95 protein-coding genes and 8 tRNA genes (2 of these 103 cut by a window edge) are annotated in these 115,343 nt (G+C 64.1%); 64 read left to right on the top strand and 39 right to left on the bottom strand.

From position 1 onward, the window contains the following. The 6 genes from AC1DMY_RS05775 to AC1DMY_RS05800 all read right to left on the bottom strand — a co-directional run. Positions 1-709, bottom strand: the 5' portion of a protein-coding gene (locus AC1DMY_RS05775) for a polysaccharide deacetylase family protein (protein WP_477164021.1). 398 nt of this gene lie to the left of the window's left edge; only the first 709 of its 1,107 coding nucleotides appear in the window; the start codon lies at positions 707-709; its stop codon lies off the left edge, out of view. Further along, positions 703-1,833 (bottom strand): glycosyltransferase family 2 protein, encoded by a 1,131-nt coding sequence (locus AC1DMY_RS05780; RefSeq protein WP_477164022.1) that lies wholly within the window; start codon positions 1,831-1,833, stop codon positions 703-705. The genes AC1DMY_RS05775 and AC1DMY_RS05780 overlap by 7 nt, the downstream gene beginning before the upstream one ends. A gap of 30 nt (positions 1,834-1,863) precedes the next feature. Next, complete coding sequence (locus AC1DMY_RS05785; RefSeq protein WP_477164023.1) at positions 1,864-8,307, bottom strand: amino acid adenylation domain-containing protein; 6,444 nt, start codon at positions 8,305-8,307, stop codon at positions 1,864-1,866. Beyond that, positions 8,304-15,563 carry a hybrid non-ribosomal peptide synthetase/type I polyketide synthase gene (locus AC1DMY_RS05790; RefSeq protein WP_477164024.1) on the bottom strand — a complete coding sequence of 2,420 codons (7,260 nt, stop codon included), beginning with the start codon at positions 15,561-15,563 and terminating at the stop codon, positions 8,304-8,306. The genes AC1DMY_RS05785 and AC1DMY_RS05790 overlap by 4 nt, the downstream gene beginning before the upstream one ends. A gap of 34 nt (positions 15,564-15,597) precedes the next feature. Next, positions 15,598-16,515 (bottom strand): cupin-like domain-containing protein, encoded by a 918-nt coding sequence (locus AC1DMY_RS05795; RefSeq protein WP_477164025.1) that lies wholly within the window; start codon positions 16,513-16,515, stop codon positions 15,598-15,600. 377 nt (positions 16,516-16,892) lie between these two features. Next, the gene (locus AC1DMY_RS05800) at positions 16,893-17,744 is read right to left on the bottom strand and encodes a hypothetical protein (RefSeq protein WP_477164026.1); all 852 of its coding nucleotides are present in this window, start codon (positions 17,742-17,744) and stop codon (positions 16,893-16,895) included. A 167-nt stretch (positions 17,745-17,911) separates the two neighbouring features. On the opposite strand from AC1DMY_RS05800, the gene AC1DMY_RS05805 reads away from it, so the two are divergent. Continuing rightward, positions 17,912-18,640, top strand: coding sequence for a J domain-containing protein (locus AC1DMY_RS05805; RefSeq protein ID WP_477164027.1), 729 nt, complete (start codon positions 17,912-17,914; stop codon positions 18,638-18,640). A 282-nt stretch (positions 18,641-18,922) separates the two neighbouring features. Here the strand turns inward: AC1DMY_RS05805 and AC1DMY_RS05810 are convergent, their stop codons facing one another. The 5 genes from AC1DMY_RS05810 to tviB all read right to left on the bottom strand — a co-directional run bounded on the left by AC1DMY_RS05810 (position 18,923) and on the right by tviB (position 25,343). Next, positions 18,923-20,323, bottom strand: coding sequence for a TIGR03013 family XrtA/PEP-CTERM system glycosyltransferase (locus AC1DMY_RS05810; RefSeq protein WP_477164028.1), 1,401 nt, complete (start codon positions 20,321-20,323; stop codon positions 18,923-18,925). A 187-nt stretch (positions 20,324-20,510) separates the two neighbouring features. After that, positions 20,511-21,254 carry a 4'-phosphopantetheinyl transferase family protein gene (locus AC1DMY_RS05815; RefSeq protein WP_477164029.1) on the bottom strand — a complete coding sequence of 248 codons (744 nt, stop codon included), beginning with the start codon at positions 21,252-21,254 and terminating at the stop codon, positions 20,511-20,513. 28 nt (positions 21,255-21,282) lie between these two features. Then, entirely contained in the window at positions 21,283-22,941 is a 1,659-nt protein-coding gene (locus AC1DMY_RS05820; protein ID WP_477164030.1) for a GMC oxidoreductase, read from the bottom strand. A 102-nt stretch (positions 22,942-23,043) separates the two neighbouring features. Beyond that, a complete protein-coding gene (locus AC1DMY_RS05825; protein WP_477164031.1) occupies positions 23,044-24,054 on the bottom strand; it encodes an NAD-dependent epimerase in 1,011 nt (336 codons plus the stop codon). Positions 24,055-24,065: 11 nt separating this feature from the next. Continuing rightward, complete coding sequence (tviB, locus tag AC1DMY_RS05830; protein ID WP_477164032.1) at positions 24,066-25,343, bottom strand: Vi polysaccharide biosynthesis UDP-N-acetylglucosamine C-6 dehydrogenase TviB; 1,278 nt, start codon at positions 25,341-25,343, stop codon at positions 24,066-24,068. Positions 25,344-25,812: 469 nt separating this feature from the next. Between tviB and AC1DMY_RS05835 the strand changes: the two genes are divergently transcribed. The 3 genes from AC1DMY_RS05835 to AC1DMY_RS05845 all read left to right on the top strand — a co-directional run bounded on the left by AC1DMY_RS05835 (position 25,813) and on the right by AC1DMY_RS05845 (position 29,591). Beyond that, the gene (locus AC1DMY_RS05835; protein ID WP_477164033.1) at positions 25,813-28,113 is read left to right on the top strand and encodes a TonB-dependent receptor; all 2,301 of its coding nucleotides are present in this window, start codon (positions 25,813-25,815) and stop codon (positions 28,111-28,113) included. Between the two features lie 75 nt (positions 28,114-28,188). Continuing rightward, positions 28,189-28,875, top strand: coding sequence for a Fe2+-dependent dioxygenase (locus tag AC1DMY_RS05840; RefSeq protein ID WP_477164034.1), 687 nt, complete (start codon positions 28,189-28,191; stop codon positions 28,873-28,875). Beyond that, on the top strand, positions 28,872-29,591 hold the full coding sequence (locus AC1DMY_RS05845; protein ID WP_477164035.1) for a tetratricopeptide repeat protein: 720 nt from the start codon (positions 28,872-28,874) through the stop codon (positions 29,589-29,591). The genes AC1DMY_RS05840 and AC1DMY_RS05845 overlap by 4 nt, the downstream gene beginning before the upstream one ends. Before the next feature lie 59 nt (positions 29,592-29,650). Here the strand turns inward: AC1DMY_RS05845 and AC1DMY_RS05850 are convergent, their stop codons facing one another. Then, positions 29,651-30,328 (bottom strand): DUF2076 family protein, encoded by a 678-nt coding sequence (locus tag AC1DMY_RS05850; protein ID WP_477164036.1) that lies wholly within the window; start codon positions 30,326-30,328, stop codon positions 29,651-29,653. A gap of 288 nt (positions 30,329-30,616) precedes the next feature. Between AC1DMY_RS05850 and AC1DMY_RS05855 the strand changes: the two genes are divergently transcribed. From AC1DMY_RS05855 to AC1DMY_RS05865, 3 genes are all read left to right on the top strand, one after another. After that, positions 30,617-31,504, top strand: a complete 888-nt coding sequence (locus tag AC1DMY_RS05855; RefSeq protein WP_477164037.1) for an EamA family transporter — start codon at positions 30,617-30,619, stop codon at positions 31,502-31,504. 365 nt (positions 31,505-31,869) lie between these two features. Continuing rightward, positions 31,870-32,214, top strand: coding sequence for a YkgJ family cysteine cluster protein (locus AC1DMY_RS05860; protein WP_477164038.1), 345 nt, complete (start codon positions 31,870-31,872; stop codon positions 32,212-32,214). A gap of 105 nt (positions 32,215-32,319) precedes the next feature. Beyond that, positions 32,320-32,442 (top strand): hypothetical protein, encoded by a 123-nt coding sequence (locus AC1DMY_RS05865; protein ID WP_441603207.1) that lies wholly within the window; start codon positions 32,320-32,322, stop codon positions 32,440-32,442. A gap of 143 nt (positions 32,443-32,585) precedes the next feature. Here AC1DMY_RS05865 and AC1DMY_RS05870 read toward each other — a convergent pair whose 3' ends face one another. Continuing rightward, on the bottom strand, positions 32,586-32,795 hold the full coding sequence (locus AC1DMY_RS05870) for a cold-shock protein (protein ID WP_121879590.1): 210 nt from the start codon (positions 32,793-32,795) through the stop codon (positions 32,586-32,588). Positions 32,796-33,075: 280 nt separating this feature from the next. After that, the gene (locus AC1DMY_RS05875) at positions 33,076-33,297 is read right to left on the bottom strand and encodes a hypothetical protein (RefSeq protein ID WP_441603208.1); all 222 of its coding nucleotides are present in this window, start codon (positions 33,295-33,297) and stop codon (positions 33,076-33,078) included. 582 nt (positions 33,298-33,879) lie between these two features. On the opposite strand from AC1DMY_RS05875, the gene AC1DMY_RS05880 reads away from it, so the two are divergent. Continuing rightward, positions 33,880-34,068, top strand: coding sequence for a hypothetical protein (locus AC1DMY_RS05880; protein WP_441603209.1), 189 nt, complete (start codon positions 33,880-33,882; stop codon positions 34,066-34,068). 198 nt (positions 34,069-34,266) lie between these two features. Here the strand turns inward: AC1DMY_RS05880 and AC1DMY_RS05885 are convergent. Both AC1DMY_RS05885 and rnd read right to left on the bottom strand, forming a co-directional pair. Further along, positions 34,267-34,342: transfer RNA gene (locus tag AC1DMY_RS05885), tRNA-Ala, on the bottom strand. 58 nt (positions 34,343-34,400) lie between these two features. Then, entirely contained in the window at positions 34,401-35,519 is a 1,119-nt protein-coding gene (rnd, locus tag AC1DMY_RS05890) for a ribonuclease D (RefSeq protein WP_477164039.1), read from the bottom strand. Positions 35,520-35,622: 103 nt separating this feature from the next. Here rnd and AC1DMY_RS05895 point away from each other — a divergent pair, with 103 nt between their 5' ends. The 10 genes from AC1DMY_RS05895 to AC1DMY_RS05940 all read left to right on the top strand — a co-directional run bounded on the left by AC1DMY_RS05895 (position 35,623) and on the right by AC1DMY_RS05940 (position 46,773). After that, a complete protein-coding gene (locus tag AC1DMY_RS05895; protein ID WP_477164040.1) occupies positions 35,623-37,563 on the top strand; it encodes a formylglycine-generating enzyme family protein in 1,941 nt (646 codons plus the stop codon). A 222-nt stretch (positions 37,564-37,785) separates the two neighbouring features. After that, positions 37,786-37,870, top strand: a tRNA-Leu gene (locus AC1DMY_RS05900). Positions 37,871-37,954: 84 nt separating this feature from the next. Next, entirely contained in the window at positions 37,955-39,247 is a 1,293-nt protein-coding gene (gene tig, locus AC1DMY_RS05905) for a trigger factor (RefSeq protein ID WP_477164041.1), read from the top strand. Positions 39,248-39,284: 37 nt separating this feature from the next. Beyond that, positions 39,285-39,914, top strand: a complete 630-nt coding sequence (gene clpP / locus AC1DMY_RS05910; protein WP_121879602.1) for an ATP-dependent Clp endopeptidase proteolytic subunit ClpP — start codon at positions 39,285-39,287, stop codon at positions 39,912-39,914. A 106-nt stretch (positions 39,915-40,020) separates the two neighbouring features. Continuing rightward, positions 40,021-41,316: an ATP-dependent Clp protease ATP-binding subunit ClpX gene (clpX, locus tag AC1DMY_RS05915; RefSeq protein ID WP_121879605.1), complete on the top strand. Its 1,296-nt coding sequence runs from the start codon at positions 40,021-40,023 to the stop codon at positions 41,314-41,316. 169 nt (positions 41,317-41,485) lie between these two features. Then, the gene (lon, locus tag AC1DMY_RS05920) at positions 41,486-44,002 is read left to right on the top strand and encodes an endopeptidase La (RefSeq protein ID WP_477164042.1); all 2,517 of its coding nucleotides are present in this window, start codon (positions 41,486-41,488) and stop codon (positions 44,000-44,002) included. 324 nt (positions 44,003-44,326) lie between these two features. Next, a complete protein-coding gene (locus AC1DMY_RS05925; RefSeq protein ID WP_019465590.1) occupies positions 44,327-44,599 on the top strand; it encodes an HU family DNA-binding protein in 273 nt (90 codons plus the stop codon). A gap of 20 nt (positions 44,600-44,619) precedes the next feature. Next, positions 44,620-44,694, top strand: a tRNA-Val gene (locus AC1DMY_RS05930). Positions 44,695-44,703: 9 nt separating this feature from the next. Then, positions 44,704-44,780, top strand: a tRNA-Asp gene (locus AC1DMY_RS05935). A gap of 88 nt (positions 44,781-44,868) precedes the next feature. Beyond that, positions 44,869-46,773, top strand: a complete 1,905-nt coding sequence (locus AC1DMY_RS05940; RefSeq protein WP_477164043.1) for a SurA N-terminal domain-containing protein — start codon at positions 44,869-44,871, stop codon at positions 46,771-46,773. Between the two features lie 95 nt (positions 46,774-46,868). Here AC1DMY_RS05940 and AC1DMY_RS05945 read toward each other — a convergent pair whose 3' ends face one another. Then, a complete protein-coding gene (locus AC1DMY_RS05945; RefSeq protein ID WP_477164044.1) occupies positions 46,869-48,125 on the bottom strand; it encodes a LysM peptidoglycan-binding domain-containing protein in 1,257 nt (418 codons plus the stop codon). Beyond that, positions 48,122-48,886 carry a hydroxyacylglutathione hydrolase gene (gene gloB / locus AC1DMY_RS05950; RefSeq protein ID WP_477164045.1) on the bottom strand — a complete coding sequence of 255 codons (765 nt, stop codon included), beginning with the start codon at positions 48,884-48,886 and terminating at the stop codon, positions 48,122-48,124. Before gloB ends, AC1DMY_RS05945 begins: the two co-directional genes overlap by 4 nt. A gap of 221 nt (positions 48,887-49,107) precedes the next feature. Here gloB and AC1DMY_RS05955 point away from each other — a divergent pair, with 221 nt between their 5' ends. Genes AC1DMY_RS05955 through dnaQ form a run of 3 tightly spaced genes read left to right on the top strand, consistent with a single transcriptional unit; the run spans position 49,108 to position 50,977 of the window. After that, positions 49,108-49,791 (top strand): class I SAM-dependent methyltransferase, encoded by a 684-nt coding sequence (locus tag AC1DMY_RS05955; RefSeq protein WP_477164046.1) that lies wholly within the window; start codon positions 49,108-49,110, stop codon positions 49,789-49,791. Between the two features lie 23 nt (positions 49,792-49,814). Further along, on the top strand, positions 49,815-50,258 hold the full coding sequence (rnhA, locus tag AC1DMY_RS05960; RefSeq protein WP_477164047.1) for a ribonuclease HI: 444 nt from the start codon (positions 49,815-49,817) through the stop codon (positions 50,256-50,258). Continuing rightward, positions 50,255-50,977 (top strand): DNA polymerase III subunit epsilon, encoded by a 723-nt coding sequence (dnaQ, locus tag AC1DMY_RS05965; RefSeq protein WP_477164048.1) that lies wholly within the window; start codon positions 50,255-50,257, stop codon positions 50,975-50,977. Before rnhA ends, dnaQ begins: the two co-directional genes overlap by 4 nt. Before the next feature lie 15 nt (positions 50,978-50,992). Here dnaQ and AC1DMY_RS05970 read toward each other — a convergent pair whose 3' ends face one another. From AC1DMY_RS05970 to AC1DMY_RS05980, 3 genes are all read right to left on the bottom strand, one after another. Beyond that, positions 50,993-51,694 carry a PP2C family protein-serine/threonine phosphatase gene (locus tag AC1DMY_RS05970; RefSeq protein ID WP_477164049.1) on the bottom strand — a complete coding sequence of 234 codons (702 nt, stop codon included), beginning with the start codon at positions 51,692-51,694 and terminating at the stop codon, positions 50,993-50,995. Between the two features lie 99 nt (positions 51,695-51,793). Continuing rightward, positions 51,794-52,087 (bottom strand): addiction module antidote protein, encoded by a 294-nt coding sequence (locus tag AC1DMY_RS05975; protein WP_477164050.1) that lies wholly within the window; start codon positions 52,085-52,087, stop codon positions 51,794-51,796. Positions 52,088-52,096: 9 nt separating this feature from the next. Then, complete coding sequence (locus AC1DMY_RS05980) at positions 52,097-52,387, bottom strand: type II toxin-antitoxin system RelE/ParE family toxin (RefSeq protein ID WP_477164051.1); 291 nt, start codon at positions 52,385-52,387, stop codon at positions 52,097-52,099. Between the two features lie 479 nt (positions 52,388-52,866). On the opposite strand from AC1DMY_RS05980, the gene AC1DMY_RS05985 reads away from it, so the two are divergent. The 4 genes from AC1DMY_RS05985 (at position 52,867) to AC1DMY_RS06000 (ending at position 55,322) form a co-directional block, all read left to right on the top strand. Further along, positions 52,867-53,229, top strand: a complete 363-nt coding sequence (locus tag AC1DMY_RS05985) for a hypothetical protein (RefSeq protein ID WP_477164052.1) — start codon at positions 52,867-52,869, stop codon at positions 53,227-53,229. A gap of 290 nt (positions 53,230-53,519) precedes the next feature. Beyond that, complete coding sequence (locus AC1DMY_RS05990) at positions 53,520-53,768, top strand: HNH endonuclease signature motif containing protein (RefSeq protein ID WP_477164197.1); 249 nt, start codon at positions 53,520-53,522, stop codon at positions 53,766-53,768. A gap of 73 nt (positions 53,769-53,841) precedes the next feature. Next, positions 53,842-54,327, top strand: a complete 486-nt coding sequence (locus AC1DMY_RS05995) for a hypothetical protein (protein WP_477164053.1) — start codon at positions 53,842-53,844, stop codon at positions 54,325-54,327. Positions 54,328-54,341: 14 nt separating this feature from the next. Then, positions 54,342-55,322, top strand: a complete 981-nt coding sequence (locus tag AC1DMY_RS06000; RefSeq protein ID WP_477164054.1) for a DUF4238 domain-containing protein — start codon at positions 54,342-54,344, stop codon at positions 55,320-55,322. Between the two features lie 167 nt (positions 55,323-55,489). Here AC1DMY_RS06000 and AC1DMY_RS06005 read toward each other — a convergent pair. The 3 genes from AC1DMY_RS06005 to ppsA form a co-directional block, all read right to left on the bottom strand. Further along, positions 55,490-55,579 (bottom strand) — tRNA-Ser (locus AC1DMY_RS06005). A gap of 100 nt (positions 55,580-55,679) precedes the next feature. After that, positions 55,680-56,354, bottom strand: a complete 675-nt coding sequence (lepB, locus tag AC1DMY_RS06010; RefSeq protein ID WP_477164055.1) for a signal peptidase I — start codon at positions 56,352-56,354, stop codon at positions 55,680-55,682. A 129-nt stretch (positions 56,355-56,483) separates the two neighbouring features. Beyond that, positions 56,484-58,856 carry a phosphoenolpyruvate synthase gene (gene ppsA / locus AC1DMY_RS06015; RefSeq protein WP_477164056.1) on the bottom strand — a complete coding sequence of 791 codons (2,373 nt, stop codon included), beginning with the start codon at positions 58,854-58,856 and terminating at the stop codon, positions 56,484-56,486. 235 nt (positions 58,857-59,091) lie between these two features. On the opposite strand from ppsA, the gene ppsR reads away from it, so the two are divergent. Next, positions 59,092-59,907 (top strand): posphoenolpyruvate synthetase regulatory kinase/phosphorylase PpsR, encoded by an 816-nt coding sequence (gene ppsR, locus AC1DMY_RS06020; protein ID WP_441603227.1) that lies wholly within the window; start codon positions 59,092-59,094, stop codon positions 59,905-59,907. Positions 59,908-59,923: 16 nt separating this feature from the next. Next, the gene (locus AC1DMY_RS06025; protein ID WP_441603228.1) at positions 59,924-60,403 is read left to right on the top strand and encodes a DUF1249 domain-containing protein; all 480 of its coding nucleotides are present in this window, start codon (positions 59,924-59,926) and stop codon (positions 60,401-60,403) included. Positions 60,404-60,544: 141 nt separating this feature from the next. On the opposite strand, the gene AC1DMY_RS06030 is transcribed toward AC1DMY_RS06025, so the two are convergent. The 3 genes from AC1DMY_RS06030 to AC1DMY_RS06040 all read right to left on the bottom strand — a co-directional run bounded on the left by AC1DMY_RS06030 (position 60,545) and on the right by AC1DMY_RS06040 (position 60,874). Continuing rightward, positions 60,545-60,621 (bottom strand) — tRNA-Asp (locus AC1DMY_RS06030). A gap of 90 nt (positions 60,622-60,711) precedes the next feature. Continuing rightward, positions 60,712-60,787, bottom strand: a tRNA-Glu gene (locus tag AC1DMY_RS06035). Between the two features lie 11 nt (positions 60,788-60,798). After that, a tRNA-Ala gene (locus tag AC1DMY_RS06040) sits at positions 60,799-60,874 on the bottom strand. 240 nt (positions 60,875-61,114) lie between these two features. Here AC1DMY_RS06040 and AC1DMY_RS06045 point away from each other — a divergent pair. From AC1DMY_RS06045 to AC1DMY_RS06065, 5 genes are all read left to right on the top strand, one after another. Then, entirely contained in the window at positions 61,115-62,884 is a 1,770-nt protein-coding gene (locus AC1DMY_RS06045) for a cation:proton antiporter (RefSeq protein ID WP_477164057.1), read from the top strand. A 211-nt stretch (positions 62,885-63,095) separates the two neighbouring features. After that, positions 63,096-63,872, top strand: coding sequence for an FKBP-type peptidyl-prolyl cis-trans isomerase N-terminal domain-containing protein (locus tag AC1DMY_RS06050; protein WP_477164058.1), 777 nt, complete (start codon positions 63,096-63,098; stop codon positions 63,870-63,872). Between the two features lie 163 nt (positions 63,873-64,035). Continuing rightward, a complete protein-coding gene (locus AC1DMY_RS06055) occupies positions 64,036-65,373 on the top strand; it encodes a UDP-glucose dehydrogenase family protein (protein WP_477164059.1) in 1,338 nt (445 codons plus the stop codon). 2 nt (positions 65,374-65,375) lie between these two features. After that, positions 65,376-65,594 (top strand): SlyX family protein, encoded by a 219-nt coding sequence (locus AC1DMY_RS06060; RefSeq protein ID WP_477164060.1) that lies wholly within the window; start codon positions 65,376-65,378, stop codon positions 65,592-65,594. 48 nt (positions 65,595-65,642) lie between these two features. Further along, positions 65,643-66,239 (top strand): DUF2058 domain-containing protein, encoded by a 597-nt coding sequence (locus tag AC1DMY_RS06065; protein WP_477164061.1) that lies wholly within the window; start codon positions 65,643-65,645, stop codon positions 66,237-66,239. Between the two features lie 77 nt (positions 66,240-66,316). On the opposite strand, the gene AC1DMY_RS06070 is transcribed toward AC1DMY_RS06065, so the two are convergent. Further along, complete coding sequence (locus AC1DMY_RS06070) at positions 66,317-68,416, bottom strand: 3-hydroxyacyl-CoA dehydrogenase NAD-binding domain-containing protein (RefSeq protein ID WP_477164198.1); 2,100 nt, start codon at positions 68,414-68,416, stop codon at positions 66,317-66,319. Positions 68,417-68,608: 192 nt separating this feature from the next. Here AC1DMY_RS06070 and AC1DMY_RS06075 point away from each other — a divergent pair, with 192 nt between their 5' ends. The 11 genes from AC1DMY_RS06075 (at position 68,609) to recO (ending at position 80,798) form a co-directional block, all read left to right on the top strand. Next, entirely contained in the window at positions 68,609-69,109 is a 501-nt protein-coding gene (locus tag AC1DMY_RS06075; protein WP_477164062.1) for a hypothetical protein, read from the top strand. 1 nt (position 69,110) lies between these two features. After that, positions 69,111-71,672, top strand: coding sequence for a putative bifunctional diguanylate cyclase/phosphodiesterase (locus AC1DMY_RS06080; RefSeq protein ID WP_477164063.1), 2,562 nt, complete (start codon positions 69,111-69,113; stop codon positions 71,670-71,672). A gap of 277 nt (positions 71,673-71,949) precedes the next feature. Next, positions 71,950-72,546, top strand: a complete 597-nt coding sequence (gene rpoE / locus AC1DMY_RS06085) for an RNA polymerase sigma factor RpoE (RefSeq protein WP_046971630.1) — start codon at positions 71,950-71,952, stop codon at positions 72,544-72,546. Continuing rightward, positions 72,543-73,187, top strand: a complete 645-nt coding sequence (locus AC1DMY_RS06090; protein WP_477164064.1) for a sigma-E factor negative regulatory protein — start codon at positions 72,543-72,545, stop codon at positions 73,185-73,187. Before rpoE ends, AC1DMY_RS06090 begins: the two co-directional genes overlap by 4 nt. Before the next feature lie 109 nt (positions 73,188-73,296). Beyond that, entirely contained in the window at positions 73,297-74,784 is a 1,488-nt protein-coding gene (locus AC1DMY_RS06095) for a Do family serine endopeptidase (protein ID WP_477164065.1), read from the top strand. A gap of 291 nt (positions 74,785-75,075) precedes the next feature. Beyond that, on the top strand, positions 75,076-76,866 hold the full coding sequence (gene lepA, locus AC1DMY_RS06100) for a translation elongation factor 4 (protein WP_441603237.1): 1,791 nt from the start codon (positions 75,076-75,078) through the stop codon (positions 76,864-76,866). Between the two features lie 99 nt (positions 76,867-76,965). Next, positions 76,966-77,868, top strand: a complete 903-nt coding sequence (gene lepB, locus AC1DMY_RS06105; protein WP_477164066.1) for a signal peptidase I — start codon at positions 76,966-76,968, stop codon at positions 77,866-77,868. A 144-nt stretch (positions 77,869-78,012) separates the two neighbouring features. Next, positions 78,013-78,390: a DUF4845 domain-containing protein gene (locus tag AC1DMY_RS06110; RefSeq protein ID WP_477164067.1), complete on the top strand. Its 378-nt coding sequence runs from the start codon at positions 78,013-78,015 to the stop codon at positions 78,388-78,390. Positions 78,391-78,405: 15 nt separating this feature from the next. After that, positions 78,406-79,062, top strand: a complete 657-nt coding sequence (rnc, locus tag AC1DMY_RS06115; RefSeq protein WP_441603240.1) for a ribonuclease III — start codon at positions 78,406-78,408, stop codon at positions 79,060-79,062. Further along, entirely contained in the window at positions 79,059-80,000 is a 942-nt protein-coding gene (era, locus tag AC1DMY_RS06120; RefSeq protein WP_477164068.1) for a GTPase Era, read from the top strand. The genes rnc and era overlap by 4 nt, the downstream gene beginning before the upstream one ends. An 87-nt stretch (positions 80,001-80,087) precedes the next feature. Continuing rightward, positions 80,088-80,798: a DNA repair protein RecO gene (recO, locus tag AC1DMY_RS06125; RefSeq protein ID WP_477164069.1), complete on the top strand. Its 711-nt coding sequence runs from the start codon at positions 80,088-80,090 to the stop codon at positions 80,796-80,798. A 2-nt stretch (positions 80,799-80,800) separates the two neighbouring features. On the opposite strand, the gene AC1DMY_RS06130 is transcribed toward recO, so the two are convergent. After that, complete coding sequence (locus AC1DMY_RS06130) at positions 80,801-81,556, bottom strand: response regulator (protein WP_477164070.1); 756 nt, start codon at positions 81,554-81,556, stop codon at positions 80,801-80,803. 44 nt (positions 81,557-81,600) lie between these two features. Between AC1DMY_RS06130 and AC1DMY_RS06135 the strand changes: the two genes are divergently transcribed. From AC1DMY_RS06135 to AC1DMY_RS06195, 13 genes are all read left to right on the top strand, one after another. Then, positions 81,601-83,622 carry a translocation/assembly module TamB domain-containing protein gene (locus AC1DMY_RS06135; protein WP_477164071.1) on the top strand — a complete coding sequence of 674 codons (2,022 nt, stop codon included), beginning with the start codon at positions 81,601-81,603 and terminating at the stop codon, positions 83,620-83,622. A 47-nt stretch (positions 83,623-83,669) separates the two neighbouring features. After that, complete coding sequence (locus AC1DMY_RS06140; RefSeq protein WP_477164072.1) at positions 83,670-84,269, top strand: YdbL family probable chaperone protein; 600 nt, start codon at positions 83,670-83,672, stop codon at positions 84,267-84,269. A gap of 82 nt (positions 84,270-84,351) precedes the next feature. Then, the gene (gene rlmD / locus AC1DMY_RS06145; RefSeq protein ID WP_477164073.1) at positions 84,352-85,665 is read left to right on the top strand and encodes a 23S rRNA (uracil(1939)-C(5))-methyltransferase RlmD; all 1,314 of its coding nucleotides are present in this window, start codon (positions 84,352-84,354) and stop codon (positions 85,663-85,665) included. 67 nt (positions 85,666-85,732) lie between these two features. Continuing rightward, complete coding sequence (locus AC1DMY_RS06150) at positions 85,733-86,260, top strand: CYTH domain-containing protein (RefSeq protein ID WP_477164074.1); 528 nt, start codon at positions 85,733-85,735, stop codon at positions 86,258-86,260. Next, the gene (nagZ, locus tag AC1DMY_RS06155) at positions 86,254-87,276 is read left to right on the top strand and encodes a beta-N-acetylhexosaminidase (RefSeq protein WP_477164075.1); all 1,023 of its coding nucleotides are present in this window, start codon (positions 86,254-86,256) and stop codon (positions 87,274-87,276) included. The genes AC1DMY_RS06150 and nagZ overlap by 7 nt, the downstream gene beginning before the upstream one ends. After that, positions 87,273-87,821, top strand: a complete 549-nt coding sequence (locus AC1DMY_RS06160) for a hypoxanthine-guanine phosphoribosyltransferase (RefSeq protein ID WP_477164076.1) — start codon at positions 87,273-87,275, stop codon at positions 87,819-87,821. The genes nagZ and AC1DMY_RS06160 overlap by 4 nt, the downstream gene beginning before the upstream one ends. A 26-nt stretch (positions 87,822-87,847) precedes the next feature. After that, the gene (locus tag AC1DMY_RS06165) at positions 87,848-88,429 is read left to right on the top strand and encodes an NADPH-dependent FMN reductase (RefSeq protein WP_477164077.1); all 582 of its coding nucleotides are present in this window, start codon (positions 87,848-87,850) and stop codon (positions 88,427-88,429) included. Further along, a complete protein-coding gene (locus AC1DMY_RS06170; protein WP_477164078.1) occupies positions 88,426-89,169 on the top strand; it encodes an S-methyl-5'-thioinosine phosphorylase in 744 nt (247 codons plus the stop codon). The genes AC1DMY_RS06165 and AC1DMY_RS06170 overlap by 4 nt, the downstream gene beginning before the upstream one ends. Before the next feature lie 160 nt (positions 89,170-89,329). Continuing rightward, complete coding sequence (locus tag AC1DMY_RS06175; RefSeq protein ID WP_026633225.1) at positions 89,330-89,536, top strand: cold-shock protein; 207 nt, start codon at positions 89,330-89,332, stop codon at positions 89,534-89,536. A 96-nt stretch (positions 89,537-89,632) separates the two neighbouring features. Then, on the top strand, positions 89,633-90,658 hold the full coding sequence (locus tag AC1DMY_RS06180) for a glycosylasparaginase (RefSeq protein WP_477164079.1): 1,026 nt from the start codon (positions 89,633-89,635) through the stop codon (positions 90,656-90,658). Next, complete coding sequence (locus AC1DMY_RS06185; protein WP_477164080.1) at positions 90,658-91,392, top strand: copper homeostasis protein CutC; 735 nt, start codon at positions 90,658-90,660, stop codon at positions 91,390-91,392. Before AC1DMY_RS06180 ends, AC1DMY_RS06185 begins: the two co-directional genes overlap by 1 nt. A gap of 135 nt (positions 91,393-91,527) precedes the next feature. Continuing rightward, on the top strand, positions 91,528-92,706 hold the full coding sequence (locus AC1DMY_RS06190) for an MFS transporter (protein WP_477164081.1): 1,179 nt from the start codon (positions 91,528-91,530) through the stop codon (positions 92,704-92,706). A gap of 43 nt (positions 92,707-92,749) precedes the next feature. Next, positions 92,750-94,114 (top strand): HdeD family acid-resistance protein, encoded by a 1,365-nt coding sequence (locus AC1DMY_RS06195; RefSeq protein ID WP_477164082.1) that lies wholly within the window; start codon positions 92,750-92,752, stop codon positions 94,112-94,114. Positions 94,115-94,118: 4 nt separating this feature from the next. On the opposite strand, the gene AC1DMY_RS06200 is transcribed toward AC1DMY_RS06195, so the two are convergent. The 5 genes from AC1DMY_RS06200 to AC1DMY_RS06220 form a co-directional block, all read right to left on the bottom strand. Next, entirely contained in the window at positions 94,119-95,888 is a 1,770-nt protein-coding gene (locus AC1DMY_RS06200) for an ABC transporter transmembrane domain-containing protein (RefSeq protein WP_477164083.1), read from the bottom strand. A 69-nt stretch (positions 95,889-95,957) separates the two neighbouring features. Next, on the bottom strand, positions 95,958-96,554 hold the full coding sequence (locus AC1DMY_RS06205) for an IMPACT family protein (RefSeq protein ID WP_477164084.1): 597 nt from the start codon (positions 96,552-96,554) through the stop codon (positions 95,958-95,960). After that, complete coding sequence (locus tag AC1DMY_RS06210; RefSeq protein ID WP_477164085.1) at positions 96,547-97,413, bottom strand: hypothetical protein; 867 nt, start codon at positions 97,411-97,413, stop codon at positions 96,547-96,549. The genes AC1DMY_RS06205 and AC1DMY_RS06210 overlap by 8 nt, the downstream gene beginning before the upstream one ends. Beyond that, the gene (locus AC1DMY_RS06215) at positions 97,410-97,964 is read right to left on the bottom strand and encodes an RNA polymerase sigma factor (protein ID WP_477164199.1); all 555 of its coding nucleotides are present in this window, start codon (positions 97,962-97,964) and stop codon (positions 97,410-97,412) included. Before AC1DMY_RS06215 ends, AC1DMY_RS06210 begins: the two co-directional genes overlap by 4 nt. A 145-nt stretch (positions 97,965-98,109) precedes the next feature. After that, positions 98,110-99,543, bottom strand: a complete 1,434-nt coding sequence (locus AC1DMY_RS06220; protein ID WP_477164086.1) for a lipase family protein — start codon at positions 99,541-99,543, stop codon at positions 98,110-98,112. Positions 99,544-99,688: 145 nt separating this feature from the next. On the opposite strand from AC1DMY_RS06220, the gene AC1DMY_RS06225 reads away from it, so the two are divergent. Next, positions 99,689-100,444 carry a YdcF family protein gene (locus tag AC1DMY_RS06225; protein WP_477164087.1) on the top strand — a complete coding sequence of 252 codons (756 nt, stop codon included), beginning with the start codon at positions 99,689-99,691 and terminating at the stop codon, positions 100,442-100,444. 175 nt (positions 100,445-100,619) lie between these two features. Then, the gene (locus AC1DMY_RS06230) at positions 100,620-102,386 is read left to right on the top strand and encodes a chloride channel protein (RefSeq protein ID WP_477164200.1); all 1,767 of its coding nucleotides are present in this window, start codon (positions 100,620-100,622) and stop codon (positions 102,384-102,386) included. Positions 102,387-102,437: 51 nt separating this feature from the next. Here AC1DMY_RS06230 and AC1DMY_RS06235 read toward each other — a convergent pair whose 3' ends face one another. Continuing rightward, complete coding sequence (locus AC1DMY_RS06235; RefSeq protein WP_477164088.1) at positions 102,438-103,496, bottom strand: NAD(P)-dependent alcohol dehydrogenase; 1,059 nt, start codon at positions 103,494-103,496, stop codon at positions 102,438-102,440. A gap of 175 nt (positions 103,497-103,671) precedes the next feature. Between AC1DMY_RS06235 and AC1DMY_RS06240 the strand changes: the two genes are divergently transcribed. The 6 genes from AC1DMY_RS06240 (at position 103,672) to AC1DMY_RS06265 (ending at position 109,514) form a co-directional block, all read left to right on the top strand. Further along, positions 103,672-104,610 carry an AraC family transcriptional regulator gene (locus tag AC1DMY_RS06240; RefSeq protein WP_477164089.1) on the top strand — a complete coding sequence of 313 codons (939 nt, stop codon included), beginning with the start codon at positions 103,672-103,674 and terminating at the stop codon, positions 104,608-104,610. A gap of 67 nt (positions 104,611-104,677) precedes the next feature. Continuing rightward, positions 104,678-105,271, top strand: a complete 594-nt coding sequence (locus AC1DMY_RS06245) for an HAD family hydrolase (RefSeq protein WP_477164090.1) — start codon at positions 104,678-104,680, stop codon at positions 105,269-105,271. A gap of 78 nt (positions 105,272-105,349) precedes the next feature. Next, a complete protein-coding gene (locus AC1DMY_RS06250) occupies positions 105,350-106,123 on the top strand; it encodes a sel1 repeat family protein (RefSeq protein ID WP_477164091.1) in 774 nt (257 codons plus the stop codon). Between the two features lie 156 nt (positions 106,124-106,279). Further along, positions 106,280-107,077: a lysostaphin resistance A-like protein gene (locus AC1DMY_RS06255; protein WP_477164092.1), complete on the top strand. Its 798-nt coding sequence runs from the start codon at positions 106,280-106,282 to the stop codon at positions 107,075-107,077. Between the two features lie 39 nt (positions 107,078-107,116). After that, positions 107,117-107,824 (top strand): DUF4386 domain-containing protein, encoded by a 708-nt coding sequence (locus AC1DMY_RS06260; protein WP_477164093.1) that lies wholly within the window; start codon positions 107,117-107,119, stop codon positions 107,822-107,824. A 220-nt stretch (positions 107,825-108,044) separates the two neighbouring features. Next, the gene (locus tag AC1DMY_RS06265; protein ID WP_477164094.1) at positions 108,045-109,514 is read left to right on the top strand and encodes a S10 family peptidase; all 1,470 of its coding nucleotides are present in this window, start codon (positions 108,045-108,047) and stop codon (positions 109,512-109,514) included. Positions 109,515-109,583: 69 nt separating this feature from the next. Here AC1DMY_RS06265 and AC1DMY_RS06270 read toward each other — a convergent pair whose 3' ends face one another. The 4 genes from AC1DMY_RS06270 to AC1DMY_RS06285 all read right to left on the bottom strand — a co-directional run. Continuing rightward, positions 109,584-110,603, bottom strand: a complete 1,020-nt coding sequence (locus tag AC1DMY_RS06270; RefSeq protein ID WP_477164095.1) for a TraB/GumN family protein — start codon at positions 110,601-110,603, stop codon at positions 109,584-109,586. 177 nt (positions 110,604-110,780) lie between these two features. Next, positions 110,781-112,364 (bottom strand): inorganic phosphate transporter, encoded by a 1,584-nt coding sequence (locus tag AC1DMY_RS06275; protein ID WP_477164096.1) that lies wholly within the window; start codon positions 112,362-112,364, stop codon positions 110,781-110,783. A gap of 134 nt (positions 112,365-112,498) precedes the next feature. Next, complete coding sequence (locus tag AC1DMY_RS06280) at positions 112,499-113,929, bottom strand: aldehyde dehydrogenase family protein (RefSeq protein WP_477164097.1); 1,431 nt, start codon at positions 113,927-113,929, stop codon at positions 112,499-112,501. Between the two features lie 23 nt (positions 113,930-113,952). Further along, positions 113,953-115,343 carry the 3' portion of an acetolactate synthase large subunit gene (locus tag AC1DMY_RS06285; RefSeq protein ID WP_477164098.1) on the bottom strand. Its footprint extends 253 nt past the window's final position, so only the last 1,391 of its 1,644 coding nucleotides appear in the window; its start codon lies off the right edge, out of view — the gene reads right to left on this strand; it ends in the stop codon at positions 113,953-113,955.

Here is a 115,343-nt window from a genome sequence, read left to right on the forward strand (position 1 = left end):
GCATTTCACGCAGCTGGTCCCAATTCATCGGACGACAGTCGGCGGGGTAGGCATGATCGGACGGCATCTGCCACTCGCGTTCGAGGCGACGGATCATGGCGGCCTGTTCGATCGCGCTGATCTCCTTCATGTGGTCGAGCACGTTGCCGGCAAGCTCGCGGCGTTCGGCGCGCGTCGCCGGCATCGGTACGTCCATGCCCAGTTCCGGCAACGTCAGCCGATCCGTCTTGGCCAGCAAGATCATATGGACCAGCCAGTCGTAGGCATACGGCCGCCCGCTGTCGATATGGCCGGTCGAAATGAAGAAGGTCGCGGGGACGCCCAGTTCCTTCAGGATCGGATAGACAATGCGATAGTTGTCGTCGTAGCCGTCGTCGAAGGTGATCACCACGGCATCGGGCGGCAACGCGTCGCCGGCATGGATGGCGGCGGCGACGTCGGTGAGGCGCATCGGCCGATAGCGCTCCTTGACCAGCAGCATCTGCTCGCGGAATTCCTCCGGCGTGGTGCTGATCAGCTCCATGTCGAATTCGTACTGGTCCGGATCGGGTACCGGCATCACCCGGTGGTAGGCCAGGATGCGCAGATCCTTTTGCCACAACGCGCGCATCTTCTGCAGCGGGCTGAGCAGGCCGGTGTTGTAGCAAAGCTCACCGAGACGCTCGCGGATGCCGACGGTTCGCGCTTCGTTCGACGTCGGGCTCACCATAGATGTTCCCCTCGGCTTCGGGCGTAGGCGATGGAAGCCTGCGCGGCGTACAGATTGAGATAGAAAAAGGCGACCACCAGTTGCACGGGCAGCCAGCGTCCGGCATGCGGACGGGCCCGCTCAATCGGCACCAGGCCCATACACAACAGCAGAACCACCAAAAGAGCGCCATACGCCATGTGGTGACGTGCGAGATAGGCCGTCGACAGCAACAGCGAGAGGAGCAGCCAGGGTGCCAGCAGGCGCAGCAACTTGTGGCTCACGAACTGGAACCACAGGGGATTTCGAGCGGGAGAAAGCAGCCACGGCGCCACATCGGCCAGCTGGAAGCAGCCGACCATGGCGCGCATACGGCGCGGCTGTTCGTCCAGTGGCAGTTGCGCGGTCTCACCCCAGACCACGGCGCGCGGTTCGAACACCACCCGGCGGCCGGAGGCGGCGACATCCATCGGTATCAGCACGTCGTCCAGCAGCGTGTCCGGCGGCAGTGGCTTGAACAGCTCGCTACGCACGGCATAGAGCGCAGCGCATACGCCGATGGACGAGCCGCAACGGCTTTCCGCGTGGCGGATGAACTTCTCGTAGTTCCAGTAGGCGCTGACGCCTCGCGCAAATGTGCTGGTGACGTTTTCCAGCTCGAGACTTCCGCTGACCGCGCCCACCCGGGGGTCGCCGAGATTGCTCACCAGTTCGCGCAGGGCCAGCGGCGACAGCTTGTGCAGCACGTCGGTCATCAGCAGCACTTCGCCACGCGCGGTGGACACGGCATCGTTGAGACACAGTGCCTTGCCGCGGGAGACGGGGAATTCCAGCACTCGCACGCGGGCATCGTGGGCATGGCGCACGAGCGCGGCGGTGCGGTCCTTGCACCCGTCGCAGGCCACGATGATCTCGATGTATTCCGGCGGATAGTCGAGCGCGCGCAGATTCTTCAGTTTGGCCCGGATATGTCGCACGCCATCGCGCACCACGATGACGATGGATACGGTGGGCAGGATGGTTTGCTTGCGCACCGGGCGATGCACCAGCTTGCCCCACAGCCACATGATCAGCGGGTAGCCGGCGAAGATGTAGAGCAGCAGCCAGAAACTGGCTGTACAAATGAAGATTGCGATCGTCGTCACCTCGGTTCCCCTGTCACCGATATGCTGCTGTCACCGCCGTCCGAACAATTGCCGCAGGCGTCCGCCCAGCGACGCTGCCTTGCCCGGTTCCGTGAGATCGCCTTCAGGCAACGCAGCCGCCAGAGTGGCAAGCGGACTGGTGGCCACGTCGAGTAGATTGAGTTTCACGCCGGTTTCCTTGCGTACCTGCGTGACCATGTCGATGGCCAGCAGCGAGTGGCCGCCGATATCGAAGAAGTTGTCGCTGGCACGCACGTCGTCAGCGCCGACCAGCCGGCACCAAAGCTCGCCGAGGTAGCGTTCGCGCGGATCGTCGCTGGCGCTGACGCCCGGCTCGGCGTCAACGGGCGTGGAGCTGTGCAGCAACGGCGGCGGCAGCGCCTTGCGGTCGGTTTTGCCATTGGGTGTGCGTGGCAGGGCAGCGAGGCGCACCAGGTGCTGCGGCTGCATATAGCTGGGCAGGCGCGACGCCAGTTGCGCCCGCAACTTGGGCCACAGCTGCTCCTCGTCCTCGTTGCACACGGCATACAGCACCAGCCGCTCATCGTTCGGCGCGATCTCGCGCACCACCACCACGCAATCGAGCACGCCGGGTTCGGTGCGCGCCACGGCTTCGATTTCGCCGGGCTCGATGCGATAGCCGCGCAGTTTCACCTGGAAGTCGATGCGGCCCAGATGCTCCAGCGTGCCACTGGCGAGCCAGCGTGCGCGGTCACCCGTGCGGTAGAAGCGAGCGCCAGGTGAGAACGGATCGGCCGGGAAGCGTTCGGCGGTCAGCTCATCGCGATGCAGGTAACCCAGCGCGACACCATTGCCACCGATGCACAGCTCGCCGGGAACGCCGATCGGGCAATGCTGGCCGTGCTCGTCCAGGATGTGGACGGTGGTGTTGGCGATCGGCGTGCCGATGGCGATGCCGCGCTCGGGGTGTTCAACGCGCCAGCAGGTGGACCACACCGTGGTTTCGGTGGGGCCGTACATGTTCCACAGCTCACAACCGCGCACGAGCAAGGACTCGGCAAGATCGGCCGAGAGCGGCTCGCCCCCGCAGAGCGCATGGAAGCCGTGCGGCGGTTGCCAGGGGGTCTGCAGCAGCAGGCGCCAGGTCACCGGGGTGGCTTGCATCATGGTGGCGGCGTAGGTGCGCAGCAATTGTTCCAGTGCGTCGCCGTCAGTGGCTTCCTCGCGCGTGGCGAGCAGGATTTCGCCACCCACGCTCAGTGGACCAAACAGCTCCAGCACGGCGATGTCGAACGATAGCGTGGTCACGGCAAGCAGTCGGTCGTCCGCGCACAGACCCGGGCGTTGCGTCATGCCCGCCAGGAAATTCACCACCGCGCGATGCGGAATCGCCACGCCCTTGGGGCGGCCGGTGGAGCCGGAGGTGTAGATCACATAGGCGGTCGAGCGGTCATCAAGTGCCTGGTCGACAGGGAGGCGCGTCGTCGGCAGCGCATCGAGCTCCTCGGCTGCCTCGTCAAGCAACAGGCGGGAGGTGCCTTCGCTATCGATGCGGCTGGTCATGGCCGATTCGGTCACCAACACGGTGAGGTCGGCATCCTGCGCCATATACGAAAGGCGATCGGCCGGGAACTCCGGATCCAGCGGCACGTAGCCTGCGCCGGTCTTGAGCACGGCAAGGACGGTGGCGAGCATATCGATGCCGCGGGTAAGCGACACGCCGACCAGCGCGCCGTGGCGTGCGCCACGCTCGCGCAGCGCGTGCGCGATGCGGTTGGCGCGATGGTCCAGCTGGCGGTAGCTGAGTAGGACGCCGTCGCAACGGATGGCGTTGCGCTCCGGGGCGAGATCGCACTGCTGTTCGAACAGGGTATGCAACGCGACATCGGGAACGTCAAGCTGGGTCTGGTTCCATTCGTCCAGCAAGGCGCTTTCATGCGGCGGCAGCAGATCGAGCCTTGCCACCGTGCGCGCCGGATCGGCCAGGGCCGAAGCCAGCAGCGTCTCGTAGCAGTCGCGGAAGCGTGCGGCGGTCCGAGCGTCGAAGATATCGCTGTTGTACGTGATGCCGCCGAGCAGGCCGTGTTCCTGCTCGAGAAACCACAGGCCGATGTCGTCGGCGGCGCCGCGCTGGAACACCGGCAGGTGCTCGTGCGCCAACCCGCCCCAAGACACGATGCGGCGGCGTGCATCCTGGAAGGAGAACATCGCCTGCGAAATCGGCGGACGGCTTTCGTCGCGCGCCAGGCCCAGCGAAAACACCAACTGCTCGAACGGCACGTCCGGATGCGCAAACGCATCCAGCACCACCTGGCGCACTTGGCGGAGCACATCGCGGAACGGCGCCTCGGGGTCCACCTTCACGCGCAGCGGCAGGGCGTTGACGAACAGGCCCATGATGCCTTCCGTCTCCACGCGATCGCGACCGCGCACCGGCGTGCCGACGATGAGGTCGCGCTGTCCGCCCAGGCGATGGAGCAGCACATAGTAGGTGGCCAGCAGCACCATGAAGGGCGTGGCTTCCTCGCGTTGTGCCAGCGCATGCACGGCGGCCACGCGTTCGGCAGGTATGCGTACCCATTCGGTGGCACCGGCGCCGGACATGCGCGCAGGGCGCGGGCGATCGGTGGGCAGCTCCAGTGGCTCCAGTGCGCCATCCAGTGTCTTCAACCAGTGCGCGAGTTGTTGCTGCACGTTGTCGCTGCGCATCCAGTCGCGATGCCAGGCGGCGAAATCGCTGTAGTCAACGGCCAGCGGTGGCAAGCCGGCGCTTTCACCGGCACAACGGGACACATAGGCGCGCGACAGGTCCTCGTACAGCAGATCGAACGACCAGCCGTCCCACACGATATGGTGGGCCATGAAATAGAACACGTGGTCGTGTTCGTCGATGCGGAACAAGCGCGCGCGATACAGCGGCGGCTGGGTGAGATCGAAGGGTATGGCGATGTCCTGATCCAGCACTTGGCGGATCGCATCCAGACGCGCGTCGGCCGGCAGGTGGGAGAGATCCTCCAGCGGAAGCTCCGGCAGCAGGTCGGCGTGAATGCGCTGGATGCCGCCGTTCTCGCCCGCCTCGATGGAGGTACGCAGCGCCGGCTGACGCTGCACCACGTCGCGCAGCGCCTGGCGGAACGCATCCACGTTCATCGGGCCGCGCAGGCGATGGGCCGATGGCGTGTTGTAGACGACCCGTCCGGGGTGCAGCTGTTCGAGATACCACAGGCGCTGCTGCATGGACGACAGTGGCGCCACCTGGCGATCGGCAAGGCGCGGAATATCCACGGCCGCGGTGTCGCTGGCGGGCACGCGATGGCTATCGATGGTTTCGGCCAGGCCCTCGATGGTCGGTGCGTCGAACAAGGTGCGGAACGACAGCGCGATGCCAAACTCGCGATTGAGTTTTGCGGTGAGTTGAGCAGCGAGCAGCGAGTGACCGCCCAGGGCAAAGAAGTTGTCGCGCAGGTCCAGCTCGGGCAGCGCGAGCACCGCTTCCATGGCGGTGGCGACGCGTCGCTCGGTCTCGGTTTGCGGCGCGCGACGGTCCCGGCGCGCTTCGGCGACCGGCTGCATGGGTGCGGGCAGGGACTTGCGGTCGATCTTGCCATTGGGCAGCAGCGGTATCGCGCTCATGGCCACGAAGTGCTGCGGGATCATGTAGTCGGGCAGGCGCTGGGGCAGCGGAGGGCAGAGGTCCACGGTCTCCAGATCTGCACCTTCCGCGGGCACCACATAGGCCACCAGGCGCACATCGCCGGGGCGATCCTCGCGCGCCATCACCACGGCGCGTGCGACTTCAGGCAGATCCGTAAGCGCGGTTTCGATTTCGCCCAGTTCGATGCGGTAGCCACGGATCTTCACCTGGAAGTCGAGGCGCCCCAGATGTTCCAGCTCGCCCTTGGCCAGCCAGCGGCCGCGGTCACCGGTGCGGTACATGTTTGCCTGTGCGTCGCCACTGAAGGGATCGGGCAGGAAGCGTTCGCCGTTGAGTTCGGGGCGATTGAGATAACCCAAGGTGACGCCGTCTCCGCCGATATAGATTTCGCCGGGCATGCCCAGCGGGCAGGGCGCGCCCAGTTCGTCGAGCACGTGCACCGTGGTGTTGGCGATCGGACGGCCGATGGTGATCCCCGCACGCGGATGCTGTGCGCGCCACAGGGTGGACCACACCGTGGTTTCGGTGGGGCCGTAGGCGTTCCACAATTCGCTGCAACGTGCCAGCAGTGCTTCGGCCAGATCCAGCGGCAGCGGTTCGCCGCCGGCGACCGCCTTGAAACCGGCGCGACCTTCCCAGCCCGATTCCAGCAGCACCCGCCAGCCGGCGGGCGTGGCCTGCATCATGGTCGCGCCGCTGCGCTCCACCAACTGTCGCAACGCCGTACCGTCGCGCACATCGTCGTGTCCGGCCAACACCACCGCTGCGCCCACGCTGAGCGGGAGCATCAGTTCCAGGAAGGCGATATCGAAAGACAGCGTAGTGACGGCAACCAACCGGTCGTTCTCATGGATGCCCGGCTCACGCTGCATGCTGCTGATGAAATTGGCCGTGGCGCGATGAGGCACGCGCACGCCCTTGGGTTTGCCCGTGGAGCCGGAGGTGTAGATCACGTAAGCGACGGATTCGCTCGTGGCCGAGCGCTCGTCGCGCGCAAGACGTTCGGCGCTGGCGGCATCGATAAGGGCGGCGTCACGCTGCAGCGACAGTACGTTCGCCGCAGGGAAGTCGAAGATGGCGGAGGCTTCGTCGTCCACGATCAAGGCAGCCAACGCGGCATCCTGCGCCATGAAGGCGAGGCGCTCCGCCGGGAAGCCCGGGTCCAGCGGCACATAGCCCGCGCCCGACTTCAGCACACCGAGCAGGCCGGCGATCATGTCATTGCTGCGCGCCACGGACAGGCCGACCAGCTGACCCTGGCCCACGCCGCGCTGGCGCAGCACGCGCGCGATGCGGTTGGCGCGAGCGTCCAGCTGCGCATAACTCAGTGATGCATCGCCCGAGATGGCGGTGCGTGCCGGGGCGCGATCCACCTGCTTCTCGAAGTATTCGTGCGCAAGCTGCTCGGCGGGATAGGCCGAGCGCATCGGCTGCAACGCCATCAGCGCCGCTTGTGCCGAAGGCGATACCAGCCCCAGCGCATGGCCGGCGGCCTCGGGCGTGCCGACGGCCTGACGCAGTAGCGTGGCATAAGCATCCAGCCACGACTGGATCGTGGCCGGTTCGAACAGGTCACGGTTGTACTGGCATTCCAGGCGTATGCCGGCGGGCAGCTGCACGGCATTGACGAACAGCTCGAAGTTCTCGAACACGCGAGGATTGCCGGCAAATTCGAACGACAGGCCCGGGAAGCTCACGGTGCGCTCGTCCAGCGCCTGATCCAGGTTGAACAGCACACTGGCCAACGGCAGCCGGCCCGGATCGCGCGGCAGCGCCAGTCGTGCGAGCAGACTGCCCAGCGTGTATTGCTGATGGTCGAACGCGTCGAGCAGGTCGCCGCGTACCTGCTTGAGGCTTTCGGCGAACGGCGCGGAGGTATCCATCATCACGCGCAAGGGCAGCACGTTCACGCAATGGCCCACCAGCTGGTGCTGGCCGCCCGCCGCCTGACCGGCGGAGGGAATGCCGATCACCACGTCGTCCTGCCCACTGAGCCGTTGCAGCAACAGGCCAAACGCGGCGAGCAGCGTGGCGTACAGACTGGCGCCGCGCTGTGCGCCCATGCGCTTGACGTCGGCGATCAGCGAGGCGTCCAGCAGCAGGTCTTCGCGCAGCGAATGGAAGCTTCGCTGGCGCGGACGCGGATGGTCGGTCGGCAAATCCAGCGAGGGCGTCGCATTGGCGAAGCGCGCGATCCAGTAAGCCTCGGCGGCTTTACCTTCCGTGCTCTGCGCGTGCTCGGCTTCGGCCAGCGCGTAGTCGGTGAACGGATCGGCGGGTCCGAGCTCCTGGCCCATGCCTACCTGCTGGGCATACAGCGCCGCCAGGTCGCGCACGATCACGCCGAACGACCAGCCATCGCAAACGATGTGGTGCGCAGTGAACACCAGCAGGTGTTCCTGCGACGACAGCTCCAACAGCTCGGCGCGCACCAGCGGGCCGCCGTCGAGGTCGAACGGCTCGCTTACCACGCGGATCAGCGTGGCATCGATTTCGGCCTGTTGTTCGTCCGGTCCCAGCCACGACAGTTCGCGCAGCGGGCAGGGCAGATCCTGTTGCGCAGCGATGCACAGCTCGCTGCCGTCGTTGGCAAAGGTGGCGCGCAATGCTTCATGGCGCTCCACCAGCTGCTGCAACGCCGTCTGCAACGCCTCGACGTTGAGATCGCCATGCAGGCGCAGGGACACCGACTCGTTATAGGCCAGCGACGCTTCCGGTTCGAGCGTGGAAGCGAGCCATACCTCACGCTGAGGTGCTGTCGCCGGCGCTACCCGCGCCAGCGTGGCGCCGGCAAACGGGTCGTAGTCAACCGCGACTGCGTCGGCATCAGGCAGTTGGGCAGGCTCGTTCGGGTTCATGCATTGACCCTCATGAACTTGCCCGGCACGTCGGGATTGGGCACGAACCACGCGGGATTACCGTCCTGATCCTTGCCCAGCCGCGCGCCGACCACCGGTGGGCGATTGGCATCGATGGCGAGCGCTTCCACCCGCTTGTTGCGCGGCAGGAATTCCGCTTCCTGCATTTCCAGCACGGATTCCTTGTACGCCTTGGCGATGGCCTGGAAGTCCTGTTCGGTGTGCGCGGTAGTGAAGAAGCAGGGGAAATTGTCCAGCATGTGGATGCCGCGGCTGCGGATCATGGCGAACAGCAGGTCCTGCAGCGGATGGTCTTCGGTGAAGTTGGTCTTCCACACCGAGGCGAAGTGCACCAGCTGCAGCGGCGCACCGACGCTGGCGCAGAACGCATTGAGCTCGTCCATCAGCAGGCTGGTGCGCGCGTTGAGGCGCTCCTGCAACGCGGCGCCGTTCTGCTTGAGATGGTTGAGCACGGCATGCGCGGCAGCCAGTGCCAGCGGATGGCGCACGAAGGTGCCGGCAAAATAGGTGACTCCCACGGTGGGAATGGAGGCATCGCCGTACTGCCAGCCGCCGCCGTCGAGTGCATCCATGTAGCGACGCTTGCCGGCGATCACGCCGATCGGGAAGCCGCCGCCAACGACCTTGCCGTAGGAGGCCAGGTCCGCATCGATGCCCAGCACGTGCTGCGCGCCGCGCGGGTGCGAGCGGAAGCCGGTGACCACTTCGTCGAAGATCAGCAGCGCACCCGTATCGGCGGTGATCGCGCGCAGCTCCTTGAGGAAGTCGCGCGGCTGGAAGTCCGGACGACGGCTCTGCACCGGTTCCACCAGTACCGCAGCGATGCTGGAGGCGCGCTCGCGGATGATCTGCAGCGTTTCCGGCGTGCCGTATTCCAGCACCAGCACGTTTTCGGAGGTATTGCGCAGGATGCCCGGTGCGGCCGGCACGGAGCGCAGCTTCTTGCTGCCGCGCACGATCACTTCGTCGAAGATGCCGTGATACGAACCGGTGAAGATCACCAGCGTGTCGCGGCCGGTCACAGTGCGGGCGATGCGGATGGTGCCCATCACGGCTTCCGAGCCGGTATTGCACAGTGCAGCGCGATCAAAGCCGGTCAGCTCGCATACCTGCTCGGCTACTTCGCCGGCCAGCGGATGCTGCGGGCCGATCTCGTAGCCGGCATCCAGCTGGCGACGCACCGCGTCGAGCACGAAATCCGGCTGCCAGCCGAACAGGTTCATGCCGAAGCCGTTCAGGGCGTCGATGTATTCGTTGCCGTCCAGATCCCACACCTTGGAACCCTTCGAGCGGTTCACCACGATCTGGTAGATCATTTCCTTGAGCAACGGACGGAAACCGTTCACCACGCGCGGATCGGCCAGGTGATCGCGGTGACGCTGCGTGTATTCCTTCGAGGCGCGCGTGCGATCGATATAGCGGCGCATGAAGGCTTCGAGGCGGGCGCGCTGGCGGTCGCTCAGGTCCGTCTGGTTGGAGTGGATGCGTGCAATCGCGCCGAAGGCCTTCTTCACGTCGTAGGTGGTGTGGGCGAGCGCGGCCTCCTCGTCCTGCGTCTGCGGCTGCGTCGGCCCTGCCTGCGCTGTCACTGGTGCGGCGGTTGCGGGCGCGCTCTGCACTGGCGCTGCGGCGACAGCCTGCACCGGTGTCACAGCCGCGGGCGCTGCGGCGATGGTCGCGCCGGCGAGCAGCGCCAGTTGCTGCTGCATGATCTGCATCTGTTGCTGGATCAGGTCCTGCACGATGTTGCCGGTGGCGGCCATCTGCATGACCGGCGCGACGATGGCGGCGGGAGCCACGGTCGCGCCGGCTGCAGCGGGAAGGGCGGGTGTGGCCGGAGCGGAGACATCCGGCGGAAGCATCTGGTCGATATGCATGGCGAGGCGCTCGAATGAGGAAAACGACTCCATCAATTCGCGGAAGGTGATCTTCAACGCGAAGGTCTTCTGCAGCTGCAGCGCGACCTGGGTCAGCGAGAGCGAATCCAGGCCCAGTTCAACAAATCCCGCACTGGGATCGACGCCTTCCAGCTCGGTGCCGGAGACATCCTCGAACAGCTCGGTGAGCTGGCCGAGCAGGCGCGTGTGACGGGCCGAGCCGGCATTGGCGCCGGAAACGTTGACATCCATGGTGAGCTCCACAACGGGTGCAGGCGTAGGGGCAAACAACGAAACGACGTTGTCGGGAATAGCAGGTGGGGCGACGGCAGCCGCGGCTGCGGCCTCGACCCAATAGCGTTTGCGTTCGAACGGATAGGTGGGCAGCAGCACGCGGCGACGGTTCGCGCGGCGATCCAGCGAACACACTGCCACCGGCAGGCCGGCGCACCACAGCTCGCCCATGGCAGACACCCAGGCGGCGCGCTCCATCGATTCGCCGTCAGCGAGACTGGACACCACTTGATGCTTGCGGCTCTGCGCGTGCTGGCGTGCCAGCGTGCTCAGCGCGTTGCGCGGGCCTACCTCGATGAAGGCACGCGGCTGGTCGCCCAGCTGACTCAACAGGGCCGGCGAGAAACGCACTGTGCCGCGCAGATGGCTGGTCCAATAGTTTGGCGACGTTGCCTCGGCGGCGCTGAGCGGCTCGCCGGTCAAGGTCGAAATGATGGCAATGGACGGTGCGGCCAACGCGATGCGCTCCACTTCGGCGCGGAACGGTTCGAGCACCGGGTCCATCATGGCGGAGTGGAACGCATGCGAGGTCTGCAGCAAGCGGCAGGCCACGCCTTCGGCTTCCAGCTGCAGGCGGAGGGATTCGATAGGCGCGGCATCACCGCTGACGACGCTGGCATGGGGACTGTTTTCCGCTGCCAGTTGCAGCGCATCAGGCAGTCGGGTGCGCAATGCATCGGCACCCAGGCGGACCGACAGCATGGCGCCCGGCGGCATGGCCTGCATCAGGCGACCGCGGCGGGCGATCAGGCGCGCGCCGTCGGCCAGGCTCATCACCCCGGCAATCACCGCGGCAACGAATTCGCCCACGCTGTGGCCGATCATCGCGGCCGGTACGATGTCCATCGACAGCCAGAGCTTGGCCAGCGCGTATTCGATGGCGAAGGTGGCCGGCTGGGTCAACGAGGTTTCGCGCAAGGCAGCCGCATCGCCGTCGAACAGGCGTTCGCGCAGGTCGAAGCCGAGTTCGCCGCGCAGCGCTTCGGCGCAATCGTCGATGGCGGCGCGGAAGCTGGGTTCGCTCTCATACAGCGCCTTGCCCATGCCGGCGTATTGCGAGCCCTGGCCCGGGAACAGGAAGACGACTTCGGGCGAGGGCTTGGCCGATTCACGCACGTTGCTGGCGGACAGTTCGCGCAGGCGTGTGGTGGCTTCTTCGGCGTTGCCGGCGACCACGCAAGCGCGATGAGCAAACGCCTTGCGACCGTGCAGCAAGGTGCTGCTGACGTCGCCGAGGTTGATGTCTAGGTTCGCTGCCAGATGTTCGGCAAGTTTGGTGGCAGCGGTGGTGACAGCAGCTGGCGTACGACCGGAAAGGAACAACAGCTGCGGACCCTCGGCAGCATCGGACGGCGTCATCGCCGGCGCCTGTTCCAGGATCACATGGGCATTGGTCCCACCCACGCCAAACGAACTGACGCCCGCGCGCAGCGGCTGATCGCTGGTCGGCCATGCACGCAGCGTGTCATTCACGACAAACGGCGAGCCGGCAAAGTCGATCTTCGGATTAGTCGCCTGCACATGCAGCGACGGCGGCAGTACGCGATCGCGCAGCGACAGCGCGGTCTTGATCACACCGGTAGCGCCGGCGGCGATCACGGTGTGGCCGATATTGCTCTTGACCGAGCCGATGGCGCAGTAGCCGCAGTCGTCCGTGTGCTGGCGATAGGCCGTGGTGAGGCCTTCGATCTCGATGGGGTCGCCGAGTGGTGTCGCGGTGCCGTGCGCTTCGACATAGGAAATGCTGCGCGCATCGACGTCGGCATCGGCCAACGCCATGGCGATCACGGCCGCCTGGCCTTCGCTGCTCGGCGCGGTGAAACTGGCCTTGCCGCCGCCATCGTTGTTGATGCCCACGCCGCGGATCAGCGCGAGCACCTGGTCGCCGTCGCGTTGCGCATCCGACCAGCGCTTGAGCAGCACCACGGCCGCGCCGTCGCTGAACACCGTGCCTTGAGCATCGGCATCGAAGGTGCGCGTATGGCCATCAGGCGACAGCATCGAGCCTTCCTGGGCGATATACCCGCTGCGAGGCGGACAGGTGACCGATACGCCGCCGGCGATCGCCATCTCGCATTGCCCGGCACGCAGGGCTGCCACCGCCTGGCAAATCGCGACCAGCGAAGTGGAGCAGGCGGTGCTCACGTTGACTGCCGGGCCGGTGAGGTTGAGCTTGTGCGCGACGCGGGTGGCGAAGAAATCCTTCTCGTTGCCCAGCGACACCAGGAACGCACCCAGCTTTTCGATCAGGTCCGGGCGATGCGTCAGGTGATGCTGGAAATAAGTCGCGTGGTACATGCCGCCAAACACGCCCACCGGCGCATCGTGGCGATCCGGCGTATAGCCGCCGCGCTCCAGGCACTCCCAGCACAGCTCGAGGAAGATGCGCTGTTGCGGGTCCATCAATTCCGCTTCGCGCGGCGAGAGGCCGAAGAACGCGGCATCAAAGTCCTCGACGCCATCGATGATGCCGCGTGCCGCCACGTAAGCGGGATCGTTGCGCAGCGTGGCGGGAATGGATGCGTCCAATTCCTCGCGCGTGAAGTGCGTGATCGATTCGCGTCCCGCGCATAGATTGGCCCAGAACGTTTCCAGATCGGCCGCGCCGGGAAAGCGACCCGCTGCCGCGATGATGGCAATCGGTTCGCCGGCATCGCCCTGGCGGCCGCGTGACAGGCGCGAGGCGAGCGCCGACTTGCCCGCGCGCCCATCGATCAACGACGCCAACGCGGCGGGCGTGGGTTCGGCGAAGAAAGCTGGAATCGTCGGCGTAGTGGAGACGGTGGCGTGCACACGCTCCATCAAGCGCACGGCGAGCAACGAATTGCCGCCCAGGTCGAAGAAATGATCCAGCCGGCCGATCTGGTCGATCTCCAGCACTTCGGAGAACAGCGCGCAAAGCTGCTGCTCTCGTTCACCCACCGGCGGCGCGTAACGATCCGCCAGCTCCGGACGACCGCGACCGGGCGCGGGCAGGGCGCGGCGATCAAGCTTGCCATTGGTAGTGACCGGCAGGCTGTCCATTCGCACATAGGCCACCGGAACCATGTAGTCGGGCAACGTCTGCGCAAGCTGCGCACGCAACGCGCGGGCGGTCACGGCAGCATCTTCGGCCACGAAGTACGCGACCAGCCGCTTCTGGCCAGGCTGGTCTTCGCGTGCGAGCACGGCGCTTGCGCGCACGCCGGGCAGGTCTTGCAGCGCGGCTTCGATCTCGCCGATTTCGATGCGGTAGCCGCGAATCTTCACCTGGCCGTCGATGCGACCGATGAAATCGATCACGCCTTCCGGCAGCCAGCGCACGAGGTCGCCAGTGCGATAGAGGTGATGGTCGCCACCCGCGAACGGGTCGGCAACGAAGCGCGCCGCGGTCAGTTCTTCGCGAGCCATATAACCGCGCGCGACACCTTCACCACCGATGTACAGCTCACCGATCACACCCGGCGGCACCGGTTCGCCGCGTGCATTGACCACGTACAAAGTGGTGTCAGCGATGGGGCGGCCGATGGGAATGGCGCGCAACGAAGCATCCAGCGGGTTGGGAAGGTGGAACGTGGTGGCAAACGTGGTGCATTCGGTAGGGCCGTAGCCGTTGATCAAGGTGGTGCCCGGCAATAGCGACTGCGCCTTGCGCATATGGGCGACCGAGAGCGCTTCGCCACCAGTGAGCAACTGCTCCAGGCCGCGCAGATGGCTGCCATCCTCATCGATGATGGCGTTGAACAGTGCCGCGGTCAGCCAGGCGATGCGCGCCTCGTGATGGCGGATGATGGCGGCCAGGCCCGTAGCGCTGGGCACGCGCTCGCCGTGCACGATGCAGGTGCCGGCATTGAGCAGCGCGCCCCAGATCTCGAAGGTGGCGGCATCGAAGCCCAGTGGCGCCGCATGCAGCACGCGCGGGCTTTCACCAAAATCCACGTAGCGGACATCGCGTACCAGACGAATGATCGAACGGTGACGGATCTCCACGCCCTTGGGCGTGCCGGTCGAGCCGGAGGTGTACATCACATAGGCGAGCGCGTTGCCGTCGATCGCCGGCAACGACACTTCGTCGCCTGATTGCATCAATGTCGCGATATCCAGCACGGGCGCGGCGACGCCATCGGGCACGCTGATGCCATCGGCGACGATGACGGCCGCCGCTTGCGCATCCTGCAGCACAAACGCGAGACGGTCCGCGGGATTGGTGCGATCGAGCGGCAAATAGGCAGCGCCGGCCTTGAGGATGCCCAGGATCGCAACGATGGCGTTGGGCGAGCGGTCCAGCAGCAGACCGACCACGGATCCCGGTGTGACACCCGCATGGACGAGAGCAGCGGCGACGCGATGGCTGGATGCGTCCAGTTCGGCATAGCTCATCGCGCCCAGCAGGCCATCGAGCGCGATCGATTTCGGATGGGCGATGGCGACGCCGGCAAACAAGCCGTGCACTGTGTCCTCGATCCGACGCGGCATCGCTGTGTCGTTCCAGCCGCCAAGCACTCGTTCGAATGTTTCCTGGTCCAGCGCGCGAATGGATTCGAGCGCGTCCTGGTGGGCGAGCGCATGCAGCACCTGCGACAGTGCGTGCGCCAATGTGAGCAGCATCGACTCATCGAAGATGGCTGTGTCGTAGTCCAGTTCGATATGGTCGCTGCTGGCCGAGAGACTCCAGCGCAACGGCAGCGAGACCTGTGGGTGGGCGTCATCGCTCCAGGCGCCGATGGCGCTGGCTGCGCCGCCTTCGGCTGCGGCGGGCGTGGCGTGGGTCAACAGCCACGCATCCACCGTCCCCTCGCTGGGCACCTTGTGGAAGATATTGCCTTGCGCGGTGCCCAATACGATTTCGGCTTGCCCGGTGAAGCGCGACTCCAGCAAGGCCAGCGCGGCGCGGCGCAAAAGTGCGGGCGAAATGCCCAGGCGCGCAGCTCGTGCATCGAGACTGTGCATCACTTCGGCATCGACCGCCATGCTCAGCCGCTGCAGCGAACCCGTGACCGGCGCCGGCGTCTGGCGTACCAGGACGTCGAGCAGCGACAGTTCGCTGCCGGCCGATGACGTTGCTGCAATGTTGTGCTGCTTCATGGGCGTTCACCTGCGCGCGCTGTTGCGCGATCGATCAACCGGCGATGGCGTAGGCCGAGCCATCCGTATAGGGCTGCTTGCCCAGCGAGCGCCGCAGCCATTCACGCGTATCGATGGCCGAGCGGAAACCCGAGTGCAACAGGAAGTCGAGCACTGCGTTCTGCCCCACGGCTGGCGGCGAGATGCCCCAGCCGCGCAGGCGTTCGTGCGCCGCATGCAACAGGCTGTCGCGGCGCGTGGCATGGGTGTAGTAGGTGAAGCTGATGGTGACCGACGCGTTGTCGCCGTTCTCCACCATATGCGGGCTGGTCGATGGCATGTACGCGCCCTGGCCAGGCTCCAAATGAAATACCGTGGCGCGCTCGCGCAGGCTGTCGTCCCAGTGCAGGCGATCGCGTTCGTGGCAGGCATGGAAGCGGTCGCGCGCTTCTTCGCTGGCAGCTACGGTGTCGCGGTGATCCCACACGTAGAGCGTCTTGCGTCCGCTCACCTGCAGGATGAAATTGTGTTCCTTGTCGAAGTGAAACGGCGTCACCGTGTTCGGCGAGGTGATGAAGATCCAGCCCCCGCGATAGCACATGCCCGGATCAAGGCGGTCCACGCCGGGCTTCACGTCGTCGAGCACTTCGTCTACCAGCGAGCGATAGGTGTCGTCGGTCTGCACATTGAGCAGCGACATCCAGGCTTTGGCCTGCTCGATCTGTTGCAGCGTGCTGGCGGCGGTCATGCGATTGGGGTGGAGCTTGGGCGCCGTGTTGAACGGCGTGCCGGGCGTGGCGTCGCTGCTATGCGTACGCACGCGGCCGCGCGACTCGAGGCGCTTGCTCAATTCCACCAGCGAAGGCAGTTGCAGGAGCGGATGATCCATCAGGCGATGGCGTACCGCCTGGATACGCCACGGATCAAAACCATCCCAGTCCACCTCAATCAGCCGGTCGGCATCGGCGCTCATGTTGTTTCCCCCTGAACAAGCGTTCGCGTGACTGCGAGGTCTCAACCCATCCGGTGGCCGACGGTCGCCTTATGCAGCGAGGATCGAAAGCCGATCCGTCCACGTCGTGATGGCAATCCCCCGGAGCCTTGTTCCGTTGCCTTGTCATGCAACCGCGCTGATACATCGGAACAGGGCTAGTCTCCGTCGCAGGCGTTTTTGTGTGAATACGCCCTAAGCAGCAGGGCGGGCGCAATCAATTACGCCGCACAGCCCCGACGAAATAGGCTGTTAGGGGTAGCCATGCAGCGATGACGCGTGGCCGGCAAAACGCGCAGCGATGCTTGCGCCGAAAAAGTGATACACCCCTGTTACAGGTGCGTGCTATCGCCGTGGTTTCAGGGGGCCTGGAAGGCGAATAGCCAGAGGATGGCGCCTTGTGCCGGCGAGTCGTTCCAGGTGACGGAATACGTACCGGCCTTGTCCACCTGCTTGATCGCCACCGCGCATTGCACACCGCTGTTGGGCGGCAGGTGCAGATAGCTGTCGATCACCTTGAAGCCGTCGCCGGGAACGGCGCTCATGTTGTAGATGTAGGCCTCGCCCAGCCACACGGCCACCAGGGTGGCAGGCCCGGTGGTGGTGACCGTGCCGCTGGTGAGCGTGGTATTGGTGGTGTCAGGACTGCCGGTCATGCCTTGCCACGCACGCGTGAGCTTGTTGGCCGCGCGGGCGGTCACGCCGGGCGTGGGGTAATTCTGCGCGACGTCCTGCAGCTTGCCGGCCTGGACGATTTCGATGAACGGTATGGTGATTTCGCCGTTCGGCGAGCCCGCCTTGAGCACCTGAACGGTATGGCGTTTGCCGCCATGGGCGCCGATGGCGATATAGGCGCGCGCATTGAAGCGACCGTCGTAGCCGTTGTACGTGACCGCATCGCCCACCCGTTTCCAGGTATTGGCATAACTGTCGGTGGGCTCGGCGTCGTTGTCCGCGTGGCCGGCCACCAGCACCAACAGCGAGCTGCCGACATCCTGCGTGTGTATCGCCGAGGTAACAGCCGGCGAGCTGCCGTCACCTTCGGACTGGTTGAGCATGGTGTGTGCGCCAAGCGCGGGCGGGTGCTGCATGGTCGACACCACATCGTCGAGGGTGGCCCAGGCGGGCAGGGCGACGACCAGAAGCATCGCCAGCAGAGCCGCGCGCGCGGGGCGCGCACGCGGGGATAACAAGGAGAAACCTGCGTGCATGGGTGCATTCTCCTGTCGCATTGGATTGATATTGTGATTCGTGATAGGTCGTGTCAAGCTCGGGGTCACCTGTCGAATGGACGGCCAAACGACGCGACAAGGTGACCGGCGCGAGCCACACGCAGTCCTCGCGCAACGATAGTCAGGCGCCATGGTTGGGGACAGTGGTGACGCACGAGACCGATTTTCTCGACCTGTACCGGCGACTGGGTTTGAATCCCGGTTGCGGGCTGGACGAGTTGAAGCAGGCGTACCGGCGGCATGTCGGGGCGATGCATCCCGACCGCCACGCCGGGCGCCCTGCCGACGCGCGCATGGCATCGCGCCTGCAGCGGCTCAATGCGCAGTACGGCGCAGCCATGGATTTTCATCGCCGCTACGGACGCCTGCCAGGCGCACCGCAAAGCTCGGCGTTTACCACCGTGTCCGGTAACCGCGACCTGTCCGGCACGGTTCGCGAGATGCCCGATCCGTTTGCCGCGCGTCGAACCGCGACGGCCGCCGATGCCACGCGGCACAGCGAGCCGGCCGCCAGCGGCAGGCGCTCGCACGCCCGGCTCGCCATGTTGTTGGTGATCGTGGCGCTCGGCACCTTGGGCTGGGCCATGCATGAGGCCTCGTTGTCTACCTCCGATGGCAGCGACGACGACACCAGCGTGCAGGCTGGCGCCGGCAGCGTGTCGCACGACGCCGCGGCCGAGGGTGTCGTCTTGCACGTCGGCATGTCCGCCGCCGATGTGCGTTCGGTCGAAGGCGAGCCGCTCGCCGTGCATGGCGATCTGTGGGAATACGGTCCGTCGTGGATCCGCTTCGATCGCGACGAAGTGGTGGAATGGCATAGCTCGCCGCTGCATCCCTTGCACACCGAAGCGCAGGCCAGCTCGCTCACCCGATAACGCTGGACCGCACGGGTCGCCAGGCGGCTGCCACACGCGATCTGATGGTAGGTCAGATCTCATCGTGTGCCTCCACCACCCGGCGGCCCGTGCGGTCCGGGGATGCTCTGATCTATTCCACATGGGCGTCACCGGCAGAGCCGGCCCTGCGGGTGATCTCCAGAGAGTCCGCAGGGCGCGATGCGCGTCTTGCCCAGGCGGCCAGCCTGGGCTGCGCCACGCCTCACGCCCTGCGAACTCTCTGGAGTCATGCCACCCATGCGGAATAGATCAAAGCATCCCTCAACGCGCCCCGCGGCCAAACAGCACCACTTCGACGGTCTGGATAAGAATCAGCAGATCCAGCAGCAGGTTGTGATTCTTCACATAGAACAGGTCGTACTTCAGCTTTTCCGCGGCTTCCTCGACGGTGGCGCCATACGGATAACTGAGCTGTGCCCAGCCGGCGAGGCCGGGTTTCAGGCAATGGCGCAGACTGTAGTAACGGATCTGCGTGGCCAGATCGGCGACAAATTGCGGGCGCTCCGGACGTGGGCCGACGATGCTCATGTCGCCCTTGAACACGTTCCAGAGCTGCGGCAGTTCGTCGATGCGCAGCTTGCGGCTGATGCGGCCGACGCGGGTCACCCGGTCGTCGTTCTTCGCGGCCCAGCGTGCAATGCCATCGCGTTCGGCATCGGTGCGCATGCTGCGGAATTTCAACAGGAGGAACGTGCGGCCATGCGCGCCCACGCGCTCCTGGCGATAGAGGATGGGCTGGCCCGCCCCGGATTCGATGGTGATCGCCAGCGCTTCCAGCAGCATCAACGGCCAGCACAGCAGCAACAGCAGTGCTGCCGCGCCAAGGTCAAAACAACGCTTGCTCAGCTGACGCAGCGGCGTGGCGTTGAAGCCGCCGGAAAACACCAGCCACGACGGGTCGAGAATGGTGAGCTGCAGGCGACCGGACTCGCGCTCGAAGAAGGAGGTGAGATCGGTGATGGTGATGCCCATCTGGCGGCATTCCAGCAAGTCGTCCATCGGCATATGGCCGCGACGGTCGTCGACGCCCACTACGACTTCATCGATCTGCTGGCGCAGCACCAGCACATGCAGCGGCAGGTTGGTGCGAATCAGGTGATCTTCGGGTACCGCTACCGTTTCGTCGATGCGCGGCACATAGCCCACCACGCAGAAACCACGGCGATCGGTGCGGCGGCGCATCTGGTTGTGGATCTGCGCCGCACGATGGCCGGCGCCAAGAATCAGCACGCGGCGCTTCAGCGCCTCCACTTCCACCAGCTGCAGGAACAGCATGCGGATGCCAAGCACCAGGATGAAGCCCAGCAGCAGTGCGATGGCCAGCACGCCGCGGCCGACATAGGCCTGCGGCACCACGTAGTAACCGACGACCAGCAGGATGCCGCCCAGCACGAAGGCCACAAACTGGCGTGCGAGCAGGCCGAAGCGCGTCATGCGGATATGCGCCTGGTACTGGCCCAGCGCAATCATGCCGATCACCAGGATGCCGGCGAACACCAGCGAGCGCTCGGGCAAATGCACGGTGAACTCGGCCAATTCGTCCGCGTTGTGTGCGTAACGGATGTATGTGGCAAGCGTCAGCGACATGGCCAGCAACATCAGCTCGCAGATGCCGAGCAAGGCTAGCCAACGCATCGATTGCCGGCGCAGAAAACGAAGCATCCGATCCCCCTACGTCCCCGAGTATGGCCACGTCCCGTGGCGCAATGAGGAGGCTATCGCGGCGCACTCTCGGGTGTCGATGCAACTTACGGAGGAGCGAAGGCACAGCCTGTTCGGCTGTCTCAGCGGTGTTACATCCGGCCGTGCACGCACGGCAAAGCCCACGAAAACAAGGCGAAAAAGAGAGTCACACCTGGTGCAGCGAATGGCGCGCGATGTCGTCGGCGAGCGCAAGCGCACCCACCCAGCCAACCGGCATAGCCAAGGGTGAGAGACGGCAGGGAGGCACGTCGGTCATACCGATGGGCGGCGCAATGCCGACGCCGATGGCGGCGTCGATCGAGGACGGCGGCACACGCAGACCTACGCCAAATGCCTTCAGCAGGGCTTCCTTGCGCGTCCACAGCTCGAGCAGCGCGCGTGTGCGTGCCTCGCCCTCCAGTGTGGCGATCGCCGCCGCTTCTGCCGGGGTGCACAGCACGCCCGCGATGTCATGCAGATTGGTCCGCGGCGGAAACCCTTCGATATCCACCCCGACCGCTGCGCCCTGTGCTATCGCCACCGCCACCATGGTGCCGCTGTGGCTCAGGCTGGTGACTAGGCCGGTGCCGGGCAGCAAGGGCTGCCCGTTGGGTGAGCGCGCCAACTCCACCAGGGCGGGATCGATGTTGAGCGTGATGCCTAGCGCCACCCGCCAGTAGGCATGCGCAATGGTGTAAGTGTCCTGGTCCAGCGCGTGACGAAAGCGCACGGCGCGCGCCGCCTCCGGCGGTGACAGCAGGCTGGCCGCTTCGTTGCGCAACTGCCACCACGGTGCGCTGTCGAATACGATGACGCGTGCCTCGTCCGCACTTGGTGGTGCGAACCGGCAGGCGCGCAGCGACGCCGCGACGCGATGCGTGAAGCGTGAAAAGGTTGCCTGGCGAAGCATGCTCGCGTGCATTCCGTTGTCTCGTCCCTTAGAGGATGCCGGCTATCAGCAGCGCGCGCAGTTCGTCCGCGAGCCTGAGGCTGAGGGCCACGATGGTGAAGGTGGGAAAGGCCCAGCCCCCGGTGGGGAAGACCGAGCTTCCCGCGATGTGCAGGTTGTCCATGCCATGCACTTTGCAGTCCCGATTGACCACACCCTTGCCGGGGTCGTCGGACATCCGCGTGGTGCCGATATGATGCGCGGTCCCGTGGACCTCGGGTTTGGTGTGCTGGTCGGCGAGCCAGGGCGCCAGTTCGAAATGGCCGTTGCACAAACGGGCCAGTTCGTTGCCGAACAAGCTGGCCGATGTGCGATAGGTATAAAGGTCCAGCGACGTGAGTCGCCAGTCCACGCAGACCTTGCGCTGGCCCAGCGCATCGGTTTCGTCGCCCAGCGTGATGCGACTTTCCCGATTGGGTGCCTGCTCGAAATAGCCGACCAGTTCGACGTGACTGTTGCGCACCGCGGGCCGGTCGGTGAGCTTGTGGACCATGGCCTTGGCGATGTCGCCGATGCCCAGGCCCAGCTTCAAGGCCGTCAGGCCGATGTTGCTCGGCGCGGCGACGACTTCCGCCGCCGGCGCATTGCGCAGCGCCGAGGACAGCAGAGCCTCCAGTTGCGAGTTTTCGTCCTGCATCGGCTTGCGCTTGATGGAACGCAGCTCCCGCAGGGCGCGGATACCTCGCGGCAGCGGACCTTCCACACCGAACGGATGCACGCGACCATTGAGTACGCGCTGAGAGCGCTGGTAGTCGGGCGACAGCGCGATCTCCGGAAATGCCATGGGCGCGTTCTTGCCGTGCAGGCGTTCGTAGGGCGCGGTGACGCGATGCGAATGGTCGGCCGTCAAGGTGCCAAGCGTGCCGCTCGGATGATCCATGAAATAGCGGCCGACCACGTCGCGCTGGTTGCCCAGGCCTTCGGGCACCACTGAGTTGGAAAGCAACAGCAGGCGCGCGTTCTCGATACCGCCGGAGGCGAGCACGTAGTGGCGGGCGCGCACTTTGCTGCGCTGACCGCCGAGCGAACCGATGGCCGCCTCCCGTACACGCACCCCATCCTGCGACGGCATCAGTTCCATCAGGTTGGCGTGCAGCAGCACCAGGATGTTCGGCGCGTCCTCGAGCACGTCGCGGTAGGCATCGCCAAACAGGATGCCGCTGCGCGCAAACAGCTGATTGACCAGCTTGTCGTCGTCGAAGGGCAGCACCGGTCGCGCCGTCGGCGCCGTGAACGTGCCTTCGGTGAAGCCGATATCGCCGAGCTGGCAGAAGGAGAGGGCGCGTGCGTAATACGGTTCGAGCTCGTCGTATCCGATCGGCCAGCCGCTGTCGGGCACCCAGTCGCGTGGCTTGAGGTCATCGCTGCTCAGCGTGATGCAACCGCCGCCCCACAGATTGCAACTGCCGCCGAATACCCGCATGCGCGAGGTGCTGGGGTCGAAGTCGAGATGGCCGGCCGAGCTACCCTCGCACAAAGCCTGGTTGCGCTGTTCGGCGCCCATGCCGCCACTCTCGAGCAGGCAGACCCGTACGGACGTCCCAATGAAACTATGAGCGATGGCGATGCCCGCAGCGCCGGCGCCGACGATGCACAGATCCGCTTCGACATCCTCGGGATGCACGTCGCTCAAGTAGTCGATGATCACACCAACCCCCTAGGAATCCACGTTCTTCACAACGGTGTTATTCGTGGATCTGGTCCGTGGCGCAACGCGCAGTCGCTCCGGACTGTTGGCGGCCTTAGTCGATCACACGCGATAGTACTCGCGGTACCAGCGTACAAAGTTGGCTACCCCAGTTTCTACCGACACCTGCGGCCTATAGCCAACGGTCTGTATCAGGTCCGTTACATCCGCTTCGGTGTCCGGCACGTCGCCCGGCTGCAGCGGAAGCATCTCCATGATGGCCTTTCGGCCAAGGCATGCTTCAAGCACTTCGATGTACTGCAGCAACTCCACCGGTCGCTCGTTGCCGATGTTGAACAGGCGATACGGCGCAACGCCGCTGGTGGCCGGGTCGGGCTGGTTGCTGTTCCAGAGCTCGTCGATCGGCGGCACTTTGTCCAGCGTGCGGATCACGCCTTCGACGATGTCGTCCACATAAGTGAAGCTGCGCTTGTGCCTGCCGTGGTTGAACACGCGGATCGGCTCGCCGGCAAGGATGGCGCGCGTAAAAAGAAACAGCGCCATATCCGGTCGCCCCCATGGCCCGTACACCGTGAAAAAGCGCAGTCCCGTGCTGGGTATGCCATACAGATGCGCATAGCTGTGTGCCATCTGCTCGTTCGCTTTCTTGCTGGCGGCGTAAAGCGTCAGCGGATGCTCGGCCGACTTGTGCTCGGAGAACGGCATGGCCGTGTTTGCGCCGTACACCGAACTGGTGGAAGCGAATACCAAGTGCTCTACGCCATGGTGGCGGCATCCTTCCAGCACGTGCAGGAAACCGGTGACATTGCTGCTGATGTAAACGTGCGGATTCTCTGCCGCGTAACGCACGCCGGCCTGCGCGGCCAGATGCACCACGCGTTGCGGCCGGTGTACGGCAAAGGCTTGTTCCATCGCCGCGCGATCGGCGAGGTCGGCCTGGATATGCGTATAGCCCGAATGGTCGGCAAAGCGCGCAAGTCGCGCCTTCTTCAGGGTGACGTCGTAGTAGTCGTTGAGGTTGTCCAGGCCCACCACCTCGTCGCCGCGCTCCAGCAGACGCTGTGCGACATGGGATCCGATGAAGCCTGCTGTACCCGTTACCAGCACTTTCATGATGCTCTTCCTTAGAGACGACCGTCGACCGCTTCTCGCGGCAACACGTACTTCACGTCATACACCACCGACGACGACTTGCCGAACGCACGGATGCCGGTGGCGCCCAGGGCGGTGAACTGGCGATGGCCCACAGCAATGATTACCGCGTCGTAGTCGCCGTTATTCGGCGCTTCGATGGGTTTGAGTGCGTATTCGTGTTCGGCCTCGGCCACATTGACCCAGGGATCGTGCACGTCGACGTCGGCGTTATAGCCGCGCAAGGCCTGCACGATGTCGACCACGCGCGTATTGCGCAGGTCAGGGCAGTTTTCCTTGAAGGCGAGGCCCAGCACCAGGATGCGGGCGCGCACCGGATTGATGCCTTTGCGCACCATCAGGCGTATCACTTCGCTGGCCACGTACGGGCCCATGCTGTCGTTGGTGCGGCGGCCGGCAAGGATCACGTCCGGATGGTGGCCGACTTCCTGTGCCTTGTGCGTGAGGTAGTAGGGATCGACACTGATGCAATGGCCGCCCACCAGGCCAGGGCGGAACGGCAGGAAGTTCCACTTGGTGCCGGCGGCCTGCAGCACTTCCAGCGTGTCGATGCCCAGCTTGTTGAACAGGATGGACAAGTCGTTGACCAGCGCGATATTGAGGTCGCGCTGCGTGTTCTCGATCACCTTGGCCGCTTCGGCCACCTTGAGCGAACTGGCCTTGTGCGTGCCGGCGGTGATGATCGAACCGTATAGCTGATCCACGAAGTCGGCCGTTTCCGGCGTGGACCCCGAGGTGACCTTGAGGATGCTGGTCACGCGATGCTGCTTGTCGCCCGGATTGATGCGCTCAGGGCTGTAGCCCGCAAAAAAGTCCTGGTTGAATACCAGCCCGGAGCCCTTTGCCAGCAGCGGCACGCAGACTTCCTCGGTGCAGCCCGGATACACCGTGGACTCGTACACCACGATGTCGCCGCGCTTGAGCACCTTGGCCAGCGTCTCGCTGGCGCGGATCAGCGGGGTCAGATCGGGACGCTTGGCCGAATCGATCGGCGTGGGCACGGTGACGATGTAGACATTGCAGTGCGCGAGATCCGCCAGCTGCGAGCTGAAACGAAGTCGCGGCGATTGCGCCAGCTCCTCGCTGTTTACTTCCAGCGTGTGGTCGATGCCGGCGCTCAGATCATCGATGCGGCGCTGGTTGATGTCGAAGCCGACGGTGTCGTAATGCTTGCCAAATTCCACTGCCAGCGGCAGGCCCACATAGCCGAGTCCAATAATGGCGAGCTTGGTGTCTTCCAGATTTTGCATGCCGTTGTTCCGCTGTCCGTTGGCGAGGCGTCGATTCGACCCTCAGGTTATCCGATGGATCACCCGTTAGAGAACGAACGTGCAGCCCCCTGGTTGATGCATGCGCTCAGCGGCAGGCGTGGTTGCACCAACCGTTGCAGGCGGCGAAAGGCTAACAGGGTCGCCGTGGTTTTCCGCTAGGCCAGAGGATGCTTATCGGATGGCGTATGTGCGGATGTGAAGCGGCGCACTCGATGCGTTTCGGCTGACCGATTCGACACGGAGATCGAGTGACTCGCGGCGGGCGGCCGGTGGTTGCGGGGCGGGCGGGCCACAAGCTATTGCGAATCATTCTCAATATTGTTAACGTAAGATCATGCGATCTGGCCGGCGCCGAACGGCGCGCCTCGCTCTCTTTCCCCTCAACCCGTCGGTGATACGGCTGCCTGGATCCACGGCGGCCGGCGTTTGCCTGTGCGAAGGACCGAGCATGACCCCCAAGCGTTTCGTGGCCGCATCGGCCAATCCGCCTATCCGCCTGATGGCCAGCGCCCTTGGCCTGGCGCTGGCGTCGACGTCCGCGATGGCCGCCGGCGAAGCGCCGGCAGAAGCCAAGCCTAAGGCCGATCCGCAGGACGCCCAGAATCTCGACGGCGTGAAAGTGCAGTCCACCGTGGTCAACACCACCTCGCCCAAGTTCACCGCGCCCTTGCTCGATACCCCGCGCTCGGTCACGGTGGTGCCGCAGGCCATCATCCAGCAGACGGCGGCGACCTCGCTGCTCGACGTGCTGCGCCAGGTGCCCGGCATCACCTTTGGCGCGGGCGAGGGCGGCAATCCCAATGGCGATCGTCCGATCATCCGCGGCTTCGATTCGGAAAGCTCGGTGTTCATCGATGGCGTGCGCAGCTCCGGCTCGCAGTCGCGCGAAATCTTCGATATCGACCAGGTCGAAGTGCTCAAGGGCCCGAGTTCGGCCTATAGCGGACGCGGCGGCGTCGGCGGCAGCATCAACCTCGTCACCAAGGTACCCAAGGCGGATAACTTCGTGCGCGCCACGGCAGGCGTGGGCACCGACAACTACTATCGCGGCACGGTGGACTGGAACCAGCTGATCGGCGCCGACTCGGCCCTGCGCGTCAACGTGATGGGCCACAGCAATGACGTGGCCGGACGCAACGGCTCGGACATGTCGCGTTGGGGCATCGCGCCGTCGGTGACATTTGGCCTGCGTTCGGCCACCAGCGTCACGCTGAGCTATTACCACCTGCAGAGTGACGACACGCCCGACAGCGGCATTCCTTACAACAACCCGTTTGCCGCCACCAGCCCATACGTCAGCCTCAACGGCGACGGCCGTCCGTACTCGGTGCCGCGTGGCACGTATTACGGCTGGCTGGACCGCGACTTCCAGAAGCAGAGCAACGACGTCGGCACCGTGCTGGTGAAGCACGACTTTGGTGACGGCTGGCTGCTGCGCAACGCCACGGTCTACGCGCGTTCCACCAACGACTACATCTGGACCCAGCCAGACGACAGCCAGGGCAACTTCCTGCTCAACGGCGGCGTGTGGCGCCGTAACAACAACCGCAACAGCAGCACCACCAATATCACCAACCAGACCGATCTCACCGGCGAGTTCGAAACCGGTTCGTTAAAGCACAGCGTGGCCGCCGGCATCGAGCTGAGCAGCGAGAAGACGCAGCGCACGGCCTATCTGGTCGATCCGGCGAAGAACGCCAGCGATACCCACAACACCGGCTCCATCGTCAATGGCGCCTGCAGCAGCAAGTACGGCATTGGCGCGCCGTCCAACTACTGGTGCACCAGCGCCCGGCATCCGACGCCGAACGATCCATTCAACGGCCTGATCATCGGCGGCCAGAACCCCACGCGCATCGTCACCGACACGCGCTCGGCCTGGGCGTTCGACACCATGACCTTCAACCCGCAGTGGTCGGTGAACGGCGGCGTGCGCTTCGACAGCTTCAGCACGCGCTCCACCACCACGACCACCACGACGGGCGCGGTGAGCAAAGTCAGTAACGATTCGAACTTCTGGAACTACCAGCTCGGCGTGGTCTACAAGCCGGCAGCGAACGGCAGCGTGTACGTGTCGTGGGGCACGTCGTCCAATCCGCCGGGCGTGGATGCGGGCGATGGCGCGGACGGCATCGCCATCACCAACCAGGACCTCAAACCCGAGAGCAGCCGCAATATCGAGCTCGGCACCAAGTGGGATGTGCTTGACCAACGCCTGTCGCTTACCGCAGCACTATTCCGCAGCGAGAAGAGCAATGCCCGCGTAGCCAGCGGCGGCCGCGGCAGCCCGCAGATCAACGCTGGCGAACAACGCGTGGATGGCCTGGAGCTCGGCTTCAGCGGCCAGCTCACGGAGCGCTGGAACGTCTACGGCGGCTACACCTATCTCGACAGCGAACTGGTGAAGACGGCGCCGGCCGATGCGGCCAGCCAGGGCAACGTGTTTCCCAACACGCCCAAGAACAGCTTCACGCTGTGGAGTACTTATGCGATCGGTTCGCAGTGGAGCGTGGGTGGTGGCGCGTATTACCAGAGCAAGGTGTACGGCAATACGGCGAACACGAAATGGGTGCCGGCGTACACGCGTTTTGACGCGATGGTCTCGTACGCGGTGAATCGCCATCTATCGCTCCAGCTCAACGTGCAGAACCTTACGAATCGCTACTACTTCGACAAAGCTTACGCTTCGCATTACGCGTCGGTGGCGGCGGGCCGGGCCGGACTGCTCACGGCGAACTTCAGTTTCTGATACGGTCGTGTCGATGTTGACGGGGGCGCGTCCGGCATGCGGGCGCGCCTGCAAAGTTTAGGTCAGGAAAACGCGATGCTGCTTCACGTGCCCGAAGTGTTGAACGCCGACGAGCTCGCCGAGTGCCGGCGGCGGCTCGTCGAAACGCTTTGGGACGATGGCCAGCTCACTGAGGATCATCCCGCCGTGTTGGCGCCGAGCAATCGCCAGCTTCCCGAAGCCGGCGTCGCCACGAAGGAGTTGGGGGCGTTGGTGCTTGCCGCGTTGTCGCGCAACACTACGTTTTTTGCGGGCGCCCTGCCGCGCCATATTTTTCCGCCGCTATTCCATCGCCATGTCGGCGAGCAGCCGGCCGGGCTGCGCGTCGACAACGCCATTCGCCACGCGCGCCATGACGGCACGGGCGAGGCGTTGCGCACGGATTTGTCCGCCACGCTGTTTCTCAACGAACCCGACCAGTACGACGGCGGCGACCTGATCATCGAAGACACCTACGGCTCGCATACGGTGAAGCTTGCCGCGGGCGACATGATCTTGTATCCCGCCAGCAGCCCGCATCGCATCGAGTCGGTCACGCGGGGCGAACGCCTCGCCGCCTTCCTGTGGATCCAAAGCCTGGTGCGCGACGAAGCGCAGCGTCGCCTGCTGCTGGAACTGGACGTGTCCATCCAGAGTCTGAGTGTGTCGTCGGCGCCGCAGGCTGATGTGCTGCGGCTGACCGGCATCTATCACAACCTGCTGCGCACGTGGTCACAGACATGAGTCACCGACAGGGCGGTGTCACCGATGAATTTCCGCAGCTGCTGAGGAGCGATCCTTCGCGCGCCTTTGCCATGCTGCGTGTGCAGGCGATCGCGGGCGACCGCGCATCGCAACTGGCGCTCGGACAGATGTACCTCGAAGGCATCGGCTGCGAACGCAACGGTGCAGAAGCTCGTTACTGGTTCCAGCATGCCGCCCATCAAGGCGAAGCGATGGCGATGAATATGCTGGGCCGTTGCCTGGAGAACGGCTGGGGCGGCAGCGCCGACTACGAGTTGGCGGCCGTGTGGTATCGCGAGTCCGCGGAACACGGCCTGGACTGGGGCATGTACAACTACGCCCACGTACTGGCCAACGGTCGCGGCGTTCGCGCGGATCGCACCGCAGCCTTCAAGTGGTTCACACAGGCAGCGGAAGCAGGGCACGGCCGCGCCATGCATTTTCTCGGTCAGTATCACGAACATGGCTGGGAGACGGCGCCCGACGCGGAGCGCGCCCGCGAGCTGTATCGTCGTTCCGCTGAAAAAGGCGATTACCGCGGGCAGTGCAGCTGGGCATCCGTGCTGGCGGAACAGGGGCGCATCGAAGAGGCCTGCGATCTGCTGCAACGCGTGCTTGCCACGGCGCCGGCGTATTTCGTCGAAGCACTGCGCGAAGAGTTGAGCCAGTCGCGCCACGCGGAACTGCGCAAACTGAGTCAGTCAGACGCGATGTAAAGCGCAGCCGGTCGTCGACCGGCTGCGCTGCTTACGCTCATGGTCCTTAGCGCAGCGGCTTAAGCCCAGCCGTTGTCGTCGAAGCCGCCATCGTTGCCGTCATCGAAGTCATTGGACGGCGTGAAGTCGTTGGAGGCAAAGTCGTCGCGATCGCGGTTGTCGCTCAAGCGATCGCTGTTGCCGTCGTTGTAGGTGTTGTTCTCGGTGATGTTCTCGATCACGGTCGGCTGACCGCCGCCACCGAAGAAGCCGCCACCACCGTGGTGGCCGCCGAGCAGGCTTTCGATACCGTCAAACAGGAACATGCCGCCGGCAACGCCCGCGGCGGTGGTGGCCGCCTGCGACAGGAAACTTGGCGCGGCGGGCGCGGGTTGGGCCGGTGCGCCGCCGAACAGACGATCTCGCCAGCTCGGAGCAGCCTGGGGCGGCATCGGTTGCTGCGGCGGCATCGGCGGTGGCACCGCGCCCCACGCCGACGCCTGCTGGCCGCCCAGGAAGCTGCCGCCGCCCTGCTGCTGCGAGGCGAGTTGAGCCTGAAGCTGCGCGATCTGCGCCTTGGCGGCGTCGAGCGCCTGTTGCTGCAACAGGCTGCGCTGCACCAGCAGATACAGCGCATCCGGCTGGGACGCCAGGCGCTGGCGGATCAGCGCATCGGCCTGCGGATCCTTCGCCACGCTGCCGGCGGCGGCCAGGCGCTGGAGGAAATCATCGAGTAGCTGTTGTTCCTGCGGTGTCATGACAATCAAATCTCCAGGGGACGGCGAATGGCGAACACTGTGGCGACGATTTTCTTCGGCGTGCAGTGCCGAAAGTGTGCTCTCCACGCGGGACATCAAGGGCTATCTCGCTGTCGTTTTCCTTGCAGTCAGTGAATGCGCAAGCTCTTTCGACATCGTGCCCGAACCATCCGTCCCCAAGAATGCTGACGCCTGCTGTCAGCAATGAGGTCGATGGGCCGATGTGCATGGTGGGCATCGCAAGAGCCTGCAGGCATCATGTCGCTATCGTTTGATGGCAACGGCCCCATGTCCCCACGTTCCGCAGTTGGTCCGCTCGCCCTGGCGATCGGCGTGTTGATGATCAGCATGGTCTCGTACCAATGCGGCGCCTCGCTGGCCAAGCACCTGTTTCCCGTGGTGGGAGCGCAGGGCGCGACCGCGTACCGACTGGGCCTGAGTGCGTTGATCCTATTGCTATGGCGCCGTCCGTGGCGTCGGCTTGGGAACAAGCCGAACTGGGGAGCCTTATGGGCCTATGGCCTCTCGATGGGCGCCATGAACCTGGTGTTCTACATGTCGCTGCGCACGATCCCGCTTGGCATTGCCGTGGCGCTGGAGTTCACCGGTCCGCTCGCCCTGGCGTTATTCCATTCGCGAAGGCTGATCGATTTCCTGTGGATTGCGCTTGTCGTCGTCGGCCTGGCCTTGCTGCTGCCGTTGCAGGCGACGTCGAAAGCGCTGGATCCCATCGGCGTGATGTACGCGCTCGCCGCAGGGCTGGGCTGGGCGCTGTACATCGTGTTCGGCAAGAGGGCGGGCGATGCGCACGGCGCCGACGCGGTGACGTGGGGTACATCGATGGGCGCCTTGCTGGCCATTCCATTCGGCATCGCCCATGCAGGCAGCGCACTGTTGTCGCCTGCGTTGTTGCCGTACGCCTTAGGTGTGGCCTTGCTCAGCTCGGCGCTGCCCTATTCACTGGAGATGATCGCGTTGACGCGATTGCCCGCGCGCACCTTCAGCACCTTGCTGAGTCTGGAACCGGCCATCGCGGCGGTGGCCGGTGTCGCCTTGCTCGGTGAGCGACTCACCGTTCTGCAGTGGCTCGCCATCGTTGCGATCATCGTGGCGGCGGCAGGCACGGCGTTGAGCGTGCGTCGCGTCGAAGTGAGCGATCCGCCTTTGGTGAATTGAACTGCTCAGGCAATCGAGCCGACGGAGGAGTCATTCGTCATCATCGTGCGTTGTGCCGGCGACGTGCTCGTGCCTGCATCGTCGTCTCACGCACCAATGACCGCCTGACCGGTCATGCCATCACATTTGCCTCGCCACCATGGTGTAACATGGCGTTGCAAGTACTTCCTCGCTTCGCGAGTGATGTGCGGCGTTCTCAAGACCGCACGCTTCGCTCCCTTTCACTTGTGCCTCGCGTTTGCGAGGACGCCCCTGGGAGCATCCATGCCAGGCTATTGCACGCTTCACGACTTTGTTCCCGCCACGGCACAGGGCTACCGACCGCAAGCGGTTGGCTGCATCTGCGCCAACCAGGCGGTGCACGCATGACCGCGTCGCAACTCCCGCCTAAGAAGGCCTCTGGTTGCTCGACCTGCGATGCAGTGTGCTGCCGACTCACCGTCGTGCTGCAACCCGAAGACAAGATTCCCTCGCATCTCACTACGCAATTGCCCAGCGGCCTTCATGTGATGAAGCATGATGAGGACGGCTGGTGCGTCGCGATCAATAGCACGAAGATGAATTGCGGTATCTACGAGAGCCGCCCATCCATCTGTCGCCGCTTCGTGATGAATGGGCCTTATTGCAAGGCGGTTCGCACCGAATATGCCGAAGAGCGTGCTTTGGCGGCCGAGCAGGCGCAAGCTTCTGTCGTAGGCAAGGTCGCCTGATCTTGCCGCCGGTCGCGTTGATCCGGTGCTTCAGTAGTACGTACGCGTCGACGGTGCAGTTAGCGCACTCGTCATCCTTCTCACTTGATACTCACGAGGATTCCCTTGCCAAAGCCGAACTATTCCTTCGAAAAGCGTCAGCGCGAAATTGCAAAGAAGAAGCTGCAGGACGAAAAGCTCGCCAAGAAAAAGGCAGCGAAAGACGTCGCGGTGCCTGAGAAGCGTTAACTCGCTTGTGTTGGTCTGCTGGCGGCTGCATTGGCTAGGTGCAGCCGATGACTCGCCACGGCGTTGCCCAGGCGGGTTATCCGAAAACAGGCCAAAAAAAAACCCGGCTCAAGGCCGGGCTTTTTCTTGGACGGACGGCTAGATCAGACGATCTGCACGTTCTCGGCCTGCAGGCCACGCTGGCCCTGGGTCACGATGAACGACACGTTCTGGCCTTCCTGCAGGCTCTTGAAGCCCTGCGACTGGATCGCGCGGAAGTGGACGAACACGTCCTCACCGCTCGAACGGCTGATGAAGCCGAAGCCCTTGGCGTCGTTGAACCACTTGACCGTACCGGTTTCTACCTGAGACATGATTTTTTCCTTGAAACGAATGAAGCCGCAGAGCGGCGAAAAAGCTGGTCACAAGGCGGAAACGGGTACAACGGTGTAGGTAACTTCAATCTACAGCATCGGGCCACATTTATGGTGACCCTTGAAACTCAGCCCGCCCACAGTAGGGGGCAGGGCTTGAAAAAGCAAATGAATAATGACTGCGTGTTCACTTGCATCGCTTGTAAATGCGCCGTTTTGCGGCGGGAAGCGAGCCTGCGCACCGTTCTTGGCCATGCGCACTCAAAGTTTGCCGCGCTCGTCAGCTCGCCGGATAAGGCATGCCATGTTGGGTGCAAATCCAGTCGATGGTGCCCAGCAGCCAGTCCGTATCCTCGGCACAGGAATGTGCAAGCACGTCGGAAAAAATGCATTCCGTCGATTGAAAGAAGTCCGCGTCGGTGGGGTGCGACGCATGCAGCATGGTGATCGATGCGTCGAGCCGACTCATCGTTTGACGCAATTGTTGACGTGACTGGTTCATGGCATGGCCTCCGCCATTGGGCATGGGAGGCAGAGAAACGTCTCTCTCGGCGGCGCCGAGCCATCACCCTCTGTCGCTCTTCTGCCGTTCGAATCTGCGCGTATCGCCGTTAGTTGAGGGTTACGACCAGCGAGGCATGTAGCGCAGGCGTTTAGCGCCTTGCCTGCAGGGTGCCGGAAAACCTAACAATCGATCGCCCAACAGAGAGTAGGGTGGTGGGGTCATGGAACATCCGAAGCGCACCGTGGGTGCGATGTGTTCCTGGGCCACTCCGGGTGAGGGATTCGCATGATGAACCCCCGCAAGATCCTGACCTCCGGGCAATGGACGTTGTTGCGTCATGTGGCGACGGCCTGTCCGTTGCCATTGAGGGCTACCGGTGGTCTTTGCGATCTCCGCTGCCTGCTTAAAGAAGGCTTTGTCTCCGTCAGGGACGCCAGAGTATGTGCAACACGGACGGGAATTGAGGCTCTTTGGTATCACTGCCTGCACTAAGTCGTCGCTGATCGGTTTCTTATGCAGTCACCGTTGTGCCCAGCCGCGGCTGGTGGGCATGCATCCGTCACCTTCCAAGGAATTCTCATGAAGCAACCTACTGAGCCGCTCTCTCTGGCCCGTATCCACGACGTCTACAGTGGAACTTCCGTCAAGCGGGAATCGAGTGACAAGAAGCTCAGCTATCAAACCACGCAGCGGTTTGCGCGCGAAGCCAGTCATCCCGGCCTGGCGCCGGGGCGTCCGCTCGCACCGAACACGCGCCATCGGCGCTAAACGCGCTCGTTGCATGGCGTGACGAAAGGGGTATGGGCTGTCGTGCAGATCACGACGGTTGCATGCCCCTTCGTTTATGCGCAGTCCGAACGGGGTACGGTTGACCGGCCTTCGTTCGGTTCGCGGCGGCATCACGTCATCCCAAAACAAAACAGCGCTTTACGCCAAGTGGCATAAAGCGCTGTTGTTTTGTAGAAATGGTGGAGCCAGGGAGGATCGAACTCCCGACCTCGTCATTGCGAACGACGCGCTCTCCCAGCTGAGCTATGGCCCCACACGAGCGGAAGATAGTAGCAGCGCCGTTTGGGATTCGCCAAGCCCCCGCCAGGACCTTACGGGAGCAGGGCGCTGAGCGGTTCGAACAGGATCGGGCGACGCCATCCCTCGAGGAATTCGGGCCACTGCGCGGTCACCACATATTCCTCCAGCACCTTGCGCGGACACAGCAGGCCCGGGGGCAGGTCGAGCTCGAGGGCAGCCTTGTCCACGCAGTCCTTCATGGCGGGCAGGGCACGTTTTGCTTCCCCCTGCGGCGATTCGGGAATGGTCGCGGTCGCCGCGATGTCGTCCTCGTCCACCGGGCGCAGCAGCAACTCCAGCAACTCGGCGCGTTGGGGCGATCGCAGCGCGCGCTGGCCGCGCGTGCGGGTGTCGAGTTCGCTGGCAGAGCGCGGCAGTTGTTGCGCCAGGCTCATGGCCGCGGCGTCCTCGAGCAGCCAGGGGCGCGGGCGATCGAGCGTGCGCGCGGATTGATCGCGCCATAGCAGGATGCGGCGAAGCAGGGCGCGCTGTTCCGGGCGCCAGTCCGAGGCGCTGCGAAAACCGCGCTGCGGCTGGGGATCGCCTTCGCGGTAGCAGGCGCGTTGCTTGAGTCGCTCGCAGTCTTCGGCGTGCCACGCGCTGCGGTCGCGCTGAACCAGTCGCTCGGCCAGCTGTTCGTGCACTGGCTTTAGATAGACCACGTCCAGCGTGGCATACGCGCGCTGCGATTCGGTCAGCGGTCGCTGCAGCCAGTCCGAGCGCGTTTCACCCTTGTCGAGCTCGGCGCCGGTCAACTCCGCCACCAGGGCGCGATAGCTGATGCCAAGACCCATGCCGACAAAAGCTGCCGCAATCTGGGTATCGAACAGCTGGCGCGGACCATGCGGCAGGAATGGCGACAAAGCTTCCAGGTCTTCGCTGGCGCTATGCATCACCGTGACCACGTCGCCGCCGCCGATCTGCGGCTGCAGCGCATCGCCCATGTCGAAGGCCACCGGGTCGACCAGCGCGTAGCGCCCATTCCAGCCCAGTTGCACCAGGGCCAGCTGCGGGTAAAAGGTATTGCGGCGCATGAACTCGGTATCGAAACCCAGCGCGGCATCGCCTGGCAGATCCGCGAGCCAGGCCTGCAGATCGTCGCGACGCTCGATCCATGCGGCGTCGGGCGCCAGGGAAGATTCTTGATGCATGCGTGTTCCTGAGTCGGGACGTGCATGGGTGCATTGTCCTGACATCGGTTTGTGCCTATGGTTTAGATCGCCCACCATAGCAGGCAGCCCAGGGACGCCCAACATGCCGAGCAAGGAAACCGTACGACGACAGCGAGCCCTTGGCGGAGCCCTGGGTGTCGTCGTGCTGGCGCTCGCACTGGTCTATCACTTTTTTCCGCGCGTGCTCCACGTCGAGCCGTCGGCGACGGCAACCCATCGCGCCATGAACCTGGGGCCGGCGGCAGCCGTGGCGCCGGCGACAAGTGTGCGGCCCGAGCCGTCCGAAGTGGATGCCGGTCCGCCGCTGACGCTGGCGCCCACCGATGTGGTGGTGGCGCGGCTGAGCAAGAAGAACACCAACTTGCCCGAACAGCTCAGTGCCGACACGCCCGAGGTCGAGGCCTTGATGGCGAAAGCCGACAAGGCCCTCAAGGCCGGACAGCTGGCGGGCAACGAAAACAGCGCCGTGGCCTTGTATGAGCAGGCGCTCAAGCTCAAGCCCGATAGCCGGCGTGCCGCGCAGGGCCTGTTTGAAGTGCGAGAGCGCCTGGTGGCAGAAATCAACCAGAGCGTGGCGGTGGGCGATGCGGACGCTGCCAGCGATCTGCTCGATACGCTCAAGCTCATCCCCGATGCCACCGACGACGTGAACCAGCTGCAGGCCAAGCTGAAGACTTTGACCCAGGTTCGCCCGCTGCTGGCCAAGGCCGCCACATTGCTGCAGCAAGGCAACGCCGACCAGCCACCCGGCAACAATGCACTGGAGCTCTATCGGCAGGTGCAGCAGCTGGATCCGGACAATGCCGTGGCGTCGCAGGGCACCTTGCAGGTGCAGCGTGCCGTGCTCGACCGCGCTCTGGCCGCGGTGGCGCAAAACGACTTCAAGGCGGCCGACCAGGCGCTGGCGGAGGCGGCCCAGGTAGCGCCGGACTCTCCCGCCATGCGCGATGTGCATGGGCGCGTCGATGCCATGCGGGTGGCGCGAGCCACTGGCTTGCTCGGGCAGGCGCGGTCCGCGCTGGACTCGGGCAATCTGACCATGGCCCAGCAGTTGGCCGAGCAGGCCAAGGCGATTAGTCCCGATCTGGCCGGGCTTACTGATTTTGGCGAGCGCCTGACCAATGTGCGCCTCTATGCCAGCTACAAGCCGGGACAGGTCTTCACCGATCGGTTTGCCGATATGCCGGGGCAGACGCCGTCGATGGTGGTCGTTCCCACCGGGAGCTTCCAGATCGGCGCGCCCGACAACGAAGTTGGCCGGGAAGATGCCGAGACGCCCCAGCACGAGGTCACCATCGGCAAGGGCTTCGCGCTGTCGCGCACATCCATCACCGTGGGGCAGTTCCGCGAATTCGTGCGAGCCAGCGGATATCAGCCCGACTCGGTCAAGCTGGGCGGAGCAAGCGTCTATGACGAAGGCACGGGCGCCATGCGCGACGACACCAGTGCCAGCTGGCAGGACGACTATGCCGGCCGCAACGCGGATAGCCGCCTCCCTGTCGTCAATGTGTCGTGGAATGACGCCAAGGCTTATGTGGACTGGTTAAGCCAGCGCACTGGCAAAGCCTATCGTCTGCCCAGCGAGGCGGAATTCGAATACGCCCTGCGCGCGGGCACCACCTCCCGCTATTGGTGGGGCGATGGCACGCCGAGCGGGAAGGTCGAAAATCTCACCGGTTCGGGAGACCGTTCACCCAGCGGCAGACGCTGGAGCAATGCCTTCCAGGGCTACCGGGACGGTTATTGGGGCCCGGCGCCAGTGATGAGCTTCGCGCCAAACGCCTTTGGTCTGTACGACATCGACGGCAACGTGTCCGAATGGGTGCAGGACTGCTGGCATGACAGCTACCTGCGCGCACCGCGCGACGGTGGCGCCTGGGTGAATCCGGGTTGCGGTTCCCGCGTGGTCCGCGGCGGTTCCTGGGGCAGTTCTCCCGAACAGGTGCGCTCGGCCTACCGGCAGGGCGTCGATGCCAGCGTTCGGAGCGGGCGTGTCGGCTTCCGCGTCCTGCGCGAGCTCTAGAGGTAGCAGCCGTCTGCGGCGAATCAGAGCATTCTGTCTCGGCACTTGCCCGCTTGTGCTGCGCCCCGCGCGACCCGTAAAATGGCCCGCTTTCGTGTAAGGGAATCATCGACTTAGGGGCGGGGCGCCCGGAGGCTGGCGGGGCGGGGCGTACGGGCATTTGGCCTGTCTATTCCCTTGAAAATCCGATGCTTGCGGAAACTTCCTCTTAGTAGTTCTGATGCGAAAGTGGCGGAATTGGTAGACGCACTGGATTTAGGTTCCAGCGGGTAACCCCGTGAGGGTTCGAGTCCCTCCTTTCGCACCATCCCTTGAGTTTTTCTTTTTGCAGGCGGCCTCGAGCCGCCACGCGCCTTTGACGGGCGCACTTACAGGTACACCAGGAGACGTCATGCAGGTTTCGGTTGAAAACGTCGGCAAGCTGGAGCGCAAGCTCACGGTGAAGTTCCCCGCGGAGCGTTTCGAGTCGCAGGTGAATGCTCGCATCGTCGAAATGGGTCGCACCGTGCGCCTCAAGGGCTTCCGTCCGGGCAAGGTGCCCACTGCAGTGATCCAGCAGCGCTTTGGCGACCAGGTCCGCGGTGAAGTGCTCTCCGACCTGATCGGCAGCACCCTGCGCGAAGCCGTTGCCCAGGAAAACCTGCGTCCGATCGCCAACCCGTCGATCGACACGACCGGTCGTCCGGTCGAAGGCGAGATCGCCTATACGGCCACCTTTGAAATCATGCCGGAATTCCCGGAAATCGACATCGCCGCGCTCGCCGTGACCCGTCCGGTCGCCGAAGTGACCGACGCCGACATCGAGAAGATGATCGAGACCCTCCGCCTGCAGCGCCGCAGCTTCGACGAAGTCGAGCGCGCCTCGGCCGAAGGCGATTTCGTGATGTTCGAGTACTCGGCCCAGGCCGACGACTACCGCTTCCCGGCCGAAGGCCTGGAGCGTGCCGGCAGCGTGCTGGGTTCGGGCACCCTGTTCAAGGCGCTCGATGAAGTGCTGACCGGCCGCAAGGCCGACGACGAATTCGACGCCGAAGTGGCCTTCCCGAGCGATTTCCGCAACGAAAGCCTGGCCGGCAAGGCCGCCCAGTGCCACTTCAAGATCATCAAGGTGCAGGAGCCGAAGCTGCCGGAAGTGGACGGCGAATTCGTCGCCCTGTTCGGCATCGACGATGGCGACCTGGAGAAGTTCCGCAAGGAAGTGCGCGCCAATCTCGAGCGCGAGCTCAAGGCCACCCTGATGGCCCGCCTGAAGTCCGAAGTGGCTGAAAAGCTTGCCGATGCCCATCCGGACATCGACGTGCCGAACGTGATGGTGCAGTCCGAGGCGCATGCCCTGGCCCAGAACAGCATCCCGCGTGGCCAGCAGGTTCCGCCGCAGCTGATCGAAGCCGCCACCCCGGTTGCCCGCAAGCGCGTCATTGCCGGTCTGCTGATGGGTGAGATTGCCCGCAAGCAGTCCCTGGTCATCGACCGCAGCCGCGTGGCCGAGCAGCTGGCCGCGATCGCCTCGACCTACGAAGAGCCGGAAAAGGTCATTGAACTGTACAATCGCGACCCCCAATTGATGTCTGGGCTGCAGAATCGCGTGATGGAAGACCAGGTCGCAGAATGGGTGGCGGATCACGCCTCGACCACTGTGCAGAATCTTGGCTTCGACGAGGTGATGCGCCCGGTCAACGCCTGAGGCATTCTTCAGGCCAATACACCGGAGAGCGACACGCATGGCTATGGACCAGATCCAAAACCTCAACCTGGTACCGATCGTCGTTGAGCAGACCGCTCGCGGCGAGCGCTCGTACGACATCTATTCGCGCCTCCTCAAGGAGCGCGTGATCTTCCTTGTCGGCGAGGTGAACGATCAGGTGGCCAACCTGCTGGTCGCACAGATGCTGTTCCTTGAGTCGGAAAATCCGGACAAGGACATCCATCTCTATATCAACAGCCCGGGCGGTGCCGTCACCGCCGGGTTGGCGATCTACGACACCATGCAGTTCATCAAGCCCGATGTCAGCACCATGTGCATCGGCCAGGCCTGCAGCGCCGCATCGCTGCTGCTGATGGCCGGCGCCAAGGGCAAGCGTTACTCCCTGCCCAATTCGCGCGTGATGATCCACCAGCCGTCGGGCGGTGCCCGCGGCCAGGCGACCGACATCGAGATCCAGGCCCAGGAAATCCTGTACCTGCGCCGCCGCCTGAACGACATCTACGTTCAGCATACCGGCCAGCCGCTGGACAAGATCGAGCGGGACATGGAGCGCGACCGCTTCATGAGCGCCGAGGCGGCCAAGGAATATGGCCTTATTGATCAGGTCCTCGATCGCCGCGCCGTCGAGACGGTGAAATCCAGCTGATTTCACGTTCCTGGTACCAGGTTTGCAGGCGGTTCCGCGTCTCGCTGCAGACGCGGAACCCTGTGCTATTCTCAAACCGCAATCGATTTATCAGCAGGATCCAGGCATGAGCGACGACCGGCAGGGCCGTTCCAACGACAGCGGCAAGATTCTCTACTGCTCCTTCTGCGGCAAGAGCCAGCATGAAGTGCGCAAGCTGATCGCGGGTCCCTCCGTGTTCATCTGCGACGAGTGCGTAGAGCTGTGCAACGACATCATCCGCGAAGAGCTTGAGGAAAAGGCCGCCTCCGGGCGCAGCCAGCTGCCCAAGCCCCGCGAGATCATGGAAACCCTCGACCAGTATGTGGTCGGCCAGACCCGCGCCAAGAAGGCGCTCGCGGTCGCCGTGTACAACCACTACAAGCGCATGGAGTCGCGTTCCAAGAGCGACGACGTCGAGCTGGGCAAGTCCAACATTCTCCTGATCGGCCCGACCGGCTCAGGCAAGACGCTGCTGGCCGAAACGCTGGCACGCCTGCTCAATGTGCCGTTCACCATCGCCGACGCCACCACGCTGACCGAAGCCGGTTACGTGGGCGAGGACGTGGAAAACATCATCCAGAAGCTTCTGCAGAAGTGCGACTACGACGTCGACAAGGCGCAGTCGGGCATCGTGTACATCGACGAAATCGACAAGATTTCGCGCAAGAGCGAGAACCCGTCGATCACGCGCGATGTGTCCGGCGAAGGCGTGCAGCAGGCGCTGTTGAAGCTCATCGAAGGCACGCTGGCCTCGGTGCCGCCGCAGGGTGGTCGCAAGCATCCGCAGCAGGAATTCCTGCAGGTGGACACCAAGAACATCCTCTTCATTTGCGGCGGTGCGTTCGCGGGTCTGGAGAAAGTCATCCAGCAGCGTTCCGAGACCACGGGCATCGGCTTCTCGGCCGAAGTGCGCAGCAAGGAGCGCAGGGAAAACCTGGGCAAGGTGCTGGCCGATGTGGAGCCGTCGGATCTGGTGCGCTACGGCCTGATCCCCGAGTTTGTCGGCCGCCTGCCGGTGGTCGCCACGCTCGACGAGCTCGACGAGCCGGCGCTGGTGAAGATCCTCACCGAGCCGAAGAACGCGGTCACCAAGCAGTTCAAGAAGCTGTTCGAAATGGAAGGCGTGGAGCTGGAGTTCCGTCCGGAAGCGCTGCAGGCGATTGCGCGCAAAGCGCTCAAGCGCAAGACCGGTGCACGCGGTCTGCGCACCATTCTCGAGTCGGTCTTGCTGGACACCATGTACGAGCTGCCGTCGCTGGAGCATGTGAGCAAGGTGGTGGTGGACGATGCCGTCATCGAAGGCCAGGCCGAGCCGTATCTGATCTATCGCGGCAACCTCAAGCAACCGCGCGCAGCGGGTGAGGGCGGCGACGCCGCCTGAGCAGTTCACACGCTTGAGTGATCCAATGGCCTCGGCAGATTGCCGGGGCCATTTTGTTTGTGCGGCCGCTCATGCACTTGTGTGAGTGACCCTAAGGCACCACTTGACGTACAGATGCACCCGGCGCAGTGTCGGTGCAAAGACGACACATCACGAGAGATTCTCTTCGATGGCAAAGACTGCCCCCAACCCCCAAGCCACCGGCGCCATCCTGGACGCGCTTCCAGTATTGCCGCTGCGTGACGTGGTGGTTTATCCCCATATGGTCATCCCGCTGTTCGTCGGGCGCGACAAGTCCATGCGTGCGCTGGAGCGCGCGATGGAGGGTGAGCGTCAGATCCTGCTGGTCGCACAGAAAAGCCCGGACATCGACGATCCCAAGATCAGCGATCTGCACCAGATCGGCACGCTCGCGGGCGTGCTGCAATTGTTGAAGCTGCCCGACGGGACCGTGAAGGTGCTGGTCGAGGGTCAGTCGCGCGTCGAGATCGAGAACTACAACGAAGACGGTGGCATGCTCACCGCTACGTCGCGCGTGATCGAGCCGGTATACAGCTCCAAGGAGCGCGAGCTCGACGTGGTGTCGCGCACGCTGATCTCGCTGTTCGAGCAACTGGTCAAGCAGAGCCGCAAGCTGCCGCCGGAAGTATTGGCGACGCTGTCGGGCATCGATGATCCCTCGCGCGTCGCCGACTCGATCGCGGCGCACCTGTCCGTGCGCATGGCGGACAAGCAGAAGGTGCTGGAGACCTCCGATGTGGGTCAGCGCCTTGAGCTGCTGATCGGCCTGGTCGACGGCGAAATGGACTTGCAGCAGGTGGAAAAGCGCATCCGCGGCCGCGTCAAGTCGCAGATGGAAAAGAGCCAGCGCGAGTACTACCTCAACGAACAGATGAAGGCCATCCAGAAGGAGCTCGGCGAGAGCGAGGAAGGCCCGAACGAAATCGAAGAGCTGCAAAAGAAGATCGAAGCCGCCGGCATGCCCAAGCCCGTGCTCGCCAAGGCGCGCGCGGAATTCGGCAAGCTGCGCCAGATGTCGCCGATGTCGGCCGAAGCCACCGTGGTGCGCAACTACCTCGACTGGCTGGTGGGCGTGCCGTGGAAAAAGCGCAGCAAGGTCCGCAAGGATCTGCAGCTGGCGCAGGAAGTGCTCGATGCCGATCACTTTGGCCTGGAGAAGGTCAAGGAGCGCATCCTTGAGTACCTCGCCGTGCAGCAGCGCGTGAACGCGATGAAGGGCCCGATCCTGTGCCTGGTGGGTCCGCCGGGCGTGGGCAAGACCTCGCTGGGTCAGTCGATCGCCAAGGCCACCAATCGCAAATTCGTCCGCATGAGCCTGGGTGGCGTGCGCGACGAGGCTGAGATCCGCGGTCACCGTCGCACCTATATCGGCTCCATGCCGGGCCGCATCGTGCAGAACTTGAACAAGGTGAGCTCGAAGAACCCGCTTTTCGTGCTCGACGAAATCGACAAGATGTCGATGGACTTCCGCGGCGATCCGTCCTCGGCGCTGCTGGAAGTGCTCGATCCGGAGCAGAACCACGCCTTCAACGACCACTACCTCGAGGTCGATCTGGACCTGTCCGAGGTGATGTGGATCGCCACGGCCAACTCGCTCAATATCCCGGGCCCGCTGCTGGACCGCATGGAAGTCATCCGCATCCCGGGTTACACCGAGGATGAAAAGCTGGGCATCGCACAAAAATACCTGCTGCCCAAGCAGCTGAAGGCCAATGGCCTGAAGTCGGAAGAGCTGAGCATCGACGAGGAAGCGGTGCGCGATATCGTGCGCTACTACACGCGCGAATCGGGCGTTCGCAACCTCGAGCGCGAGATCTCCAAGATCTGCCGCAAGGTGGTCAAGGAGCTGACGCTTGGACAGATCAAGAAGGCTGCCGCCAAGGGCGCTGCGGTCAAGCCGGTTGCGGCCGTAAAGACGGCCAAACCCAAGGCCAAGGCGCCGGGTCGGGTCGCGGTCACGTCGGCCAATCTCGAGCAGTACCTGGGTGTGCGCCGCTTCGACTTCGGCCGCAAGGAATTGCAGAACGAAGTGGGCCTGGTGACCGGCCTGGCCTGGACCCAGGTGGGCGGCGACCTGCTCAGCATCGAAGCCTCGGTGATGCCGGGCAAGGGCCGTCTGGTGCATACGGGCCAGCTGGGCGACGTCATGAAGGAGTCGATCCAGGCTGCCTTGTCGGTGGTGCGCGCACGTGCCGATCGCCTGGGTATCGAGCCGGATTTCCACGAGAAATACGACATCCATATCCATGTCCCGGAGGGTGCGACGCCGAAGGACGGCCCGAGTGCAGGCATTGCCATGTGCACGGCGCTGGTCTCGGTGTTGACCAAGGTGCCGGTGCGTTCCGAAGTCGCGATGACCGGCGAGATCACCCTGCGCGGTCGCGTGCTGCCGATCGGCGGTCTCAAGGAGAAGTTGCTGGCAGCGCATCGCGGCGGCATCACCACCGTGATCATTCCGGAAGAGAACAAGAAAGATCTTGCCGACATTCCGGACAACATCACCGCGTCGCTGGATATCCATCCGGTGCGATGGATCGACGAGGTGCTGGACATCGCGCTGGAGCGTCCTCTGCATCCGCGCCAGGCTGCCGACGGCGACAAGCCGAAGGTGGACGCACCGCACGAGGAGTCGCAGGACCAGGAGCCGTACACGCGGCCTCATTGATCCGTGACAAGCATCACCAAAGACGGGCGGGCAACCGCCCGTTTTTGACTCTGGATCACGCCAGCGGTGTCGCTGCCGCATAGCGTTTCAGAGCATTCTTTGCAAGCATTCGCGGACCATGCTGAACCGCGCGAACCCTTGGTATTGCTTGTCATTGCGGACCCTTGGGGCCACTGGTATAAAGGCGACACCGCAGCCTGACGCCAAGCATGGTGCGCAGTGATGCGGGATTGCTTGGTGATGTCCCGGTGTCTGCCATGAGGTGACGTCGCCTGGTCCCAGAATGACCATGCGGGCTGCATAACCGTTTAAGGGAGTGTCTCAATGAATAAAACCGATCTGATCAATGCCATTGCCGAGAAGGCCGAACTCACCAAGGCTGACGCCGGCCGTGCTCTCGAAGCGTTCTTCGAGACCGTGCAGAAGGCGCTGAAGAAGGGTGACGATGTGTCGGTGGTCGGCTTTGGTACCTTCACCGTGCGTAAGCGCGCTGCCCGTACCGGTCGCAACCCGCGCACCAATGAGACGATCAAGATCAAGGCCTCGAAGGTTCCGGCATTCAAGGCTGGCAAGACCCTCAAGGATGCCCTAAACTAAGCGGCTACTTGCTTAGTTTCGGGTGCTTAGCTCAGCGGTAGAGCGTCGCCCTTACAAGGCGAGGGTCGTAGGTTCGATCCCTACAGCACCCACCAGTAATAAGTGGAGCGGTAGTTCAGTCGGTTAGAATGCTGGCCTGTCACGCCGGAGGTCGCGGGTTCGAGTCCCGTCCGCTCCGCCACAGTTCGCAAGGGCGCCCGTGTGGCGCCCTTGCCATTTGCGTACCCCGCACTTTGTGCGCCGAACAACGAGAGCCCGGGAACATCTCCATGCTGCAGGCATTGCGTACCAAGCTTCACGGATGGCCGTCCATCGTCATTCTGGGTATTTGCGTTTTCGCCATCTCGTTTTTCGGCATCGAATCGTATTTCGCATCGCGGACCGATACTTATGTCGCGATGGTCGGCAAGCACGAAATCAGCCAGCGCGATTACCAGGACCGCGTCAACGAAGCGCGCCGTGACGCCATGGCTCGCGCGGGCGACCAGTTCGACGCGACCGAGTTCGAAAAGCCCGAGACCAAGCGCCTGATCCTCGACCAGCTGATCAACGAGCAGCTGCTGCGCCAGACCAACGAGTCGCTTGGCCTGAGGGTTTCGGCGGTCGAGCTGCGTGATCGCATTTCCAGCCAGCAGGCATTCCAGGTCAACGGCCAGTTTGATCCGGCGACCTACCGCGCCATTCTCGCTGCGCAGAACATGACGCCGGCGATGTTCGAGAACAGCCAGCGCGCATCGCTTGAGCCGGGCATTTTGCCGCGCGCGATCATCGCCAGCACGATCGTCACCGACGCCGACATGGACCGTTATCTGGGCCTGCTGTATCAGCGCCGCGACCTGCGCTGGTTCGCGCTGCCGCGACCGACGCTGACCGATACCGAAGTGACCGACGCGCAGCTCGATGCCTATTACAAAGAGCACCAGGCCGACTTCATGAGCCCGGAGCAGGTCTCGGTGAAGTACATCGAGGTCAACGGCGCCGATCTGAAGATCGATGCGCAGCCGAGCGAAGACGACCTGAAGAAGCGCTACGAAGAGCAGAAGCAGCGCTTCGTGCAGCCCGAACAGCGCCTGGTCTCGCACATCCTGGTGAACGTGCCCAAGAACGCCACGCCGGATCAGCAGAAGGCCGCGTTGGCCAAGGCGGAAAAGATTGCTGCCGAAGCCACCACGGACAACTTCGCCAAGCTGGCCGAGCAGGACTCCGACGACTTGGGTTCCAAGCGTTCCGGTGGTGACCTGGGCTGGTTGGAAAAGGGCGTGACCAACGCGTCGTTCGACTCCGCGCTGTTCGCCCTGCAGAAGGGCCAGATCTCCAAGCCGGTGCTGTCCGACGAGGGTTACCACGTGCTGTGGCTGCGCGACGTGCGCAGCGGCGACGCCAAGCCGTTCGCCGAAGTGCGCGACCAGATCGCCAAGGATTACCTGACGACCGAGCGTGACCGTCAGTACAACGAACTGGCCGGCAAGCTCACCGACCAGACGTACCAGAATCCCTCGACGCTGGATTCCGCCGCGCAGGCGCTGAACCTGCCGGTGAAGACCACCGAGCTGTTCTCCCGCAAGGGCGGCCAGGGCATCACGGCCGATCCGAAGCTGGTCCAGGCCGCGTTCTCCGACGACGTGCTGCTCCAGGGCAATAATTCCGGCCTGATCGATCTGGGCTCCGATCATGCCGTGGTGGTCCGCCTGGACAAGCACGTGCCTGCGGCGGCCCGTCCGCTGGCGGATGTGCGCGACCAGGTGCGCCAGAAGATTCTCGACGAGCGTACGGCTGCGGAAGAGCAGAAGCGCGCGGATGCCTTGCTGGCCCGCGTGCAAAAGGGCGAAGACATGCAGGCGGTTGCGGCTTCGGCTGGTGCGACCGTGCAGGCGGTGCCGGATGCGATCCGCATGCAGCAGGGCGTGGCTCCGGAAGTGCTGGAGCAGGCCTTCCTGCTGCCGCACCCAGCCGCCGGCAAGGCCCAATTCGCCCGCGTCGCGCTGCACGATGGCAGCTATGCGCTGGTGGGCGTGGACAAGGTCCAGGACGGCGACCTGAGCAAGATCTCCGCCGAACAGCGCAGCACGCTGCGCGAGCAGATGGGCCAGGCCTACGGCATCCTCGCCACGCAGGCTTATATCGATGCGTTGAAGGCGAAGACTGAGATCAAGATTGCCGCCGATCGTATGTAAACGATCTGCCGGCAGACAAAAAAAGGGCGACCCATGGTCGCCCTTTTTTTATGTCGTGACGGCGCGCAATGCGAGCGCCGCCGATCCGCCCGGGTTCAACCCGGTGCGCTGATCTTCAGCACCTGTCCGGGCTTTACCACGGCGCCTTGCAGATGGTTCCACAGTTCGAGCTGCTTGATGTCCAACGAGTAGCGACGCGCGATCGACCACAGGCTCTCGCCGGATTTCACCGTGTGAGTGCGTTTGGACGAACTGACCTTGCCCGATCCAGCGCTGCTGTCGTCGTCTTGATCGGCCGCGCTCAGTGCCGCGCCCAACGGCGGAAGCGTCGCCGTGCCCGGTACGGTCTGGGCATTGCCGTTGTTTGCAGCCGACAGCGAATTGCGGAACTGCTGCACCTTGTTGCTCGGCAGCATCAAATAGGGCGAGGCGTTGGTATCGACCACGCCGTTGCGGAACGCCGCATTCATATCCTTCAGATCGTCAGGCGACATGCCGGCATGGCTGGCGGCGCGCGCGATCGGCATGGAGTTGTCGATGTCCACTTTCACCAACCGCTGCTCGGATGGCAGCGTCGGCAAGCTCACGTTGAAGCGGTCGGGTTCGCGGATGACGCAAGCGATGGCGAGCAGTTTGACCAGATGCTCGCGCGTGACTGGCTTCACCGGCATCTTTGGGATCACGGGTTCGTCAGGCGGCGCTCCATGCTGGCTCACCACGCGCTTGATGCCGAACTCGCCTGCATTGAATGCATAGTCCACCAGTCGCCAGTCGCCGAGGTCGTCGTGATAGCGGCTGAGCAGCGCCATGATGGCGTCGGTGGCGGCGGGTACATCGAGGCGGCCATCGAAATTCCGGTCCACGCGTATGCCCATGGCGTTGGCCGTGGACGGCATGATCTGCCACATGCCCGAGGGCATGCCCTTGCCGCCTGAGATCGGGCGATACTGGCTTTCGACCCAGGGAATCAGGGCAAATTCGCCGGCCACGTTGTGCCGTGCCGCCACCTGTTGCACATAAGCCAGGCGTGGAGCGGCCGCCGCGATCTGATCTTCGAAGCGCTGCGGGTTGCTGGTGTAGCGACGCGCCCACGCGACGATGTTCGGATCGGCATCGCAATCGGCCATGGCAAAACTGTTGCGCAGGTTCTGCCAGATATTTCCATCGTCCACGGCGTTCGCTGCAGCCGGCGCAGGCGCCGGGCGGACGGTTGCGCTGTGCGAGGCTCCGGATTGCGGCGCAGGCGCGGCTGCGGGAGCCGGTGGCGCCTTTTGTGCCGGGCCGGTAGCGCACGCGGCCAGGAAGACCGACGTGGCAAGGGGCAGGGGACGCAGGCGGCGGCTGATCTTCATCCGGTAAACACGTCCTTGTTGGCCCGTAACGCCGCAAAACGCGCCACGCGATCGTCAGCCACGCCATGGCGTTGGCTCCATGCGATCACGGCATCGTGGTCCGTGCGGAGAAAGGGGTTCGTCGCATGCTCCGTGGCAAGCAAGACAGGCAGACTGGGTTGGTCGTGCGCTCGCAGCGCGGCCACTTCCTGCTGGCGTGCTGCAAGTGCGGGGTTGTGTGGCTCGATGGTTTGCGCAAAGCGTGCATTGGCGGCGGTGTATTCGTGCGCGCAACACACCAGTGTGTTGGCCGGCAGCGCCGCCAGTCGATCCAGCGAGGCGAGCATCTGCTCGGGCGTGCCTTCGAACAGTCGCCCGCAGCCCATGCTGAAAAGCGTGTCGCCGCAAAGCAGGACGCCTTCGCCGGTATAGGCGATATGGGTGGTCGTGTGTCCGGGTACGGCAATCACTTCAAAACGTGCCGAGGGCATGGCGAGCGTCACCACGTCGCCGTCGTTCACGCGATGCGTGGCGCAGGTGATGCGTTCGTCGCGAGGGGCATAGACCGGCACGTCGTGCTGGGCAAGCAGCGCTTCCACGCCGCCGATGTGGTCATGGTGGTGATGCGTCAGCAGGATGGTGCAAAGCTTCAGGCCGCGCTGCCTGAGCGCCGCCTCGACCGGTTGGGCATCGCCTGGATCCACGACGATGGCTTGGCCGGCGTCGTCGTGCAGCACCCAAATGTAATTATCGGCAAGCGCCGGTAACGGTACGACGTGCAAGGAGTCGTCCTCCGCGGTTTCGTATCGACTGACGCAGGCCCTCCTGGCTTGCGCGAAGGGCCGACTATAAAGCCCAGATTTGGCTCGCTCGTTAGTGAGACGTTAATTGCTGGTGGGGAGGTTCAGACTTGAGGTCTCAGGCCCGGTATCGCTGTCGACCAGGACACGTTGTCGCCGGGCTGCCGGTACACTGTGCGCATCGAATGACCGGCCGGCCACCCATGTCTCAGCGTGACCAAGACATCTACAGCAGTGCCCCATTGCGCAACCTGCTGGCCGAGGAGACCGTGGCGCTGGCGCCCGGGCTTCAGCGTTGCAGTGGCACCCATGCGCTGATGATCAGTGTCTCGGCTGACGACAGGCCGCCGGTGCTGCCGCTGTTGGGGAACTGGACGCGGCTCAGCGTGGCTGGCGAGCAATATGCTGGCGACCTCACGGCGCGGGCGGACGAGCCGCTGCCGTTCGTCGACGACGCCTTTCATCTGGTCCTGCTGCGGCATGCGCTCGAAGTGTCGACCACGCCGCAGGACATGTTGGAAGAAGCCTCGCGTGTACTGGCGCCCGGCGGAGTGCTTGCGCTGACCGGGTTGCACCCTTTCAGCGCGTGGCTGCCCTGGATGATGTGGCGCACCCGCGGGCATGCACCCAGCATGCACTCGCCCTTGCTGCTCGAGCGCTGGGTACGTCGCCGTGAGCTGGATATCGAACGTATCGAACGCGTAGGACGACTGTGGCCGAGCAGCCATGCCGGCCTCGACGCCGCGCATGCGCTGGGCGGCGGCTATCTGATGATCGCCCGCAAGCGTCGTCGCATGGCGACGCCGATTCGACTGAAACCCAAAACACTGCCGGCTACGGTCAACGTGGGTCTGGCGCCGGGTGCCCGACGCAATGCGGCATCCTGACTATTCGCAAATTGATGGTGACAATGACTGAAGTGCAAGCTTTTACCGATGGCGCCTGCCTCGGCAATCCCGGACCTGGCGGCTGGGCCGCGCTGCTGCGCGCCAAGGGCACCGAACGCATGGTCTCAGGTGGTGATCCGGCCACCACCAACAATCGCATGGAACTCATGGCGGCCATCGGGGCGCTCGAGGCGTTGACGCGTCCCTGCAAGGTCGCCTTGACCACCGACTCGCGCTACGTGATGCAAGGCATCGAAGAATGGGTGCCCAAGTGGCGCGCGAACGGTTGGAAGACCGCCGACAAGAAACCGGTGAAGAACCAGGACTTGTGGGAGCGCCTGTCCACCGCCACGCAGCTGCACCAGGTGAGCTGGCATTGGGTGAAGGGTCATAACGGCCATGTGGAAAACGAGCGCGTGGATGTGGCTGCGCGCGAACAGGCCGAACAGTACAGGAGCAAGGCATGAGGCAGATCGTTCTGGATACCGAGACCACCGGTCTTGAAGTCCGTCAGGGCCATCGCCTGATTGAAATCGCCTGCGTGGAAATGATCGAGCGTCGTCCCACCGGCAAGTACTACCAGACGTATCTCAATCCCGATCGCGCCATCGACGAAGGCGCGCGACAGGTCACCGGCATCGAGGACGAGTTTCTGCTCGACAAGCCGCGCTTCGCAGACGTGGTGGAAGAATTTCTTGCCTTCATCGACGGCGCCGAGCTGATCATCCACAACGCGACCTTCGACGTGGGCTTCATCAATGGCGAGCTGGCGCGCCTGGGGCCGTCGTTCGGACGACTCGAGGACCGCAGCAGCATCCTCGACACGCTGATGATGGCGCGCGAGCGCTATCCCGGTCAGCGCAACAGCCTCGATGCGCTGTGCAAACGCCTGGGCGTGGACAACTCGGCGCGTGATCTGCACGGCGGCCTGATCGACGCCCAGCTGCTGGCGGATGTCTATCTGGCGATGACCTCGGGCCAGGTCGTGCTGGATCTGGGTTTCGTCGGTGCACAGGAGCAAGGCACGACAGTGACGCTGACGCCGATGGTGCTGGATCGTCGTCCGCGCGTGCTGCACGCCAGTGCGGACGAAATCGCCACGCATGAAAAGCGCCTCGATGGGCTGGACAAAAGTGCTGGTGGAACCTCGGTATGGCGTCGCGTCGAAGCGATCACCATTCAGTGAGCGCCGCGCCTGCGATCAGTTGACGCGGGCGAGTATCACGGTGACGTTGTCGCTGCCGCCGCCATCGAGTGCGGCGAGCAGCAGATGCTCTGCGCTTTCCTGGGCAGACAAATCCTGGCGCGAAACGATGTTGGCAATGACGCCGTCGCTCACTTCTTCAGTCAGCCCGTCGCTGCACAGCAGAAAACACATGCCGTGTTCCAGCTTCCCGCGCGCCATGCCGATGTGCAGCTGCTCGGCGGCGGTGATGCCGAGCGCCTGCGTAATCACGTTGCGGTGAGGATGGCGCGCTGCCTGCGAGGCGTCGAGCGTGCCTGCCGCCACCAGCTCCTGCACCAGCGAATGATCGTGACTCACCTGGCGTAGCGTTTTCTGCCAGAGATACACGCGGCTGTCGCCCACCCACACCACTTCGTAACTGTCCGCATGCAGGCGAATGGCGGCGATCGTCGTGCCCATCGGCAGGGGATCGCGAAAGCTACGGCTGTGCTGGATCAATCGTTCATCCGCGGCGCGCACAGCTTCGACCAGATTGTGGCCGCGCATCACCAGGTCGGCCACGGCATCGCGCACCAGTGCAGCAGCCACTTCGCCGTGCTGGTGGCCACCCATGCCGTCGGCCACGAGAAAAAGGCCGAGCGATGCGTCGGCGTAGTAGGTGTCTTCGTTCCGCGCGCGGCGCAGGCCGACGTGGGTTCCGTGTCCGAATTCGATCATGAGGTGCCTGGAGTGGCGGTGCGAGGCGAGCATGACGGATTGGGGGGGAATGCGTAAAGAAGCTTGTCTATCTTGTCTGGCCGAATCGGCGGCCCTCGATCAGGCGACTGCGGCATGCAGCTTTACACCCAATGCGCGAATCACTTTCAGGATGGTGGAGAAATCGGGATTGCGCTCTCCGGAGAGCGCTTTATACAGGCTTTCGCGGGAGAGGCCGGTGTCCTTGGCAACTTGGGTCATGCCTTTGGCGCGGGCGATGTTTCCAAGCGCTCTGGCAATGAAGGCTGCGTCGCCATCGCTCTCTTCGATGCAGGCATCGAGGTAAGCGGCGCAGTCCTCGGGTGTGGTGAGGTAGTCGGCCACGTCGTATGGGAAGGTTTCGGTCTTTTTCATCAGTGGGCCTCACAAATTTCTTGCTAGGAACAAGGCACGTTCGACATCGTGTTGCTGAGATGCTTTGTCGCCACCGCAGAGCAAGATGATGAGCGTTTTACCGCGCTTGGTGTAGTAAACGCGGTAACCCGGACCGACATCGATCTTCATTTCAACCACGCCGCAGGTCAGTACGCGATGGCGGCCAGGGTTGCCATCAAGAAGCCGATCGAGTCGGGCGTGAATCAGCGTTTTTGCCTGGATGTTGCGCAGCCTGCGCATCCAGTGGTCGTATTCCGCGGTCCGTCGCAGTTCGAGCATAACCAGAATGTAGCCGGTGGGCTACAGGTGTGAAGCCGGTCATTGGAGGCGTGAGGCGTAGGCTTTCGGTGAGGGGCGGGCGGGTGTTGGCCTATCGTGCTGACGCGCCGCGGGTTTGTGCCTGCAGATTTCGGTTTGCGAAGAGCAAAGCGCGGCACGGGTGAGGGGGATTGTCGAGGCCATCCATGGCCTCGACCCCTACCAGTGACAACCTCGAAACACTGTGCGCCGCGTGCGCCGAGGCGGTGTTGCTGGCGCGGGAGGGCCGACCGTGAGGGGCGGGCGGGTTGAACATGCAGGCGCGCCGATCAGACATCGCGCGCCCAGGCGAACAAACACTTCCCCGATTGACCATTTCGAAAAGCGGTCGGCACCGGGACCCCATGCGGATTGCTCCGCCGGACCATGGGGCACGCACCCGGCGCCGACCGCCCCCATACCCGGAGGGCGCCATGGCTAGGCTGCGAACCGCAAGCAATGTGCTCGAACTGCGCGGCGCGTTTCGAAAGAACCCGAAGCGGGGAAGGGCGCGCGCCAACGAACCCAAGCCGACGCAACCGCTCGGGCCGCCCCCGGCCGCCTTGGACGACGTCCAGCGGCAGGCGTGGCACGACATCGCCGCAACCTGTCCGGCGCATGTCCTGTTTCGCCGTGACCGCCTCATGGTGGAAACCGCGTCGCGCCTGCTGGCGCATATTCGAACGACGCCCATGGCTGACATCCCGGCCGCGATGGTGGCGCGCCTTGAAAGCCACTTGGCCCGCCTGGGCATGACGCCGAGTGATGCGAGCCGCGTTTCCGTCATGGAGCCACGTCCGGCGAACGTGTTCGATGACGTTTGATGACGCTATGTCCATGCGTGCGGACCCGCCGCCGCAGGCGTTGCCGCGTGCAAACTAATTCGATATAAAGCCATTGAGCCGGATACGGCTTCGTTCCGGAAGTGGTGGGCTAGTAGGCCTTCACGGTTTTGCCTGTCAGTCAGCCAATAGGCGCCAGGTGCCCGATTTGCTCTTGATAAAGAGCGCGGGAATCCCTGGACCTATTTGGATCTCACATGGCAAACCTTCGCTCTCATCGCGAGCGCGCATTCCATAAACAACATGGCCGCTGCATCTACTGCGGCGGCCGGATGTGGCTGAATAGCCCCAGCGAGCTATTTCCTCTCGGTGCTCGGCATGCTCGCCAGTATCAGGCGACCGCCGAACACTTGGTCGCCCGAAGTGAAGGGGGCCCAAATAGCGGGGATAACATCGCCGCCGCCTGCCGCTACTGCAACGCGCACCGGCACCGCCGCAAGGTGCCCTTCGATCCATTGCGCTATCGCGCGTATGTCCTAGGCCGTCTCGCGGCCGGGCTATGGAACAGCCGGCTGCACTGAGTAGCGTCTACTTGTTCGCCGAGCCATCCTTGCCTTAGCGTAAGGCCTGCACATAAACAAGGGGTGGGGAAGCATGGATACGGGCGATATTCCTTCGCAGTTGGAGATGCATAAGTTCCACATTTCGCGGACGGATGGCTTTTGGCGGGCGGCCTTCGAAAGCGCAAATGCAGCTGGTAGGAATGCTGTTAATAGCATTCTATTGGGTAGTGGCGGTGCAGTTGTGGCGTTGCTTGCCTTCCTTGGCAACTTGCTGTCGAAGGATACGTCCCGCGACTATCTGGCTCAGACACACATAACCAACATTGTTCATGGCGTGGCCCGTGCGTTGGTGCCCTTTGTAGGGTCGATGTTTCTAGCGATGATCACGGCGGCACTGACCTACATTGGCATGTACGTCTATTCCCGCGCGTCTGCCAGTGACGATCACTATAGGAGGCATAGACTCAATGAGATCGGTGGCAGGTTCAATACATCGGCAATTGTCACAGGATCGCTCTCGCTCCTGACGTTCGCATACGGAGCCTATGTCGGCATCGCGATGTTAGGGAATATCTAAGGACGGGCTGCGTAATGGCGAAGAAAACGCACAAACATCAGCACTACGTGCCGAATTCGTATTTGAAGGCATGGCACGACACAACACAGCCACTCGGGCCGAAACGCACCCCATACCTTTGGCGGTTCGACAGAGATGGGTCGAACCCAAAGCGGCGTGCTCCGGAGAATATGTTCACTGAGAACGATATCTACACGATAGCTATGCCTGACGGCACTCGCGATCTCCGGCTAGAACACGGGTTCGGTGGCCTTGAAAAGAAATTTGCCGATATTCGTGATCACCGATTGCACGGCCGACAGTGGCCTGACGCCAACGAGATGATTCATTTGCTTGCTTTTGTTGCGCTTGCGCGCGTAAGGACCCCCGCGTATCGCGATGCCCAAGCGGCCACATGGGCAAATATTTACAAGAAGATGGAATCCTTCAAGAAGAGTTTTGAAGCGGCTTCACCGGAGCAGCGCAAGTCCATGGCCTCATTCCGCCCACTAGGAGCGGACCAAGGGAAAGGTTTAGATATGGATAGCGTGGCATTGCTTCGCGATCATCCAATTCAGATGACGGTCGCTCCGGCACTTGAAGCGACGTTGCGAATGTTTGCTCGGATGCATGTTGCGATTCTTTGCACAGATGACCCGACAGGGTTTGTTACGAGCGACAACCCTTGTACCTGGTTCGATTCTGAGGCTTACAAGCGGCATCCTTTTTATCGAGCGCCTGGACTGACTTCAAAGACCATCGAAGTCACGATGCCACTGTCGCCGTCGCAGTGCCTTGTTATCAGTCACGCCGAGAATATCGAGGGATACTTCGACGTAAAGCCACATGCCGTCGGTGAATTGAATCGTCGTTGTATTGGCCATTGCAATGAAACGTTTGTTGCGCGCCGGAACGATGCCCGCGAGGAGTGGTTTGAAGAGCGCCCCGAGCCCGATGATTCTTGGGAAAAAACGCATCCTCGCCCCGCTGCCGTCTCTGGCGGATCCGCCTTGTGAGCGGGCATGGGAAATCCGGATTCTGTAACTCGCCTTGCTACTTAGCTCCGTTCACCCGTGTTCGATTGTGGTCGCTTGCAATCGCTCTCTTGCGTAGGGACGAAAGTAGGGAGTGAGTATCGATAGGCAACAAAAAAGCCGCTGAATCAGCGGCTTAGATGTGGTACTGGCGGAGAGGGTGGGATTCGAACCCACGGTACGCTTACACGTACGCCTGATTTCGAGTCAGGTACATTCGACCACTCTGCCACCTCTCCAAAGATGTGCGTGTGGTCCACGCGAGCCGGCGATTTTACGTGGTGTGGGGATGGCTGGCAATGGGGGTAGGGTGATTTCTACACGCATGAGCGCAATCGGTTAGCGCAGTGCGGCGCCCCAGCGGTCGCCGCGTGGCAAATAGTGGTTGCCAGGATCTAGCGATAGGGCGACGCGGGTGGCCCGGCCGGTGATCTCGTTGCGCGGGAAGAAACCGAAATAGCGCGAGTCGGCGCTGTTGTCGCGGTTGTCGCCCAGCAGTAGGTAGTGACCGGATGGGACGGTTACCGGGCCGAAATCCCGAGTGTGTCCCTGGGCGGCGATCGACCATCGCACGGCGTGGCTTAGCTGGCCGGTGTTTTCCATGGCGTACAGCGCAGGGTCCTCGCGATCATCGCGAATGCCGGCGACCTGGGTGTAGCGGTAATCGGCCGCTTTGCCGTTCACATACAGGTGGTTCTGCAGCAGGGCGACCTGGTCGCCGGGAACGCCAATGACGCGTTTGACCAGTCGTTCGCCCGCCGCGCTGGAGTCCAGCACCACGATATCCCCGCGTTGCGGGTCGGCGCGGTGGACCAGCGACACATGGGTGAACGGTACGCGCAGGTCGTAGGCCGCCTTGTCGACCACGATGCGGTCGCCGATCTCGATGGTCGGCTGCATGGAGCCGGTGGGCACTACGTTCCAGTCGGCCACGGCGCTGCGGAACATGAACATGCAAAGCATGAAGGTGAGGAAGCCCTTGTTGTTCGCCACCAGCCTGGTCAGTCGTTGCATGGACGTGCTCCCTCGGTCGCGGTGAAGAGTGGACCTCGTGCAGGCAACTAAGTTTCTTCTACCGCCATCAGTCACGAAAAAGGGCGGTGTCGCCACCGCCCTTCAATTCACGCATGCGAATAAGCAGGCTTAGGACGCCTTGCGCTTGGCGAGACGCAGCCAGGTATCGACTACCGTGTCTGGGTTGAGCGAGACCGACTCGATGCCCTGATCCATCAACCACTCGGCAAGATCCGGGTGGTCGGACGGGCCCTGGCCGCAGATGCCGATGTACTTGCCCTTGTCGCGGGCGGTCTTGATGGCCATGGCCAGCAGCTTCTTCACGGCCGGGTCGCGCTCGTCGAACAGGTTGGCGACGATGCTGGAATCTCGGTCCAGGCCCAGGGTGAGCTGGGTCAGGTCGTTGGAGCCGATGGAGAAGCCGTCGAAGATGTCGAGGAATTCATCGGCCATCAGCGCGTTGGACGGGACCTCGCACATCATGATGACCTTCAGGTCGTTCTCGCGCTGCTTGAGGCCGTTCTTGGCCAACACCTCGATGACCTTGCGGCCTTCGTCGAGAGTGCGCACGAACGGAATCATCACCCACACATTGTCCAGGCCCATCACTTCGCGCACGCGCTTGACGGCCTTGCACTCCAGGCCAAACGACTCGGCGAAGCCAGGATCGACGTAACGGCTGGCGCCGCGATAACCGATCATCGGGTTCTCTTCGTGCGGCTCGTAACGCGAACCGCCGATGAGGCCGGCGTACTCATTCGACTTGAAGTCGGACAGGCGCACGATCACCGGCTTCGGATAGACCGATGCAGCGATGGTGGCGATGCCTTCGGCCAGGCGATCGACGTAGAACGACACCGGGTCGGCATAGCCGGCCATGCGCTCGTCGATCTTCTTCTTGGTGTCCGCATCCTGCTTGGCGTATTCCAGCAGCGCCTTGGGATGCACGCCGATGTGGCTGGCGATGATCATTTCCAGGCGGGCCAGGCCGATGCCGGCGTTCGGCAGCATGCCGAAGTCGAACGCGCGCTCGGGGTTGGCCACGTTCATCATGATCTTGAGCGGGGCTTCGGGCATGTCACCGAGATCCGCAGTGACGCGGTCGAACTTCAGCAGGCCTTCGTAGATCGTGCCGGTGTCACCTTCGGCGCAGGACACGGTGACTTCCGCGCCATCCGGAATCAGCTCCAGCGCATTGCCCGTGCCGACCACGGCCGGCACACCCAGTTCGCGGGCGATGATGGCAGCGTGGCAAGTGCGTCCACCGCGGTTGGTGACGATGGCGGCGGCACGCTTCATCACCGGCTCCCAATCGGGATCGGTCATGTCGGCGATCAGCACGTCGCCCGCCTGCACCTTATTCATGTCGGCGAGCGAGCGGATCACGCGCGCCTTGCCCGAGCCGATCTTCTGGCCAATGGCGCGACCCTCGGCCAGCACCTTGCCCTTTTCGTTGAGGTGGAAACGCTCCAGCTGCGTGGCATGCGCACGCGACTTCACCGTTTCCGGACGGGCCTGCACGATGTAGAGCTTGCCGGTGTTGCCGTCCTTCGCCCACTCGATGTCCATCGGGCGGTCGTAGTGCTTCTCGATGACCAGCGCCTGCTTGGCCAGTTCCTGCACGTCTTCATCGGTGATGCAGAACTTGTTGCGCAGCTCAGCTGGTGTTTCTTCGATGCGCACGCGCTCGCCGGGCTTGTCCGAATACACCATGCGCTGCTGCTTGGCGCCGAGGCTGCGTCGCAGCACGGCCGGCTTGCCGGCCTTCAGCGTGGGCTTGAACACGTAGAACTCGTCGGGATTGACGGCACCTTGCACCACCATTTCGCCCAGGCCGTACGAGCCGGTGACGAACACCACGTCGCGGAAACCGGACTCGGTGTCGAGCGTGAACAGCACGCCGGAGGCACCCACGTCCGAGCGCACCATCAACTGCACGCCGGCGGAAAGGAACACGTCTTCGTGCTTGAAGCCCTGGTGCACGCGGTAGGCGATGGCGCGGTCGTTATAGAGCGAGGCGAAGACTTCCTTCACCTTGTGCAGCACGTCCTCGATGCCGACTACGTTGAGGAAGGTTTCCTGCTGGCCGGCGAACGAGGCGTCCGGCAGATCTTCCGCGGTGGCGGAGGAGCGCACGGCCACGGCGATATTCTCGGCGCCCGCGTCCTTGCAGAGCTTGGCGTAGGCGTCGCGGACGGCCTTGTCCAGATCGGCCGGCAGCGGCGTCTCGGTGACCCATTCGCGGATTTCCTTGCCGGCGGCGGTCAGGGCCATCACGTCATCGACGTCGAGCGAGGCGAGGCGCTCCTGGATACGCTTGGCCACGCCGCTCTTGTCGAGGTATTCCTGGAACGCGTCCGCGGTGGTGGCAAATCCACCCGGCACGGACACGCCGAGCTTGGCGAGGTTGCCGATCATTTCGCCAAGCGACGCATTCTTGCCGCCAACCTTGCCCAGGTCGGTCATGCGCAGCGTGTCGAGCCAAAGCACCAGATCGTTCAAGGGAGTCTCCTCGAGAGCTCGTAGGGTTTTAAAAGTGGCGGCAGCCCGGTTTCGGGGAGAAATCGGGCCACAAAGAACTGGTATTGTCCGCTGCCGATGGTGCGAAGCACAAGAAGACCATTCGGGTGAAAACCAGCGCCAACGCAATACCAGTCAGCCGTGAGTCAAGCAAAGACAGGCTTTTCACCTTGCGCTAAGGTGAGGGCCAAGAACCACCAGGGACTTTGGATCAGCCATGCAGCGAACCGTTTTTTATATCTCCGATTCCACTGGTATTACGGCGGAAACGATCGGCAACAGTATTTTGGCCCAGTTTGAGGGCGTGCAGTTCGACAAGCACCGCTTGCCGTTCATCGACGACGCCCATAAAGCCGAGGCGGCTGCGCTGCGTATCAAGACCCGTTATGCGCAAACCGGCGAGCGTCCCATCGTGGTCAACACCATGGCCTCGCGCGAGCTGTGCGAGATCGTGGCCGAGAGCGGCGGGCTGATGCTGGACGTGTTTGCGCCCTTCATTGGTCCACTGGAGGATGAGCTGGGCGCCAAGCGTTCCGGCGCGGTGAATCGTTCGCACGGTCTGGTGGACTTCGACAAATACGAGGCCCGCATCAATGCCACGAACTATGCGCTGTCACACGATGACGGTATTGATGTGGACTATGCTCAGGCCGACCTGATCCTGGTCGGGGTGTCGCGCTCGGGCAAGACGCCAACATGTCTCTACATGGCCTTGCATTACGGTGTCAGTGCCGCCAATTACCCCTTGACCGACGACGACCTCGACAAACTCGAACTGCCGGCGCGCCTGCGCCCGTATAAGGATCGGCTGTTTGGTCTCACCATCGACCCCATGCGTTTGGCGCAGATTCGCGAACAGCGGCGCGCCGGCAGCCGTTATGCGACGCTGGAGCAGTGCCGCTGGGAACTGGCGCAGGCCGAGAAGCTGATGCGCCGCGAAAGCATTCCCAGCCTCAACACTACGCACGTCTCCATCGAAGAGATTGCGAGCAAGATCTTTGACCGCTTCGGAATCGAGCGGACCATGTTCTAAGGAGTTAGTACCGCCCATGAGTGCCGTATTGGATAGTCGCCAAGCCTTGTTGCCGGGACGCTTCGGCTTCCTGATGGGGCTTTACGCCGAGAACTACCATCGGCTGGTGCGGCTGTTTACGCCGCAGGAGCTGGCTCCGGGGTTTTATCTGTCCAGCGTGGACGATGGCCTGGATGTGCGCTTGCAGGTGCAGGAACGGCACCCGTACACGCTGGAGCTCGAGCTTACCTACAACTTTGTCGATGCCCACACGGGCCAGCCGTCACCGTCGGCGCAGTTGCGCATGTACACCGATGCCCATGTGGCCGAGGCTTTGCATTGCCATCCGGGTCGACATCTGTGGCAGGTGCTCGGCCCGTTTCCACCGGCCAATACGGTGCTGCAGCATCGGCTGCGGATGAACGGGTTTCTGTCCCGCTGGCTGGAATACCTGGCGGAGCAGGGGCATTCGAAGGGGACACTGGAGCGGCTGGAATCTCAGCACGCCGCGGACTGACCCTTGTGGGAGCGCACCCTGTGCGCGACCTGGGCCATCACGGCGCCGCTCCGTAGGTTTGTCGCGCACAGGGTGCGCTCCCACAGAAAGCGCTGGATCGCGCGCAACAAAAAACCCGCCAATGGCGGGCTCTTCGTAAAGTGGCGGAGCGGACGGGACTCGAACCCGCGACCTCCGGCGTGACAGGCCAGCATTCTAACCGACTGAACTACCGCTCCACATTTTTTACTGCTTCCAGCACTGCACCAACTTAGACTTCGTCCTTGACCACTCTATAAGCTACGCCGGAAACCGGTTTGCCGTTAGAGTGGCGTCCCCACGGGGATTCGAACCCCGGTCGCCACCGTGAAAGGGTGATGTCCTAGGCCTCTAGACGATGGGGACGTATCTAAATTTGGTGGAGCCAGGCGGGATCGAACCGCCGACCTCCTGCATGCCATGCAGGCGCTCTCCCAGCTGAGCTATGGCCCCGTGTGCCTCTGGAAGCCCGAAAGAATAGACAGGGATCGCGATTTCGTCAAGCGTTCGTCGTGAAAATATTTCAACTTTTCTTCACGAATGAATTACAACAAGCAGTTAGCTTCGCCTGAGTTTGCCATGCATTCTGCGCGAGCGCCGTTTTTGTCGTTCGGATGATCCGCGTCGCCACCCAGGGCTGTGCATCGGGTGTGCGATTGTTAGTCTTGCGAGACGCTCCGACGGATTTCATTGATGCACGATTTGCACTTCATCCAGGACCTCGCGACCGTCATGCTGATCGCGGGCCTGACGACGGTGATCTTTCAGCGGCTGCGTCAGCCCGTCGTGCTCGGATACATCATCGCCGGCGTGCTGGTCGGGCCTTATACGTTTCCCGTGGTGTTCATCCACGACGAGCAGACCATCCGCACCTTGTCCGAACTCGGCATGATCCTGCTGCTGTTCGCCTTGGGCCTGGAATTCAGCCTGAAAAAGCTGCGCGAGGTGGGCGGCGCGGCGCTGGTCGCGGCGGTGTGCGAAATCGTGCTGATGTTGTGGCTGGGCTACGAGATCGGCCGTTTCTTCGGCTGGAGTTCGATGGATGCGCTGTTCCTCGGCGCGATGCTTTCGATGTCCTCGACCACCATCATCATGAAGGCGCTCGATGATCTGAATCTCAAGCGCGAGCGCTTCGCGCAACTGATGTTCGGCATCCTCATCATCGAGGACGTGATCGCCATCGTGTTGATGGCCTTGCTTACCGGCATCGCCAGCACCGGTGGTCTGGAGGCCAGTGAAGCCATGGCAGCCGTCGGTCGTCTCACGCTGTTCATGGCGGTGTCGCTGGTGGTCGGCCTGCTGCTCGTGCCCCGCGTGATCGATTACATCGCCCGCGTCAGTCGCGACGACGTGCTGCTGGTGGCTGTGCTCGGCCTGTGTTTCGGCTTCTGCCTGCTGGTCACCGAGATGGGTTACAGCGTGGCGCTGGGCGCCTTCATGATCGGTGCGATCGTGGGCGAATCGCAGAGTGTGGAGCGGATCGAACGCATCATCGGGCCGGTGCGCGACATGTTCAGTGCGATCTTTTTCGTCGCCATCGGCATGCTGATCGACCCGGCCATGCTCAAGGAATACTGGTTGCCCATCATCGTCGTCACCACGGTGGTGGTGCTGGGCAAGGTCATTACCTGCAGCTTCGGTACGTTCGTTGCCGGCAATGACGGGCGCACCTCGTTGCGCGTGGGCATGGGGCTGGCGCAGATCGGTGAGTTCTCTTTTGTGATTGCCTCGCTGGGACTGACGCTTAAGGTGACCAGTGGTTTTCTATATCCAGTGGCGGTCGCCGTATCGGCCATCACCACCTTTCTCACGCCCTATCTGATCCGCGCATCGGACCCGCTGGCCAGCGGACTATCGCGACGATTGCCTCAGGGCCTTAGCGGCCTGCTGGGTGCTTATACGGACTGGATGGGCAATCTGAGCCTGGGCGGGCAGGGCGTGGTGGTTGCGAAAATGATTCGTCGCCTGGTGTGGCACGTCATCATCAACATGATGCTGGTGGTGGCGGCGTTCCTGATCATGTCCTACCTGTATCGCCGCGGCTTTTTCCACTGGGATTGGCTGGCCGGCAGTCCGCAGGTAAAGCGCAGCCTGGCCTGGTCGATTGCGGCCATCGTCTCACTGCCGATGATTGTGGCGGCCTACCGCAAGGCGTCAGCGCTGGGCATGCTGCTGGCGGAGCTGAGCATTCCCGAGCGTATTGGTGGCGCCTACAACATGCGCATCCGGGCCGTGCTGGCGCGCTTCATTCCGCTCGCGACCATGTGGGTGCTGGGTCTGCTGGTGGCCGCGCTGGCCTCGACGATTCTGCCGCCGCGCGAGGTGGCCATCGTGCTGGTGCTGGTTTTGCTGCTGCTGGCGTGGCTGCTATGGCGCCTGCTGGTGCAGGTCCATGCGCGACTTCAGGCGGCTTTGCGCGACACCTTGGATAAGCCGGGGCGCTCCGAGGACGGTCATGGTTGACGGCTGGTCGCGTCGAGCTAGCGGAATTCGGGTGGAGAAATCGTAAAAAACCGCGTTTTTCGTCGAACTGTGAACTTTTAATCACGACTGACGGTCATACCGCCACTATCGTTGCCAAGACTAAGCAAGCACCGCACAATGCGGGGCCTGCCTCCATCGGGGGGGCCTTAAGTCCGGTAGCGCCGGCATATCCAATACGAGGGAGTTCTACATGAAGCATTTTCTGCGTCCCACGCTGACGGCGGCCGCGCTCGCTGTTGCTCTGGGCTCGACCGCTGGCGTGCACGCACAGGCCGCGAAGCCCGCAGCCGCCCCCGCCGCCGCCGCTCCGGCTGCAGTGGACAAGACCAAGGCCAGCTACGTGGTCGGTTGGGATCTGGCCAGCTCGCTGCCGCCGCTGGTTCGCGCTGAAGTGGACCCGGTTACGGTCGCTCGCGCCCTGCAGTCCGCCCTGTCGGGCCAGAAGCCGACCATGAGCGAAGCCGAAGCCAAGCAGGTTCGTGACGCGTTCGTGGCCAATCTGCAGGCCAAGGCCAAGGCCGAGTACACCCAGGTCGCTTCGAAGAACCAGAGCGAAGGCGCTGCCTTCCTCGCCAAGAACAAGACCGCGCCGGGCGTGAAGACCACCGCTTCGGGTCTGCAGTACCAGGTGATCAGCCAGGGTACGGGCGCCCGCCCGGGTCCGAGCGACACCGTGCAGGTCAACTACGTCGGTTCGTTCGTGAACGGCGAAGTGTTCGACGATTCGTCCAAGCATGAAGGCGGCGGCGCTGCTTCCATCCCGCTCGCTGGCGTGATTCCGGGTTTCCGTGAAGGCATGCAGCTGATGCAGGTCGGCGGTCACTACAAGTTCTTCATCCCGGCCAACATCGCCTACGGCGCCCAGCCGCAGAACGGCTTCCCGCCGAACTCGACGATCATCTTCGACGTCACCTTGGTCAAGACCGGCCCGACGGCCGCTGCTGATCAGGCTGGCGGCGCGAAGTAATCGCCACCAAAGCTGGTTGAACCATCCACGGGGCGCGAAGCAATTCGCGCCCCGTGTCTTTTGTGGCCGGCGGTTTTTCGCTGCGGCGAGCCGCTTGGCCTGCAGCCGCGGTCAGGGCGGGCCTGTTAGAATCGGATTCTTGTCTCCTGGAGTTTTCACGACAATGAAGGTCACGATCTTCGGCACCGGCTATGTGGGTTTGGTCACCGGCGCTTGCCTGGCGGAAATGGGCAACCACGTGGTCTGCGTCGATATCGACGCGGGCAAGGTCGAGCGCCTGAAGAGCGGCGACATCCCCATTTACGAGCCGGGCCTGGAGCCCCTCGTCAAGCGCAATCATGCGAGCGGGCAGCTGGACTTCACCACCGATCCGGCTCCGGGGATCGCGCACGGCCAGGTCGTCTTCATTGCCGTGGGCACGCCGCCGGATGAAGACGGCAGCGCGGACCTGAAGTACGTGCTCAGCGTGGCTCGAACGATCGGCCAGCACATGGACCGGTACACAGTGGTGGTGAACAAGTCGACCGTGCCCGTGGGCACGGCGGACAAGGTGCGTGACGCTATCGCGGGCGAACTCGCCAAGCGCGGCGTCGCGGTCGAATTCGACGTGGTGTCCAATCCGGAATTCCTGAAGGAAGGCGACGCAGTGGAAGATTGCCTGCGCCCCGACCGCATCGTCATCGGCAGCTCCAGCGAGCGTGCCATTGGCGTGTTGCGCAAGCTGTATGCGCCGTTCAATCGCAACCACGATCGCACGGTCGTGATGGACGAGCGTTCCGCCGAGCTGACCAAGTACGCAGCGAACGCGATGCTCGCCACCAAGATCAGCTTCATGAACGAGATCGCCAACATCGCCGAGCGCGTGGGCGCGGACATCGAGCTGGTGCGCCAGGGTATCGGTTCGGATCCGCGCATCGGCTACCACTTCATCTACCCGGGTGCGGGTTACGGCGGCTCGTGTTTCCCCAAGGACGTGCAGGCGCTGGAGCGCACCGCGCGTGGCGTCGGCTACAGCGCCCGTTTGCTGGGTGCGGTGGAGTCGGTGAACCACGATCAGAAGACCAAGCTGTTCGAGCTGATTTCGCGGCACTTCAATGGCGAACTCGCCGGCAAGACGATTGCGCTGTGGGGTCTCGCCTTCAAGCCGAACACCGATGACATGCGCGAGGCCTCGAGCCGCAACTTGATGGAAGCCCTGTGGAAGGCGGGCGCCAAGGTGCGCGCGTTCGATCCCGAGGCCGGCCACGAGACGCATCGCATCTATGGCGATCGCGATGACCTGGCCTTGTGCGAGAGCGCCTATCAGGCATTGGATGGCGCCGATGTGCTTGCCATCGTGACGGAGTGGAAGGCGTTCCGCAGTCCCGATTTCGCCCGCATTCGCGACATGCTGACCGAGCCGGCGGTGTTCGATGGTCGCAACCTTTACGATCCCGCCGCGGTGGAAGAGGCCGGCCTGGCGTACTACGGTATCGGTCGCGGTCGCAGCCTGAGGCAGTGAGCATGGCCGACGACTCCCTGCAGCAACGATTGACGGAGCTCGAAGTGCGGCTCACCTTTGTCGACGACACGGTGAACGCGCTGGCTTCGGCCGATGCGGAGCTGTCGATGCGTCTGGCGGCGCTGGAGGATGTCATTCGTGGATTGCGCAGCGAGCTGTCCTCGTTGCGTGGTTCGCAAGGGCATGATCCGCACAGCGAGCCGCCACCGCCGCACTATTGATCGATCTCTCTCTTTTCGTAACAGCACTACAGCAAGCGAGTTTCAACCATGGCCGATTCCCTGCGCGATCAGCTGCTCAAGAGTGGCATCGTCAAACAGGTCCGTGAAGAGAAGCGCCCGCCGGCGCCGCCCAGTGGCAAGTCTTACCAGCAGCGCCAGGGCGGCTCGCCGTCCAAGGGCGGCAAGCCGGGTCAGCACAAGCCGCACGGCAAGCCCTCCGGTCCCAAGAGCCAGGAGGAGATCGATCTGGCCAAGGCTTATGCGATCCGTGCGCAGACCGAAGCGAACGAGCGCAAGCGTGCCGAGCAGGCCGCGGCCGAAGAAGCGCGTGTTCGTCGCGAGCGCAAGCTGAAGATCCAGCAGTTGCTGGACGGCAAGACTTTGAACAAGCCCGAAGTCGATCATGTTCGCCATTTCGAATACGGCGGCAAGATTCGCCGCGTGCATGTCGATGCTGATCAGCTGAAGGCGATCAACGCGGGTGAACTTGGCGTGGTGCAGCAGCAGGGGCGTTACCTGGTGGTGACACGCGAACTCGCCGAACAAGTGAAGGCGGTCGACGCGAACCAGATTGCGCTGTTGGTTGAGCCGGGCAGCACCGGCAGCGTCGGCGAAGATGGCGTGCCCGATGATTTGATGTGGTAAGCGGATCGCCTTAAGCACGCAGACAAAAAAACGCCCGGTCTATGCCGGGCGTTTTTTATGGTGCACACGCTTGTCGATCAGGCGTCGGCATCGTCGCCTTGCGCATCACCGGTCGGCAGGTCGAAACCGGTTTTGGCGAGCGTTGGCAAATCCCAGCCGCTCTTCGGCGAAAAGCGCTCGCCGTAGCGCTGCGCGAGACGTTCGAGTTTGCCCTTCACTACGGCGGCGCCCTCGCTGCGCACGTACTGGATCGGACCGCCGCGGAATGGCGCGAAACCGGTACCGAAGATCACACCGGCATCGAGCAAGTCGGCATCGTCGACCACCTGGTCGGCCAGGCAGGCCACGGCTTCATTGACCATGGGCAGAATCATGCGGTCCTGCAGGTCGGCTGGCACGGCGTAGTCGGGATCGACTTCAGGCTTCTGCGGCTTCCCGTCCTGCCAGACATAGATGCCCTGGCCGTCCTTCTTGCCGCGCTTGCCGGCGGCCAGCTTGTCTTCCAGGCCGGGCGGCAACTCCAGTCCAAGGAAGGGGGCGAGCTCCTTGCCGACGGACGCACAGACGTCCAGACCCACCGTATCGGCCAGTTCGATCGGGCCCATCGGCATGCCGAATTTCTTCGCTTCCTTGTCGAGCACCGGACCCGGCACGCCTTCGCTGTACAGGCGCATGGCCTCAAGCAGGTAAGGCATCAGGATGCGATTGACCAGGAAACCCGGCGTTCCCTTGACCGCCACCGGCAACTTGCCGATCGCCTTGCAGAAGGCGAGGGCGCGCTGCTCGGCATCGGCATCGAGCTGATCGTGGCGCACCACTTCCACCAGCGGCATCTGCGCCACCGGATTGAAGAAGTGCAGGCCAAGGAAGCGCTGCGGTGCCTTCAGGCCGACGCGCAGTTCGTCCAGCGGAATACTCGAGGTATTGGTGGCGAGCAGTTCGTCGGATTGGAATTGCGGTTGGATGGTGGCGTACAGCGCCTTCTTCGCATCGGCATTCTCGAAGATCGCTTCGATGGCCAGGTCCGCCGTGGCCACGCCTTTGCCTTCCACGTCGGCGCGCAGGCGACGAACCGCAGCGTCCACCTTGTCGGCTGTCTTCAGCTTCTTTTCGTACAGTTGGCGGGCGCGATCCAGCGCGGGCTGGATGAACTTCATCTCGCGGTCCTGCAGCGTGACCTCAAAGCCCTTGAAGGCCGCCCACGCCGCGATATCGCCGCCCATCACGCCGGCGCCGACCACATGCACGTGCTTGATGCCGTGCTCGATGCCGCTGCCCTGGCTCTTCATGCGTTCCTGCAGGAAGAAGATGCGGATCAGGTTCTGCGCCGTCGAGGTTTCCGCCAGCTTGGCCACCGAGCGCGCCTCGAGCTTGAGGCGTTGCTGGATGCTGGCGCCTCCGCGTTTCCATACGTCGATCAAGGCGAACGGCGCGGGGTAGTGTTCCTTGCGTACCTTGGCGGCCGTCTGTTTGATCACCATCGGCGCAAGCAGCTGGCGCGCCAGCCAGGTGTTGGTAGCCCAGGCCTTCGCGCGCAGGGCGAACGGGCGTGCATGCGGGCGACGCAGCAGGGCGCGCGCTTCGGCCAGCAATTCGGCGGGCGGTGCGAGGCGGTCGACCACGCCCAGCGACAAGGCGCGTTTGGCCGACAATGCCTTGCCGGTAAGCATGACGGGCAGGGCGTCGGTGGCGCCGATCAGTCGCGGCAGGCGGGCTGTGCCGCCCCAGCCGGGGTGAATGCCGAGCATCACTTCGGGCAGGCCAATGCGCGTCTTGTCGTCATCGGCCGCAATGCGCTGGCGGCAGGCCAGGATCAGTTCGGTGCCCCCGCCCATGCAGGCGCCATGGATGGCTGCCACGGTGGGGCAAGGCAGGCGAGCCAGCGATTCGTACACGCGCTGGCCGTTCTCGATGTTCTCCAGCACCGTGCCCTGCTGGGCATAGCTGACGAATTCCTTGATGTCCGCGCCCACGGCAAAACCAAACGGCTTGGCCGAATGGATCAGCACGCCGGCGGGCTTCTCGATGGCCAGGCGCTCCACGATCTGGCCCAGCTCGTCCAGCACGTCGCGCGAAATGGCGTTGACCTTGCTGCCGGCGCGATCGAGGGAGAGGGTGACGATGCCGCTGTCATCCAGGCTCGTCTTCCAATGATTGAAGCGCAATCCTTCGAACATGGGGATAAGGAGAGTGGCCACGAGGCCTTGCACCATACCCTCCCGTAGCGAGGATTGCGAGACGACCCGGGGGAGGATGAACCCCCTGTAAAAACCCGTGCTGTGCGCTGCCGCATGAAATGCGTCACGGTTTCCGGCGAGGCTGGGTCCCTCCCTATGCGAACCGCCGCAGAACACGTAATTTAGGTCGGAATGAATACTTCCATCGCCACTCCCGCCAGCCCCCTGCAGGGCGGCGCTGAAATCCTCGAGCGCATTCTTGCGGCCCGGGGCAATTTGATTGCGCTCGAGGGCGGCGACAAGGTCGGCCTGGTCGGGCTGCTGCGCCCGCTGGTACGGCGGAGCGGACAGGCCGTCTACTTGTGGAATCCGGAGTTGGGACTGGGCAACCTGCGCGAGGAGCACGTCGGCTTGCCCGGCTCGCAACGCCTCAATATCGCTTTGCGCTACATGCTGCAGAGCAATCATTTCGGCATCTACCTGCTGCAGCGCCTGCCGCTCCCGCTGCCGATGGCCGACGCCACTTTGCTGCGCCAGTTGGCGCGCGCCACCGCCGGGCACGTGCGCCGCGTGGTCATGCTTGATCCGCCGGAGTCTTTCGTGGCCAGTTTCAACGACGTGCTGGTGCGTCTGAGCTGCCAGTCCGAGCCCGCCCAGCGTCCGCGCCTGCGCGACGGTCGCTGGATCCTCTGATATGACGAGCAACGCGGGCATCCTTGTCGTTGCGGCGCAGCGTGAGCTGCGTCGAGCCCTGTTCGACACGTTCGATCGTGACGGGCATTTCGTGGTCCATTCCGCCCGCGATGCCACCCATGCCGGCATCCTGCTCGAAGGTCGGCCGCCATTGGCGCTGATCGTGATCGTGTTCGAGGGAGACGGCCGCGAAGGCATGGCCGGCATCGACGTTTTACGTGGCGTGCCGGCCTGCGTCGGAGCGCCCATTCTTGCCGTGCTCGACGACGCGGCCGTGCTCAAGCCCAACGTGTTGCCGGCGGGCATTGCCGATTGGCTGTACGCCTCGCAGATCGAGCACGAACTGCTTTCGCGCTGGCAGCGCGTGCATCGCATGGTCGCGCGCCAGGACAGCAGCGGCGACGGCCTGACTACAACTTCCGGGGGTGACTACCGCTTCGCTTTCGACGAGGTCGACAGCGAGTGGTTGATCGTCGATCCCGTGCGCGGACAGCTGGTCGATTACAGCCCGGCCGTGTCACGCAACAGCGGGCTGGGCGATCACGAATTGCGCGGTCGTCCGCTCAAGGACGTGCTGGCCTTCAAGGAAGCGACTATCGAGCAGGTGATTGCCGAAGGTTCGCGCCAGTGGCACGCCGGTCGTCGACGTTCGTCGCGCGGCGCCGATGCAGGCGAGGCCAGCGCACGCGCGATCCAGCACGCCGGGCGCGATGCGGTCGCCTTGATGTTTCGCAGCGATCGGGCCAGTGCCCGCGCCGAAGTGGCGCTCAGCTTGCTGGCGCGCATGTTCGGCGCCGGCAGCGGCGACGAAGGCATCACCGAGGCGGCCCGCCTGTTGTTCGAGGAAATGGGCCTGGACTATGTCGCTGTATGGTCCGCGCGCCCGGATGAGGGCGGTGCGCCCGTGCAGCTCGTGCAGTACTGGCGTGGCGATGAGCAGCTGTGGCCAGGCCCGCACTTGCAAAGCTCGTTGCGGCTGGTGCTGTCAGGTCAGGCGATGCTGCATCAGGCTGATGCAGGTCGGCTTGCGCCGATGGATCCCTTGCTCGCCCAGCTCGGTCTGGCCGGTTTTGCGGGTTGGCCGCTGCAGGACGAGCGCCGCACCGTGTTGGGCGCCTTGCTGGTCGGTACGCGCCAGCCGCTGCCGACGCTGGATATCGTGCAGCCCGTACTTCGGTGTGCCGCGTCGCGATTCGCCCACGCGATCGAGTTGCGGCACACCCGCGAGCAAGGCCGAGCCGAAGGCCTGCTCGATGCCTTGACCGGCCTGCCCAACCGCCTGTTGTTCAACGATCGACTCGATACGGTGATCCGCGAGGCCAATCGCACGGGCGAATGCTTCGCCTTGCTGTTCGTCGATCTGGACCGCTTCAAGACCGTCAACGACACGCTTGGTCACGCGGTGGGCGACCAGGTGTTGCTGACCACGACGCAGCGCTTGCGCGGCAGCGTGCGGGCGTCCGATACCGTGGCCCGTTACGCCGGCGACGAATTCGTAGTGATCCTGCGCCATATCGTGAAAAACGAAGACGTGCTGCGCATCGCGGAGAAAATCGTCCAGGTGATGGGCGCTCCTTTGCGCATCGACGACGGCACCGAGTTGCAAGTGACGGCGTCCATCGGCGTGAGTTTCTTCCCCGACGATGCCCCCGATGCCGACACGCTGCTCAAGCACGCCGACGAGGCGATGTATGCCGCCAAGAGCCTGGGCCGCAACAACTATCAAATCTTCGAGGGCAGCGCCGAGCAATCGCAACAGCAGAACCTCGCGCTGAAATCCGGCCTGCGCCATGCCGAGCACAAGGGCGAGCTGCGCGTGTTCTATCAGCCGCAGGTGGATGCGGTCACCGAAGACATCGTGGGCATGGAGGCGCTGGTTCGCTGGGAGCATCCGGAGCTTGGCTTCATCGGGCCGGGCTTCTTCATTCCGCTGGCGGAGGAAACCGGACTGATCGTTTCCATCGGCGAGTGGGTGCTGCGTGCGGCCTGCCGGCATGCGCAGGAATGGGAGCGCCGTTTCGGCCTCGGCCTGCGCCTGGGCGTGAATCTCTCGGCGGTGCAGTTGATGCAACCCAACCTGCTGGAAGTGGTGTCGGCCGCGCTCGACGAGAGCGGGCTGGAGGCCAACCTGCTGGAAATGGAGATCACCGAAAGCATCAGCATCAAAGCCGCGCCCAACCTGGTGGAGAACCTGCAGGGGCTGCATCGGCTGGGCGTGCGCATTGCGATCGACGACTTCGGCACCGGCGCCGCCTCGCTGGACTACCTGCGCAAGCTGCCGGCCGACCGCATCAAGATCGACCAGAGTTTCGTCAAGAACATCGGCGTGGATCCCGATGACGAGGCTATCGTGCGCGCCACCATCGAGATGGCGCACCGCCTCAAGCGCGGCGTGGTGGCCGAGGGCGTGGAAACCGAGCAACACATGGAGTTCCTGCGCGCCAATGCCTGCGATGAACTGCAGGGTTTCCTGTTCTGCCGTCCGCTGCCGCAGCCGGTGTTCGAGAAGCTGTTGCTGGAACGCCAGCGCCTGCTGGCCGGCATCAGCGATACCGCCGCATGACTTGCGCGGGCCGCGAACAGCCCCATACTCCAGGGTAGGGCGCCCGATGCGCCCGTGGGCCGCACTGCTGGGGCGGTGGTGGTCCTTTCGTCATGAACGGTGCTCCCTTAGGAGTGCCCATGCGTTTCCACCATCGGTGTCGCCGCGTTGGCGCACTTGTCGTCCCGGGGATGGGGGTTTCTCTGAACTAGAACGTGAAGTTCTTGTCTGAGCAGCTCGCATCCATTCATAAGGCATCCCAGGGCGCGTGGCAGCATCGACGAAGGAGATGGCCCGGATGGGCGAAAATGAACTGGACAGCGCGCTGGTCGAGCGCGTCCAACAGGGGGACAAACGGGCCTTCGATCTGCTGGTGCGCAAGTACCAGCACAAGGTCGTCGGCCTGGTCTCCCGTTATCTGAAGAACCACGCGGAATGTGAAGACGTGGCCCAGGAGGCCTTTATCCGTGCCTGGAGGGCGATCGGGTCCTTCCGTGGCGAGAGTGCTTTCTATACTTGGCTGTACAAGATTGCCGTCAATACGGCCAAGAACCATCTGGTGGCCATGAGCCGCCGCCCGCCCGCCGACGATATCGCCATCGACGATGCCGCTTTCGTGCCCGGCGCGGACCGCATGCATGAGAGCGCCACCCCCGAGCGCGAACTCATGCGACAGGAAATTGAACAAACGGTATTTTCCACTGTCCAAGCTCTGCCTGAGGAATTGCGCACCGCGATCACCCTGCGTGAAGTGGACGGCCTCAGTTACGAGGAAATCGCCGAGGCGATGGGCTGTCCGATCGGTACGGTACGTTCACGTATTTTTCGGGCGCGCGAAGCTATCGATGAAAAATTGCGGCCGCTGTTGTCGGACCGCGAGGGCAAGAACCCATGACTGATCATCAACGCGAAAACCTTTCTGCTGGCATGGACGGGCAACTGTCCAAGGAAGAGCTGCGCTTTCTGCTGCGTCGGCTCGATCACGACGCGACACTGCAGCAGGACTGGTCCCGCTATCACGTCGCCCGTGACGGTCTGCGTCGCGAGCTGCCGGCGCTGGCTTCCGCGGATTTTGCTACCCGTGTGATGCAGGCGATCGAGCGCGAGGGCGTCGCGGTGCAGCGGGGCAAGCGGCGGCATTGGCTGCACTGGTCTGCCGGCGGCGCCATCGCCGCGGGTGTGGCTGTTGCCGCACTGATGGTGGCCCAGCCAGCCGGGCAGGGCGCTGATCGCCTCTCGCCGCAAGTCGCTTCGGCGACGGCTCCGGCCGCACAGGGCAACACCCAGGTCGCGCAGGCGGAAACGCCGGCCGTGGCGCCGCCGGGGCTCAACGTCTATTCCGAAGTCCCGTACAAGATGAGCCAGCAGGCCTCGGCCACGCTCGATGGCGACAGCGCTACACCGCTGTATTCGCGCAACAGCCTCACGCCCTACCGCGTCGCGCGCTATCCGGTCGTCAGCAATGGCGATGGCCGCTATCTGCTGCTGATTCATCCGGACCAGCAGCCCGCGCAGTCCGCCGCCGGACCGCAATGATCAAAGGCCGTGTGTCCCTTGCCGCGGCCTGATCGTTCCCTTTCACCTCTCCATGCCTGCCTGATCTGCGGGCCGGCATGGTATGCCTGAGACGCAGAAGGAGTAGTGCATGAATCGACTTGTCTTGCGGACGCTGTCGTGCAGCGTCTTGATGAGTTTGGCCCTGGCCGGCGGTGTGCAGGCCCAGAGTGCGGCGCCAGCAGTGTCGGGCCTGCCCGACTTCACCGGCATCGTGCAGAAGAACGCGCCCTCGGTGGTGCACGTCGAGGCCAAGTTCAACGGCAAGAAGCAGGCGAAAGCCCGTTCGGGCGCGCGCGGCATGCCCGATGCGCCGGACGATGACGACGATCCGCAGATGGACATGTTGCGACGTTTCTTCGGCATGCCGATGATGCCCTCGCCCGAAGAGCAGCAGCACACCTCGCTGGGCTCGGGTTTCATCATCTCCGCTGATGGCTATGTGCTCACCAACAATCACGTGGTGGACGGCGCCGACACGGTGACCGTGCGCCTGCAGGATCGCCGCGTGCTTACCGCCAAGGTGGTAGGCAGCGATCCTCAATACGACATCGCCCTGCTCAAGGTGGAGCCCAAGGGTGGGCTGTCGCCGGTCTCGATCGGTGACTCGCGCACGCTCAAGCCGGGTCAATGGGTGCTGGCGATCGGCTCGCCGTTTGGCTTCGACTACACCGTGACGCAAGGCATCGTGAGTGCGGTGGGGCGCAACCTGGGCAGCCAGGATCAGCCATACACCTCCTTCATCCAGACCGACGTGCCGATCAATCGCGGCAATTCCGGCGGTCCGCTGTTTGATCTGCAGGGGCGCGTGGTCGGCGTCAATTCGCAGATCTATTCCAATACCGGTGGCTACCAGGGCGTGGCGTTCTCCATTCCGATCGACGTGGCCATGAACGTGGTCAAGCAGATCAAGGAGAAGGGCTATGTGTCGCGCGGCCAGCTGGGCGTGATGGTGCAGCAGGTCAGCGACGACATGGTCAAGGCGCTGAAGCTGGACAACGCGAGCGGCGCAGCCGTGACGCAGGTCAACAAGGGAAGTGCCGCCGACAAGGCGGGGATCCGTCCGGGCGACGTGATCCTGGCGTACAACGGCCAGAGCATCAATCAAAGCGCGGATCTGCCGCCGCTGGTGGGCCAGACGCCCCCGGGCAGCAAGGCCACCATCGAGATCCTGCGTGACGGCAAGAAAGAGAGTGTGCCGGTCACCGTGGCGGAAATGCCGCGCGACAAGAACGCCAAGATGGCTGCCGCCGACACGGAGCAGCCAGCCGCCAAGGCTGCGGCCAGTGCCCTGGGCCTGTCCGTTCAGGATCTTGATGGCGACAGCCGCCAGCAGCTTGGCCTGAAGGCCGGTGAAGGCGTGGGCATCAGCCAGGTGAGCGGCGCGGTGGCGACGCGGGCCGGCTTGCAGCCGGGCGACGTGATCCTGATGGTCAACCAGACCAAGGTGGGCACCGCGGCCGCATTCCGCGAGGCCACCAAGGGCGCGAAACCGGGGGACACCGTGCTTTTGCTGGTCCGTCATGGTGACCAGAGTGGTTTCATCGGGCTGACCGTGCCCGGTGGCAAGGACGACTGAAGTCACCGTTCGCAGCGATGGCGGTCGCTGCGGGGTGACCGGTCGTGTTCCGCCTGCGTAGGGCCGGAACAAGCGGAGCGATGGGCGCTTGGGCCACTGTCGCTCTCTGGGAGGGATCGCGCGACGCCTCGCAACGAGGCGTTCCGATCTCGCTTATCCCGTTGAGATAGCCCGCTTTTCCCGATGTCCGAAGTGGCACGGTTCCATGCGATAATGCTGGGTTCGTGTGACCATCCCGGTCATGCGCTGCCTGCGCGTACCGCAGATCAGTGAACGCCGCTAGCGTGCTCCATGGAACTGATTCGAAATTTCTCCATCATTGCCCATATCGATCACGGCAAGTCCACCTTGGCGGACCGCATCATCCAGATCTGCGGCGGCTTGACCGAACGCGAGATGGAGGCGCAGGTGCTCGACAATAATCCGATCGAGCGCGAGCGCGGCATCACCATCAAGGCACAGTCGGTGTCGCTGCCGTACACGGCGCGCGACGGCAAGACCTATCAACTGAATTTCATCGACACCCCGGGTCACGTCGACTTCTCTTATGAAGTCAGCCGCTCGCTGGCTGCGTGCGAAGGCGCGCTGCTGGTGGTGGACGCTGCGCAAGGTGTTGAAGCGCAGTCGGTGGCCAACTGTTATACGGCGGTGGAGATGGGGCTGGAGGTCGTGCCGGTCCTCAACAAGATCGACTTGCCGACTGCCGACCCGGAAAAAGTGAAGGGCGAGATCGAGGCGGTGATCGGCATCGATGCCGACGACGCCGTTGCGGTGAGCGCCAAGACCGGCCAGAACGTGGTGGAAGTGCTCGAGGCGATCGTCGCTCGCATTCCGCCGCCGAAGGTGGGCGATACCGATCGCCTGCAGGCGCTGATCATCGACTCGTGGTTCGACAATTACCTGGGCGTGGTCTCGCTCGTGCGCGTGATGCAGGGCGAGATCAAGCCGGGCGACAAGCTGCTGGTGATGTCCACCGGTCGCTCGCATGAAGTGAGCGAAGTGGGTGTATTCACCCCCAAGCGCAAGAAGCTCGACAAGCTGTCCCCGGGCGAAGTGGGCTGGATCAACGCTTCGATCAAGGACGTGCATGGCGCGCCGGTAGGCGACACGCTGACGCTGGCGGCCAAGCCGGCCGAGAAGCCGCTGGCGGGCTTCCAGACCATGCAGCCGCGCGTGTTCGCCGGCCTGTTTCCGGTCTCGGCCGACGACTATCCGGCACTGCGCGAGGCGCTCGACAAGCTGCGCCTGAATGATGCCGCGATGTTTTTCGAGCCGGAGAGCTCCGAAGCCATGGGCTTTGGTTTTCGTTGCGGCTTCCTCGGCATGCTGCACATGGAGATCGTGCAGGAGCGCCTGGAGCGCGAGTACGACCTGGACCTGATCAGCACGGCGCCGACCGTGGTGTACGAGGTGCTGAAGAGCGACGGCTCGATCTTGATGCTGGACAATCCAGCCAAGCTGCCCGCATCGCATCTGATGCAGGAAATCCGCGAGCCCATCATCGTCGCCAGCATCCTCACGCCGGCAGACTACATCGGCAACATCATCACGCTGTGCGAGGAAAAGCGCGGCGTGCAGCGCTCCATCCAGTACCTGGCTACCCAGGTACAGATCACCTATGAAATGCCGCTCGCCGAAGTGGTGCTGGACTTCTTCGATCGACTGAAGTCGGTGTCGCGCGGCTATGCATCGATGGATTATCACTTCGAGCGCTTCGAAGCCGGTCCGTTCGTGCGCGTGGACGTGCTGATCAATGGCGATCGCGTGGATGCGCTGAGCCTGATCGTGCACCGTGTCCATGCCGAGCGTCGTGGTCGCGACCTGGTCGAGCGCATGAAGGACCTGATTCCGCGCCAGCAGTTCGACGTGGCGATCCAGGCTGCCATTGGTGCTCAGATCGTCGCGCGCTCCACCGTGAAGGCGCTGCGAAAGAATGTGCTGGCCAAATGCTATGGCGGCGACGTGAGCCGCAAGAAGAAGCTGCTGGAGAAGCAGAAGGAAGGCAAGAAGCGCATGAAGCAGGTGGGCCGTGTGGAGATTCCGCAGGAAGCCTTTCTTGCCGTCTTGAAGGTGGATAAGTAAAGCTGAGCTTGTCACAGCGATGGCGGGCCGCCTCATGGCACTCTGCCCATCGATGGTTCCCTGTTACACCCTCGTTCCACTGCTCCTGAGGAGCTTTCAATGGATTTTGATTTTTCGGCGATTCTGCTTGGCCTGACCGTGCTGTTCGGCGTGGTGTGGGGTCTGGACCGCCTGTTCTTCTACAAGCAGCGCAAGGCCAAGGCCGACGCGGCAGGCAAGGAGCCGCACGAGCCGGTGGCGGTGGACTGGGCCCGTTCGCTGTTTCCGGTGGTGTTGGTTGTGCTGGTGCTGCGCTCGTTCGTGGCCGAGCCTTTCCGCATCCCGTCCGGTTCGATGATGCCGACGCTGGACGTGGGTGACTTCATCCTGGTCAATAAGTTTGCCTACGGCCTGCGCATGCCGGCCTTCAACAACAAGTTCGTGAGCCTGGGCGAGCCCAAGCGTGGCGACGTGGTGGTGTTCCGCTTCCCGGGCTATCTGTGCGACGACGGCGGCAAACTGGTGCGCAGCGGCGACCAGAGCTGCGCCGATCCGCATGCCCCGGTGCCGAACCAGAACTGGATCAAGCGCATCATCGGCATGCCGGGCGACCGGGTCGAGATGCACGGCGACCAGCTGATCGTGAACGGCGAGCCGGTGGCGGCAGACCTCATCGGCCCGTACGAAGGCGATCCCAAGCGCACCGAGTCGCGCCTGATGCTGGAAATGGGCGCCACGGTGTGGAACGAGCACCTGCCGAACGGGGTGGGCGGGGTGGTCAACCATCTCACTGCGCGCATGCCCAACTATGCCGTGCCGCCGCCGCTGCCCAACCCGCATGTGCCGCTGGTGGTGCCGCAGGGCTGCTACCTGGCCATGGGCGACAACCGCTATAACAGTACCGACAGCCGCTGGTGGGGCTGTCTGCCGGAGCAGAACCTGGCCGGCAAGGCCTTCCTGATCTGGCTGAGTTGGACCGGTTCGGGCGTGGCCTTCCATCGCATGGGTACGGTCATTCACTAAAAGCGTGACGGGCATAGGTGCGCGCCCGGTGACGTTCCAGCCAGCTTGGCGCGACAATGCGCGTGCCAGACTGCCTCCGGGGCGGCTTGGTGGCGCCTTGCCAGTTAACCGGATATCGCCGTCAGGCGGCATAGCGAGGGGACTATGAAATCGAAGCAAACGGGTATCACCCTGATCGGGTTTCTGGTGGTGTTGATCGTCGTGGCGTTCTTTGGCTACATGGCCATGAAGCTGGTGCCGGCCTATACCGAATTCATGGGCGTGACCAAGGCCATGAACCAGCTGGCGAGTGAGGATGGTCCCAAGTCGGTGACGCAGGTCCGCAATGACCTGATGAAGAAGCTGGACTTCCAATACGTGAGCGACGACACCATCACGCCGCAGGACATCACTATCAAGCGCACCGGTAATGCGTCGTCGCTCAACATCAGCTACGACAAGCGCATTCCGTTTATGTACAACATCGACTTCCTGTTGCACTTTGAAAAGAGCGTGGCGCTGCAGGGTAATGTCGAAGGTTAAGCACAGGCCCAGGATTTGACCAAGCTCGCCTATTGTTTTCGTGATCCGGCCCTCGCCGTACTGGCGCTGACTCATCGCAGCGCCGGGAAGCCCAACAACGAGCGGCTGGAATTCCTGGGCGATGCATTGCTCGGCGTGGTGGTTGCCGAGCTGTTGTATGAGGCTCACCCGAACGCGAGCGAGGGCGAACTGTCCCGCTTGCGCGCGCAGTTGGTGAACGGCCAGGCACTGGCCGTCATCGCGCGCGAACTGGAACTGGGCGATGAGCTCAAGCTGGGCTCGGGTGAATTGAAGAGTGGTGGTTTCCGCCGCGACTCTATCCTTGCCGACGCCTTCGAAGCCTTGTTGGCGGCGGTGTATCTCGATGCCGGGTTCGAGGCGTGCCGCAACGTGGTGCGCGGTCTTTTCGAGCCGCTGGTCGCGGCCATTCCGCGCTCTTCCAAGGACGCCAAGACCCGCCTGCAGGAGCTGCTGCAGGCCCACGGCTGGCCCTTGCCGCAGTACGATCTGATCGACAGCCATGGCGAAGACCACGCCAAGACCTTCGATGTCTCGTGCGAAATCAACGAACCGGCACCCATCCGGGCCGAGGGCCACGGCACCAGCCGCCGGGCCGCTGAACAGGACGCCGCTGAAACCGTGCTGCGCCTAATGCAGGAAGTGAACTCATGAACGACAACGACGAACTCGATCTCGGCGCACCGGCCGAACTTCCCCACGACGATTTTCGCTGCGGCACCGTAGCGCTCGCGGGGCGTCCCAATGTGGGCAAGTCCACCTTGCTCAACGCGCTGATCGGGTTTCGCCTGTCCATTGTCAGCCCGCGTCCGCAGACTACCCGTCATCGCATCCTGGGCATCGCCACCAGCGAGGCCGGCCAGATCATGTACGTGGATACGCCGGGTCTGCATCGCGGCGCCAAGCGCGCGATGAATCGCAGCCTCAACCGTGCCGCACGTTCGGCGATCAGCGAAGTGGACGTGGTTGTGCAGGTGATCGAGGCGGGCCGCTGGACCGATGAAGACGAGGCGCTTTACGACGCCCTGGTCGAACAGAAGGTGCCGCGCCTGCTGGTGATCAACAAGGTCGACCTAGCCAAGGACAAGACGACCATGCTGCCCTTCGTGGCGGAGCTGATGGGGCGTCACAGCTTCGACGAGGTCTACTACGTCAGCGCGCTGAAGGAGAAGGGCCTGAAGGAGCTGGAGACAGGCATCCTCAAGCGCCTGCCGGTCCAGCCGCCGGTGTTTGGCGAAGACGAAGTCACCGATCGCAGCGAGCGTTTCCTCGCGGCGGAAATGGTGCGCGAGCAGCTCATGCTGCGCCTGGACCAGGAGCTCCCGTACGCCACCACGGTGGAGATCGAGCAATTCAGCGATCGCCCTGATGGCATCGCCGAAATCCACGCCGTGATCTGGGTGGAACGCGATGGCCAGAAGGCCATCGTCATCGGCAATGGCGGTGCTCAGCTCAAGGCGATCGGCACGTCGGCGCGGCGCCATATGGAGCGCACCTTCGAGCGCAAGGTTTTCCTTCGCCTGTGGGTGAAGGTGCGTGAAGGCTGGGTCGACGACGAGACGATGCTGAAGAAATTCGGCTACACCGATTGAGTCTGCGTGCGTGTGGCTCCGCTTGGTATGCCTGACCACCGCTGGTCAGGCGCGATCATCCACTGATTCGGGCCGATAGCCACCGCCATGCGTATCGAGCAGCAGCCGGCCTATGTGCTTCATTCGCGGCCTTATCGCGAGACATCGCTGCTGCTTGAATGCCTGACTCGCGACCACGGGCGTCTTGGCGTGGTCGCGCGTGGCGTGCGGCGCGAGCGTGCGCGCGTGCAGCGTGCGCAGTTGGAGCCGTTCCAGCCCTTGTCGCTCGATTTGCTGTTGCGCGGCGAACTGGCCACGTTGCAGACCGCGGAACATACGAGTCCGCCGTTGCGTCTGATGGGCGATGCGGGACTTGCGGGGCTTTACCTCAACGAGCTCTGCGTGCGGCTGACCGGTCGTCAGGATCCCTTGCCGGATCTGTTCGATGCGTATGCGCGCACGCTGCCGCGTCTTGCGAGCAGCGAGCCGCTGGCCTGGAGTCTGCGGCGTTTCGAGCGCGATCTGCTTGAAGCCATCGGTTACGGCCTGCAGATGGAATTCGAAGCGGAGTCCGGCGAGCCGCTGGAGCCGACCCAGCACTACCGCTATGTGGTGGAGCAGGGGCCTGCACCTTGTCGCCCGGGAACGGCGCATGCCTTGCGTGGAGCCGATCTGCTGGCCCTGGCCGCCGACGACATGCCCGATGCCGCTGGATTGTCTTCACTGCGCAGCATGATGCGCGAGGTGATCCGCTTTCATCTGGGCGGCGGAGAGTTGCGGGCGTGGCACGTGCTGGGTGCGGCGATGTCGCGTCGCTGAGCTCAGGCGGCCGTGTCGCCGCCAAGCGCATCGATGGTGGCCAGCAGCGAGCGGCGGAAGCGCGACAGCGGCGCCAGCGAACCGGAATGCTTCAGCTTGAGATGGCGTTGCAACAGCGTTGCCTGCACGCCCAAGGCCGCCGCCCCGCAGAAGCCGCAGGACGAACGCAGGCGATGCATGCGATCAGCGAGGGCTTCGGTGTCCTCCAGCAGCTCATCGAGATCCTGATACAGCCCCGCCAGCTCCGCGCGCAGCAGCGTGCGCATCGCCTTGACCACATCCGCGTCGCCCATGGTGGCGATCGCCTGTGCGTCATCCAGCAACGGCACGGCAGCGGCACCCGCGTGGACCAGCGCGAGAATGCGGCGAAGGTCGGCCAGGCTGCAGGGCTTTTGCAACACCTCGCTGAATTCGGCGGCAAGCAGGCGTTGCCGTTCGATGACATCCATCTCGGCGCTGGTGGCGACGGCGGTGCAATCGCTGGACCGTGCCTGCGGATCGTGGCGCAAGGCGGTAAGCACCTCTTCGGCGCCGGCGCCCGGCATGCGGCAATCCAGCAGGAGCAGGTCGAAGGCTTCATGCCGAGCCATCGCGATAGCCGAGGGGCCGTCGTGGCAGGCATGCGCGTGCAGACCGAGGCTGCGCAGGGCTTCCACCAGGAAAAGACGGCTGCTCGGGTCGTCGTCGGCCACCAGGGCGCGGACGGTGATGGGCGCGCTCCGATGGCCTAAAGGCTCGCTGGAAAGCGTGTGTTGCATGACTTGTCCGTGTCGTTCAGCTGATTTTGGCAGAATGGCGCTTCATGCGCCCCACATCAAGCCAACTTATTCTCACTCTATGCGTCCTCCTGTGGGCCGGCTGGTCGCTGCCAGCCCGCGCCGATGTTGCGCTGGGCGCCAAGACCGTGACCGTCCCCGGCCTGAAGATGCAAGGGGTGCAGTCGCAGATCGGCGAAGACGGAGAGGGCGGCCTCAAGCTCAGTTTGCGCGCAGCCAAGGCCGACGTGCCGGCGATGGGCTGGAAGCGCGTCGGGGTGGACCTGCAGGGCGTGCTCCAGCGTGACACCCATATGCGCTGGCTGTTTGATGGCACGGCCCAGCTTGCCGGCGCACCGGGCGCTGCGCTGAGCAACGCCAAGGTGTCGATGGTGATCGACGAGGCGGCCAACACGCTGCAGATCGACCTGACCCAGGGCGCGATCCAGGCGAGCACGGCCTTGCCGCTAGACCAGCCGACGCACGCCCAGATCAGCCTCAAGGGCGTGCCGTTGGCCTGGTTGCAAGGCTTGCTGAGCACGGTATGGTCCGGGCGAGCCACCGGCGGCAAGCTGGATGCCGACATGGCGCTGGATATTCAGGACAAGGGCCTGCAGGCGTCGGGCCAGTTCGCGTTGAATGGCGGCGGGTTCGATACGCCTGGTGGCGCGCTGGCTGGCCAATCGGTCAATGGCAACGGTCGTCTCAATCTCGATACGACCAGCGCGCCTACCCGCATCGACCTGGATGCCAGCCTTCGTGGCGGCGAGCTGCTGTTGGGCCCCATCTATGCGCGCCTGCCTGATCATCCCGTGCAGTTGAGCTTGTCGGCTGCCACGCGCAACGGCGCGGTCGATTTCAATCGCCTGCGCGTGGCCGACGCCGATGCCCTGCAACTGGAAGGCGCCATGAGTTTCAACGCCAAGGGCGATCTGCAGCAGCTCAAGCTCGATCGGCTGCAGTCGCGCTTCCCGGCGGCGTACCAGCGGTATGGGCAGGCATGGCTGGCGACGCTGGGCTTGCGCGACATGCGCATCGATGGCGAGCTCAGCGGCAATCTCGATCTGGGCGCCGATGGCCTGCGCAGTTTCGCTTTCGACACCGATGGCCTGGACGCGGCCGATGCCGACGGTCGCCTGGCCGTGAAAGGCCTGCGCGGCGGTCTCGATTGGAACGCCACCAACGATCGCCCGGTGACCTCGATGTCGTGGCAGGCCTTGCAGGTCTACCGCATTCCCAACGGTGCGACGCAGTTGCGCTGGCAGAGCAAGGCAGGTGCCTTGACCCTGCAGCGCGCGGTGGATATTCCGGTGCTCAATGGGCGCGTACATGTCGGCGATCTCGCGTGGCGCCCGGCCGCTGCCAAGGGGCGCCGTCTGGAAACCTCGCTTGCGTTTGCGGGCATCGACATGGCCTCGTTCTCGCGCACCATGGGCTGGCCCGAGTTCCCAGGAACCCTGGGCGGCGCCATTCCCGCCTTGCGCTGGGTGGATGACCGCTTTGAGCTCGAGGGTGGCCTGTCGGTCAATGTCTTCGATGGTTTTGTCGACATCACGCGTTTGAGTTTGCAGGGGCCATTCGGGCCCAGCCCCGTATTCACCGGCGATGTGCAATTGCGCCAGCTCGATCTGGGCGCGATGACCAGCGTGTTCGACTTCGGCAGCATCACCGGTCGTATGGACGGCTCCGTCAATGAACTGCGCCTGGTCAACTGGAACCCGGTGGCGTTCAAGGCCAGCCTGCTTGCTGGCAGTGGCGGGCGCATCAGTCAACGTGCCGTGAATAACCTGACCTCGGTCGGCGGCGGCGGCATGGCGGCCGGATTGCAGGGCGCCGTGCTCAAGCTGTTCAAGACGTTTGGCTATAAGCGCATCGGCCTCAATTGCACGCTGCAGGCGTCGGTATGCCATATGGGTGGCCTCGACAACGATGCCGATGGCTACACTATCGTCGAAGGCAGCGGCTTGCCGCGCCTGCAGGTGATTGGCCACCAGGCCCAGGTCGACTGGCCGACGCTCGTCCGCCGATTGAAGGCCGCCATTGAAGGCAATGGACCGGAAGTCCACTAGGGCAAAGCACGCCTTAGACCCATCCCCACCCCCAAGGAGTCGAAATCATGCGCAAGCTCGTCTATGGATTGCTGACCACGCTGTTGGTCGCGCTGGTGGGGTGCGTCACCATCAATGTCTATTTTCCTGAAGCGGCCGCGCAAAAGGCCGCCGACCAGTTCATTGGCACCGTGCTCGACAGTTCGGCGCCTGCGCAGCCGGCCAAGGACGAGCCGCCGGCGCCGAAGAAGAACAATCAGCCCTCGGCCATGTTGCTCGACCTGCTGATTCCCGCCGCCTACGCGGCCGATGCGCCGAATCTGCGCGTGCAGACGACGACCACGGAAGCGATCCACGGCCGCATGCAGGCGCGTTTCCGCGACACCTTGACGCCACTCTTCAATAGCGGTGCGGTGGGCTTCACCCAGGACGGGTTGGTGGCCGTGCGTGACGCTGGCAAGGTGCCGCTCGACCAGCGGGCCGGAGTGAGCGCCGCGGTGGCGGACGAGAATCGGGATCGCAATGCGCTGTACCGCGAAGTGGCCAACGCCAACAACCATCCGGAATGGGAAGCGCAGATCCGCGCCACTTTCGCCAAGGGCTGGATCGAGCGGGCGCGGCCGGGCTGGTATTATCAGGACCCCTCGGGGGCGTGGAAGCAGAAATAAGCTCATCGCTCCTCATCACCCGATCAACGCGCCCGGGTCCTGCTGATCCGGGCGTGCGCGTTTTTGGAAGACAGTTGCCACGATGAAAGAATTCGAAGCCACCATCACCGACCTCAGCCACGACGGCAAGGGCGTCACCCGGATCGACGGCAAGGCCGTCTTCGTCAGCGGCGCGCTGCTGGGCGAAGAGGTCAAGCTGCGCATCCGCAAGCGTCATCGTCACTACGACGAAGCGGAAGTGGTGGAACTGGTGACCCGTTCGCCGCATCGCGTGGAACCGCGCTGCCGTCATTTCGGCCAGTGTGGCGGCTGCTCGCTGCAGCATCTGGACGCAGCGGCGCAGATCGAAGTGAAACAGCGCGTGCTGAAGGACAACTTCGAGCGCATCGGCAAAGTGATGCCAGAGCTGTGGCTGCCGCCGCTGACCGACGAGCCCTGGGGTTATCGCCGCAAGGGTCGCCTTTCCGTGCGCTCGGTGGCGAAGAAAGGGCGCGTGCTGGTGGGCTTTCGCGAGGAGAGCAATCCGCGCTTTGTCGCCGACATCACCCAGTGCGAAGTCGTGCATCCGGCGCTGGGTCCCAAGATCGGCCTGCTGGCCGAGCTGATCAGCAGCATGGATGCCGCGGCGGATATTCCGCAGATCGAGTTCGCTGCGGGCGACGACGTGGTGGCACTGGTGTTCCGTCACATGCAGCCGCTGAGCGAACGCGATCAGGCGGCCTTGATCGCGTTCGGTCAGCAGCACGGCTTCGCGATTTATCTGCAGCCCGGCGGCGTAACCAGCGTGCATCCGTTGTGGCCGGAGTCGCCGCGGCTGGCCTTCAACATCCCCAGCGACGATGCCGCGTTCGCGGATGTCGAGCTGGAGTTCCGCCCGCTCGATTTCGTGCAGGTCAATGCAGGCATGAATCGCCGCATGATGGCGCGTGCGATGGAGCTGCTCGATCCGCAGCCGACGGATCGCGTGCTGGATTTGTTCTGCGGCCTTGGCAATTTCACGCTGCCGATCGGTCGGCGCGTCGCCGAGGTCGTCGGGGTGGAGGGCGAGCACGGCCTGGTCGAGCGTGCCGCAGAAAACGCCGCACGCAACGGCATCACCCATGCCCGCTTCGAAGTGGCCAATCTGTTCGAAGATCAGCGCCACACGCACTGGGCCAAGCAGTCGTGGGACAAGCTCTTGCTGGATCCGCCGCGCGCTGGCGCCGACAAGGTGCTGGAATACCTGCCGCACAAAGAGACCAGCCGCATCGTCTATGTGTCATGCCACCCGGGTTCGTTGGCGCGCGACGCAGGTATCCTCGTGCAGAAACATGGGTTTCGCTTGAGCGCGGCCGGCGTGATGGATATGTTCCCCCACACGGCGCACGTGGAGTCCATCGCGCTGTTCGAACGCTGAGTCATGGCAAGGAAGGCGGGACGCCTTCACCGCTCCGTCACATCCTTCCCCAATCATCGGTTGACGCATGGGCATCGAGATCGAACGCAAATTCCTCCTCAGCGATGACAGCTGGCGTGACGCCGTCACCGATAGCGAGCGCATCGCCCAGGGCTATCTGGTCAGCGCGCAGGCACTGCACGACGGTACCGCGCGCGCGTCCGTGCGCGTGCGCCGCACCGGCGATCGCGGGTGGCTCAACATCAAATCGGCCAAGCTCGGCATCGAGCGCGCCGAGTTTGAATACCCGGTACCCATCGCCGATGCCGAGCAGATGCTCGCCGAACTGTGCGACGGGGTGGTGGAGAAGATCCGGCATCACGTGATCGTCGACGGCGTGCTGTTCGAGGTCGACGAATTCTTTGGCGACAATGCGGGGCTGGTCGTGGTCGAGGTGGAATTGCCCACTACCGACGCAGCGTTTCCACGCCCCTCGTGGCTGGGGCGCGAAGTGAGCCACCTGCCGCGCTACTACAACGTCAACCTGATCGCGCATCCGTATGCGCGCTGGACGTCGGATGAGCGCCAGGCGGCCGGAGAACCCACCTCATGCTGATGATCGGTTTGGCCGGCACCACGCTCGCCGCCTCGGAGCATGCATGGCTGAAGGCGCCCGGCGTGTCCGGCGTGGTGCTGTTCTCGCGCAATTTCAGTACGCGCGATCAGTTGATGAAGCTGATTGACGATATTCGCGACGTCGGCGGCGACGACCTGCTCATTGCCGTGGATCAGGAAGGCGGCCCGGTCCAGCGTTTTCGTGACGGATTTACGCGCCTGCCTCCGTTGTCCACCATCGGCGCCGTGTACGACCGTGATCCCGAAGATGCCATCCGCCTCGCCGAAGAGCATGCCTGGGTGATGTCGAGCGAATTGCGCGCCAGTGGCGTGGATTTCAGCTTTGCGCCCGTGGTTGATCTCGCACGCGGCAATGCGGCGATCGGCCTGCGCGCCTTTCATGCCGACCCAGCGGTGGCTGCGGAACTTGGCCAGGCCTATGTGCGCGGCATGCACCTGGGCGGCATGGCCGCGGTGCTCAAGCATTTTCCGGGTCACGGTTCGGTGGCGGCGGATACGCACAAGGACACCGCGGTGGATACGCGTCCCTTGGACGTGATTCGTCGAGAAGACCTGTTGCCCTTCGTCGAAGGCATGGCGGCGCACGCGGAAGCGGTCATGGTGGCGCACGTGGTCTATCCCGAGGTCGATGCACAGCCGGCAGGATTTTCCTCGCGCTGGATCAAGGACATCTTGCGCAGCGAGCTGGGCTTTGGCGGTGCGGTGATCAGCGATGACATCAGCATGGCCGCCGCCGGTGCGGCGGGCGGCGTGACGGGGCGCGTGCATGCCCATCTGGATGCCGGTTGCGATCTGATGCTCGCCTGCTTCCCCGACGTAGTGGATGAGGCCATTGCCGCCGTACAAAACCGCGCGGCGAGCTCGCCCGAACGTATCGCCGCCTTGCGCGGCGACGTGGCCTCCACCTGGGACGGCCTCAACGACAACCCACAGCGCGAACGTTTCATCGCGCGCATCGCGGCGCTGCACGCCGTGGAAGGACAAGCTTCGGCATGAGTACATCCACCCCTTCACTGGCCACTGCGCTTGCAAGCGCCGAGCTGTTGTTCGATCGCGCGGCGCTGGAGTCGGTGATCGTCGACATGGGCCGCGATATCGATGCCGCCCTCGATGGCGAGCGAGCCGTGTTTCTCACGGTGATGAATGGCGCGCTGATTTTTGCCGGTCATCTCGCACTGTCGATCCGCACTGATGTCGAGTTCGACTATGTCCATGCCACGCGCTACCGCGGCGCCACCTCGGGCAGCGAGCTGCATTGGCTGCGCGAACCGATGGTGGATCTCACCGGCCGCACCGTGCTGCTGGTGGACGATATCCTCGATGAAGGCCACACCTTGAAGGCCGTGCGCGACGACTGCCTGCGTCGCGGCGCGCGTCGCGTGCTGGTGGTGAGCCTGTGCACCAAGCAGCACGATCGTTTGGTCGATGGCATCCAGGCCGACTTCAACGGCGTCCAGTTGCCCGACCGCTACGTATTCGGCTTCGGCATGGACTACTACGAGCAGGGCCGCAATCTGCCGGGCATCTACGCGCTCAAGTAAGGCGACGAACGACCACGGAGTCATGCATGAATGTTTTGGGGATTTCCGGCAGCCTGCGCGAGGCGTCGTTCAATACCGCGCTGCTGCATGCTGCGCGCGAGCTTGCGCCGGCCGGCATGAACATCGTGATGCATCGCCTGCATGATCTGCCGATGTTCAATCAGGACGTGGAAGAGCAGGGCGATCCCGAGTCGGTAGTGGAATTGAAAAACGCCATCGAGCGCGCCGACGGCCTGCTGATCGCCTGCCCGGAATACAACGGCGGCATCACCGGCGTGTTGAAGAACGCGGTGGATTGGGCCTCGCGCTCCGGCAAGGCGCGCAAAGTGGCTGCGCTCACCGGCAAGACCGTCTGCATCATTGGCGCGAGCCCGGGCGTCACCGGGACGGTGCGTGCGCAGGACCAGCTGCGCCTGATCCTGCGCCGAGCAGGCGCCCGCTCCGAGCCGCAGGGCGACGTGCTGGTGTTCCACGCACATACCAAGATCGTCGACGGCCAATTGAGCGATGAGCGGACGCGCGAGGCGCTGACTCGCCATCTGGCGGGCTTTGCCGAGCGACTGGCAGCTACCTCGAACGAATTGAACGCGTATAGGAATGCATCGTGAGCATCGATCTGGCCGTCATCGGCGGCAGCGGTTTGTACAATTTCCCGGGCCTGGAGAACGCCTCGCGCCATCGCATCGACACGCCATTCGGCGCAGCCTCGGGCGACGTGGTGACAGGCGATTTCGCCGGCCGCAAGCTGGCCTTTCTCGCCCGCCATGGCGAGAGCCACACGGTGCCGCCGCATCGGGTGAACTACCGCGCCAACCTGTGGGCGCTGCATTCGCTGGGTGCGCGCCGGGTGGTCGGCGTGAACGCCGTGGGCGGCATCCGCGCCGATATGGGGCCGCGCGTCATCGTCGTGCCCGACCAGATCATCGACTACACCCACGGCCGCTACACGAGTTTTTGCGATGTCGAGGGCGCCGAGGTCCGTCATATCGATTTCAGCGAGCCCTACACCGAGTCCCTGCGCCGCGAACTGATCGGCGCGGCGGCCAAGGCTGACATCGCTGTCATTGATGGTGGCTGCTATGGCGCGACGCAGGGTCCGCGCCTGGAGACCCGGGCGGAGATCGCACGCATGAAGCGCGACGGCTGCGACCTGGTCGGCATGACCGGCATGCCCGAGGCCGTGCTTGCCCGCGAACTGGAGCTCCCTTACGCCTGTCTCGCACTGGTTGCGAACTTCGCGGCCGGCTGCGGCGACGAGGCGGAAATCAGCATCGAAGAAATCTTCGCCCACCTGGCGGCGGCCACGGCCGAGGTGCCCCGTCTCTTGGGTGTTTTGCTTAAAAGCTGAGCAACCGGTACGGTTTTGATCGTGTCAAAGCGGTCACCATATTGCGCTTTGCCATAAAACATGTTGATACTTCCGTTGTGCCAGGGGCGGCGGACCAAGGGGTCAAGGTGGTTCAGCGCTTACCGTGGTGCATCCAGTCCATGATTCAGAGGTTCACGCAATGCGTTTCGGTACGGTCAAGTGGTTCAACGACGCCAAGGGTTTCGGCTTCATCGCGCCTGAGGACGGTGGGGAGGACGTGTTCGTCCACTTTTCGGCAATCAACTCCAAGGGCTTCCGTAGCCTGCAGGAAGGTCAGCGCGTGAAGTTCGAAGTCACCACGGGCCCGAAGGGCGCCCAGGCTTCGGGCGTCGAAATCGCCGGCTAATGTCGGCGCACCGGCGCCCGCGCCGGTCATCGATGTGAGGAAGCCCCGCGTCGCAAGGCGCGGGGCTTTCTTTTTTTTGATTGGAGTGGGGATGCGATGACGGATCGTAGAGGGTTTCTGAAGGCCTCCGTGCTGGGGGCCTCCGCCGTGGCGCTGGCCGGCGGCGCGCATGCGCTGGCAGGCGCCAGCGGGACGAGCAAGGGCAGCGTGGCTGCGCGCGTGATCTCGACCTGGGACTTCGGCGTGGCCGCCAACCAGGCCGCCTGGGGCGTGCTGTCGAAGGGCGGCGGGTCGCTCGACGCCGTCGAAGCGGGCGTGATGATCCCGGAAGCGGATCTGAAGAATCACAGCGTTGGCCGCGCCGGCTATCCGGATCGCGACGGGCATGTCTCCCTCGACGCCAGCATCATGGACGCCGATGGCAGCTGCGGCGCGGTGGCCGCGCTGGAGCACATCGCCCATCCGATTCAGGTCGCGCGCCGGGTCATGGAGCGCACGCCGCATGTCTTGCTGGTGGGCGACGGCGCGCTGCAGTTCGCCGTGGAACAGGGCTTCAAGAAAGAAGAACTGCTGACCCCCGAATCCGAGGCGGCGTGGAAGGAATGGCTGAAGACGGCCCACTACCAACCCTCGGCCAACAGCGAAGTTCGCGACTACGGCAAGACCGGCATGCCGGGCGGCAAGGACAACCACGACACCATCGGTATGCTGGCCATCGACGCCAGCGGCCGCCTGGCCGGCGCCTGCACCACCAGCGGCATGGCGTGGAAGATGCGCGGCCGGGTGGGCGACAGCCCCATCATCGGCGCCGGCCTGTACGTCGACGGCGATGTCGGCGCGGCCACCTCGACCGGCGTAGGCGAGGAAGTGATCCGCAACGTGGGCAGCTTCCTGGTGGTGGAACTCATGCGCCATGGCCGCTCGCCGCAGGACGCCTGCCGCGAGGCGGTGATGCGCATCGTCAAGCGCCGGCCCGCGGCGTCGAAGGATCTGCAGGTCGGTTTTCTCGCCATGAACAAGCACGGCGAAGTGGGCGCGTTCGCGATCCAGTCCGGCTTCTCCTATGCCGTGTGCGATGCGACCAAGCAGGACGGCTTGATCCCCGCCAAGAGCGTGTACTGATGGCAAGACGTCTGCTCGAAGTCGCAGCCAACTCGCTGGCGTCCGCGCTCGCCGCGCAGGCAGGCGGCGCGGACCGGGTGGAGTTGTGCACGGGCCTGGAGCTGGGCGGACTCACGCCATCGATGGCACAGATCGCCCAGGTGCGCGAGCGCCTGAGCATCCCGCTGTATGTGCTGATACGTCCACGCGCCGGCGATTTTCTCTACAACGATGACGAGCTGGACGTGATGCAGCACGACATCGAGAGCTGTCTTTCGCTGGGGTGCGATGGCGTGGTGTTTGGCGTGCTCGATGCAGATGCACGCGTCGACGTAGCGCGCTGCAGACCGCTGCATTCTGCGGCGGGCGGCATGGGCGTGACCTTCCATCGCGCGTTCGATATGGCGCGCGATCTGCCTCGGGCGCTGGAGGATGTGGTGGCCTTGGGGGCAGAGCGCGTGCTCACCTCCGGCGGCGCGATATCAGCCATCGACGGCGCCCATACGATTCGCCAGCTGATCGAACAGGCGGCTGGCCGCATCGTGGTGATGCCGGGCGCGGGCGTGCGGGCCGCGAATATCGCCGGGCTGGCGCAAGCAACCGGCGCGGCGGAGATCCACGCCTCGGCCAAGGGTGTGCTGCCATCGGGCATGCATTGGAGCAATCCCGCCTTGACCGACATGGCCGCTGGCGAGGTCCGCAGCGACGTGGATGAAGTACATGCACTGGTCGCCGCGCTCCACTCGCAAGCCTGATTTGCTGTTATTAAGGCCAATGGCGCCGTAGGCTCCAACCGCGTCACCCTTCTTCCAGAGAGCCCATGGCATGGACGAGCGGAGCGGCAGGCGAGGTGTTCGAGCGGCGCTGTCCCTGGCGCTGGGCGTGCGGCCATGAGTGCGCCGCAGGAAACCGCCGCCTCGACGGCCCTCGTGCTGCGCCGCTGGCCTCGTTTGCTGTCCACGGCCGCCGTGATCGTGGCCGCCACCATCTTCGGCCTGAGCTATAGCCTCTCCGCTCCCTTGATCGCCATGAGCCTGGCGGCGAGCGGGCACTCCGGCAGCTACATCGGCCTCAACGCGGCCATGCATGCGCTGGGCGTGTTGCTGATTGCACCCGTGATGCCAACCCTTGCCGCGCGCTTCGGCGCGCGCACGCTGGCCGTGGCGGCGCTCGTAGTGACGGCCGTCGTGCTGGCTGCGTTTGCGCGAGTGACCGACGTGACATGGTGGTTTCCCATGCGCATCCTGCTGGGCATGGCGGCGGAAGTCTTGTTCGTGATGTCGGAAACCTGGACCAACGTGCTCAGCACCGAGCAGGCACGTGGTCGCACCATGGCCGTCTATACCGCCGCGCTGTCGCTGGGCATGGTGCTGGGGCCGGCCTTGCTGTCAGTGCTGGGTGTGGATGCGGGCGCCTATCTGGCCGGCGCGGCCATCGCGCTGGCCGCCGTGGCGTTCATCCTGCCGCCCTGGGTGGTGGCTCCCCAGCGCAGTGTGCCCGAGCGGGCACAGCCGCTCCGCTATATGCGCCTCGCGCCGATTGCCCTGGCCACCACCGTGCTGAACGCGGGTGTGGAGACGGCGGGGCTTTCCTTCATCTCGTTGTACGCGACGCAACTGGGCTGGACCGAAGCGCGCGCCATGCAACTGATTTCGGTGTTGATGCTCGGCGCCATCGTGTTGCAACTGCCCATTGGCTGGCTGGCGGACAAGGTCGACAAGCGGCGCCTGGTGCTGGCGCTGGCCACGATTTCCGCGCTGACGGCGTTGTTCTGGCCATTTGCCTTGCGCGAGACATGGCTGGCCTTCGCCGTGGTGTTTGTGTGGGGTGGACTGTTCGTGGGCATCTACACCGTGATGCTGGCGATGGTGGGCAGCCGCTTCCAGGGCAACGATCTGGTGGGCGTCTACGCCGTGATGGGGCTGGCCTGGGGCTTGGGTGCGCTGGTGGGACCGACACTCGCGGGCGTGGCGATGGGCGTGAATGCGCTGTTCGGTTTGCCGGGCATCATTGCGCTGGGCTGCGCGGTGTTTGCGGTGTTCCTTGCGAGGTCGCGCAGCGAAACCTGAGGGGCGTCGCGCTCGCACGTGGTTCGAACGATGGAGTCGTCACATGGTGCAGTTGGGCTTGCTTCTGTTGGGCAGCGATTTCATCCGGCGGCGCTGGCTGATCCTCGCCATCGGCGGCATCGCCTGGGCGGCGCTGGGCGTGGCGATCTTCATCGATGCGTTGGACAACGTGCTGTATTTCCCCGTGCACGTGTTCGGCTATCTGCTGGTGGTGGAGGCGGTGGTGACACTGGCGGTGTCATCGCCCCGGCCCGGCACTTCGGCCGCGTTGCGCAAGGCGCGGGGCGTGGTGTTCCTGATTCTCGGCTTGTTGATCGTCGATCCGCATCATGCGGCGAGCGTGATCCTGGCGATGGCGTTTGGCCTCGCGTTTCTGGTTGACGGCATCTTCCGTATTGCGGCGGCGCTGGTAGTGCGCTTTCGTGGTTGGAGACTGTCGTTGCTCACTGGTCTGCTCGAAGTGGGCTTTGCCGTTTTCATGGTCGAGCCGTATCCCACGTTTTACGCGGGCACGGTGCCGTACTGCATCGGCATGGGTCTTTTTCTCTCGGGTTGCGGCATGTTCCGGCAGGCCTGGCGGCTGAAGAAGCTGCCCGACCACGCGGTCCTTTCGTGGCTGTTGATGCGTGACATGCCGGTGGCCGATGCAGGCTTCACGCCCGAACCGCTGGATGAAGTCGCGGGCGATCTGGTCGTTTACGTGTGGACGCCCACTGGCTCCGTTGACGACGCCGTGCCTCAGCCACTGGTGGATCGCTATATCGCGGCGGTGGATGCGAAGGGCGTGATCTCTACAGGACACGCGGCATTGGGATGTCCGCCCGGTGTGTATGTCAGTCACTATCCGGCGGTCGAAATCGATCGCTCCAGCGGCGACTTCACTCGCATGCTGCGCGCCACGGCGATCAACGACGTGCCTGGAAAATTCCAGCCCAGCTACGCGGAGGAATCCGCCGGCTGGTGCGAATCGAACGCCGAAGTGCGTTTCGATCGCTACGATCGCCAGCGTCTGCTGGCGTTCTGGAAGCGCTACCGCGAAGACAGCACTTACAACCTCACCAATCGCAACTGCAGCAGCTCGGTGGCGCATTGCCTGGAGGCCGCACTGGAAGGATCGTCGGCAAAACGCGGCTTCGTCCGCACCATGGTCAATCCGGAACTCTGGGTCGCCGCCCAATTGCGCAAGCGCGCCGAGGCGATGGCCTGGACCCCGGGGTTCGTGCTCGATTACGCCCGCGCGCTCAAGGCAGCCATCCATCCCACGCCCTTGGGCTGGTATACGCTGATTGCCTCGATCAAACGTTTCTGGCGCTACGCGCACATGATCCGTCGCGGCGAGCCGATGAGCGCTGCTTCGATGGAAGACAAAGCGAGCGCCCATGCTGCGCGCAAGCGTTCGATCGAGTGATGCCTCAAGCGGTGAACTGCAGCCTGGCCAGTTCCGCGTAAAGGCCGCCTTCGGCCAGCAGGCTTTGGTGCGTGCCTTGCGCCACGATGCGGCCGCCGTCCATCACCACGATGCGGTCGGCGCGCTGCACGGTGGCGAGGCGGTGGGCGATGACGAGGGTGGTGCGGCCCTTCTCCAGACGCTCCAGGGCCTGCTGGATCGCGGCTTCGGATTGGGCGTCGAGCGCGGAGGTGGCTTCGTCCAGCAAGAGTAGGGGGGCATCCCGCAGGATGGCGCGGGCGATGGCGATGCGCTGGCGTTGGCCGCCGGACAGGCGCACGCCGCGTTCGCCGAGTTCCTCGCCATAGCCTTTGCTCATCGCCATGATGAACTCGTTCGCTTCGGCGGCGCGGGCGGCATCGCGCACTTCCTCATCGTCGGCATCTTGGCGGCCGAAGCGGATATTTTCGGCTGCGCTGCCGCCGAAGATCACCGTTTCCTGCGGCACCAAGGCGATGGCGCCGCGCAACTCGGGCAGGGCGAGTGCGCGCAGGTCGATGCCATCCAGCGTGATGCGTCCTGTCTGGGGATCGTAGAAACGCAGCAACAGGGCGAACACGGTGCTCTTGCCCGCGCCAGAAGGACCCACCAGCGCCACGGTTTCACCGGGGCGAATACTCAGGTCGAAGTCGTGCAGCGCGGGCGCGTCGGGTCGGGACGGGTAGTGGAACTGGATGTGTTCGAAGCGCAACGCGCCTTCCATCGGGCGAGGCAGGGCCGCAGGCTGCGCGGGGCTGGTGATCTCGGCGCGCTCTTCGAACAGTTCGCCAATGCGCTCCATCGCGCCTGCTGCGCGCAGCACGTCGCCCCAGACTTCGGACAGACCGGCGAGCGAGCCGGCCGCGAGGAACGCGTAGATCACGAACTGCGCGAGCACGCCGACATCGAGCGTGCCGGCCAGCACGTCGCGCGCGCCAGCCCATAGCACCAGTGCGATGGCGCCGAAGAACAGCACAATGACCGTCGCCGTCAGGATCGACCGCATGCCAATGCGCTGCCGCGCGGTGGCCAGTGCGCGGGCAATGGCGCCGCCGTAGCGCGCGCTCTCGATGTCTTCGCGAGCGTACGCCTTGACGGCAGGCGCGGCATTGAGCGTTTCATTGGCGACGGCCGCGGCGTCGGCAAGTCGATCCTGGCTGGCGCGCGAGAGCTTCTGGACGCGGCGGCCAAACACCAGGATGGGCAGCATCACTGCCGGAATCACCAGTGCGGTAAGACCGGCCAGCCGCGGGCTGGTCCATACCATCATGGCGGTGGCGCCCAGCAACATCACGGCGCTGCGTAGCGCCACGGAGATGCCCGAGCCGATCAGCGCCTGGATGACCTCGGTATCGGTGCCAAGGCGCGAGATGAGTTCGCCCACGCGGCTGCGTTCGAAAAAGCCCACATCGAGCCGGATCACATGCGCATAGAGTTGGGAGCGCAGCGACGCCAGCGAACGCTCGCCCAGCAGCGCGATGCAGTAGTAGCGCGCCGCCGTGGCAAACGCCAGGACCAAAGCGACGCCAAACAGGCCCAGGAAGGTGGCATTGATGGTGGCTAGGCTGGAATGGCCAAAGCCCTGGTCGATCATGTGCCGCACGGCCATCGGCAACACCAGCGTGGCGCTCGAAGATATCGCCAGAAACACCAGCCACCCGCCGGCAAGCGCGCGATGGGGGCGCACGAACGGCCATAGCTGCATCAAGGTGCCAATGCGACGCGTGGGGCGCTGGGTGTCGGCGGTTTCGCTCATGGGTTCTCGTCGTCGGCATCCGCGCCGGGCTGGCGCATCTGTTTGAAGGTGGGGCGGCTCACGCCCGATTCAATCCAGGCGGCGTGCGCTGTGACGACCGCGGCTGAGGTCATTGACCAGCGCCTGCGCTTCATCGGCATGCCTGTCTGGCAATTGGATCTGCAAGGCAACCCCTTGCGCATCGAAGCTTTCCTGCACGATCTCGGCATCGAACTCGCGCAGGCGTGCCTTGAGCAGGGCCAGTTCGGCGAAGTCGCAGCGCAGGCCAAGCCGCGCCATGGCAACCAAGGGAACGCGTTCGGCGCGACGCAGGCACTCCGCTGCGGTGCCGCCGTAGGCACGCACCAATCCACCGGCGCCCAGCTTGATGCCGCCATACCAGCGCGTGACCACGACCACGGCGCGATCGATGCCTTGGCCTTCGATGGCTTGAAGGATGGGACGTCCCGCGGTGCCTCCCGGTTCGCCGTCATCGTTGAAGCGATAGTCCTGGCCGATGCGATAGGCCCAGCAGTTGTGGGTCGCTGCCGCTTCGCTCACCTGGCGTACGAAGGCCAGCGCCTGCTCGGGTGTCTGTACCGGTGCGGCCTGGGCCAGGAACCGACTTTTCTTGATGTCCTCGCTGTGCTGGCAGGCAGCGGCCAGGGTGTGCAGCGGATCACTCATGATCAGGCAGTTGCGCTCGCAGGTCGTCGGGCAAGGACACGTCCGGATGCGTCTGCTGGAATGCGGTCAGCCGCTGCACGCCTTCGTCGTGGCGATGCAAGGCGAACAGCTGGCGGATCTTCTCCAGCTCTTGCGCTGGTGTATCGGCGGCGTTGACTGCCGTACTGTCCGGCGAAATAGCGGGGGCGGCCATGACCTTCATCGCCGTTACGCGCTGGCTGAGTACGCCTGAGGCGGCCGTGGCTCGCATGCCGGCCTGCGGTGCATAAGCGGACGGGGCGGCTTGCGCGACAGGCGCGGGGGCTGCCGGCGCAGGCGCCGCCGCCATGCTGTCCTCGTTCATGGCTGCCAGCGGTGCGGCTTCTGTGTCGGAGGCGGGGGGCTGCGCGGTCGCGACGACCGGCGCCACCACTTTCGCCTTCATGGCGGAACGGATGTTGTCCCGCTTCGCTGCAGTCGGTGCCGCGATGCGCGCCGCCGGCGCTGCAGACGCCAATGGTGCGGCAGGGGCGTTGACGGCCTCGGCACCGCTTTGACTGGACGCCGCTTGCGCCGGTTCGTTCGCGGGCGCAGCACTGACGGCGACAGCGCGCGAAGCAGGCCCTTGCGGTACGTTCGTGGGCTGTTGCATCGTGCGCCAGCCCAGCCCGGCAGCCACCACCAAGACCGCCACACTGGCAACCGCGACCGGCCAGCGCGTGACGACGCGGCGCTTGTCAGCGCGCACGGCGTCGGCTGCTGCGCGCTGGATGGCGTTATCCATGGCGGGCGACGGTTCCTTGCGCGGCAGGCTGCGATAGAGCGACTTGAGCTCGTCTTCGCCGGGCAGCGCGTCGTTGTCGTGGTCGTGCGTATTCATTCGGCCAACTGTTCGCGCAAACGGTTCATGGCATAGCGCAGTCGCGATTTGGCAGTTTCGCGTCCCACGCCGGTGACTTCGGCAATCTCCTCCACGCTCAGCTCGTTCTCCAGGCGCAGCAGCACGGCGGTGCGCTGCTCATCGGGCAGTTGTTCGATCGCCAGCTGCAGACGCCGGCGACGTTCGAACTCCGACAACAGGTGCTCGGGTTGTTCGTGTTCCGGTGACGCCGTCACTTCGAATACCCGCTCGGCCTCCTCGCCGGTGGCGAGGGGGCGCTTGCGGCGGTAGCTGTCGATCAGCAGGTTATGCGCGATCTGCAGTAGCCAGGTGGTGAATTTGGCCTGCGGCGCATAACGCGCCCGCGAGGCCACGACGCGGCTCCAGGTCTCCTGAAAAAGCTCCTCGGCCAGCTGCGGATCGCGCGCCGCGCGCAGCAGGAATCGATACAGCGCAGCCCGGTGCCGGGCGTACAGCGCGTTGAACGCGGCTGGCTCGCCCCGGGCATAGGCCAGCATCAGCGTCGCATCGTCGTCCACAGGGGCATCCATGGGCGGCGAGGTTAAGCCAAACCGGGGCTTGGGGTAAGCAGGCGGGTCAGTGGCAGGCGTCCATTGCAGTGTTGGGTTCAGGAAGGGTGGCTGCATTCTCATGTAACGCAGGCCATCGTCACTCGGGGTTTGGCGGCTCCCGAAGTCAGGGGATGACGTCACCTGCTACAGGGTGCGAGAAATCCTCCGGCTCGCGCTTTTGAGTCAGCCGGAACACGCCTTCGCGCACCTGGCGTGGCAGCACCACGTCGAGCACGGTGGTCTGGTGCGGGGCCAGGATCAGGAACAGGTCGTCGCTGGCCGCCGTGCTGGCGATGGCGTGATGCACCAGTCCGGCGAGATCGGCGGGTTCGATCGTCGCGCTGTAAGGACGATGCCCGTCCATCGCGGCACGCAAGGTGCGTCGGCTGTTGTCGGGGTCAGCAACGCGGCCGGTGCCGGCCAGCAAGCCATGGTTGAAGAAGAACGTGATCACGTGACCCTGCCGGCTGTTCGCCTGGCGGTCGAGCATGAAACCCTGCGGCATCCAGTCGGGATTTGGCGGCGTGCCGGCCTCGAACAACAGGCGTGCGCCGAGCAGAGGCTCGCCCGCTTCGTCGGTGAGGCGAACAACCAGCATGCTGCGCGGATCATGGATATGGATGCGGGGCGAGAACGGACCCACCGGCTCCTTTTCCACGGGCGCGGCGTCGCGTTGTGCGTTCTCTGCATCGAAGGCGTCGCACAATTGGCGGTAGCCGGCCACGTCGCGCACCTGCAGGCAGCGCAGCAAGGCGTCCACCGTCGCTTGCGGTGCGGCTGCCATCACGCCTTGCTCGAGGCCGGAGTGGGCCGCACCCGGAATCAACTTGAAGGCAGTGCGCGGCGCGATGGTGGCATTGATGGCCAGCGTGGCATCGTTGCCGCTGCCCTGGCGTGCGAGCACGGCATGGCGAGCGTTGAGGTTGGCTGCCGCGATGCGGACGACGCCATCGGAACCGTCTTCGCCGGTATAGCTGTTGATATGGTCATAGAGCGATCGATCGGGTCGATCGCCGGTGAGCACGAACAGGAACTGGCCGCGCTCGGTCGCGTCATCGCCGTGGATATGATCGAGATTGAGCGACAGCGATTCGCTGCTGCCCAGTTCCAGCCAGTCGAGTATGCGTTGCCCCAGTTCCACCCCACCGGCCCACGCGTGCAGGCGGCTCAGCACGCTTTTGCCGAGTTGGGCGAGGGCGGAGCCGAAATTCGCAGGCGCCAGCATCATCAGGTGAGTAAGGCGGATGGTGCTGAAGGCGTGCGGTCGCTCGCGTTGCGCGCGCAGCCATTCGCGTACGACGGGGCCGCCGGTGGAGTGTGTGACGCAGACGAAGCTCGCATCCTGCAGATGCAGGTCGCGCAGGGCGTGATCGAATCCGCGCACGACGTCGGCCATGGTGACCACGTCATCGAAGCTCACGTATTCGGACAGCCAGATATCGGCCACCGCCAGTGCGATGCCACCGGATGCGGCCTGCGCCTGGAGACGCTGTGGCAGCAAGCCATACGTTGAAGTGTTGGTGACGCTCCAGCCGTGCACGAAAACGAGTGTGGTCATGAACCGGTCCCCGCGGTGTCACATTGTCCGCTCGCCAGCATGCTGGCGTCTCCCCAGGGCGACAGGTCGATCGACCCTGCGCTATCGCCTCGCCATAGCGTAAGGCCCTAAGATGCCATGCCTTTCCATGGAGCGGGGAATCCGCATGCTGGCCATTCTGTTCGTGCTGCTGCTGTTGATCGTGTGGCTGTATCGCCTGCGCTGGCGCAAGACCGCGCGCACGCTGTTGATCGCGAGCCTGCTGCTGTTCTTCGGCATTGGTTGCGGCGCGCTGCCGCGCTGGCTTTCCGACGGCCTGCAAGCGGGATATGAAGTCGATCCGGCCATGGCGTGGACGCCGCGCAATGCGATCGTGGTACTGGGCGCGGGCACGGCGGTAGAGGAAGGCCATCCGCTGCAGCCTTCCTACTTCGTCAATGGTCGCCTGTTGCGCGCCGCCCAGCTTTATAGCGCGTGCAAGTCTGCCGGGAAGGAGTGCCGCCTGGTGGTGAGCGGTGGCGATTCGCAGGATCACGGCGAGGCCGAGGCGGTGGTGTATGGCCGTGCATTTCGCGCGCTCGGCATTCCCGCCGCGGATATGTCGATTGAATCGCGCAGCATGAGCACGTGGCAGAACGCGCAGTTCAGCCGTCCGATCCTCGCCGAATACGCGCCGCAGCACATCGTGCTGGTGACTTCCGGGATTCATCTGCGTCGGTCGCTGCTCTACTTCGCGCATTTCGGCATCGCGCCGCAGCCGGTGGCTGGCGACTGGGTCAATGCGCGCAGGGAAGTGGCGCCCGACTCGTGGAACTTCATGCTGATGGATGCCTCGCTGCACGAGTATCTGGGCATCCTGCGTTACCGGGTCTACAACGTGCTGGGCTGGAACGCCCCAAAGGCGCCGCCGCTGGGCGCCTGAAGCGCCCAATAGCCGTTCATTTTCCAGCCAGCTACTGAGCGCATATCCGCGTAACCTTGCGCGGCTTACCTAACGCCAGTTGCCCTCGATGCCCTCCGAACTGCCCTCCGATCCGCACTCGCGTGCGGCGCTTCCGCTTGCCCCGTCGCTGGACCCGACGCTGACGGCGGCGCATATGCCGCGCCATTTCCGTCCGCTGGAGCGGCGCGTGCTGTGGATCTGTTTCCTCGCCATGCTGCTGGGTTCGGCGGTGGCGCTGGTGGCGCGTCTGCTGACGGCCTTGATCGGTTTAGTCACCAACCTCGCGTTTTACGGGCGCCTCAGTACTGAATTCAGCAGTCCCGCGGGCAATCATCTGGGCCTGTGGGTGATTGCGGTGCCGGTGATCGGCGGCCTGATTGTCGGCGCGATGGCGCGCTGGGGTTCGCGTGCGATTCGCGGACACGGCATTCCCGAGGCGATGGAGCAGGTGCTGCTCAACGAGAGCAGGATTCCGCCGCGCATCACCTGGCTGAAGCCGGTGTCGTCCGCCATTGCCATCGGCACGGGCGGTCCGTTCGGCGCCGAGGGGCCGATCATCGCCACTGGCGGTGCACTGGGCTCGCTGATCGGCCAGCTGCTGCGCGTTACCGCGGACGAGCGCAAGACGCTGTTGGCCGCGGGTGCCGCAGCAGGCATGGCCGCCGTGTTCTCCGCGCCGATCTCATCCGTCTTGCTGGCCATCGAATTGCTGCTGTTTGAACGTCGTGCGCGTTCGCTGATTCCGGTGGCGCTGGCGGCGGTGATGGGCACAGCGGTGCGCTACCTGCTAGAAGGCAATGAACCGATGTTCCCGATGCCGGCAATCGCCACGCCGGCACTGAGTGCCGTGGTTGCCTATATCGTCATGGGCATCGTCACCGGCGTGGTCAGCGTTGGCATCACCAAGCTCACCTATGCCATTGAGGACGGCTTCGAGAAACTGCCGATTCACTGGATGTGGTGGCCGGCCATCGGTGGCGTGGTAGTGGGTGTGGTGGGTTACTTCATGCCGGCGACGCTCGGCGTGGGCTACGGCAATATCGCCGCGCTGATTGCCGGTCAGGTCGGCTTCGCCGGCATGCTCGCGCTGTGTCTGATGAAGCTGCTGTCATGGTCGGTGGCGCTGGGCAGTGGAACCTCGGGCGGCACGCTCGCACCGCTGTTCACCATCGGCAGCGCGATGGGCGGCGTGCTCGGCCTGTTGTGCGTGAACTGGTTGCCATGGTTGCAGGTGGATCCGCGCGTGGCGGCGCTGGTGTGCATGGCGGCGATTTTCGCGGGGGCGTCGCGCGCCTTCCTCACCTCGGTCGTTTTTGCGTTCGAGACGACTCAGCAGCCGCACGGCCTGCTGCCCTTGCTCGGCGCCTGCGCGGCGGCATACCTGGTTTCGGGTTTGTTGATGCGCAACACCATCATGACGGAGAAGATCGTCCGTCGCGGCGTGCGCGTGCCAGATGAGTACACGGCTGATTACCTGGAGCGCCTTGCTGTTGGCGAGGCATGCAGCCGAGACGTCGTGAGCCTGCGCGCCAGCGAGACGATTGGCGAGGTGCAGGCCTGGCTGTCGACGGAACATGCACCGGCCAAACATCAGGGCTTTCCGGTGGTGGACGAGCAGGGCCGCTTGCTGGGCGTGGTGACGCGCCGCGATCTGCTGCGGGCCGGCTCGCCGCCGGATGCGCAAGTGCATTCGCTGCTGCATCGTCCGCCCCTCGTGGTGCGCGAAGACCACACGCTGCGCGAAGCCGCCGATCATATGGTGGAAGCCGACGTCGGCCGCCTGGTGGTGATGGATCGCCAGGGACGCCGGATGGTGGGCATCATCACGCGCGGCGATCTGCTCAAGGCGCATGCGCAACGACTGCGCGAAGCGCATGAGGCCAGTCGTCATCTCGGCGGAAAAACAAAACCGGCCGTGTAAGGACCGGTTTTGTGTGACATCCGGGCGGCTTGCGCTGCCCGGGTCAGTACATCAGGCTGCCTTGAGCGAAGCCATGTCGATCACGAAGCGATAGCGCACGTCGCTGCTGATCACACGCTCGTAGGCGGCATTGATGTTCTTCATGTCGATCACTTCGATGTCGCTGACGATGTTGTGCTCGGCGCAGAAGTCCAGCATTTCCTGCGTTTCGGCGATGCCGCCGATGGCCGAGCCCGAGATCGAGCGGCGACCCAGCAGCACCTGCGCAGCGTTCACCGGAGGATCGAGCGGCTGCAGCTGGCCGACCAGGCAGATCACGCCGTTGATGCCGAGCGTGGCCAGGTAGGGGTTGAGGTCGTGCGGGTTGGGCACCGTATCGAGGATGAAGTCGAACTGGCGCGACACGGCGGCCATCTGCTTCTCGTCGGTGGACAACACCACATGGTCGGCGCCCAGGCGACGCGCTTCCTGTTCCTTGCCCGGCGAACGGGTGAACAGAGTGACATCGGCGCCCATCGCCTTGGCGAACTTCAGGCCCATGTGGCCCAGGCCGCCGAGGCCGATCACGGCGATCTTGCTGCCCTTGCCGATGTTCCAGTGGCGCAGCGGCGACCAGGTGGTGATGCCCGCGCACAGCAGCGGCGCGGCAGCCTTCAGGTCCAGCTTGTCGGAGATCGACACCACGAACTTGTCCGAGACCACGATGCGCTCGGAGTAGCCGCCGAAGGTGGGCATCTTGTCGTGGCGATCGATGCCGTTATAAGTCCACGTGGCGCCTTCCACGCAATACTGTTCGAGCCCGGCGTTGCACGACGCGCAATGCTGGCACGAGTCGACCATGCAGCCCACGCCTACCGTGTCACCGACCTTGAACTTGGTGACCTCGGGGCCGACGGAGCTGACACGGCCCACGATCTCGTGGCCGGGCACCATCGGGTAGAGGCTGCCGCCCCATTCGTCGCGCGCCTGGTGGATGTCCGAGTGGCAAACGCCGCAATACAGAATGTCGATCACCACGTCGTTCGCGCGCGGATCGCGGCGTTCGAACTGATGCGCGGCCAGCGGCGTGGTGGCGGACTGAGCGGCGTAGCCGCGGATGGAAAGCGTCATGGCATGACTCCTTGGGGACGGGACAGCAAGGTGGTCGAGTATGGTCGCCCGGCATGACGCCCGGGTAGCCGATTCCTGCGAGATGATTGCCCGATCCTGCAAGCCGGTGGCCTAAGGCCTCGCCAAGTGGCGGAGAAACAGGCAATCTCGTCCTGTAGAAATGGAACCTAAGTCCATGAATAAAAACCCTTCCATCCTTGGCTCCTCGGCACGCCTGGCGCAAGATCGCGAGGAATTGACAGCCATCGTTGAACGATTGGCGGTTGCGGACGGCTTGCACACGACGGTATGGCCGGCCCTGACGCTGTTTCGCGCCAACTCGGTCGGCGTGCCGACCTGCGCCATGTACGGCCCGGGTCTTGGGCTGGCGCTGCAGGGGGCCAAGCAGATCCTGCTCGGCCAGCAGACCTTCCTGCATGAGCCGGCTACCTACATGGTCAATGCCGTGGATGTGCCGGTGTCGTCGCAGGTGGTGCGGGCGTCGGACGATGCGCCATGTCTGTGCCTGACCTTTCGCCTGGACCTGCAATGCATCCGTGAGCTGCTGCCCGGCGTGCAGTTGCGTCGCAGCGCGGTCGTCTCGGCGCCCGGCCTGTCCATGAGTCCGCTCGATGGCGAACTGCTCGATCCGCTGCTGCGCCTGGTGCGTCTGCTAGGCACGCCGCGCGACCTGGAGGTGTTGGGGCCGCTGATCGAGCGCGAACTGCTGTATCGGCTGTTGACCGGCGAGCAGGGCGCGCTGCTGGCGCAGATCGCCACGTCCGGCAGCCAGGGTCACCAGGTGTCGCGTGCCATCGACTGGCTGCGGCAGCATTACGACGAGCCCTTGCGCATCGATGAACTGGCGATGCGCGTCAACATGAGCACCTCATCGCTGCATCACCATTTTCGCGCCATTACCGCCATGAGTCCGCTGCAATATCAGAAGCAGCTGCGTTTGCACGAAGCGCGTCGCTTGCTGTTGTCCAGCCAATGCGACGTCGCCACCGCGGCGCACCAGGTGGGCTATGAGAGTCCCTCGCAGTTCAGTCGTGAATACAGCCGCCAGTTTGGTGCGCCGCCCCTGCGCGACGTGGCGCGTCTGCGGCTGGCGGACACCGAGTCGGTCGCCTGAAGACACTTGACGCCCGCGCCGCAGGCATCGAGCATGCGCCGCGCAGGCAACACGGCAAGGGAGTGCCATGAATCTCGCTTTGTTCGACTTCGATGGAACCATTACCACCCGCGAGATGTTCCGGCCCTTTTTCGAGTTTGCCGTGTCGCCGCGCCGGCGCGCCTTTGGCGGTGCGCTGCTCGCCCCGATGGTGGCCGGCTACAAGCTTGGCTGGATATCGCCCAATCTCATGCGGCGCAGCGCGGTGCAGATGGGTTTTCGTGGCGTGTCCGAAACGCATGCATTGGCGCGCGGCGCGCAATTTGCGCGCGACGTATTGCCGGGTGTGCTGCGCCCGCAGGCGCTGGAGCGGATCCGCTGGCACAAGGCGCAGGGTGATCGGGTAGTGGTGGTGTCCGGTGCGCTGGACGTCTATATGTCCCATTGGTGCCGCACGCATGAGCTGGAGCTGCTGTGCTCCCAGCTCGAATCACGCGACGGCCAGCTCACCGGGCGCTATCGCGGCGAACAATGCGTGAATGCGGAGAAAGCGCGCCGCGTCCGCGCCGCTTATGACCTGGCCGCCTATCCGGTGGTGTATGCCTATGGCGATACGCCGGAGGATCGCCACCTGCTCAGCATCGCCCATCGCCGCTATTTCCAGTGGCAGGAGATGAGTTGATCGAGGCTCTTCACACTGCGTGAATGGGACGGGTCATGAAATACACCAGAGAGGTCAAGGCACCCTCGGGAGGCACTCATGAAGACGCAATGGATCGGCATCTTGGTTGTCGCTGTTCTTCCGCTTTCTCTCCCAATGGCCCATGCAGCAGCCATGGAGGACAAGGCCTCGCAGGAGGTACTGGCCGCCATGGATCGCACCTCGACCTGGGGGCACCCCGATCAGTACGGCGAATTCGTCGGCATGCAGGCCTACGCCAGCGGCAACTATGCCAAAGCGATGAAGTATTTCGAGATGGGCGCCCGTTATGCCGACAAGCTGTCCCAGCTCAGCATTGGCCTGATGTATCTCCATGGCGAAGGCGTCGCCAAGGATCCTGTCACTGCGTATGCCTGGCTGGCGCTGGCCGCAGAGCGGAAATTCCCGCGCTACATGGCCACCCGCGACGCCGTGTGGAATCAACTGGGCGACGAACAGCGTCAACGCGCAAGCGCGCTGCTCGATCAACTGTCCGGCGAATACGGCGATGCCGTGGCAAAGCCGCGCATGGAGCGGGCGTTGCGGGAGGCGAGGACTGAAATGACCGGTTCATTGCTTGGCTTTGGTGCGTCGGAGGTCAGCTCGGTAACAGTGGCCCAATTGGCGGCAGCCGATCCCTCGCTGGCCCGCTTTTCAGGGCCGTCGCCAGCCTGTGGGGCAGCTTCCATCGATGGCGCTCCCATCACGGGTTGCGGGAATATTTACGTGGCCTGGCGCTGGGACCCCAAGCAGTATTTTCGCATTCGCGATGCGGCCTGGTACGGCACGGTTACCGTGGGAGAGCTGGAACGGGATCAGGGCATAGCGCACTGACGCTGCGGTTCTCTGATCAAAGACGTTGTTTGATCGCCCAGTCTTCGACGATCGCCCGGGCGCGGGCGGGCGAGGCTCTGCCCCAAAGGTCATTCTTGCGGTGAACCACGGGCCGGAGTGAGAGTAAGGCGTTCGTCCCATCGGCCAGGAGGGCATATGCAGACGTCGCATTCCGCAGTTGTTTGGGTCAAGGCGGTCGTAGTGATAGCGGTGCTGTTCGCTGCGCTGTCCGTGCGCGACCTGGCTTTGATGCTGGGCCTGAAGATTCCCGGCTTGCCCATGCCGTCCTTCGGCGGCTCCAGCATGGACAACCTGCTGGCGGTATTGCTGGCGCTCGTTGCATTGCTGGCCTTGCGGTCACGGCAGGCTGGGCAATCCGTTCCGCGCCTGTTGGGTCTGCGCTCCAATGGATGGAAGGCGCCGCCGCTGGTGCTGCTTGCGACGTTGCCGTTCTGGATCGGATGCGCCGTCACCGGCAAGTTGCAGGCGACCATCGATTGGCGGGACATCCTGTTTACGGCGCTGCTGTTTCCGCTGGCCGAGGAACTGGTGTTTCGCGGCTTCGGTTTCATCTTCGTACGCCGCGGCCTCGGCTGGCGGATGCTGCCGGCCGTGCTGATCCAGGCCTTGGTGTTTGGCTGGGTGCATTGGGTGGGCATGCAGGACAGTGAGCTGGCGCTCCAGGTCTTCGCCATCACCTTCGTCGGCGGCATCGTGTTTGCGGTGCTCGACGCCATGGATGGTTACACGCTGTGGTGTGGCCTCACTTTCCACTGCTCGCTCAATGCCGCATGGGATGTGTTCGACGTCGCGCCCTCGGCCGCCACCGGCTGGCTGGGCAATGGCCTGCGTGTCTTGAGCGCAGCGCTGGCCATCGTGCTGGTCTGGACGCTGAGGCGTCGGCAGACGAATGCCGCGCGATCAACGCCGATGGCGGTTTCCGCATCCCGATAGTCTGTACGATGACTCACGCATCTCTGGGGAATGCTTCCAATGGCAAAGCTCAAGCGTGACGCACGCATCGCGGGTCTCATCTACCTCGCGCTGACGATCACGGCGCCGTTCCGGCTGATCTATATCCCCAACACGCTGTTCGTGCATGACAACCCGGCCGCGACGGCGGGCAATATCGCTGCGCACGAGTTGTTGTTCCGGCTTGGCATCTTTGGCGATCTGCTCACCGGCGTGATCAGCCTGCTGCTGACGTTCACGCTGTATCAGCTGTTCAAGGGTGTCAACAAGACCTTGGCGGGGCTGATGTTCGTGCTGGGTTTCATGGATACGCCGCTGTATTTTTTCAACGTGCTCAATGATGCGGCGGCACTGCTGCTGGTCAAGGGCGGCCCGATTCTGGCGGCGTTCGAGCAGCCGCAGCGCGAGGCGCTCGCGGCGCTGTTCCTGCGTTTGCACGGCATGATGATCTCGTGCGCCGAGATGTTCTGGGGCTTGTGGCTGTTCCCGCTGGCGCTGCTGGTGATCCGTTCGCGCTTCCTGCCGCGCTTTCTCGGTTACTGGCTGATTCTCAATGGCTTCGCTTATCTGGCGTTGTGCGTGACGGGCGTGGTGGTGCCGGCGTACGAAGGCCTTGCCGCCAACGTGGCCTTTCCGCTGCAGTTGGGCGAGCTTGCCTTCGTGTTGTGGCTGGTGGTGATGGGCGCGCGGCCACGAGCCGCCGCCACCGAGGCCGCCACGCCGGGCTAGGGCTCGCATCGCAAGGTCTTGACCCTGTCTTACGGCACTGGTGACCCGGTGCCGATTTGACGCATCTATGGTGTTTCGCCCGCGCGATTGCCGGTCGAGTCCCATGAGTCCCTGCGTGAGAGTGTCAATGAATCCAGATTTGGCTGTACGAGGTCGTTTCGCCCGTGTGGGGCGTGGAGCTGCGTGGTGCGCAGTCGGTGTTTTTGCGCTGGGCCTGGCGTTGTCGCCCTGGTCTGCCAAGGCGGCCGAAGGCAAGGACGCCAAGCCCGCGGCAGAAGCCGCTGACAAGAAATCCGACAGCGATCTGCCGCCGCTGCCGGCCGACAAGACCATCAAGCAGAGCGTGCGTGTGGGCGGCCGTACGCTGTCCTACGAGGCGACCGTCGGCACCATCGAAGTGCGCAACGCCAAAGGCAAGAAGATCGCCGACGTGGTCTACACCTCGTACGTGGTGCCGGGGAATGACCCGCACCGGCCGGTGACGTTCGCCTTCAACGGCGGTCCGGGCGCGTCGTCGGTGTACCTCAACATGGGCGCCATCGGTCCCAAGCGCATCCAGTTCGGCGTGGACGGCGATGCGCCGTCCGATGCGGCGATCACCAAGGACAATCCCAACACCTGGCTCGACATGAGCGACCTGGTGTTCATCGATCCGGTCGGCACGGGCTTCTCGCGCTCGCTGGAAGACGATGAGCAGACCAAGAAGGATTTCTACTCCACCGAGGCCGACATCAAGTATCTGTCGCGCGTGGTCTACGACTGGCTGGTCAAGCACGGCCGCCTGCGCGCGCCCAAGTACGTGATGGGCGAGAGCTACGGCGGCTACCGCGCCCCGCGTATCGGCTATGAGCTGCAGACGCGCATGGGCGTGGGCGTGAACGGCCTGGTGATGGTGTCGCCGTATCTCGATCCGGCCGCCATCGGCGATGGCGATGCCTTGTCGCCGCTGCCGTGGATGATCAACCTGCCGTCGATGACGGCGGCGCACCTGGAAAGCCAGGGCAAGCTCACGCCGGCCGCGATGGCCGATGTTGAGACGTACGTGCGCACGCAGTTCGTCACCGACTTCCTGGCCGGCCGTTCGGACCCGGGCGCGATCGGTCGCATGGTGCAGAAGGTGTCGGCGTATACGGGTCTCGATCCGGCGGTGGTGTCGCGCCTGGATGGCCGTGTCGATATCGCGACCTACCTGCGCGAAATCCATCGCAACGACAAGAAGATCGGCAGCGTCTACGACTCCAACGTCACCGCCTTCGATCCGTTCCCCGGTTCGGCCGATCGCCAGTCGGGCGACCCGATTCTCGAAGCGCTGCTCGCACCGACCACCAGTGCGATGGTGGATTTCGTGACGCGCGAAGTGGGCTGGAAGACGGATGCGCACTACGAGGCGCTGTCGTACGCCGTGAACAAGGCCTGGGACCGCGGCAATGCCGATGACAAGCCGGTGGCGGACCTGCGCAAGGCGATCGGCAACGATCCGAACATGAAGGTGCTGATCGTGCACGGCTACAACGACTTGTCGTGCCCGTTCTTCACTTCGCGTCTGATCATCGACCAGATGCCGACGTTCGGTCAGGCGCAGCGCGTGAAGCTGTCGGTCTATCCGGGCGGCCACATGTTCTACAGCCGTCCGGGCAGTGCTGAGTCGTTCAAGGCCGATGCGGCTGCGTTGTACCGCGGCAGCAAGTAAGCCAGTCGGTACGTCACGAGAGGCCGCGCTTCGACAAGAAGCGCGGCTTTTTTATGGCGATGGCAAACCTCAGAGCAGGCTGTTTTCCGGCGAGCGCACGATAAAGCCGCGCGCTTTGAGCTTGGCCAGATAGCCGTCCGACGACAGGAGCTGCTCCATCGACAGCACGGCCACCGTTTGCCGGTTGCGGATGAGCGCGGCCTCGGCCGCATCCATCCAGGCCGCTTCGATGCGCTGGGGCAGGTCGGGGATATTGAGCTGCTGTTCGAAGTCGCCATTGATGGCCGAAACAATGCACGGCTCATAGCTCTTTTGCGGCATCAGGCCCTGCAAGGTCTTCATGTCGCCGGTAGCCCAGGCGTTGGCGCGCTGCGTGAGCTTGGGCATGTCGTGCTCGACCAGCTGCATGGTCTCGTCCAGGCAGGCGATACCCTTTTGCTGGTCCTGATCGATGCTGGTGCTGGGCGGCGCCCGGGTGACCAGCAGTTCGTAGCGCACGGCGATGATGCGGTTGCCATGCTTGCGCGCCAGCTTCTCCACCATGGCGGCCACGTCGATATCGTTGGTCAGGTCGTCCTTGGCGAGCGCTTTCTCATAGAGCTGCTGGGCCACGATCATCGGGCGCATGAATTCCAGCGCGTCGTCGTCTTGCAGATACTCATGGCGCAGCGCGAGCCAGCGCGCATACATCTCCGGCGGCAGCAAACGCTGCAAGGTGGCGCCGCCCGGATTGAGTTTGGCGGACGGCTGCAAGGCAAGACGGGAAAACAGGCTGGGCGGCATCCTCAGGCGTGCCGAAGGGGCTTCGAGCAGTTCGGAGGAACGCCCCAGTGCTTGCTCGAGCTTGGTCCATTGCCACTCGGCATGCTTGGGCAGCGGCGACAGCGTGCCGACGATCCACAGGACATGGTCACCGCGCCGCACTTCCCATAGCGCTGGGCCGGGTTGCTCGCCGCGTACGGTCACGGTTTGCAAGTCGACCGCCGCCGCTGGCGCAGGCGTCGTGGCGGCCGGGGAGGAAGTGTTCTGTGCCTGCGCGCCGCTGATAAACAGCAAGGCGCTCAGCCATAAGGCGGTTTTCGCGTGCATCCGGCAAGCTCCTTGAAAGGACGCGACGGCTAAAGCCCGCCAAGGCGGGCTCCCTGTGTCCATGATAGCCGCGCTTGCGACGCCCGATACGGTGTGCGGAGGCGGCCATGGCCATCCGGCGTGGACGGTCGGTGCACTCCGGAGGGCGCCGAAACGACGCCCTGACTACCTAAACGCTCAAAAGACCTGGCGGAAGACAATGTACAAGCCGCCCGCCAGCAGGATCGAGGCGGGCAGGGTGAGGATCCAGGCCATCAGCAGGTTGCGCACGGTGGCCCATTGCAGGCCCGAACCGTTCGCCGCCATGGTGCCGGCCACGCCCGAGGTGAGTACGTGCGTGGTGCTGACCGGCAGGTGGTACATGTCGGCCGCCTGGATCAGCGTCATCGCCACCAGCTCGGCGGATGCGCCCTGCGCATAGGTGAGGTGCTCCTTGCCGATCTTCTCGCCCACCGTCACCACGATGCGCTTCCAGCCCACCATGGTGCCCAGGCCCAGCGCGAGCGCCACGGCCACCTTCACCCAGGGCGGGATGAACTGGATCGCCTGCGTGCCCAGTCCACGCCAGCTGGTAAGCGTGGCGGTCTGTTCCTTGCTGAGCCCCGGCTGGGACAGCACCAGCGGAATGGCGGCGTTGGCCAGATAGATGTCGTTGCGCACGTTGCCCATCTGCTCCGGCGGCACCGATTTCAGCGACGTGCGATTGCCGACTTCGTGGTCGATCTGCGCGATCAGCTGAGCCAGCGCCGGCGCTGTATTGGGCTGCGCCGTGCGCTGCTGCACGGCCGTGGTGACCACGGCGCGCGGGTCGCCATCGAAAGTGATACTACCGGCGATGCTGCCGAGCACATGCTGCGTATCCACCGACACCTGGTGGAAGGTCTTCACCTCGCCACCCGACACCGCACCATTCAAGGCGTACGCGGTAGGCACCGTGCCGATCAGGATCAGCATGATCAGGCCCATGCCTTTCTGGCCGTCGTTGGAGCCGTGACTGAAGCTCACGCCGGTACAGGTAAGCACGAGCAGGGCGCGGATCGGCCACGGCGGCGGCTTCTTGCCTTCGGGGGCGCGATAGAGCGCGGGAATCTTCACCACCGCCTTCAACAGGTACATCAGCAGGCCGGCCAGCAGGAAGCCGGCGATGGGCGAGAACACCAGGCCGCGGAACACATTCATGGCGGCATCCCAGTTCACGCCGCTGGTGCCGCTGTGACCGGAGATCAGCTGATTGGCCAGGCCCACGCCGATGATCGAACCGATCAGCGTGTGCGAGGAGGAATTGGGCAGGCCGAAATACCAGGTGCCGAGATTCCACAGGATCGCCGCGATCAGCAGAGCGAACACCATGGCGAAGCCCGCCTGTCCGCCCACCTGCAGGATCAGCTCCACTGGCAACAGCGAGACCACGGTGAACGCCACCGCGCCGGAGGACAGCAGCACGCCGAGAAAGTTGAAGGCGCCCGACCAGATCACCGCCATATTGGCCGGCATGGAGTTCGTATAAATCACAGTGGCCACCGCGTTGGCGGTGTCATGGAAGCCGTTGACGAATTCGAAGCCCAGCGCAATCAGCAGGGCGACGCCGAGCAGGAGGAACGGCGCGAGCGATTGGGAGCGGACCACCGAGAGGTCCTGGACCAGATGGAGTCCGGCGTAACCGGCGCCAATCAACAGGATCACTCCGAAGATCAACGCGAACAGTCGACCCGATCCCTGGCGTGCTGGTGCGGTGGAGACGACTGCGGCTTCGGTCTGCATGACATGCCCTCGGTGTCGGTCTCCCGCAAGCTAAGCACCGGCGCAAGACAGATACGTGACAGCCAGAGGGCGTTCCGCCGTGCCTGCACGGATCAGTGGCTGGGCGCGGCGGCTGGCCGGATCAAAGGGGAATATCAGCGCTCGCGCATCACCATCAGGCGCACCTCGGTCATGTCCTCGATGGCCCAGCGGATGCCTTCGCGGCCGATGCCGGACAGCTTCACGCCGCCATAGGGCATGTTGTCGACACGGAAGCTCGGCACGTCGTTGACGACCACGCCACCTTGTTCCAGCTCGTTCCAGGCGCGCATGGCGTGGGCCAGGCTGTCGGTGAAAATGCCGGCCTGCAGGCCGTATTCCGAATCGTTGACCAGGGCCACGACCTCGTCGAATTTCTTGAACGGCGCGAGCAGGGCGAACGGGCCAAACGCCTCGTTGCGATAGGCCTTGGCGCTGGTGGGCACGTTTTCCATCAGCGTGGCTTCGAGCATGGCGCCGTCGCGTTTGCCGCCGCACAGCAGCTTGCCGCCGGCCTTGCGTGCTTCCTCGATCCAGCCCTGCAGGCGCTCGGCGGCGGCCTCGTCGATCATCGGGCCAAGGAAGGTGTCTTTCTTTTTCGGATCGCCGGCCTTGAGCTTTTTCACTGCTGCCACGAGGCGCTTCTTCACTTCGTCATACAGCGATTGGTGCACGTAGATGCGCTGAACGCTGATGCAGCTCTGGCCGGACTGATAGAGCGCGCCGAACACCAGGCGGTCGATCACATAGTCCATGTGCGGGCCTTGATCCGCATCGACGATGCATGCAGCGTTGCCGCCCAGTTCCAGCGTCACCTTCTTGTGGCCGGCGCGCGCTTTCAGATCCCAGCCGATCTGGCTGCCGGTGAACGAGAGCAGCTTGAAACGTGGGTCTTCCACCAGCGGATTGGCATGCTTGCCATCGAGCGTTAGCACCGAGAAGGCGCCCTTGGGCAAATCGGTTTCGGCCAGCACCTCGCCAATGATCAGCGCGCCGATCGGCGTGCGTTCGGCGGGTTTGAGCACGAAAGGGCAGCCGGCGGCGATGGCCGGGGCCACCTTGTGCGCGACCAGGTTCAACGGGAAGTTGAACGGCGTGATGAAGGACACCGGCCCCAGCGGCACGCGCTTGGTGTAGCCGTGATAGCCGTCCAGTCGCTTGGCGATCTCCAGGTTGATCGTTTCGCCATTGGTGCGTACGGCTTCTTCGGCGGCAATGGTGAAGGTTTCGATCAGGCGTTGCACTTCGCCGTCCGAATCCTTGATCGGCTTGCCTGCTTCCACGCATAGCGCGTAGGCCAGCTCCTCGCGTCGCTCCTGGAAGCGTTGCGCGCAATGCTGCAACACCTGTTGCCGCGCCCAGGGTTTGAAGTCCTGCATGGGCCGGGTGGCTTTCACCGCGGCGGCGATGGCTTTCTCGGTAGCCTTGGCGTCGGGTACGCACACACGCGTGGCGACCTTGCCGCTGTATTTGTCCAGCACGTCCATCATTTCCTTGGACGTCTGCGGCTGATTGGCAAGGTAATACGGATAACTCTTGGCGAGCACGGATGACTCCAACGCGTGGACGCTCAGACGGCGGCGCTGAGCTTGGGAATTTCTTCGTTGAGAATGCGGTGATTATCCGAATAGTCGATCATCAGATCGATCAGGTGTACACCGCCGGCGTTGAAGGCGCGTTCCAGCGTGGGCAGGAATTCCTCGGCGCTGCCGGGGCGGTGGCCGCGTGCGCCGTGCGCTTCGGCGAAGGCGACGAAATCCGGATTGCCAAACTGCATGCCGTAGTCGGCGTAGCCCATCTCGGCCTGCTTCCAGCGGATCATGCCGTAAGCATCATCGCGCAGCAGCAGGATCACCAGGTCCTGCTTCAGGCGCACGCAGGTTTCCAGCTCCTGCGCATTCATCATGAAGCCGCCATCGCCGCAGATGGCGAGCACCTTGCGCTCGGGATAGACCATCTTGGCCGCCATCGCCGATGGCAGGCCGGCGCCCATGGTGGCGAGCGCGTTGTCCAGCAGCACGGTGTTGGGTTGGCGGGCGCGGTAATAGCGGGCGTACCAAAGCTTGTACATGCCGTTGTCCAGGCATAGCACGCCATCGTCGGGCATGAAGCGGCGCGTGTCGTCGACCACGCGCACCGGATGCATGGGGAAACGGTTGTCGCAGGCGTGGTCTTCCAGTTGTTTGTGGAACGCGTCGCGCACGCGATCGAAATAACTGAAGTCCCAGTGCTCCTGCGCCTGCAGCGCATCGGTGAGGCGTTCGATGGTGTGCGCGATATCGCCCACCACTTCGATCTGCGGGAAATAGACCGCGTCCACTTCCGCGCTGGAGAAATTGATGTGGATGACGGTGCGCCGCCCCTTGCGCATGAAGAACGGCGGCTTTTCCACCACGTCGTGGCCAACGTTGATGATCACGTCGGCGGCGTCGATGGCGCGATGGACGAAGTCGCCATCGGAGAGCGCCGCATTGCCGAGCCAGAGCGGGTGATCCTCATCGACCACGCCCTTGCCCATCTGGGTGGTGAAGAACGGGATGCCCAGCTTGTCGATGAAGTCGCGCAACGCCACGGTCGTGCGCTGCCGGTTCGCGGCAGCGCCGATCATCAGGATGGGATGCCTCGCGCGGGTGATCGCTTCGGCGGCCTGCACCAGTGCGGCATCGTCGGGTGCAGGGCGGCGCGCATATTCGGTGGGCAGCAGGACGGCGTCTTCGACGGTGTCGCGCGCAATGTCTTCCGGCAGCTCCAGATGCACCGCGCCGGGGCGTTCTTCCTCGGCGCGGCGAAAGGCTTCGCGGATGCGGGCCGGTATGGTCTGGGCCGATACGATCTGGCGCGTGTACTTGGTCAGCGGCTGCATCATGTCGACCACGTCGACCAGCTGGAACAAGCCCTGCTTGTGTTCGCGGATCGGCTTCTGGCCGGTGATCATCATCATCGGCATGGCGCCGAGTTGGG

It is taken from the genome of Dyella sp. 01L423, from assembly GCF_056399945.1.

Bases quoted from the DNA above. Each gene is read 5' to 3' on its own strand.
- AC1DMY_RS05785 (WP_477164023.1), bottom strand. From the start codon at position 8,307: ATGAACCCGAACGAGCCTGCCCAACTGCCTGATGCCGACGCAGTCGCG.
- AC1DMY_RS05790 (WP_477164024.1), bottom strand. From the start codon at position 15,563: ATGAAGCAGCACAACATTGCAGCAACGTCATCGGCCGGCAGCGAACTG.
- AC1DMY_RS05795 (WP_477164025.1), bottom strand. From the start codon at position 16,515: ATGAGCGCCGATGCCGACCGGCTGATTGAGGTGGACTGGGATGGTTTT.
- AC1DMY_RS05800 (WP_477164026.1), bottom strand. From the start codon at position 17,744: ATGCACGCAGGTTTCTCCTTGTTATCCCCGCGTGCGCGCCCCGCGCGC.
- AC1DMY_RS05810 (WP_477164028.1), bottom strand. From the start codon at position 20,323: ATGCTTCGTTTTCTGCGCCGGCAATCGATGCGTTGGCTAGCCTTGCTC.
- AC1DMY_RS05815 (WP_477164029.1), bottom strand. From the start codon at position 21,254: ATGCTTCGCCAGGCAACCTTTTCACGCTTCACGCATCGCGTCGCGGCG.
- AC1DMY_RS05825 (WP_477164031.1), bottom strand. From the start codon at position 24,054: ATGAAAGTGCTGGTAACGGGTACAGCAGGCTTCATCGGATCCCATGTC.
- tviB (WP_477164032.1), bottom strand. From the start codon at position 25,343: ATGCAAAATCTGGAAGACACCAAGCTCGCCATTATTGGACTCGGCTAT.
- AC1DMY_RS05835 (WP_477164033.1), top strand. From the start codon at position 25,813: ATGACCCCCAAGCGTTTCGTGGCCGCATCGGCCAATCCGCCTATCCGC.
- AC1DMY_RS05840 (WP_477164034.1), top strand. From the start codon at position 28,189: ATGCTGCTTCACGTGCCCGAAGTGTTGAACGCCGACGAGCTCGCCGAG.
- AC1DMY_RS05845 (WP_477164035.1), top strand. From the start codon at position 28,872: ATGAGTCACCGACAGGGCGGTGTCACCGATGAATTTCCGCAGCTGCTG.
- AC1DMY_RS05850 (WP_477164036.1), bottom strand. From the start codon at position 30,328: ATGACACCGCAGGAACAACAGCTACTCGATGATTTCCTCCAGCGCCTG.
- AC1DMY_RS05855 (WP_477164037.1), top strand. From the start codon at position 30,617: ATGTCCCCACGTTCCGCAGTTGGTCCGCTCGCCCTGGCGATCGGCGTG.
- AC1DMY_RS05860 (WP_477164038.1), top strand. From the start codon at position 31,870: ATGACCGCGTCGCAACTCCCGCCTAAGAAGGCCTCTGGTTGCTCGACC.
- AC1DMY_RS05870 (WP_121879590.1), bottom strand. From the start codon at position 32,795: ATGTCTCAGGTAGAAACCGGTACGGTCAAGTGGTTCAACGACGCCAAG.
- AC1DMY_RS05875 (WP_441603208.1), bottom strand. From the start codon at position 33,297: ATGAACCAGTCACGTCAACAATTGCGTCAAACGATGAGTCGGCTCGAC.
- AC1DMY_RS05880 (WP_441603209.1), top strand. From the start codon at position 33,880: ATGAAGCAACCTACTGAGCCGCTCTCTCTGGCCCGTATCCACGACGTC.
- rnd (WP_477164039.1), bottom strand. From the start codon at position 35,519: ATGCATCAAGAATCTTCCCTGGCGCCCGACGCCGCATGGATCGAGCGT.
- AC1DMY_RS05895 (WP_477164040.1), top strand. From the start codon at position 35,623: ATGCCGAGCAAGGAAACCGTACGACGACAGCGAGCCCTTGGCGGAGCC.
- tig (WP_477164041.1), top strand. From the start codon at position 37,955: ATGCAGGTTTCGGTTGAAAACGTCGGCAAGCTGGAGCGCAAGCTCACG.
- clpP (WP_121879602.1), top strand. From the start codon at position 39,285: ATGGCTATGGACCAGATCCAAAACCTCAACCTGGTACCGATCGTCGTT.
- clpX (WP_121879605.1), top strand. From the start codon at position 40,021: ATGAGCGACGACCGGCAGGGCCGTTCCAACGACAGCGGCAAGATTCTC.
- lon (WP_477164042.1), top strand. From the start codon at position 41,486: ATGGCAAAGACTGCCCCCAACCCCCAAGCCACCGGCGCCATCCTGGAC.
- AC1DMY_RS05925 (WP_019465590.1), top strand. From the start codon at position 44,327: ATGAATAAAACCGATCTGATCAATGCCATTGCCGAGAAGGCCGAACTC.
- AC1DMY_RS05940 (WP_477164043.1), top strand. From the start codon at position 44,869: ATGCTGCAGGCATTGCGTACCAAGCTTCACGGATGGCCGTCCATCGTC.
- AC1DMY_RS05945 (WP_477164044.1), bottom strand. From the start codon at position 48,125: ATGAAGATCAGCCGCCGCCTGCGTCCCCTGCCCCTTGCCACGTCGGTC.
- AC1DMY_RS05955 (WP_477164046.1), top strand. From the start codon at position 49,108: ATGTCTCAGCGTGACCAAGACATCTACAGCAGTGCCCCATTGCGCAAC.
- rnhA (WP_477164047.1), top strand. From the start codon at position 49,815: ATGACTGAAGTGCAAGCTTTTACCGATGGCGCCTGCCTCGGCAATCCC.
- dnaQ (WP_477164048.1), top strand. From the start codon at position 50,255: ATGAGGCAGATCGTTCTGGATACCGAGACCACCGGTCTTGAAGTCCGT.
- AC1DMY_RS05970 (WP_477164049.1), bottom strand. From the start codon at position 51,694: ATGATCGAATTCGGACACGGAACCCACGTCGGCCTGCGCCGCGCGCGG.
- AC1DMY_RS05975 (WP_477164050.1), bottom strand. From the start codon at position 52,087: ATGAAAAAGACCGAAACCTTCCCATACGACGTGGCCGACTACCTCACC.
- AC1DMY_RS05980 (WP_477164051.1), bottom strand. From the start codon at position 52,387: ATGCTCGAACTGCGACGGACCGCGGAATACGACCACTGGATGCGCAGG.
- AC1DMY_RS05990 (WP_477164197.1), top strand. From the start codon at position 53,520: ATGTGGCTGAATAGCCCCAGCGAGCTATTTCCTCTCGGTGCTCGGCAT.
- AC1DMY_RS05995 (WP_477164053.1), top strand. From the start codon at position 53,842: ATGGATACGGGCGATATTCCTTCGCAGTTGGAGATGCATAAGTTCCAC.
- AC1DMY_RS06000 (WP_477164054.1), top strand. From the start codon at position 54,342: ATGGCGAAGAAAACGCACAAACATCAGCACTACGTGCCGAATTCGTAT.
- lepB (WP_477164055.1), bottom strand. From the start codon at position 56,354: ATGCAACGACTGACCAGGCTGGTGGCGAACAACAAGGGCTTCCTCACC.
- ppsR (WP_441603227.1), top strand. From the start codon at position 59,092: ATGCAGCGAACCGTTTTTTATATCTCCGATTCCACTGGTATTACGGCG.
- AC1DMY_RS06025 (WP_441603228.1), top strand. From the start codon at position 59,924: ATGAGTGCCGTATTGGATAGTCGCCAAGCCTTGTTGCCGGGACGCTTC.
- AC1DMY_RS06045 (WP_477164057.1), top strand. From the start codon at position 61,115: ATGCACGATTTGCACTTCATCCAGGACCTCGCGACCGTCATGCTGATC.
- AC1DMY_RS06050 (WP_477164058.1), top strand. From the start codon at position 63,096: ATGAAGCATTTTCTGCGTCCCACGCTGACGGCGGCCGCGCTCGCTGTT.
- AC1DMY_RS06055 (WP_477164059.1), top strand. From the start codon at position 64,036: ATGAAGGTCACGATCTTCGGCACCGGCTATGTGGGTTTGGTCACCGGC.
- AC1DMY_RS06060 (WP_477164060.1), top strand. From the start codon at position 65,376: ATGGCCGACGACTCCCTGCAGCAACGATTGACGGAGCTCGAAGTGCGG.
- AC1DMY_RS06065 (WP_477164061.1), top strand. From the start codon at position 65,643: ATGGCCGATTCCCTGCGCGATCAGCTGCTCAAGAGTGGCATCGTCAAA.
- AC1DMY_RS06070 (WP_477164198.1), bottom strand. From the start codon at position 68,416: ATGTTCGAAGGATTGCGCTTCAATCATTGGAAGACGAGCCTGGATGAC.
- AC1DMY_RS06075 (WP_477164062.1), top strand. From the start codon at position 68,609: ATGAATACTTCCATCGCCACTCCCGCCAGCCCCCTGCAGGGCGGCGCT.
- AC1DMY_RS06080 (WP_477164063.1), top strand. From the start codon at position 69,111: ATGACGAGCAACGCGGGCATCCTTGTCGTTGCGGCGCAGCGTGAGCTG.
- rpoE (WP_046971630.1), top strand. From the start codon at position 71,950: ATGGGCGAAAATGAACTGGACAGCGCGCTGGTCGAGCGCGTCCAACAG.
- AC1DMY_RS06090 (WP_477164064.1), top strand. From the start codon at position 72,543: ATGACTGATCATCAACGCGAAAACCTTTCTGCTGGCATGGACGGGCAA.
- AC1DMY_RS06095 (WP_477164065.1), top strand. From the start codon at position 73,297: ATGAATCGACTTGTCTTGCGGACGCTGTCGTGCAGCGTCTTGATGAGT.
- lepA (WP_441603237.1), top strand. From the start codon at position 75,076: ATGGAACTGATTCGAAATTTCTCCATCATTGCCCATATCGATCACGGC.
- lepB (WP_477164066.1), top strand. From the start codon at position 76,966: ATGGATTTTGATTTTTCGGCGATTCTGCTTGGCCTGACCGTGCTGTTC.
- AC1DMY_RS06110 (WP_477164067.1), top strand. From the start codon at position 78,013: ATGAAATCGAAGCAAACGGGTATCACCCTGATCGGGTTTCTGGTGGTG.
- era (WP_477164068.1), top strand. From the start codon at position 79,059: ATGAACGACAACGACGAACTCGATCTCGGCGCACCGGCCGAACTTCCC.
- recO (WP_477164069.1), top strand. From the start codon at position 80,088: ATGCGTATCGAGCAGCAGCCGGCCTATGTGCTTCATTCGCGGCCTTAT.
- AC1DMY_RS06130 (WP_477164070.1), bottom strand. From the start codon at position 81,556: ATGCAACACACGCTTTCCAGCGAGCCTTTAGGCCATCGGAGCGCGCCC.
- AC1DMY_RS06135 (WP_477164071.1), top strand. From the start codon at position 81,601: ATGCGCCCCACATCAAGCCAACTTATTCTCACTCTATGCGTCCTCCTG.
- AC1DMY_RS06140 (WP_477164072.1), top strand. From the start codon at position 83,670: ATGCGCAAGCTCGTCTATGGATTGCTGACCACGCTGTTGGTCGCGCTG.
- rlmD (WP_477164073.1), top strand. From the start codon at position 84,352: ATGAAAGAATTCGAAGCCACCATCACCGACCTCAGCCACGACGGCAAG.
- AC1DMY_RS06150 (WP_477164074.1), top strand. From the start codon at position 85,733: ATGGGCATCGAGATCGAACGCAAATTCCTCCTCAGCGATGACAGCTGG.
- nagZ (WP_477164075.1), top strand. From the start codon at position 86,254: ATGCTGATGATCGGTTTGGCCGGCACCACGCTCGCCGCCTCGGAGCAT.
- AC1DMY_RS06160 (WP_477164076.1), top strand. From the start codon at position 87,273: ATGAGTACATCCACCCCTTCACTGGCCACTGCGCTTGCAAGCGCCGAG.
- AC1DMY_RS06165 (WP_477164077.1), top strand. From the start codon at position 87,848: ATGAATGTTTTGGGGATTTCCGGCAGCCTGCGCGAGGCGTCGTTCAAT.
- AC1DMY_RS06175 (WP_026633225.1), top strand. From the start codon at position 89,330: ATGCGTTTCGGTACGGTCAAGTGGTTCAACGACGCCAAGGGTTTCGGC.
- AC1DMY_RS06180 (WP_477164079.1), top strand. From the start codon at position 89,633: ATGACGGATCGTAGAGGGTTTCTGAAGGCCTCCGTGCTGGGGGCCTCC.
- AC1DMY_RS06185 (WP_477164080.1), top strand. From the start codon at position 90,658: ATGGCAAGACGTCTGCTCGAAGTCGCAGCCAACTCGCTGGCGTCCGCG.
- AC1DMY_RS06190 (WP_477164081.1), top strand. From the start codon at position 91,528: ATGAGTGCGCCGCAGGAAACCGCCGCCTCGACGGCCCTCGTGCTGCGC.
- AC1DMY_RS06195 (WP_477164082.1), top strand. From the start codon at position 92,750: ATGGTGCAGTTGGGCTTGCTTCTGTTGGGCAGCGATTTCATCCGGCGG.
- AC1DMY_RS06200 (WP_477164083.1), bottom strand. From the start codon at position 95,888: ATGAGCGAAACCGCCGACACCCAGCGCCCCACGCGTCGCATTGGCACC.
- AC1DMY_RS06205 (WP_477164084.1), bottom strand. From the start codon at position 96,554: ATGAGTGATCCGCTGCACACCCTGGCCGCTGCCTGCCAGCACAGCGAG.
- AC1DMY_RS06210 (WP_477164085.1), bottom strand. From the start codon at position 97,413: ATGAATACGCACGACCACGACAACGACGCGCTGCCCGGCGAAGACGAG.
- AC1DMY_RS06215 (WP_477164199.1), bottom strand. From the start codon at position 97,964: ATGGATGCCCCTGTGGACGACGATGCGACGCTGATGCTGGCCTATGCC.
- AC1DMY_RS06220 (WP_477164086.1), bottom strand. From the start codon at position 99,543: ATGACCACACTCGTTTTCGTGCACGGCTGGAGCGTCACCAACACTTCA.
- AC1DMY_RS06225 (WP_477164087.1), top strand. From the start codon at position 99,689: ATGCTGGCCATTCTGTTCGTGCTGCTGCTGTTGATCGTGTGGCTGTAT.
- AC1DMY_RS06230 (WP_477164200.1), top strand. From the start codon at position 100,620: ATGCCGCGCCATTTCCGTCCGCTGGAGCGGCGCGTGCTGTGGATCTGT.
- AC1DMY_RS06235 (WP_477164088.1), bottom strand. From the start codon at position 103,496: ATGACGCTTTCCATCCGCGGCTACGCCGCTCAGTCCGCCACCACGCCG.
- AC1DMY_RS06240 (WP_477164089.1), top strand. From the start codon at position 103,672: ATGAATAAAAACCCTTCCATCCTTGGCTCCTCGGCACGCCTGGCGCAA.
- AC1DMY_RS06245 (WP_477164090.1), top strand. From the start codon at position 104,678: ATGAATCTCGCTTTGTTCGACTTCGATGGAACCATTACCACCCGCGAG.
- AC1DMY_RS06250 (WP_477164091.1), top strand. From the start codon at position 105,350: ATGAAGACGCAATGGATCGGCATCTTGGTTGTCGCTGTTCTTCCGCTT.
- AC1DMY_RS06255 (WP_477164092.1), top strand. From the start codon at position 106,280: ATGCAGACGTCGCATTCCGCAGTTGTTTGGGTCAAGGCGGTCGTAGTG.
- AC1DMY_RS06260 (WP_477164093.1), top strand. From the start codon at position 107,117: ATGGCAAAGCTCAAGCGTGACGCACGCATCGCGGGTCTCATCTACCTC.
- AC1DMY_RS06270 (WP_477164095.1), bottom strand. From the start codon at position 110,603: ATGCACGCGAAAACCGCCTTATGGCTGAGCGCCTTGCTGTTTATCAGC.
- AC1DMY_RS06275 (WP_477164096.1), bottom strand. From the start codon at position 112,364: ATGCAGACCGAAGCCGCAGTCGTCTCCACCGCACCAGCACGCCAGGGA.